The organism is Advenella faeciporci, from assembly GCF_014652395.1.
GTDB classification, from domain to species: Bacteria; Pseudomonadota; Gammaproteobacteria; order Burkholderiales; family Burkholderiaceae_B; genus Advenella; species Advenella faeciporci.
Window position 1 is genome coordinate 1 of record NZ_BMYS01000008.1, and the last position, 108,584, is coordinate 108,584.

The 108,584-nt window shown below is 49.3% G+C and carries 109 protein-coding genes; 61 read left to right on the forward strand and 48 right to left on the reverse strand.

Annotated elements, in window-relative coordinates:
* Positions 1-250: 250 nt before the first annotated feature.
* Positions 251-1,690: a pyruvate kinase gene (gene pyk / locus IE074_RS07005; protein WP_189384763.1), complete on the reverse strand. Its 1,440-nt coding sequence runs from the start codon at positions 1,688-1,690 to the stop codon at positions 251-253.
* 495 nt (positions 1,691-2,185) lie between these two features.
* Here pyk and IE074_RS07010 point away from each other — a divergent pair, with 495 nt between their 5' ends.
* The 3 genes from IE074_RS07010 (at position 2,186) to IE074_RS07020 (ending at position 3,882) form a co-directional block, all read left to right on the forward strand.
* Complete coding sequence (locus tag IE074_RS07010; RefSeq protein WP_189384764.1) at positions 2,186-2,581, forward strand: hypothetical protein; 396 nt, start codon at positions 2,186-2,188, stop codon at positions 2,579-2,581.
* Positions 2,582-2,730: 149 nt separating this feature from the next.
* Positions 2,731-3,126: a hypothetical protein gene (locus tag IE074_RS07015; RefSeq protein ID WP_189384765.1), complete on the forward strand. Its 396-nt coding sequence runs from the start codon at positions 2,731-2,733 to the stop codon at positions 3,124-3,126.
* A gap of 81 nt (positions 3,127-3,207) precedes the next feature.
* Complete coding sequence (locus IE074_RS07020) at positions 3,208-3,882, forward strand: hypothetical protein (protein ID WP_189384766.1); 675 nt, start codon at positions 3,208-3,210, stop codon at positions 3,880-3,882.
* 191 nt (positions 3,883-4,073) lie between these two features.
* On the opposite strand, the gene IE074_RS07025 is transcribed toward IE074_RS07020, so the two are convergent.
* The 7 genes from IE074_RS07025 to glyQ form a co-directional block, all read right to left on the reverse strand.
* Positions 4,074-5,594 (reverse strand): YdgA family protein, encoded by a 1,521-nt coding sequence (locus tag IE074_RS07025; RefSeq protein ID WP_189384767.1) that lies wholly within the window; start codon positions 5,592-5,594, stop codon positions 4,074-4,076.
* Positions 5,595-5,631: 37 nt separating this feature from the next.
* Entirely contained in the window at positions 5,632-6,051 is a 420-nt protein-coding gene (gloA, locus tag IE074_RS07030; protein ID WP_189384768.1) for a lactoylglutathione lyase, read from the reverse strand.
* Between the two features lie 157 nt (positions 6,052-6,208).
* Positions 6,209-6,910, reverse strand: a complete 702-nt coding sequence (locus IE074_RS07035; protein ID WP_189384769.1) for a M48 family metallopeptidase — start codon at positions 6,908-6,910, stop codon at positions 6,209-6,211.
* 55 nt (positions 6,911-6,965) lie between these two features.
* The gene (locus IE074_RS07040; protein ID WP_189384770.1) at positions 6,966-7,697 is read right to left on the reverse strand and encodes a lysophospholipid acyltransferase family protein; all 732 of its coding nucleotides are present in this window, start codon (positions 7,695-7,697) and stop codon (positions 6,966-6,968) included.
* Positions 7,698-7,702: 5 nt separating this feature from the next.
* Positions 7,703-8,242, reverse strand: a complete 540-nt coding sequence (gene gmhB, locus IE074_RS07045) for a D-glycero-beta-D-manno-heptose 1,7-bisphosphate 7-phosphatase (protein WP_189384771.1) — start codon at positions 8,240-8,242, stop codon at positions 7,703-7,705.
* Complete coding sequence (glyS, locus tag IE074_RS07050; protein WP_189384772.1) at positions 8,239-10,365, reverse strand: glycine--tRNA ligase subunit beta; 2,127 nt, start codon at positions 10,363-10,365, stop codon at positions 8,239-8,241. Before glyS ends, gmhB begins: the two co-directional genes overlap by 4 nt.
* Positions 10,366-11,265, reverse strand: coding sequence for a glycine--tRNA ligase subunit alpha (gene glyQ, locus IE074_RS07055; RefSeq protein WP_189384773.1), 900 nt, complete (start codon positions 11,263-11,265; stop codon positions 10,366-10,368). It abuts the gene before it with no gap.
* 129 nt (positions 11,266-11,394) lie between these two features.
* Here glyQ and IE074_RS07060 point away from each other — a divergent pair, with 129 nt between their 5' ends.
* Positions 11,395-12,162: a crotonase/enoyl-CoA hydratase family protein gene (locus IE074_RS07060; RefSeq protein ID WP_189384774.1), complete on the forward strand. Its 768-nt coding sequence runs from the start codon at positions 11,395-11,397 to the stop codon at positions 12,160-12,162.
* Between the two features lie 48 nt (positions 12,163-12,210).
* The gene (locus tag IE074_RS07065) at positions 12,211-13,740 is read left to right on the forward strand and encodes a fumarate hydratase (RefSeq protein ID WP_189384775.1); all 1,530 of its coding nucleotides are present in this window, start codon (positions 12,211-12,213) and stop codon (positions 13,738-13,740) included.
* A gap of 112 nt (positions 13,741-13,852) precedes the next feature.
* Here the strand turns inward: IE074_RS07065 and folK are convergent, their stop codons facing one another.
* Genes folK through IE074_RS07090 form a run of 5 tightly spaced genes read right to left on the reverse strand, consistent with a single transcriptional unit; the run spans position 13,853 to position 18,154 of the window.
* Positions 13,853-14,323 carry a 2-amino-4-hydroxy-6-hydroxymethyldihydropteridine diphosphokinase gene (gene folK / locus IE074_RS07070; RefSeq protein ID WP_189384776.1) on the reverse strand — a complete coding sequence of 157 codons (471 nt, stop codon included), beginning with the start codon at positions 14,321-14,323 and terminating at the stop codon, positions 13,853-13,855.
* Complete coding sequence (gene pcnB / locus IE074_RS07075) at positions 14,320-15,711, reverse strand: polynucleotide adenylyltransferase PcnB (RefSeq protein WP_189384777.1); 1,392 nt, start codon at positions 15,709-15,711, stop codon at positions 14,320-14,322. The genes folK and pcnB overlap by 4 nt, the downstream gene beginning before the upstream one ends.
* 25 nt (positions 15,712-15,736) lie before the next feature.
* Positions 15,737-16,420 (reverse strand): HAD family hydrolase, encoded by a 684-nt coding sequence (locus tag IE074_RS07080; RefSeq protein ID WP_189384778.1) that lies wholly within the window; start codon positions 16,418-16,420, stop codon positions 15,737-15,739.
* On the reverse strand, positions 16,417-17,094 hold the full coding sequence (gene hda, locus IE074_RS07085) for a DnaA regulatory inactivator Hda (RefSeq protein WP_189384779.1): 678 nt from the start codon (positions 17,092-17,094) through the stop codon (positions 16,417-16,419). Before hda ends, IE074_RS07080 begins: the two co-directional genes overlap by 4 nt.
* The gene (locus tag IE074_RS07090) at positions 17,087-18,154 is read right to left on the reverse strand and encodes an AI-2E family transporter (RefSeq protein WP_189384780.1); all 1,068 of its coding nucleotides are present in this window, start codon (positions 18,152-18,154) and stop codon (positions 17,087-17,089) included. Before IE074_RS07090 ends, hda begins: the two co-directional genes overlap by 8 nt.
* 61 nt (positions 18,155-18,215) lie before the next feature.
* On the opposite strand from IE074_RS07090, the gene purM reads away from it, so the two are divergent.
* Entirely contained in the window at positions 18,216-19,265 is a 1,050-nt protein-coding gene (purM, locus tag IE074_RS07095) for a phosphoribosylformylglycinamidine cyclo-ligase (RefSeq protein ID WP_189384781.1), read from the forward strand.
* Positions 19,266-19,315: 50 nt separating this feature from the next.
* Here purM and miaA read toward each other — a convergent pair whose 3' ends face one another.
* The 5 genes from miaA to IE074_RS07120 all read right to left on the reverse strand — a co-directional run bounded on the left by miaA (position 19,316) and on the right by IE074_RS07120 (position 25,433).
* Positions 19,316-20,293 carry a tRNA (adenosine(37)-N6)-dimethylallyltransferase MiaA gene (miaA, locus tag IE074_RS07100; protein WP_189384782.1) on the reverse strand — a complete coding sequence of 326 codons (978 nt, stop codon included), beginning with the start codon at positions 20,291-20,293 and terminating at the stop codon, positions 19,316-19,318.
* A 140-nt stretch (positions 20,294-20,433) separates the two neighbouring features.
* Positions 20,434-22,359 (reverse strand): DNA mismatch repair endonuclease MutL, encoded by a 1,926-nt coding sequence (mutL, locus tag IE074_RS07105; protein ID WP_189384783.1) that lies wholly within the window; start codon positions 22,357-22,359, stop codon positions 20,434-20,436.
* Positions 22,360-22,486: 127 nt separating this feature from the next.
* Positions 22,487-23,776, reverse strand: a complete 1,290-nt coding sequence (locus IE074_RS07110; protein WP_229793930.1) for an N-acetylmuramoyl-L-alanine amidase — start codon at positions 23,774-23,776, stop codon at positions 22,487-22,489.
* The gene (gene tsaE, locus IE074_RS07115) at positions 23,773-24,315 is read right to left on the reverse strand and encodes a tRNA (adenosine(37)-N6)-threonylcarbamoyltransferase complex ATPase subunit type 1 TsaE (protein ID WP_189384785.1); all 543 of its coding nucleotides are present in this window, start codon (positions 24,313-24,315) and stop codon (positions 23,773-23,775) included. Before tsaE ends, IE074_RS07110 begins: the two co-directional genes overlap by 4 nt.
* A 212-nt stretch (positions 24,316-24,527) precedes the next feature.
* Positions 24,528-25,433, reverse strand: a complete 906-nt coding sequence (locus IE074_RS07120; protein ID WP_189384786.1) for an AEC family transporter — start codon at positions 25,431-25,433, stop codon at positions 24,528-24,530.
* Positions 25,434-25,574: 141 nt separating this feature from the next.
* Here IE074_RS07120 and xerD point away from each other — a divergent pair, with 141 nt between their 5' ends.
* The 3 genes from xerD to IE074_RS07135 all read left to right on the forward strand — a co-directional run bounded on the left by xerD (position 25,575) and on the right by IE074_RS07135 (position 27,437).
* Entirely contained in the window at positions 25,575-26,468 is an 894-nt protein-coding gene (gene xerD, locus IE074_RS07125) for a site-specific tyrosine recombinase XerD (RefSeq protein ID WP_189384787.1), read from the forward strand.
* Positions 26,469-26,472: 4 nt separating this feature from the next.
* Entirely contained in the window at positions 26,473-26,961 is a 489-nt protein-coding gene (locus IE074_RS07130; protein WP_189384788.1) for an aminoacyl-tRNA deacylase, read from the forward strand.
* 248 nt (positions 26,962-27,209) lie between these two features.
* Entirely contained in the window at positions 27,210-27,437 is a 228-nt protein-coding gene (locus tag IE074_RS07135; protein WP_189384789.1) for a hypothetical protein, read from the forward strand.
* Between the two features lie 48 nt (positions 27,438-27,485).
* Here IE074_RS07135 and IE074_RS07140 read toward each other — a convergent pair whose 3' ends face one another.
* The gene (locus IE074_RS07140) at positions 27,486-27,761 is read right to left on the reverse strand and encodes a response regulator transcription factor (RefSeq protein WP_189384790.1); all 276 of its coding nucleotides are present in this window, start codon (positions 27,759-27,761) and stop codon (positions 27,486-27,488) included.
* A gap of 177 nt (positions 27,762-27,938) precedes the next feature.
* Between IE074_RS07140 and IE074_RS07145 the strand changes: the two genes are divergently transcribed.
* The 3 genes from IE074_RS07145 (at position 27,939) to IE074_RS07155 (ending at position 29,934) form a co-directional block, all read left to right on the forward strand.
* A complete protein-coding gene (locus tag IE074_RS07145; RefSeq protein WP_169293866.1) occupies positions 27,939-28,217 on the forward strand; it encodes a hypothetical protein in 279 nt (92 codons plus the stop codon).
* Positions 28,218-28,288: 71 nt separating this feature from the next.
* On the forward strand, positions 28,289-28,792 hold the full coding sequence (locus tag IE074_RS07150; RefSeq protein WP_189384791.1) for a macro domain-containing protein: 504 nt from the start codon (positions 28,289-28,291) through the stop codon (positions 28,790-28,792).
* Between the two features lie 377 nt (positions 28,793-29,169).
* On the forward strand, positions 29,170-29,934 hold the full coding sequence (locus IE074_RS07155) for an IclR family transcriptional regulator domain-containing protein (protein ID WP_189384792.1): 765 nt from the start codon (positions 29,170-29,172) through the stop codon (positions 29,932-29,934).
* A 104-nt stretch (positions 29,935-30,038) separates the two neighbouring features.
* On the opposite strand, the gene IE074_RS07160 is transcribed toward IE074_RS07155, so the two are convergent.
* Positions 30,039-31,085 (reverse strand): cyclase family protein, encoded by a 1,047-nt coding sequence (locus tag IE074_RS07160; protein ID WP_189384793.1) that lies wholly within the window; start codon positions 31,083-31,085, stop codon positions 30,039-30,041.
* A gap of 186 nt (positions 31,086-31,271) precedes the next feature.
* Here IE074_RS07160 and IE074_RS07165 point away from each other — a divergent pair, with 186 nt between their 5' ends.
* The 12 genes from IE074_RS07165 to IE074_RS07220 all read left to right on the forward strand — a co-directional run bounded on the left by IE074_RS07165 (position 31,272) and on the right by IE074_RS07220 (position 41,053).
* Positions 31,272-31,550, forward strand: coding sequence for a muconolactone Delta-isomerase (locus IE074_RS07165; protein ID WP_189384794.1), 279 nt, complete (start codon positions 31,272-31,274; stop codon positions 31,548-31,550).
* Between the two features lie 36 nt (positions 31,551-31,586).
* A complete protein-coding gene (locus tag IE074_RS07170) occupies positions 31,587-32,471 on the forward strand; it encodes an MBL fold metallo-hydrolase (protein WP_189384795.1) in 885 nt (294 codons plus the stop codon).
* Between the two features lie 58 nt (positions 32,472-32,529).
* Complete coding sequence (locus IE074_RS07175) at positions 32,530-33,654, forward strand: ABC transporter substrate-binding protein (protein WP_189384796.1); 1,125 nt, start codon at positions 32,530-32,532, stop codon at positions 33,652-33,654.
* Between the two features lie 14 nt (positions 33,655-33,668).
* Positions 33,669-34,133, forward strand: coding sequence for a nuclear transport factor 2 family protein (locus IE074_RS07180; RefSeq protein ID WP_189384797.1), 465 nt, complete (start codon positions 33,669-33,671; stop codon positions 34,131-34,133).
* 153 nt (positions 34,134-34,286) lie between these two features.
* Positions 34,287-34,967 carry a 3-oxoacid CoA-transferase subunit A gene (locus IE074_RS07185; RefSeq protein ID WP_189384798.1) on the forward strand — a complete coding sequence of 227 codons (681 nt, stop codon included), beginning with the start codon at positions 34,287-34,289 and terminating at the stop codon, positions 34,965-34,967.
* A gap of 9 nt (positions 34,968-34,976) precedes the next feature.
* Positions 34,977-35,648, forward strand: a complete 672-nt coding sequence (locus IE074_RS07190) for a 3-oxoacid CoA-transferase subunit B (RefSeq protein ID WP_189384799.1) — start codon at positions 34,977-34,979, stop codon at positions 35,646-35,648.
* A gap of 37 nt (positions 35,649-35,685) precedes the next feature.
* On the forward strand, positions 35,686-36,810 hold the full coding sequence (locus tag IE074_RS07195; RefSeq protein WP_189384800.1) for an ABC transporter substrate-binding protein: 1,125 nt from the start codon (positions 35,686-35,688) through the stop codon (positions 36,808-36,810).
* A gap of 132 nt (positions 36,811-36,942) precedes the next feature.
* A complete protein-coding gene (locus IE074_RS07200; RefSeq protein WP_189384801.1) occupies positions 36,943-37,812 on the forward strand; it encodes a branched-chain amino acid ABC transporter permease in 870 nt (289 codons plus the stop codon).
* Positions 37,809-38,684: a branched-chain amino acid ABC transporter permease gene (locus tag IE074_RS07205; RefSeq protein ID WP_189384802.1), complete on the forward strand. Its 876-nt coding sequence runs from the start codon at positions 37,809-37,811 to the stop codon at positions 38,682-38,684. Before IE074_RS07200 ends, IE074_RS07205 begins: the two co-directional genes overlap by 4 nt.
* A 2-nt stretch (positions 38,685-38,686) precedes the next feature.
* Positions 38,687-39,442 (forward strand): ABC transporter ATP-binding protein, encoded by a 756-nt coding sequence (locus tag IE074_RS07210; RefSeq protein WP_189384803.1) that lies wholly within the window; start codon positions 38,687-38,689, stop codon positions 39,440-39,442.
* The gene (locus tag IE074_RS07215) at positions 39,432-40,184 is read left to right on the forward strand and encodes an ABC transporter ATP-binding protein (RefSeq protein WP_229793931.1); all 753 of its coding nucleotides are present in this window, start codon (positions 39,432-39,434) and stop codon (positions 40,182-40,184) included. The genes IE074_RS07210 and IE074_RS07215 overlap by 11 nt, the downstream gene beginning before the upstream one ends.
* Positions 40,185-40,192: 8 nt before the next feature.
* The gene (locus tag IE074_RS07220; RefSeq protein ID WP_189384804.1) at positions 40,193-41,053 is read left to right on the forward strand and encodes an alpha/beta fold hydrolase; all 861 of its coding nucleotides are present in this window, start codon (positions 40,193-40,195) and stop codon (positions 41,051-41,053) included.
* A gap of 26 nt (positions 41,054-41,079) precedes the next feature.
* Here the strand turns inward: IE074_RS07220 and IE074_RS07225 are convergent, their stop codons facing one another.
* From IE074_RS07225 to IE074_RS07265, 9 genes are all read right to left on the reverse strand, one after another.
* Positions 41,080-41,874 carry an alpha/beta fold hydrolase gene (locus IE074_RS07225; protein WP_189384805.1) on the reverse strand — a complete coding sequence of 265 codons (795 nt, stop codon included), beginning with the start codon at positions 41,872-41,874 and terminating at the stop codon, positions 41,080-41,082.
* Positions 41,875-41,968: 94 nt separating this feature from the next.
* Entirely contained in the window at positions 41,969-42,952 is a 984-nt protein-coding gene (locus IE074_RS07230; RefSeq protein WP_189384806.1) for a Bug family tripartite tricarboxylate transporter substrate binding protein, read from the reverse strand.
* 222 nt (positions 42,953-43,174) lie between these two features.
* On the reverse strand, positions 43,175-43,936 hold the full coding sequence (locus IE074_RS07235; protein WP_189384807.1) for an ABC transporter ATP-binding protein: 762 nt from the start codon (positions 43,934-43,936) through the stop codon (positions 43,175-43,177).
* Positions 43,933-44,772 carry an ABC transporter ATP-binding protein gene (locus IE074_RS07240; RefSeq protein ID WP_189384808.1) on the reverse strand — a complete coding sequence of 280 codons (840 nt, stop codon included), beginning with the start codon at positions 44,770-44,772 and terminating at the stop codon, positions 43,933-43,935. The genes IE074_RS07235 and IE074_RS07240 overlap by 4 nt, the downstream gene beginning before the upstream one ends.
* A gap of 3 nt (positions 44,773-44,775) precedes the next feature.
* On the reverse strand, positions 44,776-45,663 hold the full coding sequence (nikC, locus tag IE074_RS07245; RefSeq protein ID WP_189384809.1) for a nickel transporter permease: 888 nt from the start codon (positions 45,661-45,663) through the stop codon (positions 44,776-44,778).
* Positions 45,660-46,709, reverse strand: coding sequence for an ABC transporter permease (locus IE074_RS07250; protein ID WP_229793932.1), 1,050 nt, complete (start codon positions 46,707-46,709; stop codon positions 45,660-45,662). The genes nikC and IE074_RS07250 overlap by 4 nt, the downstream gene beginning before the upstream one ends.
* A gap of 31 nt (positions 46,710-46,740) precedes the next feature.
* The gene (locus IE074_RS07255; protein WP_189384810.1) at positions 46,741-48,342 is read right to left on the reverse strand and encodes an ABC transporter substrate-binding protein; all 1,602 of its coding nucleotides are present in this window, start codon (positions 48,340-48,342) and stop codon (positions 46,741-46,743) included.
* Between the two features lie 104 nt (positions 48,343-48,446).
* Positions 48,447-49,829: an aspartate aminotransferase family protein gene (locus tag IE074_RS07260; RefSeq protein WP_189384811.1), complete on the reverse strand. Its 1,383-nt coding sequence runs from the start codon at positions 49,827-49,829 to the stop codon at positions 48,447-48,449.
* Between the two features lie 202 nt (positions 49,830-50,031).
* Positions 50,032-50,814, reverse strand: coding sequence for an IclR family transcriptional regulator (locus IE074_RS07265; RefSeq protein WP_189384812.1), 783 nt, complete (start codon positions 50,812-50,814; stop codon positions 50,032-50,034).
* Between the two features lie 104 nt (positions 50,815-50,918).
* On the opposite strand from IE074_RS07265, the gene IE074_RS07270 reads away from it, so the two are divergent.
* Genes IE074_RS07270 through IE074_RS07290 form a run of 5 tightly spaced genes read left to right on the forward strand, consistent with a single transcriptional unit; the run spans position 50,919 to position 56,276 of the window.
* Complete coding sequence (locus IE074_RS07270) at positions 50,919-52,079, forward strand: CaiB/BaiF CoA transferase family protein (RefSeq protein ID WP_189384813.1); 1,161 nt, start codon at positions 50,919-50,921, stop codon at positions 52,077-52,079.
* A 1-nt stretch (position 52,080) separates the two neighbouring features.
* On the forward strand, positions 52,081-52,659 hold the full coding sequence (locus IE074_RS07275; protein ID WP_189384814.1) for a cysteine dioxygenase family protein: 579 nt from the start codon (positions 52,081-52,083) through the stop codon (positions 52,657-52,659).
* 16 nt (positions 52,660-52,675) lie between these two features.
* Positions 52,676-53,398: an enoyl-CoA hydratase/isomerase family protein gene (locus IE074_RS07280; protein WP_189384815.1), complete on the forward strand. Its 723-nt coding sequence runs from the start codon at positions 52,676-52,678 to the stop codon at positions 53,396-53,398.
* A gap of 14 nt (positions 53,399-53,412) precedes the next feature.
* A complete protein-coding gene (locus IE074_RS07285; RefSeq protein ID WP_189384816.1) occupies positions 53,413-55,518 on the forward strand; it encodes an acetate--CoA ligase family protein in 2,106 nt (701 codons plus the stop codon).
* A gap of 20 nt (positions 55,519-55,538) precedes the next feature.
* Entirely contained in the window at positions 55,539-56,276 is a 738-nt protein-coding gene (locus IE074_RS07290; protein ID WP_189384817.1) for an enoyl-CoA hydratase/isomerase family protein, read from the forward strand.
* A gap of 129 nt (positions 56,277-56,405) precedes the next feature.
* Here the strand turns inward: IE074_RS07290 and IE074_RS07295 are convergent, their stop codons facing one another.
* Together IE074_RS07295 and galE are read right to left on the reverse strand one after the other, a co-directional pair.
* Positions 56,406-57,188, reverse strand: a complete 783-nt coding sequence (locus tag IE074_RS07295) for an IclR family transcriptional regulator (protein ID WP_189384818.1) — start codon at positions 57,186-57,188, stop codon at positions 56,406-56,408.
* 118 nt (positions 57,189-57,306) lie between these two features.
* Positions 57,307-58,341, reverse strand: coding sequence for a UDP-glucose 4-epimerase GalE (gene galE / locus IE074_RS07300; protein WP_189384819.1), 1,035 nt, complete (start codon positions 58,339-58,341; stop codon positions 57,307-57,309).
* 340 nt (positions 58,342-58,681) lie between these two features.
* Between galE and IE074_RS07305 the strand changes: the two genes are divergently transcribed.
* Both IE074_RS07305 and IE074_RS07310 read left to right on the forward strand, forming a co-directional pair.
* The gene (locus IE074_RS07305) at positions 58,682-59,176 is read left to right on the forward strand and encodes a restriction endonuclease (RefSeq protein ID WP_189384820.1); all 495 of its coding nucleotides are present in this window, start codon (positions 58,682-58,684) and stop codon (positions 59,174-59,176) included.
* Positions 59,177-59,233: 57 nt separating this feature from the next.
* Positions 59,234-59,992 carry a YdcF family protein gene (locus IE074_RS07310; protein WP_189384821.1) on the forward strand — a complete coding sequence of 253 codons (759 nt, stop codon included), beginning with the start codon at positions 59,234-59,236 and terminating at the stop codon, positions 59,990-59,992.
* On the opposite strand, the gene IE074_RS07315 is transcribed toward IE074_RS07310, so the two are convergent.
* A complete protein-coding gene (locus IE074_RS07315; protein ID WP_189384822.1) occupies positions 59,969-60,898 on the reverse strand; it encodes a LysR family transcriptional regulator in 930 nt (309 codons plus the stop codon). The two genes, IE074_RS07310 and IE074_RS07315, sit on opposite strands and share 24 nt — an antisense overlap.
* A gap of 84 nt (positions 60,899-60,982) precedes the next feature.
* Between IE074_RS07315 and IE074_RS07320 the strand changes: the two genes are divergently transcribed.
* From IE074_RS07320 to IE074_RS07330, 4 genes are read left to right on the forward strand one after another with little or no spacing between them, the layout of a single operon-like run.
* Positions 60,983-62,179 (forward strand): CaiB/BaiF CoA transferase family protein, encoded by a 1,197-nt coding sequence (locus IE074_RS07320; RefSeq protein ID WP_229793933.1) that lies wholly within the window; start codon positions 60,983-60,985, stop codon positions 62,177-62,179.
* Positions 62,180-62,575 carry an alcohol dehydrogenase catalytic domain-containing protein gene (locus IE074_RS14830; protein ID WP_229793934.1) on the forward strand — a complete coding sequence of 132 codons (396 nt, stop codon included), beginning with the start codon at positions 62,180-62,182 and terminating at the stop codon, positions 62,573-62,575.
* Positions 62,494-63,006, forward strand: coding sequence for a zinc-binding dehydrogenase (locus IE074_RS14835; RefSeq protein ID WP_229793935.1), 513 nt, complete (start codon positions 62,494-62,496; stop codon positions 63,004-63,006). The genes IE074_RS14830 and IE074_RS14835 overlap by 82 nt, the downstream gene beginning before the upstream one ends.
* A 24-nt stretch (positions 63,007-63,030) precedes the next feature.
* Positions 63,031-63,660, forward strand: a complete 630-nt coding sequence (locus IE074_RS07330; RefSeq protein WP_189384824.1) for a Bug family tripartite tricarboxylate transporter substrate binding protein — start codon at positions 63,031-63,033, stop codon at positions 63,658-63,660.
* Positions 63,661-63,781: 121 nt separating this feature from the next.
* Here IE074_RS07330 and IE074_RS07335 read toward each other — a convergent pair whose 3' ends face one another.
* Both IE074_RS07335 and IE074_RS07340 read right to left on the reverse strand, forming a co-directional pair.
* Complete coding sequence (locus IE074_RS07335; protein WP_189384825.1) at positions 63,782-64,051, reverse strand: hypothetical protein; 270 nt, start codon at positions 64,049-64,051, stop codon at positions 63,782-63,784.
* 225 nt (positions 64,052-64,276) lie between these two features.
* Complete coding sequence (locus tag IE074_RS07340) at positions 64,277-64,720, reverse strand: H-NS histone family protein (RefSeq protein WP_189384826.1); 444 nt, start codon at positions 64,718-64,720, stop codon at positions 64,277-64,279.
* 488 nt (positions 64,721-65,208) lie between these two features.
* Between IE074_RS07340 and nagB the strand changes: the two genes are divergently transcribed.
* From nagB to IE074_RS07355, 3 genes are all read left to right on the forward strand, one after another.
* Positions 65,209-65,961, forward strand: coding sequence for a glucosamine-6-phosphate deaminase (gene nagB / locus IE074_RS07345; protein ID WP_189384827.1), 753 nt, complete (start codon positions 65,209-65,211; stop codon positions 65,959-65,961).
* 73 nt (positions 65,962-66,034) lie between these two features.
* Positions 66,035-67,075: a bile acid:sodium symporter family protein gene (locus IE074_RS07350; protein WP_189384828.1), complete on the forward strand. Its 1,041-nt coding sequence runs from the start codon at positions 66,035-66,037 to the stop codon at positions 67,073-67,075.
* A 220-nt stretch (positions 67,076-67,295) separates the two neighbouring features.
* Complete coding sequence (locus IE074_RS07355; RefSeq protein ID WP_189384829.1) at positions 67,296-67,913, forward strand: transposase; 618 nt, start codon at positions 67,296-67,298, stop codon at positions 67,911-67,913.
* Between the two features lie 6 nt (positions 67,914-67,919).
* Here the strand turns inward: IE074_RS07355 and IE074_RS07360 are convergent.
* Positions 67,920-68,683 (reverse strand): IS5 family transposase gene (locus IE074_RS07360; RefSeq protein ID WP_229793936.1). Its coding sequence is split into 2 segments (ribosomal slippage): positions 67,920-68,368 and positions 68,368-68,683, totalling 765 coding nucleotides; the frame shifts between segments, so codons are not numbered across the junction.
* Positions 68,684-68,740: 57 nt separating this feature from the next.
* Here IE074_RS07360 and IE074_RS07365 point away from each other — a divergent pair.
* Together IE074_RS07365 and IE074_RS07370 are read left to right on the forward strand one after the other, a co-directional pair.
* The gene (locus tag IE074_RS07365) at positions 68,741-69,076 is read left to right on the forward strand and encodes an SDR family oxidoreductase (protein WP_229793937.1); all 336 of its coding nucleotides are present in this window, start codon (positions 68,741-68,743) and stop codon (positions 69,074-69,076) included.
* Positions 69,077-69,604 (forward strand): hypothetical protein, encoded by a 528-nt coding sequence (locus tag IE074_RS07370; RefSeq protein WP_189384831.1) that lies wholly within the window; start codon positions 69,077-69,079, stop codon positions 69,602-69,604.
* Between the two features lie 100 nt (positions 69,605-69,704).
* Here IE074_RS07370 and IE074_RS07375 read toward each other — a convergent pair whose 3' ends face one another.
* A complete protein-coding gene (locus IE074_RS07375) occupies positions 69,705-70,625 on the reverse strand; it encodes a LysR family transcriptional regulator (protein ID WP_189384832.1) in 921 nt (306 codons plus the stop codon).
* 126 nt (positions 70,626-70,751) lie between these two features.
* On the opposite strand from IE074_RS07375, the gene IE074_RS07380 reads away from it, so the two are divergent.
* Genes IE074_RS07380 through IE074_RS07390 form a run of 3 tightly spaced genes read left to right on the forward strand, consistent with a single transcriptional unit; the run spans position 70,752 to position 74,173 of the window.
* Entirely contained in the window at positions 70,752-71,615 is an 864-nt protein-coding gene (locus IE074_RS07380) for an SDR family oxidoreductase (protein ID WP_189384866.1), read from the forward strand.
* Positions 71,616-71,625: 10 nt separating this feature from the next.
* On the forward strand, positions 71,626-73,146 hold the full coding sequence (locus IE074_RS07385) for an AMP-binding protein (protein WP_189384833.1): 1,521 nt from the start codon (positions 71,626-71,628) through the stop codon (positions 73,144-73,146).
* A gap of 49 nt (positions 73,147-73,195) precedes the next feature.
* Positions 73,196-74,173, forward strand: coding sequence for a Bug family tripartite tricarboxylate transporter substrate binding protein (locus IE074_RS07390; protein WP_189384834.1), 978 nt, complete (start codon positions 73,196-73,198; stop codon positions 74,171-74,173).
* 71 nt (positions 74,174-74,244) lie between these two features.
* Here the strand turns inward: IE074_RS07390 and IE074_RS07395 are convergent, their stop codons facing one another.
* The 3 genes from IE074_RS07395 to IE074_RS07405 are packed head-to-tail and all read right to left on the reverse strand — an operon-like array spanning position 74,245 to position 77,049.
* Positions 74,245-75,252, reverse strand: coding sequence for a Bug family tripartite tricarboxylate transporter substrate binding protein (locus IE074_RS07395; RefSeq protein WP_189384835.1), 1,008 nt, complete (start codon positions 75,250-75,252; stop codon positions 74,245-74,247).
* 52 nt (positions 75,253-75,304) lie between these two features.
* Positions 75,305-76,468 (reverse strand): alpha/beta hydrolase, encoded by a 1,164-nt coding sequence (locus IE074_RS07400; protein ID WP_189384836.1) that lies wholly within the window; start codon positions 76,466-76,468, stop codon positions 75,305-75,307.
* Positions 76,469-76,512: 44 nt separating this feature from the next.
* Positions 76,513-77,049, reverse strand: a complete 537-nt coding sequence (locus tag IE074_RS07405; protein WP_189384837.1) for a VOC family protein — start codon at positions 77,047-77,049, stop codon at positions 76,513-76,515.
* Positions 77,050-77,291: 242 nt separating this feature from the next.
* Between IE074_RS07405 and IE074_RS07410 the strand changes: the two genes are divergently transcribed.
* Positions 77,292-78,983 carry an FAD-dependent monooxygenase gene (locus tag IE074_RS07410; RefSeq protein ID WP_189384838.1) on the forward strand — a complete coding sequence of 564 codons (1,692 nt, stop codon included), beginning with the start codon at positions 77,292-77,294 and terminating at the stop codon, positions 78,981-78,983.
* Between the two features lie 12 nt (positions 78,984-78,995).
* Positions 78,996-79,190 (forward strand): DUF2783 domain-containing protein, encoded by a 195-nt coding sequence (locus IE074_RS07415; RefSeq protein WP_189384839.1) that lies wholly within the window; start codon positions 78,996-78,998, stop codon positions 79,188-79,190.
* Positions 79,191-79,289: 99 nt separating this feature from the next.
* Here IE074_RS07415 and IE074_RS07420 read toward each other — a convergent pair whose 3' ends face one another.
* The 6 genes from IE074_RS07420 to paaG form a co-directional block, all read right to left on the reverse strand.
* On the reverse strand, positions 79,290-80,036 hold the full coding sequence (locus IE074_RS07420; protein ID WP_189384840.1) for an IclR family transcriptional regulator: 747 nt from the start codon (positions 80,034-80,036) through the stop codon (positions 79,290-79,292).
* 87 nt (positions 80,037-80,123) lie between these two features.
* A complete protein-coding gene (locus tag IE074_RS15050; protein WP_189384841.1) occupies positions 80,124-80,384 on the reverse strand; it encodes a helix-turn-helix transcriptional regulator in 261 nt (86 codons plus the stop codon).
* A gap of 71 nt (positions 80,385-80,455) precedes the next feature.
* Positions 80,456-81,058, reverse strand: a complete 603-nt coding sequence (locus IE074_RS07430; protein ID WP_189384842.1) for a TetR/AcrR family transcriptional regulator — start codon at positions 81,056-81,058, stop codon at positions 80,456-80,458.
* A gap of 97 nt (positions 81,059-81,155) precedes the next feature.
* The gene (gene paaK, locus IE074_RS07435) at positions 81,156-82,469 is read right to left on the reverse strand and encodes a phenylacetate--CoA ligase PaaK (RefSeq protein WP_189384843.1); all 1,314 of its coding nucleotides are present in this window, start codon (positions 82,467-82,469) and stop codon (positions 81,156-81,158) included.
* Between the two features lie 58 nt (positions 82,470-82,527).
* Positions 82,528-82,968 carry a hydroxyphenylacetyl-CoA thioesterase PaaI gene (gene paaI, locus IE074_RS07440; protein ID WP_189384844.1) on the reverse strand — a complete coding sequence of 147 codons (441 nt, stop codon included), beginning with the start codon at positions 82,966-82,968 and terminating at the stop codon, positions 82,528-82,530.
* A gap of 2 nt (positions 82,969-82,970) precedes the next feature.
* Positions 82,971-83,771 carry a 2-(1,2-epoxy-1,2-dihydrophenyl)acetyl-CoA isomerase PaaG gene (gene paaG / locus IE074_RS07445; protein WP_189384845.1) on the reverse strand — a complete coding sequence of 267 codons (801 nt, stop codon included), beginning with the start codon at positions 83,769-83,771 and terminating at the stop codon, positions 82,971-82,973.
* 141 nt (positions 83,772-83,912) lie between these two features.
* On the opposite strand from paaG, the gene paaN reads away from it, so the two are divergent.
* The 15 genes from paaN (at position 83,913) to lpxP (ending at position 97,915) form a co-directional block, all read left to right on the forward strand.
* Positions 83,913-85,574, forward strand: a complete 1,662-nt coding sequence (gene paaN / locus IE074_RS07450; protein ID WP_189384846.1) for a phenylacetic acid degradation protein PaaN — start codon at positions 83,913-83,915, stop codon at positions 85,572-85,574.
* Between the two features lie 83 nt (positions 85,575-85,657).
* The gene (locus IE074_RS07455; RefSeq protein ID WP_189384847.1) at positions 85,658-86,815 is read left to right on the forward strand and encodes an ABC transporter substrate-binding protein; all 1,158 of its coding nucleotides are present in this window, start codon (positions 85,658-85,660) and stop codon (positions 86,813-86,815) included.
* 66 nt (positions 86,816-86,881) lie between these two features.
* The gene (locus IE074_RS07460; protein ID WP_189384848.1) at positions 86,882-87,754 is read left to right on the forward strand and encodes a branched-chain amino acid ABC transporter permease; all 873 of its coding nucleotides are present in this window, start codon (positions 86,882-86,884) and stop codon (positions 87,752-87,754) included.
* A gap of 3 nt (positions 87,755-87,757) precedes the next feature.
* Positions 87,758-88,714: a branched-chain amino acid ABC transporter permease gene (locus IE074_RS07465; protein WP_189384849.1), complete on the forward strand. Its 957-nt coding sequence runs from the start codon at positions 87,758-87,760 to the stop codon at positions 88,712-88,714.
* Positions 88,714-89,505 (forward strand): ABC transporter ATP-binding protein, encoded by a 792-nt coding sequence (locus IE074_RS07470; protein ID WP_189384850.1) that lies wholly within the window; start codon positions 88,714-88,716, stop codon positions 89,503-89,505. Before IE074_RS07465 ends, IE074_RS07470 begins: the two co-directional genes overlap by 1 nt.
* A complete protein-coding gene (locus tag IE074_RS07475; RefSeq protein WP_189384851.1) occupies positions 89,492-90,193 on the forward strand; it encodes an ABC transporter ATP-binding protein in 702 nt (233 codons plus the stop codon). The genes IE074_RS07470 and IE074_RS07475 overlap by 14 nt, the downstream gene beginning before the upstream one ends.
* 145 nt (positions 90,194-90,338) lie before the next feature.
* Positions 90,339-91,220, forward strand: a complete 882-nt coding sequence (locus IE074_RS07480) for a PaaX family transcriptional regulator C-terminal domain-containing protein (protein WP_189384852.1) — start codon at positions 90,339-90,341, stop codon at positions 91,218-91,220.
* Positions 91,221-91,362: 142 nt separating this feature from the next.
* Complete coding sequence (paaA, locus tag IE074_RS07485; RefSeq protein WP_189384853.1) at positions 91,363-92,352, forward strand: 1,2-phenylacetyl-CoA epoxidase subunit PaaA; 990 nt, start codon at positions 91,363-91,365, stop codon at positions 92,350-92,352.
* A gap of 82 nt (positions 92,353-92,434) precedes the next feature.
* On the forward strand, positions 92,435-92,719 hold the full coding sequence (gene paaB / locus IE074_RS07490) for a 1,2-phenylacetyl-CoA epoxidase subunit PaaB (RefSeq protein WP_189384854.1): 285 nt from the start codon (positions 92,435-92,437) through the stop codon (positions 92,717-92,719).
* Entirely contained in the window at positions 92,719-93,492 is a 774-nt protein-coding gene (paaC, locus tag IE074_RS07495) for a 1,2-phenylacetyl-CoA epoxidase subunit PaaC (protein ID WP_189384855.1), read from the forward strand. The genes paaB and paaC overlap by 1 nt, the downstream gene beginning before the upstream one ends.
* Before the next feature lie 5 nt (positions 93,493-93,497).
* The gene (paaD, locus tag IE074_RS07500; protein ID WP_189384856.1) at positions 93,498-94,013 is read left to right on the forward strand and encodes a 1,2-phenylacetyl-CoA epoxidase subunit PaaD; all 516 of its coding nucleotides are present in this window, start codon (positions 93,498-93,500) and stop codon (positions 94,011-94,013) included.
* An 18-nt stretch (positions 94,014-94,031) separates the two neighbouring features.
* Complete coding sequence (gene paaE, locus IE074_RS07505) at positions 94,032-95,108, forward strand: 1,2-phenylacetyl-CoA epoxidase subunit PaaE (RefSeq protein ID WP_189384857.1); 1,077 nt, start codon at positions 94,032-94,034, stop codon at positions 95,106-95,108.
* Positions 95,109-95,119: 11 nt separating this feature from the next.
* Complete coding sequence (locus IE074_RS07510; RefSeq protein ID WP_189384858.1) at positions 95,120-95,881, forward strand: Phenylacetic acid catabolic protein; 762 nt, start codon at positions 95,120-95,122, stop codon at positions 95,879-95,881.
* A gap of 53 nt (positions 95,882-95,934) precedes the next feature.
* Positions 95,935-96,561 (forward strand): acyltransferase, encoded by a 627-nt coding sequence (locus IE074_RS07515; RefSeq protein WP_189384859.1) that lies wholly within the window; start codon positions 95,935-95,937, stop codon positions 96,559-96,561.
* A gap of 433 nt (positions 96,562-96,994) precedes the next feature.
* Positions 96,995-97,915, forward strand: a complete 921-nt coding sequence (lpxP, locus tag IE074_RS07520; protein WP_189384860.1) for a kdo(2)-lipid IV(A) palmitoleoyltransferase — start codon at positions 96,995-96,997, stop codon at positions 97,913-97,915.
* Positions 97,916-98,040: 125 nt separating this feature from the next.
* Here lpxP and IE074_RS07525 read toward each other — a convergent pair whose 3' ends face one another.
* Both IE074_RS07525 and IE074_RS07530 read right to left on the reverse strand, forming a co-directional pair.
* Positions 98,041-99,951 (reverse strand): sensor histidine kinase, encoded by a 1,911-nt coding sequence (locus IE074_RS07525; RefSeq protein WP_189384861.1) that lies wholly within the window; start codon positions 99,949-99,951, stop codon positions 98,041-98,043.
* Positions 99,952-99,973: 22 nt separating this feature from the next.
* Entirely contained in the window at positions 99,974-100,654 is a 681-nt protein-coding gene (locus tag IE074_RS07530; protein ID WP_189384862.1) for a response regulator transcription factor, read from the reverse strand.
* 293 nt (positions 100,655-100,947) lie between these two features.
* Between IE074_RS07530 and IE074_RS07535 the strand changes: the two genes are divergently transcribed.
* A complete protein-coding gene (locus tag IE074_RS07535; protein WP_189384863.1) occupies positions 100,948-108,399 on the forward strand; it encodes an autotransporter outer membrane beta-barrel domain-containing protein in 7,452 nt (2,483 codons plus the stop codon).
* Positions 108,400-108,504: 105 nt separating this feature from the next.
* Here IE074_RS07535 and IE074_RS07540 read toward each other — a convergent pair.
* The coding region (locus IE074_RS07540) for an IS3 family transposase (RefSeq protein WP_189384867.1) at positions 108,505-108,584 on the reverse strand (80 nt) is incomplete at its 5' end.

Consider the following 108,584-nt stretch of genomic DNA (forward strand, 5'->3'; position numbering starts at 1 on the left):
CCGAACAGATACTCCTTTACTAATTTGACTTTGAATTGCACATCATATTTTTCCATTGAAAAACCCCTAAAAGTTGAATGGGTGTCCAACTTTTGGGGGTCAGTTCAGAGCGTGGGAACGAGTAACGGGCTTTCTCGTCCCCATGCTCTTCGTGAGAATGAGTCAAGTTTATTCGTTCCCATGCTCTGCGTGGGAACGGGTTATTTAAACGATTAAAGGTTAATTCTTTTACCATAAATTCAAATTTAAATTAATCAACACAAATCAGTTTCATGCCATTAGTGCCGCTTTGGGAGGCGTTGTTGTCTCCGTTGGTCACAATTATCCAGTCGCCGCTATTCAGGGTTTGGTGTTTTTTCAACTCATCAAGGGCTGCTTGCATAAGCATGGCAGGATCAAGATGGCTGCTGTCAAAATTTACCGGATAAACACCCCTGAAAAGGGCAACGCGGTTTTGGGTTTCCTTATGCCGGGTAAAACAATAAATAGGAATGCCAGAACGGATGCGCGACATGATAAGGGGGGTATGGCCGCTTTCGCTAAGGGAAACAATTGCCTTTACACCGGGGAAATGATTGGCGGCATACATGGCGGAAAGCGCGATGGTTTCATCACAGCGTGGAAAAACCTGCCCCAGACGATGGCCCGATTTATTTGAGGTTGGATGTTTTTCCGCGCCCATGCAAATACGCGACATGGCCATGACGGCTTCTACCGGGAAATTTCCTGATGCGCTTTCGGCCGACAGCATGACCGCATCGGTATAGTCAAGAACGGCATTGGCAACGTCAGACACCTCGGCGCGCGTGGGGATGGGGTTGGTAATCATGGATTCCATCATTTGAGTGGCGGTTATAACCACTTTATTCAGGGTGCGGGCGTGCAGGATGATTTTTTTCTGTATGCCTGCCAATTCCGCATCGCCTACTTCAACACCCAGGTCGCCACGGGCGACCATGACGGCATCACTGGCCGTAATCAACGCATCCAGTGCCTGGTCATCAATCACGGCTTCAGCGCGTTCTATTTTGGCCACAATCCAGGCATGGCTGCCAGCTTGCCGGGCAAGTTGCCTGGCGTGCTCAATATCGCTGCCATAGCGAGGAAAAGAAACGGCAATATAGTCAGCTTGAATGTCGGCGGCAAGTTTAATGTCTTCCTCGTCCTTGGCGGTAAGGCTGGGCGCGGAAAGGCCGCCACCTTTGCGGTTGATGCCTTTGTTGTTGGAAAGCGATCCGCCTGTCACGACAAGGGTGTGCACTTCCTGGCCTTCAATCCCGGTAATTTCCAGCACGACTCGGCCATCATCCAGCAGCAGTTCATCACCGGGTTGGCAATCCGTAACCAGGGCAGGGTAGTCTATGCCAACAATATGTGCGGTACCTGCATTGTGTGGATGGGTATTGGATAGAACAAAGGGTTGTCCGGCCTGCAACGTGACCTGTCCGTTGATGAACTGGGCAATCCGGATTTTGGGGCCTTGCAAATCAACCATGATGGCAATATGTTTTTGCAGCTTGCGAGCCATTGCCCTGATGGTTTGGGCTCTTTGGCGGTGCTCGTGGTGGTTGCCATGAGAAAAGTTTAACCTTGCAACATTCATGCCGGCCAGGATCATTTTTTCAATTTGCTCGTGCGTTTGGGTTGCAGGCCCCAATGTCGCCACAATTTTAGTGCGTCTTAGATTCATTTTATTGTTTTCTCATAATATGATAATTTTGTTTTTGTTACAAAAAAGTAAGAAAATATCAATTAAAGTGTTGAAAACTTTATTGATTCATGTAGAATTAATTTCAACAAAAGCAGGTATGCAGCAAATAAATCAGGTTCCGGCTAGTACTGGGCCATCATACATAAATTATTAACTACTATCAGCAATTCAAAATCCTTTGGCAGTATAAGTTTTAGAAAAAAAGATATATAAGTTTCAACTTTCACTGTTTCTGTACTTTTATCAGAACTGAAAAATCAATACCCCTTTGTTGTTAGGGGTGCTGTGATTAGCTTCAATATTGTAACTAACCAAGAATTCAGTAATTCGTATTAACGAATTGCTGATGTATGTTGGATAGATATTTCAAATGTTACAAATATGCTGTATTAACTTGATTTTCCTATCCATTTTGCAGTAATCGTGCCGGAAGAAATCCGGAATCATAAATGTCATCCGTAAAGGAGCAGCAAAATGAAAAAACTACTACTTATCTCGGCACTGGCACTTGCCTCAACAAGTGCATCAGCTGCAGGGGTTTTTGTTGGCGGTTATGGTGCAGGCGGTATGGCTGGAAGCTCGGCCTCTGGTGGCTCCGAAGCATCAGGTGGACAGGCTTCTGTGTTATTTGGTGCAGCAGGTAATACTTCTGGAGCTACCAATACAACAAGTTCTGGTTCCGCTGTGGCTGCAGGTCCTACAGGGGTTGCTACCGCAACTGGTGGTACTTCTACCTCTAGTCAGGGTAATCTGGGCGGGTCAGTTGGTACTGCCATACAAGGCTCTTCAGCAGGTGCTGGCGGTACTTGGGGTGCAAATGCCGGTGGAGGCTTTGGCACTATAGGCTTAGGATTCTGGAATACTCCTTAAGTATCCAGATTATGCTTGAAGTAATAATTTGAAAGCAGTCTATTGTTACTTTAGTTTGTTGTAAGACAAATCATAATGGCATTGATTGCTTTCAATCAACTGTTCTGGATCAGTTCCAGGGTATAGGGATTCTTATAGGGAGCAGCAAAATGAAAAAACTACTACTTATCTCGGCACTGGCACTTGCCTCAACAAGTGCATCAGCTGCAGGGTTTTTTGTTGGCGGTTATGGTGCAGGCGGTATGGCTGGAAGCTCGGCCTCTGGTGGCTCTGAAGCCTCTGGTGCACAAGGTTCAGTCTTCAGTGGTGTTGCAGGTAATACTTCTACTGCAACCAATACGACTAGTTCTGGTGCGGCAGTGGTTGCGGGTCCTACTGGTGTTGCCACATCAACCGGTGGAACATCTACTTCCTCCCAGAGCAATCAAGGCTTTTCTTTCGGTACAGCTATGCAGGGATCAGCAGCTTCTGCGGGTGGTAACTGGGGAGCAAATGCCGGTGGTGGTTTTGGGACCGGTGGTTTTGGGGCTTGGACAACACCCTGATTTGAGCTATTCATTTCTCTAAAACTATAATACGTTTATATTTTTGAAGGGGAGGATCCTCCCCTTCCTAAAGGAATCGCCATGAAAAAAATATTTACGCTCATCGCATTGCTGTTTGTATCTACTCAAGTATCGGCACAGATAAATGTGGGTTCAGATGCCTCCTCTTCTTCCGGGGCAATTTCTGGTGCGTCATCCAGTTCTGGAAATATGTCAGCCGATTCTGGTGCCAATGCAATTATTGGCCTGACTTTTGAGGGATCAGAGCAAAGGAAATCCCAGCGTATACACACGACCCCCAACGTTTATGCGCCAGCAAGCATGTTTGGTGGAGCCAATAATTGCGGTCAATCCAACACGATAGGTGTGGGTTTTACAGGGTTTGGGATAGGTGGTTCGATGGCAGGTGAATCTGATGCGTGTAATGCGCGAGAGGATACCAGTATTGCCTATAAACTGGGCTATAAAGAAGTTGCGGATATGCGGTTTTTCTGTTTCGGTGAAGATGTGAATCGCATGGCTTATGAGGCTACCGGACGTCGTTGCCCAACCACTGCTACGGCAAAGGGGTTGCCAGATAATGCAGTCGCCGATAATCGTGCGCCAGTTCGATCAGGAGTTGTGGTTAACAATCCTGGCACTAATGCAGTTGCTGTTAATACAAGTTTTGCAAATGTTCCAAGGCAAACCAGGGCAATTGCCTCATCCGATGAAATGGAAGCACAACGTTTGCAGACTTTTTATGGTAATAATTAACGGTATATCAGGTAAATATGTAAGATTCATACCTGAAAGAGACGTTATTAACAGGTGATTTTGGGATATCACCTGTTAATAAGCGAGATAACCGGATCGCATTGTTGCTGATCAATATAAATTTGTATCAGTCAGCATATAGGTTATGAAACTTTATTGCTTGTTGCCGTCTCATTTTCAAGCTCATGTATTTATTCCGCAGGTTCTGTTGCAGCATCGTTTTCAAGGGCTTGAAATAGCTCCTCTTCGTTTAGTAACGCAGGGGCAGCCGATGTACCTGCGAAGCCAAGCAGGGAGGATGCTTTCATGGCGAACTCGTTCAAGCCCATTTTTTTGCCATTGAAATCAATCTGGCTGTCTTCGGGCTGATCGGCGTCGTAAGTGATTGCAGAAGTGGTTTTGCCATCCTTGTAAACAGCCATGCCGGATTGTTCCGAGATAAGGCCAGCCATTCCTGAGATGACTTGCGCTTCGGCATCAGCAGTCGCCTTGTCTGCCCCTTCGGATATCTGAATAACGCCCGAGCCAAACTCCTGGATAAGGTTGTCGTCAACAGAAAAGGATATATTGGCTTTGCGCAACGCTTCTGCTGCAAATAACTCCATGGATTCCCTTGATTCGGAAGAGGCTTTTTCTCCGTTAAAAACAACCCCGAAATTCAGTACTGCTTCGCCGCTTGTCGCTTTGATACGTAAGGGCTCAATACGAAATTCAAGTTTGGCATCAGCCAGCTTGACAAACAGGGTTTCGAAATGCCGGGCCAGCTCTTCTTCCTCTGCCAATGAAGCGGAACCCAGGTTCAGGTTGGCTGTTGCACGGCTAAAATCATTGACCGCCTTCATGTCCAGGTTGTTCACCATCATTTTCATGCTTGTTGTACCAAAATCAATCTTGTTGACGTTGATTTTATTTGCGGAATAGGTGATATCAGCATTGAGCAGGCCGTTGGGTGATTCCGTAGTGCTGGCATTCATGTCGATAGAATCGATTAAAACGCTTTGCGCGGGATCGGCAATATTGAATTTTTCAAATTTGACGGAAGCATCGCCAATATAATTTTTATTGGCGGTACGGGTTGTTTTATTGCTAAGTTTAAAGCCGTCCATAGAGAAGCTGGCAGTACTTTCCCCCTTGGCTTTAATCGCGCCACTCGTGGCTTCTGTATTGAAAAAGGCGTAATCAAGATTGGTGTGGGTAATCGCATGCATCGGCTCCACGGTTATTTCGCCGTTCTTGTCAACGAATTTCAGCGCGGCGGTTTTAAGGGTGTTTTCTATTTCTTTGGCAAAAGAAAGTACGCTGTTGGAGACAAAAGGCTCTTGACCATTGGCGGCATCAAACAGTACTTTTGTATTGTCATTGTTAATGAGTGTGGTGGCGCTAATGGCCAAAGCTGGACTAAAACGACCCTCCTGGATTAATGGCAAGGGGCCATGATAAACCTTGTTCAGGAAAGTAATATTGGACAGCTCTTCTGGCAGATCGGGTAGATTTATGTTCAGCTTATAGATACCGGTAGAAGTAAGAAACCCCTTTTCATAACTGACTTCACTCAGGCTGATATTGGGAGCGGTTTGTGCCAGAAATTCATTGATATTACTGACGGATTTATCGATTTGACCTTTGGCCTGCTGGCCAATATACCAGGTAGAGCCTCCCCAGACGACACCGGCGGCAACCAGCGCGCCAATAACAATATTTGTTGTTTTCATGATGTACCTTTTTAACTTTATGGTTGTTTAACAGGATTTACTCTGAGCGCAAGCCAGAGCCTTCAGCTTGCATGTTTTTGCGTTCGATCAATTCGATTTTGTAGCCGTCAGGGTCTTCCACAAAAGCAATAACGGTGCTGCCACCCTTAACAGGGCCGGCCTCACGCGTTACGTTACCACCGGCCGCCTTGACGGCATCACAGGCCTTGTAGGCATCTGGCACACCAATGGCGATATGCCCATAGGCGGTACCCAGCTCATAGGCATCAACACCATGGTTATAGGTCAGTTCAAGTTCGGCCTGATGGGGGTTGGCCTCAAAACCGAGGAAAGCCAGACTATATTTGTATTCGGGGTTTTCGGAGCGACGCAACAGTTTCATGCCAATCACGTTTGTATAAAACTCGATGGAGCGCTCAAGGTTGCCGACTCGAAGCATAGTGTGTAGAAATTGCATGGTGACTCCTGTTGGAAATGGTGATAAGCGGGCTATTTTAGCAAAGCTCTCTTTGCAAAATGATGAGTGGTGCGCATTTAAATGACGGTTACTGCAAGAAAGAGACAACCGCATTATATAAGTGAATATTTAATGCTGCTTATATTTTCATTCTTTATTAAAGGATGGGAAGGGTGCGCAGGCTTTTTTGTTTAAGCCTGTTTTTGGCGGCTTCGTAATTGGGCAAAATCCGTTTAACCTCGGCCCAGAAACGGGGGCTGTGATTCATTTCTTTCAAATGGGCAAGTTCATGCGCAATGACATAGTCAATCAGCTCCGGGCAAAGGTGGATCAGGCGCCAGTTCAGGCGAATGTGGCCATTGGCACTACAGGATCCCCAACGGGTTGTGGCACTGGACAGGCGAAGACACAGGGGTTTTGCTCCGCTACTTTGCTGGAAATGCCGCAGGCGGATTTCAAACCAGGCCAGGGCACGGCCCTGAAACCACTGGGTGCAGGCTGTTTTAATTGCCAGGGCATTTGCCGTGGATGGCAGGTTGACATAGAGCCGATCGTTATCTTGCGCCAGATTGTAATTGCCCTCATAGCGGCATGAAGCCAGCTGCGGGTTCAGTTGCACAATAATCTGCCTGCCCAGATAGGGCAGCTGCATGCCGTTTTGCCAGCAGGTGGGTACAGGGGATTGTTGTTGCCACTGCAGCAGCTTGCTTTGGATCCAGGGTTTCTTTGCCTGGATGGCTTGGTCAATGATCGTTTGTGATACCCAATTTGGGGCGGTAATTTTAAGCCCTTCGGCGTTAATCGTAAAACCAATGCTTTTACGATTGGAACGCTGAAGGGTATAAGGAATTTTATCCATGGGTGATGTTGATAATTGATGAATGGTTCATGGATAAAACCGCTTTTGGAGAAAGTCAGGTCTTGTCGTTGTAACGATGCGGGCTAAGCACACGCATTTCCCCTTCAATCCATTCTTCAACCTTGCGGTTAAGCTGGTCGTGAGTAAGGCCTTCAGATGAAATGGGAGGACCAAACGAAAAGGTAACCCGGCCGGGTTTTTTGAGGAAGGAGTTGCGCGGCCAGACCTCTCCGGCATTGTGCGCCACCGGAATCACCGGGGCACCGGCATGGACGGCAAGACGCGCACCACCTGATTGATAGCGGCCTTTTTGTCCAACGGGAATCCGGGTTCCTTCGGGGAACAGAACCGGACTATGTCCGGCGCGGATGCGTTGGCTGCCAATACTTAATACCTGTTGCATGGCGCCTTTGCGATCAGAGCGGTTGATGGGAATATTGCGCAAACTGGCCAGCGCCCAACCGAAAAACGGGATGTAATTCAGTTCTTTTTTGTAGATAAAACAGGCCGGTTTGGGTGAGAACCAGGGAAAAAGCAGGGTTTCATAGGCAGACTGGTGTTTGCTTAGAAACACAACTGGTGTGTCGGGAATGTTTTCCCTTCCCTTGATTTCCCATTTGATGCCAAGAATATATTGGGCTCCCCACATGAGCAGATGAGGCCAGCCTACCGTGAAACGGTATCGCCACTTGAAGGGGAAAGGCAGCAGCAGGAAACACCCAAGCGCGAAGGGAATGACAGTAATGGCTTGAAAAACCAGAAACAGCAGGGCACGTAAAAAAGACATGATGATTAGTTTTCCCGCAACCATTCGTTGATAATATCAGCCAGGCTGGCACGTATTTGTGTACCGGGTGGCAGATTGGGATCGTTTTTTGTTTTAAGGCCGTTGCCGGTTTCCACCAGCCAGGGTTTCATGCCTGCGGCCTGGGCAGCTTGCAGGTCACGCAGTGAGTCACCAATCGCAGGTACCTGCGCCGGATCTATTTCGTAGCGGCGAATAATATCGTGAAGCATGCCCGGCAATGGTTTACGACAATTACAGCCGTCGTCAGGCTTGTGCGGGCAAATGAAAATGGCATCAACCTGTCCGCCCAGCAAAGTGAGTTCCTGATTCATTTTGGCGTGCATGGCGTTCAGATCGCTCATGCTGAACAGACCCCGGCCCAGGCCGGACTGGTTGCTGGCAATAACCACTTTCCAGCCTGCCCGATACAGGCGGGCAATGGCTTCAAGACTGCCGGGCAGGGGAACCCACTCGTCGGCCGATTTAACAAAATCGGTGCGGTCTTGATTGATGACGCCATCCCGATCGAGAATCACGAGTTTCATTTTGCCAGCCTGGAAATATCAGCCACCAGATTCATGGTGCCATGTAATTGTGAAAGCAAAGCCAGACGGTTATTGCGGATGTCAGGGTCTTCGGCCATGACCATCACATCGGTAAAGAAAGTATCAACTGCTGCACGTGTGCTGGCAATACTGCTTAAACTGGCCTCAAACTCACCTTTGTCAAAATGGTCCAAGGCAACAGGCTGGATGGTTTCAATCGTGTCAGCCAGGGCTTTTTCTGCCGGTTCAAGCAGGATTTCTGCATTGATGGCAGGCAGCGAACCGTCCACTTTCTTCAGCAGGTTGGCAATTCGCTTGTTGGCGGCAGCCAGGCTGTCGGCTTCGGGTAATTGCGTGAAGGCGGTAACGGCCCTGATCCGGTCGATAATCTCGTGCAGTGGTGGCGCCAAAGCAATAACAGCGTCAACCACCGAACGGTCATAATCGTTATTGAGTTGATTGCGGTAGCGCTCGTAAATGAATTCCTGCACTTCGGCTACGGTATTTGGGTTCAGGCTGATCTTTTCGAACGTGCCAGCGGCAAATTCAAGCAGTTCGTTCAGGGAAAGCCTGGTTTGCAGGTTCAGGAAATGACCGGCGGCCAATTGTTCAACCGCGCTGATCAGGCCCAGCGCGGCACGGCGCAAGGCGTAAGGGTCACGTTCACCGGTGGGCACCAGACCAATGCCCCAAATGCCGACCAGGCTTTCAGTGCGCTCGGCAATAAATAATATGGCCGAAGTTAAGGTTTCCTGGCTGACCGGTTTGTCGTAACGCACGCGATACTGCTCTGCCAGGGCTGTCACGATTTCTTCGGGTTCGCCATCGGCCTTGGCATAATAGGCGCCAATAATTCCTTGCAGTTCGGGGAATTCACCCACCATGTTGGAACTTAAGTCGGCTTTGGCCAAGAGGGCTGCGCGGTCGGCCAGTGAAACATTGGCGCCAAGTTGCTGGGCAATGTAAGCGGCGATTTTCCGGACCCGTTCGGAGCGCTCAAGCTGGGTTCCCAGTTTGTTGTGGTACACAATGGTTGCCAGTTGTTCAACCCGGGCGGCCAATGGCATTTTACGGTCGGTGTTGAAGAAGAATTCGGCATCGGCCAGGCGTGGACGCACAACCCGCTCGTTACCTTCGATAATTTGTTGTGGATTGTCAATGTCCATGTTGCTGACAATCAGGAAGCGGTGCGTCAGCTTGCCAGTGTCCGGGTCAAACAGGGGGAAGTATTTCTGGTTCAGGCGCATGGTCAGGATAAGGCATTCTGGCGGTACGGCCAGGAATTTTTCCTCAAACTGGCCTATATACACCGCAGGGTACTCCACCAGTGAAGTCACTTCGTCAAGCAGGGCGGCTACCTCGGGGTCGTTGCCAATGGTGGCACCCAGCGAGGCGGCCTTGTCAGCCAGCAGTGCGCTGATCATGTCACGGCGCTCTTCATAGGAAGCAATGACCTTGCCTTCTTCGCGCAGTTGCTGCTCGTAGGTATTGGCATGGTTTAACTGAACCGGAGCATTGCTCAGGAAACGGTGTCCACGGGTAACATGGCTGGAAGAAATGCCCAGCACGCTAACGGGGAGTACCTGGTCACCAAACAGGACAGCCAGGCCATGTACGGGACGTACGAAACGGACACTGGTTTGCCCGTCGGCCAGTTGATAACGCATGACTTTGGGAATCGGCAGGTCGGCAATCGCTTCATCAATGGCGGTTTGCAGGAAAGCGGCCAGTTGTGCGCCCGGGGCGGTGCCTTTGGCAATTAAGTATTCCTGTTTGCCATCGGATTCACGGCTCAGGTCGGCTACGCTTAAGTGCTCCAGGCCTTTGGAAGCCAGTTTCTTTTGCAGGGCGGGACTGGCATTGCCGTTTTCATCAAGGCCGATTTTGACGGGCATGAGTTTTTCTGCAAATGCCTGCTCGGGCGCCTGCGCCAATACCTGGCTTAGGCGGACGCCCAGGCGGCGTGGCGTGGCAAATGATTCAAGTTTGCACTGTTCACCCAGAAGATGTTGTTTGTTCAGGGACTGGTATACGCCCTGGGCAAATGCCTTGCCCAGTTTTTGCAATGCCTTGGGTGGCAGTTCTTCGGTGAGTAATTCGATCAGTAAAGGATTCGTTGACATTTATGCGTTCTCTTGTTTTTTCAGCATCGGGAAGCCAAGCTGTTCGCGGGAGTCGTAATAGCACTGGGCAACTGCACGGGACAGGTTGCGGATGCGGCCAATATAGCTGGCCCGTTCGGTAACGCTAATGGCGCCCCGGGCATCCAGCATATTGAAGGTGTGGGCGGCTTTCAGGACGACCTCGTAGGCAGGCAGGGCCAACGGAATTTCGACCAGTTTTTTGGCTTCGGCTTCGTAGTCATTGAAATGCGCAAACAGCATTTCTGTTGAGGCGTACTCAAAGTTGTAGGTGGATTGCTCAACTTCATTCTGGTGAAATACGTCGCGGTAATAAACGGCATCACCGTTGGGACGTTGGGTCCAGACAAGATCATAGACACTTTCCACGTTTTGCAGATACATGGCCAAGCGCTCAAGGCCATAGGTGATTTCACCGGTAGTGGCCGGGCAGTCAAGGCCGCCAACCTGCTGGAAGTAAGTGAATTGCGTGACTTCCATGCCATTGAGCCAGACTTCCCAGCCCAGGCCCCAGGCACCCAGCGTGGGATTTTCCCAGTCATCCTCAACGAAGCGGATATCGTGCTCTTGGGGGTTAATGCCCAGCGCCTGCAAAGAACCGATGTAAAGATCAAGAATTTCCGGGGGGGCCGGCTTGAGCACAACCTGATACTGGTAATAGTGTTGCAGGCGATTGGGGTTTTCGCCGTAGCGGCCATCTTTGGGCCTGCGTGACGGCTGTACATAAGCGGCATGCCAGGGCTCGGGCCCGATGGCGCGCAGGAAGGTGGCAGTGTGGGAGGTGCCCGCACCTACTTCCATATCGTAAGGCTGGAGCAGTGCACAACCTTGTGCGTCCCAGTATTCCTGAAGTTTTAAGATGATTTGCTGAAAAGTAAGCATGAATTCGACTCTAGCATCGGATGAATAACCAAACCTTGGATTTTAGGGTATTTGTCGTGGTCCTAGGGGTAATTTGCGGTTTGAAAGGGTAAAATGCCCGAATTACCCCCGAACCTACAGGAGACAACTGTGACAGAATTGGTAAAATCAGAAATCATTGGCAGGATATTGGTCATTACGATCAATCGGCCCGAAGCCCGCAACGCCCTTACTTACGATACGTCTTTTGCGCTGGCTGCCGCGCTTGACCAGCTTGACGTCAATAACGACCTGACGGTGGGTATTCTTACCGGGCAGGGCAATACGTTTTGTTCGGGCATGGATTTGAAAGAGTTTGCCAAAACCCAGCGTCGTGCCGTGGTGCCGGGCCGGGGCCTGGGGGGCTTGTGCGAAGCACCGCCCCAAAAACCTCTCATTGCCGCCATAGAGGGTTATGCCCTGGCGGGTGGTTGTGAACTGGCGCTGGCCTGCGATTTGATTGTGGCAGCTGACAACGCCCAGTTTGGTTTGCCCGAGGTAAAACGAGGCCTGGTGCCCGGTTCGGGGGGCATGTTGCGCTTGCCGCAAAGGCTGCCTTACCACGTTGCCATGGAAATTTTATTAACCGGTGACATGATTCCCGCACAGCGTGCGCATCAGCTTGGTTTGGTCAATCAACTGACGGAACCGGGCAAAGCGCTGGAAGCTGCGCTAAAATTGGCTGACAGGATTGCGGCCAACGGCCCGTTGGCCGTCCGTACTGTCAAGCAGGTTGTGGTGCAGTCGCAAGACTGGCGCCAGGAAGACATGTTTGCCCTGCAACAGCCACGCATGGCGCATATCTTTGCTTCTGAAGATGCGAAAGAAGGGGCAACTGCATTCGCCGAAAAACGGGCTCCGGTCTGGAAAGGCAAATAAAACAGTAAAGTTGTTAACCGTTAGTTTTTTGAAAAAGTTGATCAAACAATGACTACCATTATCAAAGAAGAGGATCTGATCCAATCCATCGCGGATGCGATCCAGTTCATCAGTTTTTACCACCCTGCCGACTATATTCAGCATCTGGCCCGTGCCTATGAGCGTGAGGAAAGCCCGGCAGCCAAAGACGCGATTGCCCAAATCCTGACCAATTCCCGCATGTGCGCGGAAGGGCACCGTCCCATTTGCCAGGATACCGGCATTGTGAACGTTTTCCTGAAAGTGGGTATGGATGTCAAGTTTGATCTGAAACAAACCCTGCAGGAAGCCTGTGATGAAGGGGTGCGCCGTGGTTACATGGATCCCGATAACAAGTTGCGTGCCTCTGTGCTGGCTGACCCTATTTTTGAACGCAAGAATACCAAAGACAACACGCCCTGTATATTGCATGTGGAACTGGTTCCGGGCAATAAGGTAGACGTGCAGGTGGCGGCCAAAGGTGGTGGCTCTGAAAACAAAACCAAGTTTGCCATGCTGAACCCCAGCGACTCCATTGTTGACTGGGTCCTGAAAACGGTGCCGCAAATGGGTGCCGGCTGGTGTCCTCCGGGCATGCTGGGCATTGGGGTGGGCGGTACTGCTGAAAAAGCCATGTTAATGGCCAAGCAGTCCCTGATGGAAGACATCGATATGTACGAACTGTTGGCCCGTGGCCCGCAAAACAAACTTGAAGAGTTGCGTATTGAACTGTATGAAAAAGTCAATGCATTGGGTATTGGCGCACAGGGCCTGGGTGGCTTGACAACCGTGCTTGATGTCAAAATCAATACTTACCCAACGCATGCGGCGTCCAAACCCATTGCCATGATTCCAAACTGTGCGGCAACCCGCCATGCCCATTTTGTCCTGGATGGCTCGGGTGTTGCCGTGTTAACACCACCTTCTTTGTCAGACTGGCCAGAAGTGCATTGGGCACCCGATTACAACAAGTCCAAACAGGTGAACCTGGATACGCTGACCAAAGAGGAAGTGGCCAGCTGGAAACCCGGCCAAACCTTGTTGCTGTCCGGCAAAATGCTTACCGGCCGTGATGCCGCTCACAAGCGCATCCAGGATATGCTGGCCAAAGGCGAGCCATTGCCGGTTGATTTCACCAACCGTGTTATTTATTATGTTGGGCCGGTTGATCCGGTACGTGACGAAGTGGTTGGCCCTGCAGGCCCCACCACGGCAACCCGCATGGACAAGTTCACCGATATGATGCTGGAAAAAACCGGCCTGATTTCCATGATCGGCAAGGCCGAGCGCGGACCGGTCGCGATTGAGTCCATTCGCAGGCACAAATCTGCTTATTTAATGGCAGTGGGTGGTTCTGCTTACCTGGTGTCCAAAGCGATTCGTGGCGCTAAAGTGGTGGGCTTCGAGGACCTGGGCATGGAAGCCATTTACGAGTTTGATGTGAAAGACATGCCGGTAACCGTTGCGGTTGATTCCGAAGGAACCTCTGTACATAAAACAGGCCCAAGAGAATGGCAATCCAAAATCGGTAAAATTCCAGTGGCGGTTGAAGAACTGTAATTTTTAGCCCTGGTATGGTTTGGTTAACCCAAAAAAAACGGGTTTGAACGGGCCCCAAAAAACGGATGTATTTCCTGTTTTTTTGGGGCCTTTTTATTGTTGGTTTTTTAAATCAAAGCAGTTCAATGCCCTGGTCTTTACATTGTTCCAATAAGGTGCCAAGGGTGCCTTGGGCCAGAACAATCCCTGGCGCCAATTCCTGCAGGGGCAATAGCACAAAGGCCCGTTCGTGCATGCGCGGGTGTGGCAGGGTCAGTTCAGCCGAGTGATTGATTTCCTCGTTGAATAGCAGGATGTCCAGGTCCAGCGTGCGGGGCGCATTCACATAGGGACGTTCCCGGCCGTAACGGTTTTCAATCCCTTGCAGCAGATGCAGCAGCTCCAATGAGGCCAATGGGGTTTCAAGCCGGGCGACCGCGTTGACATAGTCGGGCCCCGAAGCGTCGACCGGGCTGCTGCGGTAAAAGCGGGAGTATTCCAGTTTATGAATGGACGGATGGGCAGCCAGGTTGGCCAGTGCCTGTTGCAGTACATTCCTGCTCTCACCCAGATTGGAGCCAAGGCCAATATACGCAATATTCATGAAATGTCCTGCTGCGGCAAAGCGGCTTTCTTGCGGGCGGGTGAGCGACGCTTGCGACGTTTGCGTGCGGTGTTGGCAGAAGTAGCGGGCATTCCCTTTTGTTTTTGCGCCAGCTCTTCGATCATCTGGGTTTTACCTGCCGCATCGGTATCAGCCAGGTCCATCCACCATTGTGCCTGAACGCTATCAAATTCACCGCTGGCTGCTCGCAATTGCAGAAAATCACAGGCGGCACGAAAACGGGGCTGTTCAGTCATTTTCCAGATCTGACGTGGAACGGGACGTTCAAAACGGGGCTGCATGAACCAGATTTCACGCATATCGGTGGTGTGACGCCGCTGGATGGCCAGTTTGTGAACCTGGTCTTCAAGCACCTGGTCTGCCGCATGGATCAGTGCCTGCATGGGCGGCTCTTTTTGCGCAATATTGCGTTTCCAGTAAACATCCACCAGGCGCCATAAAAGGGCCGCATACAGGAAACTGGGGCTCACCGATTTGCCCAGACGAACCCGGTGATCGGTACGGTCAAGGGTCAGCTCTACAAATTTCTGTCCACCCGGTTGCTTCAGGACGACATCCAGCAAGGGAAGGGTTCCTTCGTGCAGGCCTTCTTCGCGCAGTTGTTTCAGGCAGGCCAGGGCATTGCCGCAGGTCATGAGTTTAAGGGTTTCGTCAAACAGACGGGAGTCGGGCACATTGGAAATGAGTTCGGCCAGCTGCTTGATAGGTTCCTTGGTGTGGGGTTCGATGGTGCCATTCAGTTTGGCGGCAAAGCGAACTGCCCGCAACATGCGGACAGGATCTTCACGGTAACGGGTTTCAGGGTCGCCAATGATGCGTACGAGATGTTTGCGAAGATCTGACAGGCCATTATGGTAGTCGATGACTTGCTCGGTAAGCGGATCGTAATACAGGGCGTTAAGGGTGAAATCGCGTCGGGCGGCATCCTCTTCCTGTGTGCCGAAGACGTTGTCGTTCAGGATACGGCCATGTTCGTCGGTTTTGTTCTGGCCATTGCTATTGGCCCTGAAAGTTGAGGTTTCAATGATTTCCGGACCAAAAACCACGTGTACCAGTTGAAAGCGACGGCCAATAATGCGGGCCCGGCGAAAGCAGGCACGCACCGCTTCGGGGGTGGCATTGGTGGCCACATCAAAATCCTTGGGCTCCAGGCCCAGGATAAGATCGCGCACGGCACCGCCCACGATAAAGGCCTGGAACCCTTTCTGGTTTAACACCTCGCAGACCTTGATGGCGTTGCGCGAGACAAGCCGGCGATCGATGCCGTGCTGTTCCTGGTGGTAAACCCGGGCTTTGGTTTTTTTTGTGTCACTGGCCGGGGAATTGAACAGGCGATTGACGAAGCTTTTAATGGTGCTTTTGATCATAGGAACGGAATAAATGAAGATGTTGTTATTTTAAAGCAAACAGATCAAGAACTGGCCAGCCGTTTTCGTGTGCTGTTTTACGCAGGACTTCATTGGGGTTGGTGGCTACCGGGTTGCTGACAATTTCAAGCAAGGGCAGATCATTTTGCGAGTCGCTGTAAAAATAGGTTTCGGCAAAATCATCTATTTTTTTGCCCATGGAACTGAGCCACATATTGACACGGGTTACCTTGCCTTCTTTGTAGCTTGGAATGCCTTCCACACGGCCGGTAAAGCGACCGTTGATATATTCGGGCAGGGTGCCAATCAGGTGTTCTATGCCAAAGGCACGGGCCACCGGAGATGTAACGAAAGAATTGGTGGCGGTCACAATGCAGCACAGGTCACCGTTTTGCTGATGCTGGCGAACCAGGTCGATGGCGCTGGCCTGAATGGCGGGGCGAACCACTTCACACATGAATTGTTCATGGAAACGGGCCAGGTCATAGGGGCTGTGCATTTTAAGAAAGCTCAGCATGAATTCGGCAGATTCTTCTATCCTGAGAATACCCGCCGTGTATTTTTCCATCAGCTCATGGTTTTTTTGCTGGATGGCCACAGGGTCTCCAGCCAGATTGTTACGAGCCAGGAAATCAACCCATTCGCGATCGGTATCAATGGGAAGCAAAGTATGGTCAAGATCGAAAAGCGCCAGATTGGTAGAGGTCATGATTTTGTTTTAATGAAAAAAGCTTTGAGTAAAGGGACGGTAATAGGGCGTCGTGTAGAGAGCGAATAGGTGTCCAGGGCGTCGAGCAGGTTGAAAAGGGCGGCAATATCACGCGAGTAATGGGTAAAAATCCAATGCGTGACTTCATGGCTTAATTGCAGGCCTTTTTCGTGGGCTCGATTTTGCAAGGCGGTAAGGCGTTGCTCGTCACTGAGTTGTTCGAGCCGGTAGACCAGTTCCCAGCCAAGCCGGGTCCGCAGGTCTTCCCGAATTGGCATCGCCAGCGGAGAAACGTCGCCCGAAACCAGTAATATGAAGGCGTCTGACGTGTTCTTGCGCAGTTTCCATTCATTATACAGACTGAACAGTTCGGCCTGTTGGTCTTCGGTTAAGGATTCAATGTCATCAATGGCCACCAGGGGGGGAGTATTCTGGAACGTAATGGATGCCAGAAAGGGGTGGCTTTCATGGTTGAAATAAGTGCCCTGGTGGCAGGCAGCCATTGCCTTGAGCAAATGGGTTTTACCACAGCCGTTGCTTCCCCAAAGGTAGACCGATTGTCCTGGCAGGAGGTGACGCAGCGTGTTAACGGCCTCGGCGTTTTGCCCCACTAGGAAATTGTCAAGCGTGGGCTCGGGAACCGGGGAGACTTCAAGCGTTAATTGTTCATTCATTTGTATAAAAAGTACTATTCAGGTATTGACCATAAACGCGACGGATCAATACCGACAGGGCTGCACTGATCGGCAGGGCAAGCAGAACACCAAAAAAACCAAAAATTTCACCAAAGACAAACAGGGCAAAAATGATGACCAGTGGATGCAAGCCAATTCGGTCACCCATAATCTTGGGGGTTAAGTATAAACTTTCGAAAACCTGGCCTATGCCGAACACAATGGCAACGGCAATAAGACCGTAGTAACCCTCGAATTGTAATAGAGCCGAGAGGATTGCGAGCAATAATCCCAGTCCGAAGCCCAAATAAGGGATAAAAACCAGTAATCCGGTAATGACGCCAATGGGAATCGCGCTGTCAAAACCGGCAATGGACAGGCCGATGCTGTAATAAACCGCCAGAATCAGCATGACCAGGATTTGCCCGCGCAGGAAACTGGACAGCAGTTTGTCTATTTCATTGCCAATGTCAAGGGTGGCATTCAGAAAGCGGCGTGGAATGATTTCACTGAAACGGTTGAGGAAAGTGTGCCAGTCAAATAAAAGGTAAACCAGGACAACAGGTGTGAGCAGGCCACTGGCAATGTAGAAAACCAGGGTGGAGCCGCTGGCTTTCAGGTAATTGACTGCAGTGGTGACAAGGCTGTCGGTGCCGGTAACGGCATCTTGCAAGAGCAGGCGAATACGGGAGATATCCAGCTTGCTGTCAACGCCAAGCCATTCATCAATGTTGGGTGCAAGTTGGGTATTGTATTGCTGAACCCATAGTGGCAATTGCTCCAGGACCAGATTAAGCTCCCTGCGCAGTAATGGAATGATGATCAGCATGAACCCCGAAATGACGGCAAACAGCAAAAACACCATGAGAAATACGGCCAGCCAGCGTGGCAGGTGCAAACGCACCAATAAATCTACACCAGGAGCCAGAATATAGGCCAGCGCCAGTGCCAGCATGAATGGAGTCAGCACTGGAGACAGGATATAAAGTAGAATTAGCAGGCAAATTCCAACTCCTGACCACAAAAGTGTCTGATTTCTGCGTAAATTTTTCTCATTCATCGTAAAATTGCGTTTACTCCATTTGATTTATGACATTTTTACATATTTAGGCTCGTTTCTCATGACAAATTCAACAAAATCCTCTTTGACCTATCGTGATGCAGGTGTGGATATTGATGCTGGCGACGCACTGGTTGACCGCATCAAGCCATTGGCCGCCAAAACCATGCGTGAAGGCGTGATGGCCGGGATTGGCGGTTTTGGAGCTTTGTTTGAAGTACCCAAAAAATACAAGGAACCCGTTCTTGTTTCCGGCACCGATGGTGTGGGCACCAAATTGCGTCTCGCTTTTGAATGGAATCGTCATGATACGGTCGGTATCGACCTGGTAGCCATGAGTGTAAACGATATCCTGGTACAGGGGGCTGAGCCACTGTTTTTCCTTGATTACTTTGCCTGCGGGAAACTGTCTGTAGATACCGCTGCCAGCGTGGTAGGCGGTATTGCCAAAGGCTGCGAGCTTTCCGGCTGTGCCCTGATTGGCGGTGAAACCGCAGAAATGCCCGGCATGTACCCGGATAGTGAATATGACCTGGCCGGTTTTGCCGTGGGTGCGGTGGAAAAAACCAAAATCATCAATGGCAAATCCATTCAGGCTGGCGATAAAATCCTTGGCCTGGCATCCAGCGGTGCGCACTCTAACGGGTTTTCACTCATACGTAAAATTATTGAACGTGCCGGTGCCCGGCCCAATGATGATTTCCATGGCCAGTCTCTGGTAGACGTGGTAATGGCGCCTACCCGCATTTATGTTAAACAGGTGTTGGCAGCGCTGGCCAAGCATGGTACAGATATTAAAGGTCTGGCCCACATTACCGGTGGTGGCCTGTTGGACAACGTGCCACGTATTTTGCAACCTGGCCTGTCCGCCCGTTTAAGCAAAGATGCCTGGGAATTGCCCGAACTGTTCAAGTGGCTGCAAAAAGAGGGCAATGTTGAAGACACCGAAATGCATCGTGTATTCAACTGCGGTATCGGCATGGTACTGGTGGTTTCTGCCAGCCAGGCCGCAGATATTACCGCAACCTTGCAAGAGCAGGGTGAAACCGTTTACCAGCTGGGTGAAATCGTTCCCCAGCAAGAGGGTATGGAACAGACTGTCGTTGTTTAAATCGTAAAACAACGCAAAAAAGCAATCTGGGGGCTTGCCGTGGCAAGCCCTTATTGTTGTTGGCCCATTGCCTGCATGGCGGCATCCATGTCATGGGCAATGGCGTCAATAACCTGTTGTGCCACATTATGGGCCATGCAGTCAATCCGGACCCGGTCGGGTTGCGCGCGTAACCAGGTAATCTGGCGTTTTGCCAGCTGGCGCGTGGCGGCAATGGATTTTTCACGGGCCTCTGGCAAATCATAGTCACCATTCAAATGTGCCCATATTTGCCGGTATCCCACGCAACGAATGGACGGCAAGTCAGCATGCAGATCGGGGCGCAGTTTAAGCTGCCTGACTTCCTCAACAAACCCTTTTTCCAGCATCTGGTCAAACCGCGCGGCAATGCGTTCATGCAAGTCCAGGCGGTTGGCCGGCTCAAGGCTGATGGTTTGGTACAGAAAATCGCCCGCTTTTTCAGCTGGCTGTGCAAGAAATACAGACATGGGTTTACCAGAAATACGATAAATTTCCATGGCGCGCTGAATCCGTTGGCTGTCATTGGGGGCCAGGCGGGCAGCGGTAACGGGATCAACCTTGGCCAATTCCGCATGCAGGGCAGGCCAGCCATGCTGACGGGCAAAATCTTCCAGTTCCTGGCGAATGTCCTCACGGGCAGCGGGCAATTCATTAAGCCCCTCGCGCAGGGCCTTGTAATACATCATGGTGCCACCGGCCAGGAGTGGAATCCGGCCCCGGGCCTGAATGGCGGAAATAAGCCTGGCGGCATCCTGGGTGAATTCGGCGGCACTGTAAGTTTGCGCCGGATCCCGTATGTCCAGCAGGTGTTGGGGTGTTTGCGCCTGCTCTTCCCTGGATGGCTTGGCAGTGCCTATATCCATGCCTTTGTATATGGTGGCGGAGTCCACATTAATGATTTCAATGGGCCATTGTTGGGCAATGGCCAGTACGCTGGCGCTTTTGCCCGATGCGGTGGGGCCTGCAATACAAATAATGGCTTGATGCCTGGTGTCCGGAGTTGGCATGGTATTGGGTTGGCGGCAATGGCCTGTCAAGAAGGAAAGATGCAGAAAAAAGAAAAGGCAGTGTAAGTGCTGCCTGTTGCTGGCCTAGTTTAGCATTACCTGAAGTCAGAGTAGTGAGAAAAGGACGCAAAATGAACGGTTTATTGTCCGCGCATGAATAATTTATCCAGGTCGTTCATGGTCCATTGAAACCAGGTGGGGCGGCCATGATTGCACTGGTTGGCCCTTTCGGTCTGCTCCATTTGACGCAGCAGTGCATTCATTTCCTCCAGACTCAGGCGACGGTTAGCCCTGACAGAGCCGTGGCAGGCCATGGTGGACAGCAACTCATTGCGCTGTTCGGTCAGGTGTCTGGAAACGCCGGCCTGGCTTAAGTCTTTTAAAACATGAAGCACCAGTGATTCGATGTCACCATGGGCCAGCAAAGCGGGCACTGAACGCACGGTAATGGCGCGGGGACCGGCAGCAGTCAGGTTGAGCCCCAGTGTGTGCAAGGCTTCGTGGTGTTCTTCCAGCAATGCCACTTCTTTTTCAGAACAATGAAAAACAACCGGCACCAGCAGGTCTTGTCTGGGCATGCTATGCGTGTCAAGGGCGGTTTTCAGTTTTTCATAAACCACCCGTTCGTGGGCAGCGTGCATGTCTACCAGTACCAGCCCCCTGGAGTTTTGGGCCAGGATATAGATGCCATGCAGCTGACCCAAGGCCATGCCCAGTGGAAACGTGTCTGCTTCGGGCAGGGAGGCGTAAGGTGTTTTGCCTGTCGCGTTAGCCGGGTAAGCAGGGATATTCAAAGTGGCATCCGCTGCACCAGCCATATTCTCACCCGGTGCGTTTTCATTAAAGTGGCTGGCAGGCGGTATGCCCGGGGAAACCAGCGGGCGGTAAGCCTGTACCCAGGCCTGTTGATGGTCCAGCCCCAAAGGGGTCTGTCGTTGATAGGGGTTGAAGCGGGAGGCTGGCTGGTTGGCAGGGGAAGCGCCACCACTGTCACTGGCAGTCACCGCTGTGTCTGGTAAGGCGGCAGGCGCAAGCCCGGCGGGCATTTGAGTGGGCAGCCGGTTCATGGCGTCTTGTTGACCGCCTGCACTGGCCAGTGCAGCGGCAACGGTTTGTGAAACAAAACGGTAAACCGCACCACCATCTCTAAACCGTACTTCATGTTTGGCGGGATGAACGTTTACATCGACCGTATTGGGATCTATATTCAGGAACAGGACATAGGCAGGCTGGCGGTCACCGTGCAAGACATCGGCATAAGCCGTTCGAATGGCATGGGACACGGTGCGGTCGCGAACATAACGGCCGTTCACATACAGGTATTGTTTGTCGGCCCGGCTGCGTGCGGCATTGGGTTGGGTAATCAGACCATGCAGACTGGCCAGACCAACTTCGGCATTTAAGGGAATACCGGCATCAATGAACTCGGCGCCCAGTACATCACGGATGCGTTGAAAAGAGTCGGTACTTACCCATTGCCGGTAGGCCTTGTCGTTATGAAAAAGGCGAAAAGCCACTTCTGGAAAAGCCATGGCAATTCTTTCCATGGCATCCAGGCAGTGTCCCAGTTCGGTGGTTTCCGATTTCAGGAATTTGCGGCGGGCCGGGATCTGGTCAAACAGCTGACGCATGTCTATGGTGGTGCCATAACTGCCAGACGCCGGTGTCACCTCATTGTTAGCCGCATCTATTTGCCAGGCGTGATCATCTGCCTGTGTACGTGATGTGATGACAAGCCGTGAAACCGAGGCAATCGAGGCCAGTGCCTCGCCACGGAAACCCATGGAGTTGACCGATTCCAGTTCTTCGAGTGAGGTGATTTTGCTGGTGGCATGGCGCATGAGGGCCAGAGGTAATTCTTCTTTGGGTATGCCGGTGCCGTCATCGGTAATGCAAATCCGCTTGATTCCTCCGCCTTCAAGGCGGATTTCAATGGCGCGAGCCTGAGCATCGATAGCGTTTTCAAGCAGTTCTTTAAGGACTGAAGCCGGGCGCTCGATGACTTCACCAGCTGCGATCTGGCTGATGAGTTGATCGGGAAGGGGGGAAATATGGCGTCTTGGCATTTTGCCTAAAAGAAAATTTCAGCTAAATAAAAAAGGGAGCCGTAAACGGCTCCGTAAAGGTACTGCAGCAAAATGCATGCGCTACTATCGCATGCATTTTCATTTTGCCTTAAAAGCAACAATGTGTCTACCCTATACGGGCAAGTGGGGGGTTTGTTGCAAAATAACCCTTGACCCCAGATAAAATCGCGCTGGCAATTTGTTGCTGGTTGTTAGTGTTTCTTAGGAAGCGTTCTTCTTGCGGATTGGAAATGAAGGCGGTTTCAACCAGGATGGAAGGGATGTCTGGCGCCCTTAAGACCGCAAAACCGGCCTGTTCAACGCGCCGGCTCTGGATGCCGTTAACCTGGGCCAAAGAGTTAAGCACGCGGTGACCGATATCCAGGGAGTCTTTGATTTGTGCCGTGGTTGACATATCCAGTAACACGCTGGCGGTGTTTCTGTCATGGTCACCAATGTCGATTCCGCCTATCAGGTCGGCTGCGTTCTCTTTTTTGGCCAGCCAGCGGGCAGCGGCACTGGATGCGCCACCGCGGGAAAGCGCAAAAACTGATGTGCCTCGGGCTGATTTGTTGGTGAAGGCATCGGCGTGAATGGAAATGAAAAGGTCGGCCTTGACCCGGCGGGCTTTCTGGACACGAACATGCAATGGGACAAAAAAATCGGCATCGCGGGTCATGTAGGCACGCATATTGGGCTGTGCATTAATAAGATTGCGCAGGCGACGGCCAATAGCCAGGACAATATCTTTTTCTTTGGTGCCCATGCCGCCAATCGCACCCGGATCTTCTCCGCCATGCCCCGGGTCTATGGCGATAAGAATTGGGCGGCTGGCACCGTTACGGTTTCCGCCAGCGGCTGGCGGGCGTGGCTGTACCTGACCGTTAACGGATGGTACGGGGATATTGCTGCGGTTTTGGGTAAGTTTGTCTAATACGCTGGCCAAGGGGTCGTCACCGGCCATGTTGGAGCCAAGCGCCAGTAAGGGGTCTTTGGCCACCTTGGGATATAAATCCAGAACCAGACGGTATTGGTAATCGCCAATTGGTTTGAGGGTAAAGACCTGGGGAGCAATGGCTTGTTTTAAATCCAGGACGAGACGGACAACGTCGGCCCGGTTTTGGGCGACCCGCACGGCAGAAATATAAGGGTCATTGGGTTTGATTTTGGAAATGAGCGAGTTCAGGGCAGTACTCATGCTCAGGCCCTGCAAATCAACCACCAGACGATTGGGGTTGGACAGGGTAAAGTGCTCGGCCTTGAGGGGGGCGTTCAATTCCAGGGTAACACGCGTGTATTCATCGGCCGGCCAGGTACGCACGGCCAGAATTTGGCTGCTGGCCGCCTGGGCTACTTTCGAAATGACGGGAAGTGACAACAGAGTAGCAGCTGTGGCCAGAATACGACGACGCGTCATTGGACGAGTGTTTGTATATCCATTTGTTGTAGCTGTTTTATCCATGATTGACCCTTTTCCGAAAACGCTTGTAATTTTGCATCGCGACCTGAGGAAGCGTAGTTGAGTGACAGTTCAAGATCGGGCGAGGGCAGGCTTGAACCTGCTTTTTCAGCCCATTCGATCAGGACGATGGCATCTTCAAGCAAATTCTCACGGAAACCTGCGTCTTGCCATTCGTTTGTGTCACTAAATCTATAAAAATCAAAGTGATACAAGTATAAGCTAGAAACTTTATAGCTTTCAAGCAGGGTATACGTAGGGCTTTTGATGCGCCCTGTTACCCCCATTGCCCTTAAAAAAGCTCTTGCAAAACTTGTTTTTCCTGCACCCAGATCTCCTTTCAGGTGGATGCGTCCCCCTTTTTTTGGGGGCTGTTCATGATCGTAACCAATTGATGTTTCAGCACTTATTAAGGCCGCAAGCTGTTGCGCCAGACGGTTTGTAGCGCTTTCGTCTGGTAAATAAACAGTTATAAAATTGTCATGTTGGCTGGACATAAGACCTGAAAATGTGGTTTTTTTAATACTTTTATTATAAATTCAGTTAAAGTAAATTCTAGAAAAAAACAAAAAATTGTCTAAAAACAACAGTTCATGGATGTTTCTTCATGCATTTTCATGATCAGTGTTGCCAACTGGGGGTGTTTTTCAGGATTGACAGGTAGCCACCCCTTTTGCTGGCCAAAAGGGGCAACTGCAAGTGCAGGTCATTAATTGAACAGTTGCTGGGTAATATAGACCCAGAACGGAATGGTCAGAACGCTAAGAATGGTGCCTGCTGAAATGGTAAAGGCCACCAGACGGCCGTCACCGCCCATGCGGGTAGCCAGAATAAAGGCGGCCGATGCAGTAGGCAGTGCGGCAAACAGCACAAACATTTGGGTGTCGATGACCGAAAATCCCAGTGCAATCGAAATAAGCATGGCAAACACGGGCATGAGGCCAAGGCGGATGGCCAGAATCCAGCCAACCAGCTTGCCATCACGGCTGCCGCCTTGCAATGAAAGGCTGGCGCCTACGCAAAGCAAGCCCAAGGGGATGGAGCTGTTACCCAGCTTGAGAAGAGTGGTGTCCAGAACGGAAGGCAGGGAAAGACCGCTGAAATTCAATAAAAGACCGGCAAAAGTCGCCAATACCAGTGGGTTTTTAAGGATTTCCCTGAACAGATTGCTGCCCTGGTGGCTGGCCAGGGATTTGACAGCCAGGATGTTTACAAGGGGAATGGCAAACCCCACAATCACGGCCATACTGGCCAGACCGGCCTGACCAGCCAGTGATGGAGCCAAAGACAAGCCTATATATGTATTAAAACGGTAGGCACATTGACCCACCGACGCCAGGGCAATGGGGCGGGGTTTTAGAACCGGCTTGGCCAGCCATACGCATAAACTGCCCACTATGGCCAGGGCAGTGGTTGCCAGCAGGAAATTACCGGTGGTGGCCAGTGACATGGGGGTACTGGCAATAGAGCGAACCAGCAAAGCAGGGAATAAAATGAAATAAACCAGTTTTTCAAGCCCTGAAAAAAACTCTTTGGAAAAATGTAGCTTGTTGTACAGTATCCAGCCTAGAATGACGATTAAACAATCGGGTAAAACAAGAAAGGCAATCTGCATACACTACACTTCAATGAAAAATAGGTTAAGGGTTCTCTCCCCGCGAGCGCAAGCCCCTATCATAGAACAGAATGGGGCATTCAAGCCTTTTGCATTGCAAACAGGTATGTTCAATAATCCTAAAGGCTGTCTGAATAAACCATGAAACAGGCTGATATAGATGCATTTATCGATTCAATATGGCTGGAGGACGGGCTGTCGGCCAATACCCTGGCCGCCTACCGGAGGGACCTGAACGGGTTCGAGCGCTATCTGGGCCGGCAGGAACCCTCCAAATTATTAATTGAAGCCGATGGCAATGATATTCAGGATTGGTTTGCCAGCAAATATGACAGTAGCAAGGCCAGTACGGTAAACCGCCGTTTGGCCTCGCTCAAGCGATATTTTGCCTGGGCACTTAGGGCGGGTTTTATACATAAAGACCCTTGTCTTGACCTGCAGTCTGCCAAACAGCCCCCGCGGACGCCTAAAACCCTGACCGAAAACCAGGTCATGGAGTTGCTGGAAGCCCCCGATATTGATACCCCGGGAGGTCTGCGTGACCGTGCCATGCTGGAAACCCTTTATGCAACCGGACTGCGCGTATCAGAGTTGGTCACGCTTAAAGTGCTGCATTTAAGCCTGAACGAGGGCATCGTGCGGGTGGAAATGGGTAAGGGTGGCAAGGATCGTCTGGTACCGTTAGGTGCGGAAGCCGTGCATTGGCTTGAGGTTTACCTGAAAAACAGTCGCAGCCTGCTGTTGGGTAACCGGCAATCCGATGACCTGTTTGTGACCCGAAGAGGCTGTGCCATGAGTCGGCAGGCCTTTTGGCAATTGATCAAAAAATATGCCCTGCTGGCAGATATCAATGCCCCCCTGTCACCCCATGTGCTGCGACATGCCTTTGCCACGCACCTGTTAAATCATGGCGCCGACTTGCGGGTGGTGCAGCTGTTGCTGGGGCATTCCGATATCTCCACCACCCAAATTTATACGCATGTGGCCCGTGAGCGCCTTAAAGCCCTGCATGCACAACATCATCCAAGAGCTTGATCATATGGCTAAAGCAAAACACGTATCTGAAACCCCCGCAACCCAATTCCTGAAAAAAAACAGGATTCCCCATGTCGGTCATGCTTATGAATATGTGGATCATGGTGGTACGGCAGAGTCGGCCAGGCAGCTGAAGGTGCCAGAGCATGCCGTTATTAAAACCCTTATCATGGAAGATGAACAGGCAAAACCACATGTCGTGCTGATGCACGGAGACCTTGAAGTTTCGTTAAAAAACCTGGCACGACAAATCGGTACCAAAAAAATGCAACCCTGTCGGCCTGAGGTCGCTTCCCGGCATTCGGGATATCAGGTGGGTGGCACGTCACCTTTTGGTACGCGCAAGCAAATGCCGATATGGGTGGAAGCCAGTATTCTTGAGTTGCCCCTGATTTATATCAATGGGGGAAGAAGAGGGTATTTGGTGGAGATTGAACCGCGGGTACTGGTTGATATTTTGGGGGCGGTTGCGGTGAACGTGGGCAATGAATGAAGTGTTTCAAAATGATTGATTATGCACCTTATGGCTTGAAATACAGCCTGATTAGCCTTTAAAAAACCTGAAGTTGCCAATAAATAATACGGATGATGCGTTAAAACCAATCAGGAAAATAATAAATTCGTGGTTTTATAAGCAAAAAATATATTGATAATTCAATTGTTTATAAGGGTTTGCTTGTAATTTTCTAGGGTTTACCCTATAATGCATACATGTTCCATAATATGAAAAAGGAGTTTGTAATGCGAAATTACAGTAATCAAATCGTCTTGTCAGATGAAGTAAAACGTGAATTGATGAAACAGGAAGCCCGTGAGGTGAAATTGGAAAGTATTGTTGCCCCTTTTGTCGCGGTGGCTGTTTCTGTTTACTCAGCCGTTCGTTTTTTTGTTGAGATGTTTGAAGACACTAAAGAAAATATAGCCGAAGTTGAAGAAAACAACCAGCATGTTGGTGGTTATTGGCTGTAAGGTGAAGCGGTTGCGGTATTAGGGTAACGTGTCATGGATAATGATCGCTCACCTGTTTATTGAACGGTAGATTGAGATTGCCTCAATCCTGTTTTTGGCATTCAGTAATTTGAAAATGGCTGATGCCTGGTTCTTGATGGTTTGAACCGCCAGATTTTTTTGTATTGCTATTTCCTGATTGGAATAGCCTTGGGCAATCATCGCCAGCAACTCAAGCTGAGGCGGCGAAAGCTCGCGTAATAAACCGGTTACCACCGGCGTTTTTCTCTCGCCCAGTCCAGACAGCACTGCCAACACATGACGTGCGTTTGACAAATCACTCAAATAATTCAAACAGATAGAAAAAAAATACTAAATGCCGGCTTGTCACTCGACACTTAAAGTGATGATGCCAGTACCGGACAATTGCGGCAAATTCGGGGCAATGATGTTTCCAGGCTGGAAGAATCTGCCATGCGGCCGTACCGGAAAAATATCCAGATGGTTTTTCAGGACCCGTATGTGAGCCTCAATCCGCGCCTGTCTGTGGTTGAACAGATCAGCCATCGCGTTGCCGTGCTGAATGCCGTGCCGGTTGCCGATCCTGAAAAACGGAGCAGGAAAAAACTGTTCATCAATAAAGGTGAAAAAAAATCACCCATCAAGCCCGTGGGTTACCAGCCTGAAACGCAGGAACACAGGGATTTTGGCAATGGACATATATGGTTTCGGGGGCGACTTAAGGTTTTGGTCAGCCTATCAACAAAAACATTGAATTTGATCATGGATAAATACGCTTGAATGGATATACTGATAGTGAAGGGTTGATCAAGGCATCATCCCCATAACCTGAAATATAAAAGGAACTATCTATGATCCGTGAAGTTGAAGGTGACATCCTGTTAAGCAAGGCACAGCTAATCGCCCATGGTATTGCACCACAAGAGCATTTTGATACCGGTTTGGCTCGCAACCTGCGTGAGCGCTGGCCATCCTTGGTGCGAGACTATCGTCAGTCAACGCATGTGCACCCGCTGAAACCCGGAGAAATCTGGGTGTGGGGTGGTGTTAACGAAGACGGCAGCGTGCGTCGCATCGTTAACCTGCTGACACAGGACATGTTGGGTGAAGGTCCGGCAGCACGTCCTGGTAAGGCAAATACGGAAAACGTAAGCCGTGCACTGAAAGAACTGGCGCGCTTTGTCGAATCCGAGGGAATTGAAAGTCTGGCAATTCCTCGTCTGGCAACCGGGGTGGGAGGTCTTGAATGGTCTGACGTTAAGCCATTGGTTGAAAAACATCTGGCTGATCTGAAGATTCCGGTCATTGTGTATGAAACCTATCGTCAGGGCCTACAGGCGGAAGAAAGCCTGTAAGTTTCAGGATAAGTGAAGGGGGTGGGTTACCACCCCTTTTTTTGTTGGCTAGGGTTTGTCAGTCAAGATTGGCGCAGATGTTTTTCAATAATGCAGCTTGTATATTTGTATTGACATTGTAGTGATATTTTTTATAATACGAACAAATGTTTGTTATTCGGACAAATGGCGGGTAAGCGGTATTTTCGGCTTAATGCTGAAAAAGTCCTACCCTTGGCGCTTATATCGTAAAGGAATGTCCCGGTTTGGATATAAATCGTTGCAAATTTCCTATAATTCACTCTTGTGTTATTTTTCTGTAGTTTGCTTCAAAAAATTGTCTCTTCGCAAATAATCGGGACAGCACTTTATATAATTTTTCAGGATTGGTATTTCAAATGAGTGAGCCGGACTTTGTTAATTCACTGGCACGAGGATTAAACGTACTGGGCTGTTTCGAAAAGGGTCACCAGAAAATGACCCTGACCCAGGTTGCAGCCAGGACAGACCTTACCCGGGGTACGGCACGAAGGTTTTTACTTACGCTGTGTACGTTGGGTTTTGTAGCCACGGATGGCAAGCTTTTCTGGCTCACACCAAAGGTACTAAAATTCAGCAGTGACTACCTGTCAACCTTTGGTCTGGGGGAAGCCGCTAACGCTATTATCCAGAAAGTCACCGATACGCTCAATGAGTCCTCTTCCATGGCCGTACTGGATGGCGATGAGATTGTCTATGTTGCCCGGGTGGAAAAACAAAGTGTTTATTCCAACAGCATTGAAGTGGGGACTCGTTTGCCGGTTCATACCACCTCAATGGGATTGGTGTTATTGGCGGGGTTAAGTGAAGATGAGTTTGAGCGCTGGCTTGAAAAATGCCACTTGACCAAATTCACCAAAAACTCCATCACCGATAAACGCAAGCTAAAGCGCCTGATAACCCAGATTCGTAAAGACGGCTATGCCATTAATGATGGCGGGCTGGAAATTGGTGTGCGCTCCATTTCTGTACCTATCCTGGACAGGGAGCAGAAAGTGATTGCTGCCATTAATGTGGCCACCCTGGCTGCCAGAACGTCACTGGAGCAAATGGAAAACCAGTTTCTTCCGGTGTTAAGAGATGCCGCCAGGAAAATCAGCATGGTGCTGGGGGTTGGTAATTAAAGTATGGCGTAGTGTACGCAGACCCGTCCAGGTGAATAGTCTGACAATGGGCAGCTCACTTGGACGGAAGTCAATCAATAAAAAAATATCATTACCTGCGCCGGTTAAACCGTGGCAATGGGTGTAACGGGTGAGCCTACTGCACCGGGCAATCGTAAAGGGGGCGCGGTTAGCATAAAACGCGAACGCTTGTTTTCCCGCAGCCATTTGGCCAGGTCGCTTAGATACCATAGCTCTGCCAAAGGCATGCCCAGCTTGAAAATGCAGTGATGATGCAATGGCAGCAGGGCGCAGCACCGGTCGGTTAAAGAGCCCCCCGGGTATTCAACGCCATAATTGTCTGCCGCAATGGCGGCAATGCCGGAATCGGTAATCCATTGAAGCAGCTTTTCATCCTGCCCGTTCAGGGTGGTGCAGATATTATGTACTGTATGCGGATCAGGGTTTTTACCGGCTTCCAGCAGGTATTGGGCAAATTCCGTGTGCAGTACAAGAATATCACCTTGCTCTACTGTCACCTTGTCTTTTTCCATGACACGCATTAAATCATCGTAGCCAATAATTTTGGGTGCGCGGCCATAATGGGCTGCCAAATCAACCATAACGCCCCGGCCCTGAATGCCTTTGACGGCAAAGTTGGCAATGTCCAGCGCTTTGGCTGAAGAGTGTTTCAGGCCGGTATCACTTTGGGCAAAGTTGTTTCTTTCATCGTAATCGGCAGGCCCCTGCATATCCTGGTTGGGTTTGAAGCCGTTGTAATAAACCCGTTCGGCGTGACCGTCACCGTCGGCATCAAAAAGGGCGCCAACATGGCTCAGACTGTCCCACTGTGAAGAATACTGCAGGCAAAGGGTCACTTTGTCATCGCTAAGCACGTCGTGGGCACCCGGTATCAGCATACCCATGGGGAAGTTGAAGTAGGGATGGCCTTCGCGCTCGGTGGGTTGAAGTTGTGGTGGCGTGCGGCGGGGGTTAAGTACATTGCCACCCGGGTAATCCAGAGGCAGGGAAAGGCAAAAGGTTTTGCCGGTTTTTATTTCGTCTGCCGCTTTCAGGACTCCTTCTTCAGTGAGTAAATTTAATCTGCCCAGTTGGTCATCGGGCCCGTAATCGCCCCAATTGGATCCTTCCGGTCTGTTTTTCCAGCGCATTGTTGTCTCCTTTTATGACAGATTTCTTTTTTATGGGTGGTTGTTAAACAGCATTTTAGGTTGTCTGCCCTTTTTCAGGTATTAGGGGAAAAAGATAATTGACAAAATAAGTTGCTTATCTATAATACAAACAAATGTTTGCATGGCGAACAAAATTAAATATTAAATTGATAGGAGATATAAATAATGTTGTATTGCGTAATGATGGATGTAAACGTACCGGCTGATATGGATCCGGCTGAATTGGCCAAACTGCGTGAGGCAGAAAAAAACCGTGCCATTGAAATGCAGAAATCCGGCAAGTTCATACATTTGTGGCGGGTAGCAGGGCGTCCTGCCAATATTTCCATTTTTGACTGTGAAAGCAATGATGAATTGCATGACTTGCTGTCATCCTTGCCCATGTTCCCTTATTTTTCCATCAAGGTTGTGCCTTTGGCCAAACACCCCAGCTCAATCAAATAAAAATAATTAAAACCCATCCACAGTCAAGGAAAAACAATGCAAGTTAAACAAATTGGCGATATTCGGGTAACCCGAATCCAGGAATATTCCGCCCCTTCACATGATCCAAAGTTTTTGTTGCCGGAAATGGATCAGCAGGCCCTGGAAGAAAATGAAAGCTGGATGGCTCCCAATCACTGGATTCCGCATATGAACAAGCTGATTGTAACTATCCAGTTATGGGTGGTGCACGCGGGTTCAAATATTATCGTGGTGGATACGGGCGTGGGTAACTTCAAGAATCGCCAGGATATTCCCCGCATGCACATGCTCAATAACCTGATACTGGAGTGGCTGGAAGCGGCCGGTGCTCCCCCTGAAAAAGTAACGCATGTCGTGCTGACCCATTTGCACTCTGATCATGTGGGCTGGAACACACGCTGGGTGGATAACCGCTGGACGCCAACTTTTCCGAATGCAAAATATTACATTCCTGAACAGGATTTCAGGTTCTGTGAACAAGGCAAGAACAAGGAAGAGAAAATAGACGTGTTCGGTGAGTCGTTTAACGATAGCGTCATGCCAATCGTGAATGAAGGCCTGTCTGTGATGATTCGTCCGGGGATGGAAATTGCGGATTGCCTGCAGGTGGAAGATGCAGCCGGACACAGTCCCGGTCAAGTGGCCTTCCGGATTCGCTCACAGGGTGAAGAGGCGGTTTTCAGTGGCGATATTTTCCATAGCCCCATGCAAATTGTCATGCCGGAAATCAATTCAGGTTATTGCATTTATCCGGATGTGGCCCGTAATACCCGTTATGAGTTTCTGAATAGAGCCGCTGACAGCAACTCGCTGATATTGCCCGTGCATTTTGGTGATCCCTATTGCGGTTATATCAGAAGAAATGGCAATGGTTTCAGCTTTGAGCCATCACCATTTTAAATTTATAAAAAAATTAAATTAAATCCACTTTATAGTGAAAAGTGACAGGAGACAAAAAATGGCAATAACCAGACGTGATCTTTTAAAAGCCGGGGCCGGATTGGCCGTCGTACCTTCCTTTAATGTTTTTGCGCAGAGTAAAGAGGCATACCGGCTGGGAACGCTCTTTCCCATGTCGGGTTCGGTGGCAGAGCTGGGCGCTGTGTTTATGAATGGTGTGATGTTGGCTTTGGAGCATATCAAGCAGGATAACAAACTGTCACGCCCCATCGAACTGAAAGCCCAGGACAGTCTGGCAACCCCTCAGGGGGGGGCCGTGGGTATGTCGCGTCTGGTTAATGTGGATCATGCCCAATATGTGCTGCTGGGCGTGACCGGCGTCTCCAAAGCGGCAGCCCCTATTGGTGTTCGCCAGAAAGTGATCATGATGAATGGCGGAGGTGTCAGTCCCGAGCTGGGTGAGTTGTCTCCTTATTTCTGGAATATTATTCCTTTGGCCGACCAGGAAATTCCACCGGCCATTCAATGGCTGAAAACCCAGGGTAAAAAGAAAGTGGCCCTGGTTTATATTGATGATCCATTGGGCGCGGCGGTATTAAAGCAATTGAAAGCCGAACTGCCCAAAATTGATGGAGAGCTGGTGGGGGCCTATAGCGTGCCACCTGGCATGGAGCAGTTTGCCGCGATTGCGGCAAAAATCCGCAATACCGATGCCGAGGCGATTTATTTTGCCAGTTACGGTTCGCAGCAACTGCAAATCGTCAAACAGCTCAGGGATGCCGGTCTGAAACAGTTGTTAATGACTTATTCAATTGGCAGCCTGCCTTCAGTGGCAAAACTGCCTGAAGCGGAAGGTCTGATCTTTACGACACAGCGTAATGACCTGACTTTAAGCGATAGCCTGACATCCCGGTTTATTAATGGCTGGCGTGAAAAGCATAAATCCGACCCTACCAGTTATGCCCAGAACTACTACAACGGGACCCTGCTTTTTGCCTATCTGTTAGAGCATCTTGAGAAGAAAGGTGAGCCGGTGAATGGCGATACCCTGCTGGCAGCTTTGCGTGAAATACGCAGTTTCAATTTTGCCGGTGGTGATATTGAGTTCAGTGATAACGCAACATCAATCATGCCGATCCAGATTAATCAGGTGGTATCGGGTGTGGCCAAAGTAATTGGTTAAGCAGAGAGGAAAAAATGACATCATCGTTGGAACAACGTTTGCAGAAAGTGGAAGATGAGCTGGAAATCATCAGGTTAAGGGCGAGGTATTGCCATTTGCTGGATGATATGCAGTGGGATGATTTTGTGGATCTGTTTACAGAAGACGGGGTTTTTGAAGGGCTGTCGAAAGTTTCCGGGCATCAGGAAATCATGCGGTTTTTTTCACAGGATGTACCTAAAGTAGCCGAACGGTTCTGGCATTTTTGTACCAATGGCACGGTCCAGATTGATGGGGATACGGCCACGGGTCGTATCTCTATGGAATACATTTCCATTTCCAATGGGGTTTCTTACACGTCGGCGGGTCATTACGACGATGTGATGGTCAGGGAAAACGGGGTCTGGAAATTCAAGTCCAGGAAAATCACCTTCTATTTTTATAGTCCGGTTAATGAGGGTTTTACCGGGTCGGCGCCACGCTCTTCCAGATTTGAGTAACGATGTCTTAATGGTTTGTACTGCTTATTAGTACAAACCATATTACAAGCATTTTATTTTTTTCTTTATAATTTGGACAAATGTCTGGCATGCAAACATTTTTAATTATTGCCAGTGCAACCTGTCCTTGAAAATCAAATGATCAGGTAATTTATGATTTCAAAGTTTGTTAATTCAGTGGCGCAAGCGCTGGAAGGTGTGCAGGATGGTTCAACCATTTTGCTGGGCGGGTTTGGTGCGGTGGGACAATCGGTTCACCTGATTGAAGGCTTGATTGAACAAGGAGCCAAAGACCTGACGATTGTGGCGAATAATGCAGGTTATGGCCGGGTGGGTTTGGCCCGTTTGCTGGAAGCAGGTCGGGTTCGCCGCTTGATTTGCAGCTTTCCAAGAATTGCCGGTTCTACCATTTTTGAAAATCTGTACAAAGCAGGAAAAATTGAACTGGAGCTGGTGCCGCAAGGGACGCTGGCAGAGCGCATGCGGGCTGCCGGTGCAGGCATTCCCGCTTTTTATACGCCAACGGGTGTGAATACGCTGTTAAGCAAGAATAAAGAAGTCCGTGAATATCATGGTCGCAAGTATGTGCTGGAAGAGGCCTTGCAGGGTGATGTCGCGCTGATTGAAGCCTGGCAGGCGGATCGTTGGGGTAATCTTACCTATAAACAGTCGGGTAGAAACTTCAATCCGGTGTGCGCCATGGCCGCCAGGTTAACCATTGCCCAAACCCAGCATACTGCAGAGCTGGGAGAGCTGGATCCCGAAGCCATTGTTACCCCAGGTGTCTTTGTGGATCGCGTACTACATCTTCCATACGGATCACCCCAGCTCTAGGAGAAAAAAATGACAACATTAACAGACAACGCATTAAATGAAAGCGTGAAGCCATGGACCCGACATGAAATGGCAGCGCGCCTGGCACGGGATATCAGTGACGGATGGTTTGTGAATCTGGGTATTGGCATTCCGACACTGGTGGCCAATTATGTAGGCGATGACAAAGAAGTGATTTTTCATTCGGAAAACGGGGTGATCGGTATAGGCCCGGCACCGGGTGAAGATGACATTGAGCCCTGGCTGATTAATGCCGGCAAGCAATATATCACCCTGAAACAAGGTGGTTCTTATGTACATCATGCCGACAGTTTTGCCATGATTCGTGGCGGTCACCTGGACTTATGCGTGCTGGGCGCTTATGACGTGAGCAAAACCGGTGATATTGCCAATTGGGCCTTGTCAGAAACAGATACCGCACCTGCCGTGGGCGGGGCAATGGATCTGGCGGTGGGTGCCAAAAGACTTTGGGTTTTAATGGAGCATACCACCAAAGACGGTAAACCCCGCTTGATGAATCAATGTGCGTACCCATTGACGGCTAGCGGGGCGGTATCACGGGTATATACCAATCTGGCGGTCCTGGATATTTCTGAAACAGGTTTCCGGGTGATGGATATGGCACCGGGTGTAAGCAGGGAGTATTTACAGGAAAGGACAGAAGCAGAACTTTCTTTTTAAAAAAGCGTAAAAAGTAATTCATATAACGGAGACATCAATGTACAAACACAGGAAAATTACTTCATTCATATCAGGCCTGGCCTTATTGGGTGCGGTTTCAATGAGCGCCAGTGCCCAGTCAGGGCCTTATGTGGTGGGAACCCTGTTCCCCATGTCCGGCCCCAATGCCGAGGCGGGCAGCATTTATACCAATGCCGTGCAACTGGCTTTTGATCATATCAAGGAAGATAAATTGCTAAAGGGCAATGTTGAAATTAAAAGTGCGGACAGTTTGGGTACGCCACAAGGAGGGGCGATTGGCATGAGCCGCCTGACCAGTGTAGACAAGGCTGTTTATACCCTTGTCGGCTTTACGGGTGTCTCCAAGGCGGCGGCACCGATTGGTCAGCGGGCTAAAGCCATGATGATCAACGGTGGGGCGGTGGGACCCGATCTGGCTTCATTGTCTCCGTATTTCTGGAATATTATTCCTTTGGCCAACCAGGAAGTGAAATTCCTGATTCCGTGGCTAAGTGAAAACAATATCAAGAAAATATCAGTGATTTATGTTGATGACGCCCTGGGACAGGGTATTTTGCAAGAGCTGAAAAAAGGATTGCCTGAAACGGGGGGTACCGTCACTTCTGCATACAGCGTTCCACCTGATCTGCAGCAGTTCTCTTCCATTATTGCCAAACTGCGAAGTGACCAGCCGGATGCCATCTATATTGCCAGCCCCAATATTTCCCAGATTGGTCACATCATCAAACAGGTACGTGATGGAGGCATCAAGCACCAGCTGTTAACGTATGGTGCCGCCAATTTTCCTTCCATTTCAAAACTGCCCGAAAGTGAAGGCCTGATTTTTACCAGCCAGGGTGCGGACTGGAAATCGGATCAACCCATCATGAAACGATTTGTAGAGAGCTGGCGTGAGAAGTTCAAAACCGAACCAACCACCTATGGTCTTAATTATTACAACGGTGGACTGTTGTTTGGTTATCTGGCCAAAGGTCTGGAAGAGGCCGGTAAACCGGTCACGGGCGATACGCTGGTAGAGGAGCTGAAGCGGGTTGGGAAATTTGATCTGGCGGGTGGTGAGGCAACGTTCCATGACGGTACCGTAACCGCTGCCATGCAGATTAATAAAATCACTAACGGTGTGACAGAAAAAATCAAGTAATTGGCTTTGCCTGAGTGCAACAGGATAAGGGCTGGTCTGGTGCTGTTCTTGCGTACCAGCCCCTACCTGATTTTGTGGGTGTCTGGTTTTTGTATCACTGTTTTTAATGGTTCCTTTCAAAAGGGATAAATAATGCTTTTTCTTCAACTTCTGGCTTCAGGTATTCAGACGGGCATTTTATATGCGCTGACTGCTGCCGGTTTTGCATTGATTTTTGGTGCAACCAAAATATTTCATGTGGCGCATGGCGCGACTTTTGTGATAGCCGGGTATGCTTTTTATGAGTGTATTCAGCTGGGCATGTGGTGGCCTTGGGCAACCCTGGTTTCCTTTGTCATGGCGATACTGGCTGGCATCTTGATGGCCGTTTTTATTTATCGTCCCATCCAGCGCAGTGAGGGATCGTTTTTTACTGTGTTCGTAGCCGCCTTTGGGGTGAGTATTGCCGTACAAAGTCTGATCCAGTATTTTTTTGGTCGTGGTTCGGTCACGGTCAGTTCGTCACTGACCATGGCCAGTGAGGTGATTGAAGGCCTGTATCTGGCCCCCATTCTGGCAGTGGCGATTGGCGTTTCAATTGTGCTGTTCGGCCTGGTAGTGCTTTTTCTGGAAAAGAAAAATGCCGGACTGGGTCTGCGTGCCTTGTCAGAAAACCCGGGCCTGCTGGAAGCTTTTGGTTTAAATGCAAAGAATCTTACCGTGTTGGCTTTCGTGATTGGATCGGCCCTGGTGGTGCCTGCCGCCATCTTAACCAGTATTTCGATTGGCATTCAGCCCTCATCCGGCTCCAAGGTAATGCTGATCAGTCTTGCCGCCACGATTGTAGGGGGTATTGGCAGCCTGAAAGGTGCTGCGCTGGCGGGTTTGTTCCTGGGGATTATTGAAAACCTCGTCATTACCGTCGTGGATACGCAATGGAGTGAGGCAGTCAGCTTCTTTATCCTGTTCGCATTTATTATGTTCCGTCCGAGTGGCCTGTTTGGAGCGTCAGTCAAACGATGATTAACTATATTCTTAACCTGTTAACACTGGCCACCATTTACAGTATTGCGGCGGCCAGCCTGAATGTGCTGGTTGGTTATGCCGGTATTTTCAGTATTGCCCATGCCATTTTCTTTGGCCTGGGGGCGTATGCCGGTGCCCAGTTTGCCTTGCTGATCGTGCCAGATGTTTTATTAGCCAGTCTGATTGGTGCCGTGGTGTCCGGTGCCCTGTCGCTTTTGCTTGCCTTGCCGGCGTTGCGGGTGCGGGGTGAATATTTTGTGGCCGCCGGTCTTGGTTTGCAAATGGTGGGCATTACCATTTTCAGTGAAGCCCATTCCCTGACAGGCGGTCATGGTGGCCTGGTGGGTATTCCACCGGCAACCCTGTTTGGCTTTGATGTGTCTTCGCCGGGTGCTTTCCTGGCAGTGTGTCTGGTTGCCTTGCTGCTCTCACTGGCTGTGATCCAGATCCTCATGCGAAGCAGCTTTGGTCGTGCCCTGATGTCGATTCGTGACAATGAAAGCGCGGCAGAAAGTTTTGGCAAGAACGTTCCCTTGCTGAAGACCCTGGCGATGGTTGTCGGGTGTGCCATTGTGGGGGTCGCAGGTACCCTGTTTGCATTCAATCTGGCTTTTATCAACGTGGAAAGCTTCACGCTTGAACAGTCTATCCTGATGCTGGCGATGGTGGTTATCGGGGGGGTTGGCACGCTTTCCGGACCCTTGATTGGTGCCGTCTTTTTGCTGATATTGCCTGCCATTCTGACCTTCATTCCCTTTATTCCTCCTACGGAAATCGGTACGGTTCAGCAGTTTATTTATGGCTCACTCATGGCTGTGCTGATGATTTTCAAACCATCAGGCATTGCCGGTAAAACAGGAGGGAAATAAAAATGTCGAATGTATTGCTTTCTGTTCGAGGACTGAGCAAGAATTTTGGTGGTTTGGCTGCCGTGCAATCGGTGGACATGGACCTTCAGGAAGGGGTGGTAACGGCGTTGGCTGGTCCCAACGGTGCCGGTAAAACCACTATTTTCAACTTGATGACGGGTAACCTGGTGGCCAGTGCCGGTGACGTGCTGCTGCACGGCAAATCAATTATTGGCAAGAAACCGCATCGTATTGCACAGATGGGCATCGCCCGAAGTTTTCAGGATTTGCGCCTGTTTACCCATATGAGCGTGCGCGATAATGTGCTGGTGGCGGTTGAGCCGGAATCATGGTTTTGGCAGCCGGGTGGCAAAGCGGCCTGGCATCAACGTCTTGAGACGGTTGAGAAGGCGCTTGAAAGGACCGGTTTGTCTGCCATGGCTGACAAACGGGCGGTGGATTTGTCTTATGCCGAAACCAAGTTTCTTTCTTTGGCGCGCATTCTGGCAACCGGTTCAAAAATCTGGTTGCTGGACGAACCCGCATCGGGTCTGGATCTGAACTCACGTAACCGGTTTATTAATATTCTGCGTGAAGCCACCGCAGATGGCGTCACGATTTGCCTGATTGAACATAATCTGGATGTGATGACCCAGCTTGCCGATCGCATTGCCTTTCTGGATCAGGGAAAAAAACTGGCGGAAGATGTTCCTGAGAAGGTATTGCGTGATCCAGAGTTAATTGCCATTTATTTTGGGAAGAGTCAGAGTGGAAACTAAAAACAATAGGGCAGCCACTGCTGCCGATCAAGCAGTATCTGCGCTTGAAGCCAAAAATCTGTCGGCTGGCTATGATGACCATAATGTGTTTGAAAACATGAATCTTGATCTGAGAAAGAATGAGATTTTATGTTTGATTGGCCATAACGGTGCCGGTAAGTCGACCTTGCTGAAAGTCCTGTTCGGTCTGCAGCCTTATTCGGCGGGTGAGGTATTGCTTAATGGTCAACATATTGTGCCTTCACCCAGTGATATGGCGGGGCATGGCATTTCTTATGTGCCGGAAGGCAGGGGAGTGTTTCCCGGTTTAACCGTCAAGGAAAATTTTGCACTGGCGCTCTGGTCAGCCAAAATGACCGGTTCGGTGGCCGATGAACGGGTGGATGAAGTGTTGGGCGTTTTACCCAAACTGAAGGATTTTTGGACTCGCAAGGCAGGCCAGTTATCGGGTGGCCAGCAGCAGATGGTGTCCATCGGTCGGGCCATGTTATGCAAACCTTCCATCCTTTTGCTGGATGAACCCTCGATTGGCCTGGCGCCCAAACTGTTCCAGGATCTGCTGGAGCCGATCAGGGCCGTGCAGAAACAAAGAGGTATGTCTATTTTGCTGGTGGAGCAGCAGGTGGGCGAAGCGCTGAATGTATCGGATCGTGTGGTGGTCATGAAATCGGGAGAAATCATCTACCGGGGTGTACCTGCCGATTTTGAGGGCGATCATGCAAAATTGATGGAAATGTTCTAAGGATTAATATGGCTTGGGTGGAAGTGAATGATTGCGCCATCAGGTATGAATTCAGGCAAGGAAAAGGGCCTGTTTATGTGTTGATGCATGAAATGGGGGGGACACTGGAAAGCTGGACGGAGACAGTTTCCTATTTTCCTGAATCAGCACAAATTCTGCGATATGATCAACGCGGTTTTGGCCTGTCTGAAAAGATAGTTGGCGATGTCAGCATTGATCAGCATATAGAGGATCTTGCTGCCTTGCTGGATAAGTTGGAGATTCATGAACCGATTGTATTGGCCGGTGTTGCAGTAGGAGCGGGCATTGCCATCGGGTTTGCAGCACGTTATCCCAAGCGGGTCAGTCACTTGGTGGCATTTGCGCCCGCTTGTGGCATTGCGGCAGAAAAACGCGATAATGCCATGCTAAAAGCCAGCGAGATAGCACTGAAAGGTATCCGTGCCGAAGGCCAGGCAATCTTTGATCTGGCTTTTCCTGAAAGCCTGCAGACAGATAAGCAGAAATATCATGATTATCGCTGCGCCTGGCTGGCTTCTGATGCCAGAAGTTTAGGCGCCATTTATAAAATGCTGGCGGGCCTGGATTTATCTGAAGCGCTGGCTAAATTATCCGGCAAAGTGGTGTTTATCGGGGGCGAGTTCGATGTGTTGCGCCCACCTGCCGAAATCACAAGACTGTCCGGCCTTTGTCCTGCTGCGGAAACATTGATTATTCCTTCGGGGCATTTCATGCAGGTGAACAGTCCAAAGTATGTGGCCAATATGTTGTTTGGCTTGGTGCATGATAAGAAAAGCGCCCACCAGATCTCTGAGGAGTTTTTAAGTCATGAAGAAAACCGGTTTGGAGCGGTGCGGCATGCCACTTGAAAGCGCGCTCCCTCCAGTGTGTTTGTCTACAAGGACAAGGCCCAGTTTGTCAGGGCTTCACAGACGGCCTCGGGCTGCTCTGGTATCAAAGCGTGCCCGGCATTGGGAATGACAGTGACTGTTACGCGTTCACCCAGTTCACTTTTCAGGTAATGAGTGTATTGCCTGGGGACGACGGTATCCAGTTCGGCCTGCAAATCCAGCACTGGTGCATTTCCTGCCTTGAAAAATGAATCAATCGGGGTGGCATGCCAGGCTTCCCATTGCATTTTTTTGGTTTCAGGGTACCAGCCCTGAAGCCAGGAGTGGCAGTCATTGCCAGGGGCAAAGAACGCTTTATTCAGATGGGTGATTCTTTCTGCATCACTAAGAGCCAGATTGCCACTTTGACTGACAGATACCAGGACGTCGGGTGGAATGGAGGGATCACCTGAGGGTGTTTTGCCCGGAGAGCCGGCCAATAGCGCAATACCCTGAATCAATTCGGGATACAGGGTTGCTGTCATGCGCGCAATGAAATTGCCTAATGCATGCCCGGCAATAATGCATTGTGAATGTCCTTCGGCCTTAATGACAGCAGCCACATCGGCTGCAAGGTCTTTCAGGGTGATACCCGTAATGGGGCCCTGGCTGGCACCAATGCCCCGTGGATGCGGCCGTATTACCTTGAACCCTTTCTGTACCATGAGTAAGGTCAATTCGTCAAAATCGGCCTGTCCTCTTCCCAGTGACGGTAAAAATAAAATGGGTGTGCCCGAACCCTGTACCAGATATTCAACCGAAACCTGATCGTAGCTGGTTTTTTTACTTATGGTAGACATTGATATTTCCAGTTTCTGCTAATGAAATATCCCGCATAACCGGAGACTGTTGATGCGGGACCAAACTTTTTGTTTATGATTAAGTTAAAAAATTTTATTGTGGCTCGATACCGGCTTCTTTGATCATGTCGCCCCAGACATCCAGTTGGGCGGCTACAAATTGTCCGAACTCATCCGGTTTGGAACCAAACGCATCAAACCCCATATCCGAGAGTTTTTTGTAGACCTCGGGGTTGGCAATGATTTTGTTGATTTCTGCATTAAGACGCTCAACGATGGCTGGGTCCATATTGGCGGGTCCGAAGAAACCCATCCAGGCACTCAGGTCAAAGTTATTGATGCCCGCTGTTTCCATGGATTCCAGTTCTGGGGCAATGGCGCTGGGTTTGGCACTGGCTACCGCCATTGCCTTGATTTTGCCAGATTGGATATAGGGCAGGCTGGAGGCCAGATCATTGAACATGACATCTACCCGGCCACCCATCAGGTCGGTCAGGGCATTGGGTGAACCTTTGTAGGGAACGTGCAGCATATCAATGCCCGCTCTTTTAGCAAAGGTGGCACCAGCCAGAATACCCGTGGCATTGCCACTGGCATAGGTTACTTTACCCGGATCTTTTTTGGCCATGTTGACCAGATCCTGTACTTTGCTAACTGGGACATTGTTATTGGCAACCAGGACAAAGGGTAGATTGCCGATTCTTCCGATTGGCGTGAAGTCTTTGATGGGGTCATAGCCTACATTCTTCAGTAACCAGGGAGCTGCCGAAATGGGAGTGTTGGTGGTAAGGAAAAGGGTGTGGCCGTCTGGTTTGGCATTGACCACATACTTGGCACCGATTGTAGCGTTTCCGCCCGGTTTGTTTTCAACCACAACGGTTTGACCCAGGGCGTTGCCAAGCTCCGAAGCAAAAATCCGTCCAATCGAATCAGATGTAGTGCCCGCAGGAAAGGCAATGACCAGACTGATGGGTTTTTGCGGGTATTGTGATGTATTGGCCTGAATTGTGCCTGGTGAAGCAAGAGTGATACAGCTGGCAAGACCTAGCAGGACAAGCATTTTTTTGGAAATAAACATGTAAAGTCTCCATATTATATAATAATAAAGTTCGTATAATGAACATATGTTCTTTTAATGAACTTATGGTTATTATAAAGAAATATGAGGACGTGTCAATCGCACAATGTAAAACGCCTTGTCTGCCAGAGAGTGTTTGGCAGACAAGGCGTAGGTGTTTGTAGTGTTTGGCTTATTGTGTAAATAGGTGTGTAGAAAACGGAAAATCAATATCCTTGGGGGTCAGGCTGCATTTTCAAACAAATCATAGCCATGACTGGCCTGGATAAGTTCCCTTGAATAGGGGGCTTTTGCCGTTTGGGTATATAGTGTGTCGGGTGTCATTTCTTCTACAATTGCCCCATGGTTCATGACCGCCAGCTTGTCACACATATGGGCAATGACAGCCAGATTATGACTGACCAGAATATAAGTAAGATTGCGCTCCTGGCGCAAATCGTCAAGCAGGTTCAATATTTCCGACTGTACTGACACATCAAGGGCTGAAGTCGGTTCGTCCATGACCAGAATTTGTGGTTCGGTAATTAAGGCCCGGGCGATAGCAACACGCTGGCGTTGCCCTCCTGACAATTGATGAGGAAAACGGTAGCGAAAGCTCTGGTTCAGGCCTACATCCTCAAGGCTTTTACAAACTCTGGTTTCAATATCCGTGAATTTTTGAATATTCAGCGGTTCAGATAAAATCCGGTCTATGGAGTGTTTAGGGTGGATAGATCCATAAGGATCCTGGAACACCATTTGGACTTTGCGATAAAAAGTTTTGTCACGTTTATGACTGACTAATGGCTTGTTTTCAATTTCAATCTTTCCTGTATGTTTGTTCAGTCCCATAATGGCTTTTAGAATGGTGGATTTTCCAGAGCCGGATTCTCCGACCAGACCGTAACATTCACCAGCCGCAACATTGAAGCTGACATTATGTAATACCTGATTGGCACCAAAAGATACGTTCAGGCCTGAAACACTAATAAGTGCCTGATTCATTCAAAACTCCTCAATTTTTCGCGATTTAGCACTTCAAGTCGTTTTTTCTTATGATCAAGACTGGGTACGCAGTTAAGAAGACCCTGTGTATAAGGGTGTTTTGATGCGTGCAATTCAGAAGCGGGGCATTCGTCTACAATGCGTCCACGATACATGATAAGCACCCGGTCACAAAATCGGGAAACCAGGTTCAGGTCGTGACTGATGAAAATCAATCCCATATTTCGTCGGGTTACCATTTCATTGATGAGTGACAGAATCTGATTCTGTACCGATACATCAAGGGCAGAGGTAGGCTCATCGGCAATCAATAACTCCGGCTGAGGTATCAGCATCATGGCAATCATGATTCTTTGTCCCATGCCACCACTGATTTCATGCGGATAAGCATCAAAGACACGTTCCGGGTTATTGATTCTTACCAATTCCAGCATTTCCAGCGTCTTGGCTTTGGCTTCGGTCTTGCTGACTTTATGATGTGTCAGGTAAGATTCCATAATCTGTTTGCCCACGCTCATGATCGGGTTAAGCGAGTAATGTGGATCTTGCATAATCATGGATATTTTTCGGCCTCGAATTTTGCGCCATTGTGTGTTGTCCAGGTTTCGTAAATCCATGTCATGGAATGATATCTCGTCTGCTTCAATAAGCGTGGGTTTTCTTAGTAAACCAAGTACCGATTTGCTGGTAATGGATTTTCCTGATCCTGACTCTCCCACGACACCGATTTTTTCCACTCCCATGCTGAAATTGATATCCTTTACAGCATGGAAGGGGCCTTTGGGGGTGGAAAAGGTCACATTAAGGTTTTTGATGGTTAAAATTTTTTTTTGCATGTTCTACCTCGTTTTGGGATCAAGAACATCCCGTAAACCGTCGCCCAAAATATTAAAACCCAGACTGACAATACATATTGCGATACCCGGGATAGTTGCTATCCACCAGTAATCAAGTAGATAGTCCCTGCCGCTGGCAATCATGCTCCCCCATTCGGCCAATGGAGGTTGGGCTCCCAACCCAAGAAAACCCAGACCGGCGGCAATAAGAATAATACCGGCCATATCCAGGGTAAGGCGGACAATAATGGAAGGTAAACAAAGCGGCGCAATATGACCGTACAGAATGCGGGTGGTAGAGGCCCCCTGCAGCCTGATGGCCTGGATGAAGTCTGCGTTCTTGTACATCATGGTTTCGGCGCGTGCAAGCCTGGCATAAGCTGGCCAAGAGGTAATTGCAATGGCAATAATGGCACTGTACAGACCGGGTTCCAGCACTGCGGTAAAAGCAAGGGCAAGGATAAGACGGGGAAATGCCAGAAAAACATCCGTGATGCGCATCAGGACACGGTCTATCAGACCCCCCGAAAAACCGGCAAGAATACCAACCATTAAACCCACAGGGCCAACAATTATGGCAACGGTAAAAATAACCGTTAATGTTGAGCGTGAGCCATATACAATTCTGCTCCAGATATCCCTTCCCAAATGGTCCGTACCCAGCCAGTGCTCGCTACTGGGAGAAAGCAGACGGTTGTTAAGGGACTGAGCATAAGGATCATGGGTGGCAATGTAGGGGGCTGCGAGTGCACATAAAACCAGGGTCAAGACAATCAGCAATCCGATGACAGCGAGTGGATTGCGGATGAATGACAGGCAAATTACATAGAATTGTCCACATGAAGCCTGAAAGCGGGAAGCGGGCGTTTCTGATAAGAGCCATGAATTCATGTTGAGCTCCTGCTAAAGCGTGGATCAAAAAACCGCCCAAGCGCATCAGACGATATATTGATGACAACAAAACAGATGCCGATAATGGTCGTGCCTCCCAGGACCGCGTTCATGTCAGCAGAAAATAAAGAGTTTGTAATGTAAAGACCAATACCTGGCCATGCAAAAACGGTCTCTGTCAAGACAGCCCCTTCGAGCAGGTGTGCAAATGTAAGGGACACGACGGTAATCAATTGAGCCAATGTGTTTTTGAATGCATGAAGAATGACGCGAAACTCACTTAAGCCTTTAACGCGTGCAGTGGTAATGTATTCCTGGCTTAATTGTTCCAGCATGAAAGAGCGTGTCATGCGTGCAATATAGGCCATGGAGAGATAGCCCAGCAGACTGGCGGGTAGGATCAGGTGTGACAGGAAGTTGGAAAGAATGTCCCACTGTCCATGTATGATGGCATCTAACATGATGAAGCCGGTTTCCCGTTCAATAATGTATTCATAGGCAACGTCCAGGCGTCCAACGCCGGCAACCCAACCCAGTTTGACATAAAAAATAAGCAGGCCAACCAGGCCTAGCCAGAAAATGGGGATTGAATAGCCGACCAGGGATATGACGCGGATGACCTGATCCAGCCAGCTGTTTTTATAAACGGCTGAAACAATACCCATCGGGATACCGAAAATGACACCAATAAAGGTGCCTGCTACTGCCAGCTCAATGGTGGCAGGAAAATAAATGGCAATGTCGTGCAGGACCGTTTGTGACGTCAGTACCGAGGTGCCAAAGTCGCCGTGCAGGACATTGCCTAGGTAATTGAGGAATTGCTGCCAAAGTGGCAGATCTAACCCCAATTCATCCCTGACTTTTGCATAAACTTCAGGACTGACCCGGTCTCCTGTGATGGCTAAAACCGGGTCAATCGGGATCACTCGTCCGATAAGGAAGGTGATGAGTAGCAGGCCAAGCACCGTAATCAGTAAAGTGAGTGTCTGGTCGCCTGCTATCCTGAAGTATGTACCAATGCGTTTTAAATTGAGTGTGTTAGACAAAATGCAATTCCTGTCAATTTAATTGGTTGGTTTATTGGGTTTTTTCGATTTTCCAGTAGAGGGCCGTATCAAAGCCGGGTCCTGAAATGAAATCATTCACATTTTTTTGTAAAACTGAACTTTCAATCAGTTGAAACAGCATGATCATGGGAGAGTTTTGCTGGACAACTCTTTGCTGTTCAAGATAAATGTTGCGGCGTTTTTCAGCATCCTGCTCCATCATCGCTTTTTCAGTCAGGACGGATAAATCGGGGATTTCCCAGCCATTACGCCATGCTGCAGTCTTGTTTTTGGAGTTGTCCGAGTTGTCGGTGTTTCTTACAAAAAACTCTGCCGTCGAGTGCGCATCAAGATAGTCGGGAGACCATGCAGCCAGCATGATGTCGTGTCCGCGTGAACGATACTTGGTCAAACCCTGTGCTTTATCACTTTGTGTCAGGTTAAGTTTGATGCCTGCTTGGGCAAAAGTGGATTGAATCGATTGGGCGATATCTGTTTGTGGGGCGGTATTGTACAAATCCATGGTGATGCTGAAACCATCTGGATAACCGGCTTCAGCCAATAAGGCCTTGCCTTTTTCCACATCCAGTTTGTAGGGGGTTTCCTGCAAACCGTCCTGACCGGTCAGGAAAGATTGGTGTACTTTGTAGTAACCATCCAGAAAGGTGTTGGCCATGGTTTGGTAGTCAATCAGCCAGCGCAAAGCTTCCCATACTTTTGGTTTTGCCAGAATTTCGTTTTTGGCCGAATTCAGCCCCAGATAATAGGTGCTCAGTTTCTCGGTAGTGGCAACCTTGACTTTATCATCAGAGCGGGCCTGCTTGATTTGGTCCGCGCTTAAATCCCTGGCAATATCAATATCACCCGCCGTGAGCAACAGTTTTTGTGCAGAAGACTCTGCAACATGGCGAATAATGAATCGTTTCGATTTGGGTGCGCCCAGATAAAAGTCGGGGTTGGCTTCCAAAACGACGGCATCCTTGGGTTTCCATACAACCAGTTTATAGGGACCGGAACCGGCTGAATTGGTTTTGAGCCAGTTGTAGCCGTAGTCATTGTCTTTAATGTGTTTGGATACTTCCACACTATCAACAATAGAGGCGACGCCGGCTGAAAGGATATTGATAACCAGCGAGTTGGCATAGGGTTGGGCAATTTTCAGGACCAAAGTTGAATCATCAACGGCCTTGACCATATCGTCAACGGTATCCGGTTTCCAGCCAAGCTGGTTGAAAATAAAGACCGGTGTCTTGCTGAGGTGGACAACACGTCTGAGTGAAAATTCGGCATCTTTTGCGGTAACCGGATTGCCGGAATGAAATTTCAGGCCTGGACGGATTTTAAATTCATAGGTCAGGCCATCATCCGAAACTTTCCAGCTTTCAGCAACGCCGCCGACTAATTTGGTAAAGTCATTGGGATCGAGCGTGACCAGACGGGTATAGAGATTGTTGATGATTTCTCCGCTACCCCATTCAAATACTTCGGCGGGATCCAAGACTTTAATGTCATCAATTTTTCTCGCCATGATAATGGTATCTTTGGGTGTTGCACTTAATGCTGGCAAGGCAAATCCCAGTGAAAAGCTGATGACCAGGGATTTGAAAATTCCCTTGAATTTAGGTTTATTCATTTCATTTCCTTTAAAAATATAATATTTAATTCAATAAATTACTATATGATTAAAATTTATATTTTTCTTTTGGTTGATTTTGGATCATGTTGGGATCATGCTTCTTAAGCAGATGCTTTGGACGCTTCAACGGTTTCCAGCGCTGCATTAAGGCCTGCTTCAACACCGTTAAACAGTTCGTCAATTTGTTCTTTTGTAATGATGAGTGGAGGGCAAAGGGCAATGGCATTACGGATGCCACGTACCAGAACCCCGTGTTTGGCCGCGTTTTCCTGAACCAGTTTTTCAATTTTCACTGAGGGGTCAAAAGGTTTTTTGCTGGCCTTGTCCTGTGTTAATTCAATGGCACCAATTAAGCCAATACCACGTGTTTCACCTACTAACGGATGCGCGCTCAGACTGTGCAGCTTACTCAGGAAATAAGGCGCTACCTCCTGCACATGGGAAACGATATTTTTATCCTGATAGATTTTGAGTGTTTCCAATGCGACGGCGGCACAAATCGGATGGCCGGCGTACGTGACGCCATGAGCAAAAACACCGACCTCATCACTTTGTTCCGCTATCTTTTCATAGATGGGCTGGCTAATCAGCGTGGCAGAAATGGGTAGATAGGAAGAAGACAGGGCTTTTGCCACTGACATGATATCCGGCTGCAGATTGAAGGTATCACTGCCGAACATGTTGCCTGTCCGGCCAAAGCCGCAAATAACCTCATCAACAATGAACAGGATGTCATATTTTTTCAGGATTTTTTGTACCCCCTCGAAGTATCCCTTGGGTGGCACAATAACCCCACCGGCTCCCATGACGGGCTCGGCAATAAATGCCCCAACGGTATCAGGGCCTTCTTTGAGAATAAGCTGCTCGAGATTGTTGATCAGGCGTTGTGTGAATGCCTCTTCTGACTCACCTGGATTGGCACCATGATAGTAACTGGGGCAGTCAGTGTGAAGAATGCGATCGATGGGGAGGTCAAAGAATTGATGATTGGCAGGCAATCCAGTCAGGCTGCCAGAGGCAACTGTGACACCATGATAGCCCCGCAAGCGGGAAATGATTTTCTTTTTCGCGGGTTTGCCAAGGGCGTTATGGTAAAACCAGACCAGTTTTACTGCTGCATCATTGGCTTCCGAGCCCGAATTGGCATACAGGACTTTAGCCAGACTTTTAGGGGCTATTTCCAGCAGTTTTTCAGAAAGCTCGATAGCCGGTGTATTGGAACGGGAGTTGAATAAATGGTAATAAGGCAGTTTTTTGAATTGCTCAATCGCTGCATTGACCAGGCGCTCTTCAGAAAAACCCAGTGAGGTGCACCATAGGCCGGACATGCCTTCAAGATAACGTTTGCCATGATTGTCATAAATATAAACGCCTTCCCCGCGCTCTATAATCATGGGACCTTTGTTAAAGTGGTCGCCCAAATTGGTGTAAGGGTGTACAAGATTTTTGACATCAGTGGCGGAACTTAAGGTTTCACTGCTCATTTAATCCTCCCGGGTGGATGGTATCCATCAATAAGTAGATGTTTGTTTGAATGAGGCAAAACACGTGAATGTGTTTTGTCTGTTTCAGCACATTATGAATTTATTTTTTTTAAACAACAAAGTTTCCACATAATAGAACTTGTCTCTTGCTCATGGCCTGCACATTTGTTTTCCCTTGATACGAAAAAATCAGGGTTTTTACTTACCACAGGTGTGTGATTCTTTGTAAATTCAAATGGCCGTTTCCCCCGCCCAAGGCAAACGTGATGGCCGAAGAGGCTTGCGTGAGCAATTGGGCAAATTCCTTTATTTTCTGGGGTTTGAATCGGTTGGCCGGTCCGGACAGGCCAATGGCGGCAATGACATTGCCAGAACCATCGGAGATGGGGGTGGCGACACCATAAACGTCTTCACGCCATTCCCCTTTATTGACGGCATACCCCTGTTTGCGAATTTTTTCCACTTCCAACAGGAGTTTTTTGGGGTTCGTAATGGTGTTGGGTGTGTGTTGTTCCAGATTTTTGGAAACCCGCTCGATGAATACATCTGATTGATAGGCCAGCATGATTTTTCCGGTGGCTACACAATACAAGGGCACTCTGCCACCGATTTGCGTATAGGCCCGGATAGGGCTTGAACTGTCTATTTTGTGGACATAGACGACCTGCATATTATCTATCACGGAAAGGTGTGAGCTTTCTGAAGTGAGCTGGGTCAGGCTGTCCATCCATTTTTCTGAATATTTACGTAAATCCAGTTTGGAAAGTACGGCTGAGCCAAGCTCCCACAGCTTGATGGAGGCAGAGTATTCTCCGGTTCTTTCATCTTTAATAATGTAATTTTGTTCAACGAGGGAATGAAGTAAACGGTGCACGTTGCTTTTCATCAGTCCCAATTCATTGGCGATATCAGTCAAGCGTAACGGTCGGTCGCTGTGGCATAGCATCTCTAGGATTTGTATGCCTTTGGTCAGTGTGTTGTTCATCCTTGGAGTTCCACAAAATAGAAAAGTAGGATCTTTAAATGGAAACAGCTAGACTTTGCTCATGTCTTTCATGTGTCAGCTTATTATTATCGTCAGGAAAATATATGCCTATTTACCCTAATCTTCCTCTTTCCGGTGTCAAGGTGATTGAGTTTTGCAGCGTTGCAGCGGGGCCTTTTTGTGGCATGCTGTTGGCTGATATGGGCGCCGAGGTTATTAAAGTAGAACCACCTGCCGGAGATACACTACGGCAATGGCCGCCTATTAATGAAGGGTTTAGCGAAAATTTTGCCTCACTGAACCGCAATAAACACTCTTTTGTGCTGGACTTGAAAAATGAGGCTGATCAGCAACTGGCGAGAAAGCTGGTATTGTCTGCGGATGTTCTGGTAGAGAATAACCGTCCCGGTGTGATGGATAGATTGAATCTGGGGGCGGAGTCTTTCAAGAAAGAGCATCCGGATCTGGTTTATTGCTCCATCTCTGCATTTGGCCAAGATGGTCCTCGGGCAAATGAGGGGGGATTTGATGTCACGATACAGGCGGCTTCGGGTGTGATGAGTGTCACCGGAGAAGCCGATGGAGGTCCGGTAAAGTGCGGTGTTCCTATTTCTGATTTTGCTTCAGGCTTATATGCGGCTTTTTCCATCAGTTCAGCGCTGATGAAGGTGAAAAACGGCCAGGGTGGCAGTCGGATCGATATTTCCATGCTTGGTTGCACATTGGGTATTGCCGCTTTGCAAACCAGCGAATTTTTCGGTACAGGTATTAATCCCATTAAGTTGGGTGCGGCTCATCCACGAAATGCACCTTATGAGGCTTTCAAGTCGCGGGATGGTTATTTTGTAATCGCTGCCGGCAATCAGAAGTTATGGAAGTCTGTGTGTGATGTAACCGAACTGCCGGAACTATTCAATGATCCGCGTTTTGCCACCACCCTGGACAGGGCAAAAAATCAGAAGATACTCAAGGCCTTGCTGGAAGCAAAATTTGTTACACAAGATACGGACTATTGGATCCAGGTCTTCAAGGAGGCCGCTGTACCGCATAGTCGGATTAATGATTACGAGACTGCCTTGAGTGATCCCCAGGTACAGCACATGGGATGGGTGCAGGAAATAACGTTGCCGAATGGGGCTCAAACCAAAACATTTATTTCACCTATTCGTATTGATAATAATAATTTACCTGTACGCTTGCCTCCGCCTGAAAAAGGGGCTGATAATCACCGTTTTGTGAGTGGCTTATTGAAAGAGGAGGCTTAGTATGAGTCAGGCACGATTATTGGAAGCAGTACAGCGATTGATAAGGCTGGTGGAAAAAAAAGAATTGAAAGAGCCTGAAATTTTGCTACAGGCAAAAGAAATCATGCGCGATCTTGTCAGTAAGGATGATTGGCTTGATGCAACCTTTGCAAGACCGCATCCCGAATATTACCAGCAGTACTTGCTCTATGGAGATCCATTGGATCGTTTTTCACTGGTCAGTTTTGTCTGGGCAGGCGGACAGAAGACACCGGTTCATGATCATACGGTCTGGGGAGTAATTGGTATGCTCAGGGGGGCAGAAACCGAACAACACTTTGTCTTCAATGAGGAGAATATTCTTGAGGAAACTGGCAAGGTTACCACCCTGTCTCAAGGAGATGTTGCTTGTGTGTCGCCTTCAATTGGGGATATTCATCAGGTCAGTAATGCGTTTGAGGATCAGACATCCATCAGTATTCATTTATATGGCGGCAATATAGGAAAAATCCAGCGGCATGTTTTTTATCCGGGAACCCCGGAAAGGAAATCGTTCATTTCTGGATATTCATCCAACGTGACAGCCAATCTATGGGTTTAATGAGGCAATGCAAAGAATGAGCCAGGAATTTGAATTAATTCAGCATGAAAATATCTGCACTATCATCTTAAAGCGTGCGCATAAAGGGAATTGTCTTTCCCGGGAATTGGTCAGGCAATTAAACGGGGTGTTGAACCAATGCCTGGAAAACAAAACAAAAGGATTGCTCATACGTGCTGAAGGCAAGCACTTTTGCACCGGGTTTGATTTGGCCGGTCTTGAATCGGAATCTGATGACAGTTTGTTGGCCAGATTTATTGAAATTGAAATGCTGTTGCAGAAAATTTACTGGGCACCTTTTGTCACTTTAGTCCTTGGGCAGGGCAAAGTGATTGGCGCCGGCGCGGATATTTTTGCTTCCTGCACCTACCGCATTGCACTGGATACCTCTTCATTTACTTTCCCGGGGGCCAAATTTGGCCTGGTGCTAGGTAGCCGTAGACTGGCTGCGCGCGTGGGAACTTCAACTGCGAGGGACTGGATCAACGGAGGAAGAAAAATAAGTGCGGCTGATGCCTTGTCCTGTGGACTGGTCACTCATGTATGCCGTTCTGAGGAGCAGGAAAGTTTGGTCACTGAATTGCTGCAGGCACAACGTTTGTCCCAGTATACCCAGCAACAGATTTATCGGGCAACGGTACTGGATGAGGGTAACCAGGCGGCCGATTTGCAGTCATTAATATTGTCCATCATGCCGGGCAGTATCAAGCAACGGATAAGCGAATATATAAATCAATAAATGGAATTTGAGACATGACTTCTATCACTAACGCTGCCAGCCTGGCTGCACTTATGAATCCGCGTTCTGTGGCTGTTATTGGCGCATCCGAAGACCAGACAAAGTTTGGCGGGCGTCTTTATAAAACGCTTATCCGTCATGGTTACAAGGGAATTATTTATCCTATCAATCCGGGGCGAGAGTCTTTGTTTGGCATAAAAACTTTTCCTGATATTACGGCAACGCCAGAGGCCCCTGACATGGTTGTCATGGCATTGCCTACTGCAAAAGTCAAAGAGGAAATTAGAAAATGTGCCGAGAAGGGGGTCAAATGCGCCATTATCATTACTTCCAAGTTTTCCGATGCGGGCCCAGAGGGGGCTGCCTTAGAGCATGAAATCGTTGAAATAGCCAGGCAATACAAGATGCGCCTGATTGGTCCCAATTGTCTGGGTCTGATTAGCCCTGCCAATGAACTGGTTTTGTGCTCTTCACCTGCCCTAAATGTTGATGCCCTCATTAAAAGTCCGATTGGCTTTATCAGTCAGAGTGGAGCCCTGATGGGAACACTTTTCGACAAGGCTCACTCACAGGGCATTGGTTTCAGTCACTGTTTTTCAATTGGTAATCAGGCAGATCTTGAACTGTGTGACTTTCTTGAAATGCTGATTGATGATGATGAAACCTCTGTTATTTGTGCCTATATTGAGGGCCTGAAATCACCCCAGCGTTTCATTGAATTGGCAAAACTGGCTCGTTTGAAAAACAAGCCGATTCTGGCCGTCAAGGCAGGGAAAACGGAAGCGGGCAGCAAGGCTGCGTTTTCCCATACAGCCAGTCTGGCAGGTGATTATGAGTCCTTAAAAGCCATTTGCAGAAGTCAGAATATTATTCTGATGGACGATCCGATGGCCATGTTTCTGTTGGCGTTGAGCATGGCCAAATTTCCTGGTCAGAAAGTTGGCAATGCGACCATTATCACCACCTCTGGCGGTGGTGGCGCACTGACTGCAGATGCGATGTCAGAGCAGGGCATCCCTTTTTCAGAGTTTGGTGAGCAAACGAAGGCATCTCTTGCCGAATTGTTTACGCCCGGGCAGGCTTTCAATCCGATTGATCTGGGTGGACGCAGACATGATGTGCTGGATACCGACAGGATTTCAGCGTTGACAGCAGAAATTGTCATGAAAGATGCGTGTGTTGATGCCGGTTTGTTTGTGTTGACGACGGCACCCTCTGTATTGAATACGACGACCAGCTTGGTCACAGGGGCGGAAAAAACGTCGAAACCGTTTATTGTGGTGATGTTGCCGGGTCAGGCGGCCAATGCGGCCAGAGAGTATTTGGTTGCCAAAAATATTCCTTTTACCAATACACTCAGTGAAGCGGTTGCCGCATTGAAAAGCTGGAAAGCATGGTCTGATTTTACCGCTTCACCAGAGGCTGTTTTGCCGGATGATTTGCCGCAGATCAGTCATGTAAAAGGCGTTCTTAATGAGTCCGAAACCAAAAAGCTAATGGCTTCGTTCGGAATCCCAGTGAATAAAGAGATTGTGGTTGACGATATCCCTGCGGCCATGAAGGTGGCGGGTGATATTGGTTTCCCGATGGTTGCCAAGGTGGTTTCCAGCCAGATCGTTCATAAATCCGACGTGGGTGGGGTGCTGCTTAATATTCAATCCCCCAAAGAGCTGGAGCAGCGATTGACGGCTATGGTCAGTCATATCAACCAGGTTTTACCGTCTGCCCGGATTGAAGGATTCTCCTTGCAGAGTATGGAGTCTGGGGAACTGGAGTTGATTGTGGGGGCCAGAAATGATGCCCAGTTTGGTCCGCAGGTGATTATAGGCAGTGGCGGCATTCTGGTTGAGCTCTTGAAAGACACGCTGGTACTGCCGGCACCCGTCCATGTGGAAACAGCCAAACAGGCGCTTGTACAACTGAAAATAGCCCCTTTGTTAAAAAGCTATCGTGGCAGGCCGGCACTGGATGTGGAAGCGGTGGCACAGACCATTCATCGTTTGAGTCTGCTTGCCTGCAGTCTTAAAGACAGTCCTTTTGAAATAGAGATTAATCCACTTAAAGTGAAACAACAGGGTAACGGGTGTGTGGCAGTGGATGCCAGGGCACAAATCAATTAAAGATAATTCAGGAGATCAAAATGAGTGTTGTAAAAATCGAGCAGTTTGAGAAAGTGACGCTATTTACAATTAATCGTCCCGAAAAACATAATGCCATTTGTAAGGAGACGGCCCTGTCGCTTCAACAGGGCTTTGAGGAGTTTGATTTATCGGACCAGCGTGTTGCCGTTATCACCGGTGCAGGGGAAAAAGCCTTTTCTGCTGGTGCTGACGTGACGAACCTGCCTGAGTTGTGGCGTTGCATTCCAACAGTAGGCATACAAACTGAAAAACCCATTATTGCAGCTACGGCAGGCTGGGTGGTAGGCGGTTCTATGGTCCTGCATATGATGTGCGATTTGGCGATTGCCGCTGACAATACGCGTTTCTCCTATCCGGAAGCCAAATTGGGCTTTACCGGTGGCATGATTGCCGGGCTGGCGGCCCGTATTCCGCATAAGATTGCGATGGATGTGATTTTGTGCGGTGAGATACTGGATGCCCAAAGGGCTTATGCAGCGGGTTTGGTGAACCAGGTTGTACCGCTGGGGCAGCAGGTGGACGTTGCACTGGAAAAAGCCCGGAAACTGTCAAAGGCTTCGCCTCTGGTCTTAAAGACCCTGAAGCGTTTTGTGACGCGTGATGTATTGCCGCAGGGTCCTTCAGAACTCATGGCCCGCACGATCAGGGAATTGAATATTGTTCGGGAAAGTGATGACCAGAAAGAAGGTATACGGGCATTCAAGGAAAAACGCGAGCCTGTTTACAGTGGTAAGTGAATAATATATAGATGTAATGGCAGGGTAAATCAATGACTGTTTCTGTAAAAAAATAGTAGGTACTTTAAGTGTATTGGGTGTTTTACCTTGGTTTTATAATCGACAACCTGTTTTTCTGTGATACCGGTTTTACCAGGAAAGAATAAGTCGTTGCAGGTTTACCGATGGATCATGCCCGTTATGCAGGCCTGTAATGCGCTGGGCAGCTTGCATGAGCAGGTCAGCGTATTTGTTAATCGTTTTAGTCGTAAAGCGCTCACTATGTCCGGACAGTCCGATCGCTGCAATAATATTTCCCGTTTTGTCGATAATGGGAGCCGCAACGCCGTAAACCTCTTCTTTTAGTTCACCTTTGTTGATGCTATACCCTCTTTCCTTGATTTCCTGAAGTTCCATTTCAAGTTGTTGGGCGTTGATAATGGTGTTGTCGGTTTTGGGGTTCAGGTTTTGCTTTATTTTTTCAATAAAAAAATCGTTTTTATATGCAAGCAGGGCTTTGCCAGTGGCCACACAGTATAGTGGGGCACGACCACCGATATGGGTGTAAAACGGGATAGGTGCAGGCCCATCCACTTTGTGCAGATACACCACATCATGTTGATCCTGGATGGATAAATGAACGCTTTCTTCTGTGTCGCGCATTAACTGTTGCATGATGCCTTCCGCCTGCTGTTTTAAGGCCAGGTGAGGAAGGACGGCAGAGCCAAGTTCAATGAGTTTGCAGGTTGTGCTGTATTTGCCGGATTCTTTGTCCTGAACGACATATTTTGAGTCAACCAGTGCCTGAAGCAAGCGGTGGGTACCGCTTTTAACCAGGTTGAGGTTGTTGGCAATATCAGTCAGCCTCATGGGCTGACTACTGTAAGCAAGCATTTCCAGTATTTGGAGACCCTTAAAAAGCGTATTGTTCATGGCGAATCATTTTCTGTATTAAGTACAAATCCGAAAAATGATTTAACCATATGAGACTTAAGGTTAATAGAAATATTTTGTTATATATATATGGTTGAAAGTCTCGATTGATGGTTGATCAATATCCTTCAGGATTCTTGCTTTGCCAGTTCCAGCCATCCCGGCACATGTCATCGATGCTGCGGGTGGTTTTCCAGCCCAGCAGTGATTCTGCCAGTTGGGGGTTGGCCCAGGCAGAGGCAATGTCTCCCTCCCTTCTGGCCTGAATAATATAGGGCACTTTAATATTGTTGACCCGTTCAAAAGCGTTCACCATTTGCAGGACACTGGTGCCGGTGCCGGTACCCAGGTTAATGGCTGTAAAGCCGCTATGGGCGCTTTCATTAACGTAATTCACGGCTTTTACATGCCCCAGTGCCAGGTCACTAACGTGCAGGTAGTCACGTACACCGGTACCATCAACCGTATCGTAATCGTTGCCGAAAACATTCAGTTTTTCTAAACGGCCAACGGCTACCTGGGTAATGAAGGGGAAAAGGTTGTTGGGAATATCTCGTGGGTTTTCACCGATCAGGCCACTTTCATGGGCGCCAATCGGGTTGAAATAGCGTAATGCAATGGCCGAAAATTCCTGATGGGCCACGCAGGTGTCTTTTAATATTTGTTCTACCTGAACCTTGGTCCAGCCGTAAGGGTTGGTGGCGCCAATTCGATGGGATTCGGTATAGGGCAGGAATTCGGGTTCGCCGTAAACAGTGGCGGATGAGCTGAAGACGATGCGGTTTACACCAGCGGCCAGCATGGCCTGTAGCAGGGTAACGGTACCGGCGACATTGTTTTCGTAATACTCAAGCGGGCGTTTGACTGAATCGCCCACGGCTTTCAGGGCCGCAAAATGAATGACCCCCTGGATGGGTGTATTCAGGGCGTCGTGTTCTGCAAAAATATCATCCAGCAGTTTACGGTCGCGGATGTCTCCATGGATGACTTTAATGCCTGTCCCGGTAATGGTTTTTAAACGATCAAAAACCTTGTTGCTGCTATTGGAAAAGTTATCCAGTACAACAGGGGTATAACCTGCCTGCAGCATTTCTATAAGCGTGTGGGAGCCGATATAGCCGGCTCCACCGGTGACGAGGTAATGAAGACTCATGCTGTTGAAAACCTTGTGGGATTGACTTGCCGTGATTGTACTATTGTGTTTTATAAAGGTAGTACATATTGGTTTAATTATTATTAAAAACAAGAAATTGAAAAAAAATGTAAATGAGATGTTCGCCTATTCAGACAGGCTTGTTGTTTACTTATGTGCTTATGTTTTTTACATATTGTTTATTTTTGGTAATTTTAAGATACTTTAGGTATTATAATGCTGGGAAGAATAGAAATTTTTACTGTAAATTTTAAAAAAGTATTGAAAAATGAGGGGAATCAAATGGTTTGCGCCGCGCAGTCCTCAACATTATAAATATATCTGCTAACTGAGGCTTGAGATGAGTACTTACATTTTTCTATTACTGGTAGCGGTGGTTGTGTACCTTGTCTGGAAGAGGCAGAAGCCTTCCGTTTCATATATTAACCTTAACAATCAGCGCGTATCCTTGTCAGAAGTAAAAAGTTTTTCAGAAGAAAAGATCGCGGCATTGGTTACCGATATTTTTCAATCCAAGGGGTATCAGGTACAAAAGGTAAGTGGTGAGTTGCAGGATATTGCCGATTTCATGATTGAAAAAGAAGGAAACCGTGGTTTTGTTTCCACACGTCACTGGAGAGCGGACAAGGTGGGGGTTAGCGATATTTCCCAGGAAGTGATTGGCATGAATCAGCATAACAGTCATTACAACTACATTTTTACAATGGGAAAGTTTGATAAAGAAGCGACTGAAATGGCAAAATATAACCGTAATCTGTTCATGGTTGACGGCCATCAGTTGAATGCCATGGTCGTTAATGTGCAACAGAATGCCATGATCGCCAATGCGCAATAAAATGCTTAATATACGGTTTGTGCCACTTTTTTTTGTGCTTAAACCAAGCAACCCGTCATGAGCTTTTTTGCCAGCAAAATTATTTCTTCCACCCTGTTAATTCCCTTTAACTTTATTATTCTGTTTTTGATGGGCTGGGCCTTGCTGGAAAGCCGGTTCAAGAAGTGGGGGCGAGCCGTGTTGTTGTTTGGGATTGTGGCCCTGACAGTAGCCAGTATGCCAGTAGTTGCCACGGCACTGGTTAAATCCTTATACGATGAGCCTGTTTTGTCCTTGGATCAGGCCAGGCAGGCGCAGGCGATTGTGGTATTGGGTGGTGGCGTGAATCACGACCAGCCTGAGTTCGGGGGCAGTTCTGCCGCCTCTTCCACACTGGAGCGGATTCGCTATGCCGCTTACTTGCATCGGGAAACCGGCCTGCCTATTCAGGTTAGCGGGGGCGGGTGGCCGGGGGAAGAACCGGTTGCCCAGGTAATGCAAAGAGAGCTGGAAACCCTATTTCATACACCGGTTAGATGGGTGTTGCCTGAACCGGCCACGACGGCTGAAGAAGCCCGTTATTCAAGAGACGCTTTGGGTAGTGAAGGCATCAACACCATTTTGCTGGTGACCAATACCGTGCATATGAAACGCGCCAAAATAACGTTTGAACGGGCCGGTTTCAATGTGATTGCAGCCCCTACCGTCAGGCCCGATTATCCGCCCAATTTTCTTAAATATATTCCCCGGGCTGATGCCTTGCGTATTTCCGGTAGCGTACTCCATGAATGGATCGGGATGGCTTGGTATTGGCTACAAAGTCGTGTGGTTCCATGAATCCACCAAGGCTATAATGCGCTCCTGTAAGAAGTTCATTAACTGGTGTGTTGCGGTTGTTGTGAATTTATTGGGAATGGTCAGGAAATACATGGCATTGCCTACTCCTTCGGGCATGTAGTCCTCAAGCACTTCCACCAGTTTTCCTTGTTTCAGTTCCTGGTGAACCGCGTAACGGGGCAAGAGCGTAATTCCCACTCCTTTGAGGGCCGCATCCAGTAAAAAAGTATAGCTGCCCGATTGAAGACTGCAAGACACGCGCTGTCGAATCAGGCTTCGTTCATGGACCAGTTTCAGAAAAAAATTCTTGCCCATGGCAGCCGGCATGACCAATTTATGGTGCAGTAAGTCTGAAGGTAGCAGAACAGGATTTCCTTTTAAGTAGTCAGGGGATGCCGACAAACACCACTGAACATCACATATTTTTCTGGCGACATATTCATTATTGGGGTTTGAGGTAATCTTGATAGCGAAGTCCACCTCGGACTCAATCAGGTCATCCAGCCGGTCATTGATGAGAATTTTCAAGTCTATTTCAGGATACTCTCGAATAAAGTCAATAAAGATGTCTGATAAATATAAATGACCAAACCCGGTTGGAATACGAACGCGGATATAGCCTTTCATGCTTTTTGAAAGATGATGGATGTCCGAACTGACCGACGCTATTTCTTCCAGGATTTTCTGGCTTTTTTCATAAAGCAACTCACCTTGCTGGGTCAGTTCAATACTTCGGGTGTTTCTTCTGAAAAGCTGGGTTTCAAGCGTTTTTTCCAGTTTTTTCAGCCGCATGGAAACATTGGATCGTGTCATGCCCGTTCGGCGGGCGGCCTCTGCCAAAGATTTTGCTTCCACAATTTCAACAAACAGCTTCAGAAGGTTTAGATCCAGATTATTGTCAATCATAATTGAACACTGATGAGTAGTTTTAGCGTATTGTCGCACAATTCGCTTTGTCTTAGGATGGAGCTGTTGTGAATGGAAGACGAAATGATGAACGAAAATAACAGCTTTTCCGGTCTTAAAGTACTTGATATCAGCCAGGGGGTGGCCGGACCTTACTGCGCCAATATGCTCTGGCAATATGGTGCCGAGGTGATCAAGATTGAACCGCCAGCCGGAGATTGGGGGCGTCATGTGGGCACAACCGTTTCCGGACAAAGTGCGTTGTCTATCAGCTATAACGTGGGCAAACAGAGTGTATGCATTGATGCCAAGCAGGAGGCAGGACGCCAGGCAATTCGAAAAATGGCCGCTGAATGTGATGTGTTCGTGCAAAACTTCAGGCCTGGAATCGTTGAAAAGCTGGGCCTGGGTTATGAGGATCTGAAAATAACAAATCCGGGAATTATTTATATTTCCATCAGTGGTTACGGGCCTTCGGGGCCTTACGCTTTTGCACCTGCCACAGACTCTGTCATGCAGGCGGAAACCGGTATTATGTCGGCCAATTATGACCAGGAAGGTAACCCACAAAAAATCGGGATTCTGATGGTGGACGTTTTGTCAGGCATGTTTGCCACCCAGCAGGCCCTGGCGGCGATTTACCGTCGTCAATGCTCTGCTGTAAAGCAAGGCGAACATATTCAACTGAATCTGTTTGATGCCTGTGCCGCTTTCCAGCAATCGAACCTGATCGAGCACACCTTGAATCCAGTGAAAATCAAAACGGCAGTCAGTGCTCCCAATGGTGTTTTCGATACACAAAACGGCAAGTTGAATGTCCTGGCTTTGAATAACGATCAATTTGAACGTTTGTGCAAGGCGTTGAGCAGGCAGGACTGGCTGGAAGATACCCGTTTTGTTAATAATACGGAGCGCATGAAACATCGGGCCGTGCTGCACGGTGAGCTGGCCGGGATTCTGGCGGCAAGAACGAATGAAGAATGGCAGGATGTTTTTCGTCAATATGAAGTCTTGCACGCCCCCGTGCGCAATTATGATCAGGTCATGCAACACCCGCAGGCCGTATTCAACCAGACGGTGGATTATTTTGAACAGTCTCCCGGGCTGTCGCTTCCCTATGTGTTCATACCCGGTTTGTCACAAAAACCCATATTGAACAAGGCACCGGATATTGGAGAACACACGATTGATGTACTGCAAAAATTCAATTTCAGCCAGGAACAGATTGATGCCTTGATAGCGTCACAGGTTATTCGACAAATCAAGAAGGAAGAAATATAAATGAAAGCATTACATTGCAAAACGTTTGGGGCACCACGAGAGGTGCTTTCTGTTGAGGATGCACCCATGCCGGAAATAACCCGGCCCGATGAAGTTATTGTCAGGGTGCATTACGCCAGTGTCAGTCATGCTACCGGGTTGATGATTGAAGGAAAATATCAGCGCAAACCCCCATTTCCTTTTTCTCCGGGAACCGAAGCAGTCGGGATTGTTGAGCAAAAAGGCAGTGCAGTCATCCATTTATCTGTTGGTCAAAGAGTGGCCTGCATTTGTGATTGGGGCGCCTATGCGGAATATCTGAAATTGCCTCAAACATGGGGTGTCGGGTCATTGCCTGCGCCAGTACGAAGGAAAAGTGTGAGGTGGCGAAAAAGGCGGGAGCCAGTGAAACCTTGACAGGTACTGATCAATTGGCTGCACAGGTTAAGCAGCTTACAGCGGGTAAGGGGGTTGATATTATTTTTGACCCGGTTGGCGGATCACTTTTTGCTTCAGCGCTCAGGGCAGCCGCACAGAATGCCCAGTTAATCAGTATCGGCTTTGCCAGCGGTAAATTGCCCGAGGTGGCCATGAACATTGTGCTGGTTAAAAACCTGACCATTCATGGTTTCTTTTTTGGTCAATATACCGGTTGGACACCGGCTGATGAACGCATTATGCATGCTGCCATGATGTCCAATGTTATGGAGGTTTTGTTTAGATGGGTGAAGGAAAAAAAACTGAATCCGGATGTCCAGAAAGTATTTTCTTTGGATCAGGTGCCTGAAGCGATTGAAACGCTTCATGGAAGAAGTGTGACAGGGAAACTGGCAGTAAAAATAGATTAAAAACTCAACTAGGAGATGAATATTATGAAACGAACGAATATTAGTAAATTTATTGGCATCGGTTTAGTGACCGCTTGCGGTATTTTCAATATGCAAGCCTTGGCCGCTTCAGACAAATTCCCCGACCATTCCCTGCAGATGGTGGTGGGCTATCCGCCCGGAGGGCCTACGGATATTGTGGCCCGGATTGCCGCTGCTGAAATGTCCAAAGTATTAAAGCAATCCATTGTTGTTGATAACCGTTCTGGCGCAAGCGGCATGATTGCTGCGGAGTTTGTCAGTAAAGCCAAACCTGATGGGTATACTTATTTGGCCAATGCGTCTTTGCATGTGATTAATCCCAGTGTGTACCCAAGCATGAAATATGATGCCTTGCCTGGTGTTCCTACTGTGGCGGACGCGGCCAACCTGCCCGATTTTGATGTGAGTACATGGTATGGTTTGTGGGCGCCCAAGAATACACCTGATGAGGTAGTGCAGACATTGTGGAAAGCAGCCAGCGAAGCGTTGAAAGAACCCAAGGTGATTGAGCAGTATGCGCAATTGGGTGCAGAGCCCGTTGCGTCTGATCCGGCCACTTTCAAAAAATTCAATGAAACCGAATTTGAAAAATGGGGCAAGATCGTTAAGCTTTCAGGGGCGAAGGCAGACTAGAGAAATTAATAAAAATTTCTTTCTTGTGGTAAGTGATAACTTTAGCTGTTTTTGAAAAGTAATGCCCTTGGTGAAATGGGCATTACTTTTATATCCGAGAGTGTAAAAGGCCCACCCGGTTTCAGTTTTTCAGGGCCTTTTCCAGTAAGGCATTAACCACATCATTAGTATTGGTATTTTGCGCAATTGCCTGGGCACGAATTTCTTCTATCAATGTTTGTTTGATTTTTACCGGGAATGGTACCAAACCTTGTGCCTGGTCCAGTTTGCGTTGCTCGCGTCGGTCAAGTTGTGCGCCTGAATCGGTTGAAAAACGGTTGGGGATACCTTCCTGTTTCATTTTTCCTACTGTTTTAAGGGCTTTTTGTTTTTCCAAATCAGTTTTTTTCATGCAGGTTCTTTGTTGAAGAGTTGTAATAGTAGATGAGTTTTAGCGCATGAATGACGATTTTAAATGAGGCCAGTATGCAAAAAAAGCTGAGCAGATAATATCACCATTTGAAAGTCACAAGGCACTTTTGTTTGAATGGCATATATTAATGGTTTTTATAAAAGACGCCACATGATTACAGTGGCGTCTTTGTTGATGCTGTTAAATAACAGGCATTAACTGGCGTTAATCGTTAATTAACAAATCTTCCAGTTGGTTGTTGGGGTTGGCGGCCAGATAGTTGGCAATAAATGCCGGTCTTTTGCCACGGCCAGACCAGGTTTCTTCCGGATTCTCTTTGCTGCGATATTTGGCTTTAACCGGTTTTGCGATTTTTGCCTGTTTGCCGGTTAAGCCTTCAGCAATAATGGCAGGGTCTATACCCAGCGCCTGTGCCATTTTCTTGCCTTCCTGAATATAACGGTTCAGTTCTTCCGTACGGATTTCATTAATACGTTTTTCCAGCAGGTTTTGTACCGCTACGATGTCTGAGGCGGAAGGGAGGTTGGAAACGAGGGCTTCCAGAAACTGGCTGGTTGAAACATTGTGTTTATTGATTAATTCATTAAAAGAACCAATAAGTGCTTTGTGTTCTTCTTTAACGGATTCCAATGCTATAGAGCGAGACATGTTTTTATAGCCTTTAAAATTAATTTTGATAAATAATTGGTTTCTTTTGAATGATTAATAGTAAAACGATTAATCAAGCTAGAAAACTGGACTTAATTATAGATAAGGTGGCATTTATATGCTACTGTTAATTATAAAAAATTATTTAAATAGCTGCCTGGGATCTGGGATCTGGGATGGGTTTTTTAAGTTTTTGTTTATTATTAATAAAAAATTTTATTAATAAATATGGTTGGTAGAACAATCATTAATTGTGAAAACAGCTATTGATTTGAGAGTAAGAGGCAGTCATGCAAAATTGGCAATGCAGTGATTAATGCTAAATAAGCCATTCAGGCAAGCAAAGCAAAAAGATAATTTTGCAACACTTGGGAAGTAAATTTTTAAAAAGCCGAACAAAAACAAAACATGAATCAAAAAATAGGAGGATAATTCCGGTTGTTTATCAGCAGTAAGTACCGTTTTTATTGATCACTACCGGAACGACTATGTTTTATGTTTTTTCCAACCCCCAGGCAATTGCAGAACATGTAAGTGAATTGCTTATTGCACAAATCCAGAAGAAAAATGATTCGGTATTGGGGCTGGCCACAGGCAGTACCATGGAGCCTGTCTATGAAAAATTGTGTGAGCAGGTTGCACGGTTAAATGTGGATGTGTCGGGCTTAACCACCTTCAACCTGGATGAATATATCGGGTTGGGCAGCGATCATCCGCAAAGCTATCGTTACTATATGCGGCAGCATTTGTTCAATCGCCTGGCTTTTGCGCAGCATCGCACCTTCCTGCCAGACGGTTTGTGTGCGGATCCGGTAAAACAATGCGAACAATACTCAGGTCAAATCCAGCAGGCGGGTCACATCGACGTGCAATTGCTCGGTATTGGCAATAACGGTCATATCGGCTTTAACGAGCCGGGCACCTCATTTGGCAGCCGCACGCATGTAGTGCCACTTACTGAACAAACCCGAATTGATAACAGTCGTTTTTTTGATTCTTTGGATGAAGTTCCCACCAAGGCGATTACGCTGGGTTTACAGGATATTATGGAATCAAAACAAATTATTCTTATTGCCACTGGCACCAACAAGGCGCAAATCATGGCAGAGCTTTATGAAAGCCCTGTTACCGAGCAGTTGCCGGCTTCAGTGGTCAAGTCTCATCCAAATGCGATGATTTTGCTTGATGAACAGGCGGCGCAATTTTTGCCGGCTGAATGGCGTGATACGCTGGAGAGCTAAGAAACCAAGGCTTGGATGGGGTAATATGGCTGGCAGCTGCCAATGTATTCACCCCTAAACATAAGTTTGCCCCATGTTTCAGTCTCTGCTTCGTTTTCTTAAAATTGACCGTTTCACTTTTTTGTTGGTGGTAGCTGTTCTTGTTGCCACGGTCTTTCCGGCCTCTGGTCGTGGGATGCCGGTGGCGCAAATGGTGACCAGCCTGGCCATTGCGCTGCTGTTTTTCCTGCATGGGGCTCGTTTGTCACGAGATGCCATCATTGCGGGTGCTACCCATTGGCGCCTGCATTTGCTGATTTTTTCTTTTACATTCATTCTCTTTCCTGTGCTTGGCGTAATGTCCAGGCCCATTCTTGAACCCCTGTTTACGCCTGATTTGTATAAAGGGGTCCTGTATTTGTGCGTGCTGCCTGCAACCGTGCAATCGGCTATTGCCTTTACTTCTGTTGCGCGTGGAAATATTCCCGCTGCCATTTGCAGTGCTTCTTCATCCAGCATTTTGGGTATTTTCATTACGCCCATGCTGGTCAGCTTGCTGATAACCGATGGTGTAGCCACCAGTGATTCGCAGTTGGCCCTTGAGGCCATCTGGGAAATTACCCAACAACTGCTGATTCCGTTTGCACTGGGGCATTTCAGCCGTCCTTTCACCGCCGGTTTTATCAGCCGTCATGGTTTTCTCATGAGGTTTGTGGATCAGGGTTCGATTCTGCTGGTGGTGTATGTGGCGTTTTCCGCAGCGGTAAATGAGGGCTTATGGAGCCAGACGCCCCTGGTGGCCTTGTTATTACTTGTTCTGGTTAGTGTTGTGTTACTGGTTATTGTGCTGTTGTTGACGGCTTTGATTGGCAAACTGATGGGTTTTTCTCTTGAGGACCGGATTACCCTGGTGTTTTGCGGGTCGAAAAAAAGCCTGGCCAGTGGCTTACCTATGGCGCAGGTCCTGTTTGCTGGGCAGGCAGTGGGGGCGATTGTGCTGCCTCTGATGATTTTTCACCAGATTCAGCTAATGGTATGCGCTTTTATTGCTGCCAGACTGTCCGGGCGCAAGGAAGAGGTTGAATTGCTTGAGGAGATTGGGGAAGGCGCTGTTATTTCACCGGTGGTGAAATAACGGGCTGTTTTTCTCTGCTTCTCTGGTTCCTAAGCTGGAGCGTAGGAACGAATAATTCCCCTCCTGCGGAGGGGTGGCGCATAGCGCCGGGGTGGTTCTTTCTGGTTCCCTTCGCTCCTGCGTTTTGGTTTCTAGTTCCCATGCTCCTGAGGCTGTCGCAAAAGGCCCTTAACCTGTACACTTTTTACTATGACTAAGTTTAGCGCCACGAGAATCACTAATGAGTACGACGCGTAAAGTTCCTCAGCTGGATAATCAGCAGTTTGATTTATTTACCGGAGCCCCCAGTGCCTCTGAACCGATCCTGTCGCGCCCAGCGCTGCCAGGGGCACGCCGTTTTGTGTCTGGCAATCCCAGCCAGATGTTTGTGGGCACGGTTCGGCTTGAGCAATATCTGCGTGACAGTGGTGAGTTAACGCCGTTGACGGTGGCCAAGTTGCTGGATGAACAGGACTGGGAACTGTTTGAACAACGCTATGCGCTTACCGGTCGCGCGCCCTATGCACCACGCTGCATGATGGGCTTGATTCTTTATGGCATTATGCAAGGCGTGCATTCATTACGGGCGTTAGAGCGACTCGCGCGGCTGGACGTCGGCTGCATGTGGGTCTGTGGCGGTATTGCGCCAGACCATGCGAATATTGGTCGCTTCATTACGCTGCATGAAGCATCACTGACCCATGATTTTTTTGAGTCACTGACCCGCTCCGTTTTACAGGCCTGTCGTTCCAGCAGCCAGCGTGTGGCGGGCGATGGTACGGTGATCGAGGCAGCCTGTTCGCACTATAAATTGCTTAAAGAGGAAGCGGTTAAGTCCCAGCCCCCTGTGTCAGACTAGGGCGTGTTAACACAAACGCAGTCCGTCCATCACGAGTACGAAATTGACGAATCCAATGAACATGAGATCGAGCTTCTCAAAGCGGGAGAAGATTCTTCGGTAGCCTTTGAGGCGACGAAACAATCGCTCCACCTCGTTTCGCCGTCGATACATCGCGCGGTCATACTCCCATGGATCCAACCGCCTGGAGGACGGGGGTACGACGGGGATATAGCCAAGATCGAGCGCAAGCTGCCGGGTTTTATTGCCCTCATAAGCGCGATCCATCAGCAAATGGACGGGCCGAGTGAGCGCGCCGAGCCGTTCGAGCAAGACACGTCCAGCAGGCGCATCATGGGCCTGTCCGGGAGAAAGTGAAAACGCTACGGCAGTTCGATCATCCGCGGCAACCATATGAATCTTGGTGTTCCAGCCCCCTCTCGACTTTCCAATGGATTGGGGGCCGTTTTTTTTAAAGCACCCGTGCCATCAGGATGCACCTTTATGCTGGTGCTGTCCAATGAGACCGCTTCGATCTTTATACGCACGATCTGATGCTTCTGAAGCTCAGCAAACATCCGATCAAGAACACCAGCCTTTGCCCAGCGGTTCATGCGCGTGTAAACGGTGTGCCAGTTCCCGAATCGCTCGGGCAGACTGCGCCACTTGCAGCCATGCTCGGCCACATAAAGGATGGCATTGACTACCTGCAAATTCGTTAGCTTGACATTGCCTCGTTGCCGGGGAAGGCAGCTTTCGATATGCGTAAATTGTTCAGGTGTGATTTCCATTCCTGTAGGATAGGCAATATTGCGGCCGATTGTCTATTAGTGTTAACACGCCCTAGCTTGACAGATACCGCATGTTCTGCCGCAAAAGGTGGCGTGCATGCCGCTACCGTCAGTATGGCAATGGAGTTGGGCGAAACCGGGGTACGTGTCAACTGCGTTTCACCGGGGGCCATTGATAACGGGCAGCGCGCCATTCCACGTAATGCCAATCCGCTTTCTGCCCAAGAGCAAGAGTGGATGAAGGGTATTTACACGCAAAGTTTGCGCGACACCCCCATGAACAGGTTGGGTCAAATGGAAGAAATCGCTGCTGCCATTTGCTTTTTTGCAGCACCTGAAGCTTCTTATGTTACCGGTCAGGTCTTGTATGTAGCGGGTGGTGGCATAGGTTAATTGGCTTGTTGGCTTGGCTTATTGGAGAAAACCGGTTTTTTTTGCCTGGGTTATGAGCACAGTCTGTCCAAGCGTATGCTGATGTATGCGGTGGCTTCAATTGCTACCGGTCGTCTGAAGTTTGATGACAGTGTGGCCCATCCAAAAGCCAAGTTGAGAACTTCTCTGATTGGTGTGGGTTTGCCCATTGAAGCGAAATTTCTTGATCAGGGAACGGATACCGGTATTGGCGTGATTTCCGTTGGTCAGATTTACCGGCATCATACGCGGGAATTGACCGCCTTGATTAAAGGGGAGGTTGATGCCATTTTTGTTTACAGTGCCTGGGGAGTGCTGATTAAAGAGCAATTTAGTGCGAAAGAATTGATCAACCTGACAACATTGCCAGATCGTACATTGCAAATTAATAATGGTCAGCCTAAAGTGTTAACGGTTAGCGGGCAGTTGTTATGGGACTTTAATGAGCGGAGTGTCTTAAGTTCCTGCATAAGCTCAAATAAAGCAAGCGGGGCAGGTTTTTCAGAATAGGCCAATGCTCGGGAAATTATATAGGTATGTGCTTGCAGTCTAATATTCAATTCGCTTTTTGTGGTTTCAGGCAAATTTGGTCTAAGTGAATTTATAGAATTCAATGCCTGAACAGAAAACTTAACTGCTCTTGTAAAAACAGGGTCAGGGTTTTGATGGCGGCAGAGGACAGGTGGGGTTTGGGTGTAGTTAAAATATACAGAGTGGTATCAATTGACTGGATGCTTAATTCTGGAAAAAGAACTTTCAGGTTTCCTTTGACAATGTCCTGTTCAACGACATAATTTGGCAGCAACACAACGCCCAGGTCGTTTTTTGCGGCCTCCAGCAGAAAACGGAAGTTTTCCGATTGCAGTTTGGGGCTCATTTTTATTTTGAGATTTTCCTTGCCGGAAGACAGGTTAAGTGTTTCATACAGTTTATTGGACGGGCATAAATAATCCATGTTTGCCAGTTTCTCAATATTTTCCGTATCGGCTTTGTTTTTTCTGATGTAATACGGCGAAGCGCACAATCGCCAGGCAATATCACTGATTTTTTTGGCTACATAGTCTTTGGGCGGTTCGGAAAGGACACGTACGGCTACATCAATTTGTGATTCAATCAAGTCGTTAACCCGGTTGGAAAACATGATTTGCAAGTTTACCTGAGGGTATTTCTTCTTGAATTCTATCAGCATGGGTTGCAGGATCAGCTCTCCCAGGCCGGTTGGCACACTTAACCTGACGCTACCCATGGGCTCCGCCCCCAAACGCTGGATTTCCTGGCGTGCCGCTTCTATTTCCTTAAGCATGCCCACACCATGCTGGTAAAGCACCTCACCCTGCTGGGTGAGCTCCAGCCGTCTTGTTGAACGCCGGATCAGCTGGGTTTGCAGCAGGGATTCCAGTTTTTTCAGGTTTTTACTGACCTGGGATTTGGTCGTGCCATGGTGTTTTGCTGCGGCACTTAAGGTTCCGGTGTCAATAATGCTGACAAAAATCCGAACCAGGTTTATGTCGAAATCAGATGTATTGATCATGTTTTCTCTCTTGTATAAGTCTATTGTTTCTTTTAAGGAAACATATATTGTCAATTATAGGGCATTGTTTCCACGTTTTTGTGTTGATAAACTGAATCAAAAGGAGACTGACAAATGCAAAATGAAATATTTTCATCTGGCCTGTTCAAGGGGCAGAGCGTATTGATTACCGGTGGAGGAACCGGACTGGGATATGGTATGGCAGACAGATTGGCCAGCCTGGGAGCGACGCTGCATCTGTGTGGCCGCAGGCAGGAAGTGGTTGATGAAGCGGCCCGCCTGCTGCAGGAAAAATATCCAGGTGCGGAAGTGTTTGCCCATTCTGTTGACATTCGGGATGCTTCAAAGGTAGATGCTTTGATCCAGGAAATATGGGACAAGCATGGCGGGGTTGATGCGCTGGTCAATAATGCGGCCGGAAATTTCATCTGTCCAACCGAAGAATTAACAGTGAATGGATTCAAGGCCATTACGGAAACCGTATTGAACGGTACTTTTTATACCACGCAGTCTGTTGGCAAGCGCTGGATTGAAAGCAAGCGCCGTGGGTCCGTGCTTTCAATTGTGGTTACCTGGGTATGGACGGGCTCTCCCTTTGTTGTGCCTTCCGCAATGTCAAAGTCCGCGGTTGATACGATGACCAAGTCCCTGGCGATTGAGTGGGGAAGGCATGGCATCCGGTTTAATGCCATTGCGCCGGGTGTCATTCCTACAGAAGGCGCTTCCACCCGTTTGCGTCCGACTGATGACAGTTCAGACTACCTGGTCAAACAGAATCCCATGCAAAGATTGGGGAAAATGAGTGATATTGCCCAACTGGCCGCATTCTTGCTTTGTCCGCAGAATGACTGGATTAATGGACAGACTATCGCTTTGGATGGCGGAGACTGGTTGGCTAATGGGGCCTATTTCAAGCAGTATTTCGAGTGGAGTAAAGAAGATTGGAAACGCGCTCGCGAAGTCATCAGGGAAAAAACGGCAAAGGCATAATGAGGTAAAAATGGCCAGGAAAATCGTTATTGGCAACAAAGAAGTTGATGCCGGAATGCTGGAAGCAAATGCCAGGAAATTGGCGACAGGGCTGGATAGCCTTGGCGTAAAAGAAGGTGACGTGGTTGCCGTTATGCTCAGGAATTGTGAGGCATATCTTGAAGTAATCAACGCAAGCAGGCAGCTTGGGTCGTACTATTGTCCAATCAACTGGCATTTCAAGGCGGAAGAAGCCAGTTATATTCTGCGGGATAGCGGCTCCAGTATCCTGATTGTGCATGCAGAGTTCTGGGACAACCTGAAGCCGGTTGTGTCCGAAGACATGATCGTTATTCTTGTGGATGCGGACGCAGAAACAGACGCAGCTGTCAGGCAGGGGGATGAACCCAGGCATTACGCCAGCTGGCGCGATTCTTTTGAAGAACGCAGCGTTTATTCCCGTTTTCCCCGCGGACATATGGCCTATACGTCGGGCACGACCGGCCAGCCCAAAGGAGTACTCAGGGTACCTTTCAAACCCGAAGAAGTGCCTGAGCGGCAACAGGAAATGCGGGCTATTGTGCAGGAAACGTTTGGTTTGACACCGGGGTGCCGTGTGTTGTTGCCTGCTCCCTTGTATCACAGTGCGCCCAGTCTTTTTGCGCAGTTTGCCTTGCTGGCAAGCGATGTATTCGTGTTGGGTGAAAAATTTGATCCGGTCGAGTTGTTGGCCCGGATTGAAAAACACAAAATTGAAGTGGTGTATCTGGTTCCCATTATGTATGTCAGGTTGCTGAGGCTTGATGAAAACATACGTAAAAAATACGATATTTCATCTTTGCGTTTTATTGCCTCAACCGGGGCACCTTGTGCTCCCGATATAAAAAAAGCCATGATTGACTGGGTCGGGCCCATTGTTCATGAAACGTATGCTTCCAGTGAAACCGGTCTGATCACGCTGGTCAATTCAGAACAGGCCTTGAAAAAGCCGGGAACGGCGGGGTTGCCTGTAGGGCGGGCAGTCATCAAAATTTATGACGATAACGGCCAGGAATGCGAGCAGGGGCAGGTCGGTTATATCTATGTCCGTCAATATTCCTACCCGGATTTTGAATATCGAAATAACCCGGAAGCCCGTCAGAAAGTGGATATCAATGGTTTGGTCAATCTGGGGGATATGGGCTACCTTGATGAGGACGGCTATTTGTTTGTGTGTGACCGCAAATCGGATATGGTGATTTCAGGTGGGGTAAATATTTATCCGGCCGAAGTGGAAGCCCAGATTCTGCAATATCAGGGCGTTGCTGATTGCGCCGTGTTTGGCGTACCCGATGATGAGTTTGGAGAAAGCCTGCTGGCTTGCATCCAGCCTCATGAAAATGTCGATATAAAAATGGAGCAGGTAAAGGAATGGCTTTCCGCCAGGGTGGCCAGATACAAAGTACCGAAGCAATTTCTGATTCAACGGGATTTGCCCAGGGATGATAACGGAAAAATTTATAAACGGTTTTTACGTGAAAAGTATTGGGAAGGACGAAGCCGCAGGGTTTAACGGCTGGTTTTTATTCATGAACAATTAAACAATAAATCAGGAGATATGTATGAAAATGACATTCATCAGGAAAATCATGGTGACACTCGGGTTGTGTGTGGGTGGTGCCGCAGCAGTACAGGCCGCTTACCCTGAAATGCCGGTAAAGCTGGTGGTACCTTACACACCGGCCGGTTCTGCCGACCAGCTTGCAAGAGCCCTGGCGGAAAATGTAGGGAAACATTTGAATCAAACTATTGTGGTGGAAAACAAACCGGGTGCCAGTACACGGATAGGCGCCTCTTTTGTGGCCCGTTCCAAAGCGGATGGTTATACACTGTTTCTCGCGAGCAATTCCAGCATGGTTTTGAATCCGATGCTGTACAAGGATTTCCCCTATGACCCGGAACGTGATTTCGAGGTAGTGGCCATTGTGGCGGAGATGCCGCTGGTGGTGGTTACCAATGATAAAACGGGTCTGGATACACTGGGCAAGTTCGTGGAAGAAGCAAGAAAAAATGAAGGAAAATTAAATTATGCCTCTATTGGAACGGGCAATCCGTTACAGCTGGCGACCGAACTGCTTCTGAGTGAATATGATATTAACGTAACCCATATTCCCTATAACGGCAGCTCTCCGGCCCTGACTTCCCTGATGAGCAATGACACTCAATTGATGGTGGATGGCATCAGCACATCTTTACCGTTAATAAAAGACGGGCGGGTCAAGCCTTTGGCCGTAACCACCCAAAAACGCTTGAGTGTGCTGCCTGATGTGCCTACCGTTGCCGAACTGGGCAGTTCGGACTATCAGGCCGCGACATGGTTTGGTGTTGCCGCACCCAAAGGTACCCCTGCCGAGACGATTGACACGCTGCGGACGGCCATTGCCAAAACACTGAATGATGAAGAGTTTCAGAAAAAATTTGAATCTGTCGGGTTATATGTACAGGCACCGAAATCAGGTGAGGAATTGGCACGCTTCATCAGTGAAGACAGGGCCCGCTGGAAAACCGTGATTGAAAACAACAAGATTGTTCTTGAGTAAGTGATTATTAAAATCAAGCGGTAAAAAAAACCCCGGCTTTAAACCGGGGGATTTCATTTGGAAGCGTTTGTTCAATTAATGGTAATGCCGCTTTTCTTAATAATTTCCCCTGCCTGCTTGGCCCGGTCATTCACATAAGATTTGAATTCATCCGGGCTGGAAATCACCGGATACATGCCCAGGGTTTCAAGGCGTTCGCGTATGGCTGGAATTTCCAGCGCTTTGGCTACTTCCTTGTTCCAGCGGTTGATAATGTCTTGCGGAACGCCGGCTGGCATGATAATGCCCTGTTCCGCACTGCCCTGAAAGTCTTTCAGGCCAAGCTCTGCAAAAGTGGGAACATCGGGCATGCTGCTTAAACGTGATGACCCGGTAACGGCCAGAAAACGCACACGGGGATCATCTTGGTATGGCCGGGCATTGGCAACACCTACCAGGGCGGTCTGGATTTGTCCACCAACAATATCCACAATGGCGGCCGCATCACCACGGTAGGGCACGTGAACCATATGGATGTTTTCCCGGTCGCTTAATGTTTCCATGGCAATATGGTGCGGCGATCCGATGCCGGGAGAGGCATAACTGATTTTTTCAGAGCTTTGCTTTATCCACCCCAGCCATTCCTGATAGTTTTTGACCGAGGTGTTGGCATTGACAACCAACAGCAGGGGAAGTTGCGCCGTGGTGGCTACATAATCAAAGTCCTGTTGCTTGTAACTTAAATTGCTGAACAGATGCCAGTTATTGAACAAGGTGCTGTTATCGGCCGTTGCCAGGGTATAACCATCGGCCGGGGCCTTGGCCAGGGCTGCCGTACCAATCGTGCCACCGGCACCGGGGCGGTTCTCAATGATAATCTGTTGCTTGAGCTCGGCGCCAATATGCTCGCCGAGTATGCGTGCCAGAATATCTGAAGCGCCGCCTGGGCCATATGGCACTATCCATTTGATGGTTTTTTGCGGGTATTCCTGGGCAACCGCAAATTGGGCAGGCTGGGCCAGCAGCAGTGCGGTGCTTGCACAGATACCACGGAACAGGGCGCGCAAACGGGATCTGGAAAAATGAATTGAATTTGACATGGTGATAATTGTCTCCGGTTTATTTTAAAAGATAGCGCAGTGTCCTTCCGGCTTACCAGCCGTGTCGTTGGATCCAGCCTGTGATTAATGTGATGGCCGTTGCCAGTTCATCAGGTTGCCCTTTGAAGTAATGATTGGCTCCCTGGATGCAGTGCATTTCCTTGTCAGCGCTGTTGCAGGCCTGGTACATCAACCCTATGTCCGGTTGGGGGACCGCATCATCGGCACTGTGCTCTATGGCCAGCAAGGGAACGGTAACCTGTCTGGCACAAGACTCTCCATCTGCCCGCGAGTGATCGATTGACCATTGCGACATCCAGGAACGCAGGGTGGAAAAACGGGCCAGGCCAACAGGGCCGGTATTGACGGTTTCCGGTATGCCCATATAGCAATGCCCGATTTTCCTGTCATTGGGGTCTATGCTGCCATCCAGAAAGCGGGGCTCAGCCATGGTTCGGTGCGTGACGAAACAGCGTTCAATTTCTGCCGTGTTGCGTTTTTTTAGCATATCCAGCGTGTCCTGCACCCAGTCTGTAATGCGCCGTACGCGTGCCAGTTGCGCCTGCCGATATGCGTGCAGCCATTCTTGCGGGTAAGGCAGCTGTATATTCCGTGATGGTGAGTACAGGTCAAACTCGGGGTTGCGTTTGTCCGGGTTGAGTTCATCCGTCACAGACGGATCTATCCATTCGCTCAGGCAACGGGCACGGGCACGGTGTGCGGCTTCCAGTACGATACCATCGGCTGGTATCAGGCCAGCGGCCTTGGCATCCACTACGTCACCGGTTGGTGTATGGGTAATGGTCGGATTCTGGGCTTGTGATTGATAGAACAGTGATAAAGAGCCACCACCAGACCAGCCCAGCAGAATCACTTTTTCAAAACCCAATTGTTCTTTGGCATAACGCACGCAGGCGCCCAGATCCAGCAGGATTTTTTCATAGATCAGTGCCGAGTCATTTTTCACATATCGGCTGCCCATGCATAACACCGGATAGCCGGCACCAGCCATCGCATTGGGAAGTGGCAACAGCTGCAGTGTAGAGGTTGGATGCATCATGAGAAAGACGGTTTTACCGCGCTGGTCTTTTGGTTTGATTAATACGCCCTCAAGGTTGACGGTTCCCTGACTGCCAACAAAACCGTAAGTTTCCGTGAATTTGCTGGTTTCTTTATAGCTGACGTGTATCCATTGTTGTTCAATTTCATGCTTCATAAAAATTTTAATACCTTTAAATGACAGTTAAGTTCTGATTGGTTTTAATTGCCTAATGTTGCGGTATGTGTCCGGGCTTTTTCCCGGCTCCAGCTTGCCAGACGTTCATGGGCCTGCAGGATGCTTTGTTCGGAAAAGCCATCGGGATACATGTCAACAGTCAGCTCAAGCCGGATGCCATTGGGGTCGAAAAAATAGATTGAATGAACAAAACCATGATCCGTGACACCCAGGACCTCAACGCCGGCCGCTTCCAGTTTTGCCTTGGCACGTTCAAGTGACTTCTGGGAGCCGACTTTAAGGGCCAGATGGTTTACCCAGGCAGGCGTATTGGGTGAGGGCAAGGCGGTCTGGTTATCGCCCAGATCAAAAAAAGCAATGGAAGAGCCATCTTCCAGCGCGAAAAAAAGATGCACGTAAGGGCAATGTTCGCCAGTGCTGGGAACGTTATCGGCACGAATCAGGTGTACCAGGGGCAGGCCCAGAATGTCTTCGTAAAAAACACGTGTTTCTTCTGCATCTTTGCAGCGCCAGGCAAAATGATGCAGACGTTGTATAGGTTCAAAACGGGATATTTGCATGTCATTCTCTAGTTTTTTGTAAAGTGTCAATAACTGATACTTTATCTTATTTTTAAATTAATTGAATAGAGAAAACCCTGATAAAACCAGAAAATTTGTAAATTTAATAAGAAACTGACTGGATGTATAGCGATTTTTATCTTGTTTAATGCCATATAAAGCCTTTTTGTATAATAATTTTTAAATATTATTAATAAAGTATCAATATTTGATATTATTATAAGAAATTATGAGGAGATGTCATGCATACACCGTCAACCGAACCCCGTTTTTCGCTTTATTACGACTATAAAATCTATCAACCCTGGCTTGCTTCGCAGCATCCTGAACAGGAGCGCAAACAGGCAGTCATTGTTGGTGCCGGGCCTTCCGGTATGGTGACGGCACTTGAGCTGGCCCGTTATGGCGTGTCTTGTGTTGTCCTGACCGCAGAGCAGCAGGTATCGCATGGCAGCCGTGCGCTGGCCTTTACCCGTCGTTCAATGGAGATTTTGCAACAGGCCGGTGTGGCAGGGCGCATGACCCAGGCCGGTTTGCCCTGGCGCTTTGGCAATTCCTATTACCGTGGCCAGCGCGTTTTTCGTATGGAAGCGCCTTACGATGCCAATGACCGCTTTTATCCTTTGATCAATGTGCAGCAGCAATATATGGAAGAGTTCCTGCATGATGCCTGCCAGGCCAATCCATTGATTGAGTTCCGCTGGGGCAATAAAGTGGTTCAGGTAGAGCAGAAAGACGGTTACGTTGAAATGGAGGTTGATACGCCCGAAGGCACGTATTTGCTTGAAACCCAATGGCTGGTTGCGGCAGACGGCGGGCGTTCCACCATACGTTCGGCATTGGGACTGAAAATGGAAGGTACTTCTTACGAGGGGCGGTTCGTGATTGCGGACATTAAAATTGATCTGCCGCTGCCAACCGAAAGACTGGCCTTTTTTGCGCCGGAGTGGAATCCCGGCAACACGATTCTGATGCACCGTGAACCGCATGGCATCTGGCGCATAGATTATCAGCTGCCCGAAGGAGAAGATCCGGAAGAAGCGCTGCGGCCGGAATCCATCAAGGCACGTATTGATGCCCAGCTGGCCATGATCGGACACGCCGGTAAAACCTGGGAAATGGACTGGAGTTCGGTGTATTCCGCCCGTACTTTGACATTGCCGGACTATGTCTGTGGCAATGTGCTGTTTGCCGGCGATGCTGCCCATTTACTGCCCATTTTTGGCGTGCGTGGTGCCAATACCGGTTTTCAGGACGGACAGTCTTTGGGGTGGCATCTTGCCTTTGTGATCAAGGGATTGGCCAGCCGCAGATTGCTGGATAATTACAGCACCGAACGCGTGACGGCAGCCCGGGAAATCATTGATGAAGCCGGCAAGAGTACTCGTTTCATGACACCGCCCAGCCGCGGTTTCCGTTTGCTGCGTGATGCGGTGCTTTCCCTGTCACTGACACAGGAATTCGTGCGTCCGCTCTATCACTGGCGCACCTCCCGCCCGCATGAGTATACCCATTCGACACTTAATAGCCAGGGGGATGACAATGCATTGTTTCAGACAGGTCCCGCTCATGGCGCGCCACCGCAAAATGTGCTTCTGGGCGATGACAATTATTTGCTGGATCACCTGGGCGGCGGGTTTGAGCTGCTGTATTTCACGCAAAACGAAACCGTGCCGGAAGATTTGATGGCAGTTGTCCAGGAGGTGCGTGCCAGGGGTGTTCCATTGAATGTGGTGGGAATCGGTACCGGACAGGTCATCGCGGGCGCTGACCATACATTGGACGATACGGCAGGTGCCATCCGTACCTGCTACGGTGTCAATGCCAGTGGCGCGGCCTATTTACTGCGCCCCGATCAGCATATCTGCGCCCGCTGGATCAATCTGGATGCCATGCGTCTTCAGGCTGCGTTGAATGCGGCCCTGCCTCAATAAGGAAAATTTCATATGTCAGAATCAAGCAAAATCTTGCCAGTGGATACGCTGGAAACCATTTACGATATATTGGCCAGCGCCATCGATGACGTTGACAGGGAGAAAACGGAACTGTTTCTGGTCAAGCTTGTGCTGCTGAATGCCAGAACCATGGGTGATGCAGAAACGCTGCGCGAACATATCCGTATTGCCAAAAAAGATTTATAGAGTCGTTCCGGTCAAAGGTCAACGGTACATCATTGCTGTTCTGGCGGGTGACGTGCCGTTGGCTTGTCGTTGCAATCCCTGTTTTTCCAGGCGAATATTTCAGTTGTCGAGTTCTGCCAGCCGGGTACCGATGTCGGCGGCCCTTTGCTTCAATACGGCAATAATGCCTTCGGGGTTGATCATGTGCAGGCGGTCGGCAGACATGACCAGCGAAATCGCCCCAATGATGCCGATGCCGCTGGCATACACCGGAACGGCAATCCCTATTACCCCCGCATCGATTTCATTGTCTGAAATATAAAATCCTGCCTTGCGTATAGCGGCAAAGTAGCGCTTGAAGTCTGGCCATTCTGTGGCAATTTCCTGCACTTCGGGCAGATGACTGTTTTTGTCATAGAGCTTTTGCAGCTTTCCTGCTGGCAGCAAGGACAGCATGACTTTGCCGGCAGAACCCTTGAATAAAGGCAAAGGCCTGCCACGTCCGAATGATACCCCAACCGGATTGTTGCTGGCTTCATGATGGACATTGATGATTTCATCGTTATACATGCGGCAGAAAATGGAATCACAGCCGGTTTCATCAGAAATCTGGCGCAAGACGGTTTCCGCTATTTTCAGGACGGGATCAGACTGCCGGATTCGGTAGTCCAGTGTAATGATGCGGGCCCCCAGCGAGTAGCGTCCCGAATAGTTGGCCAGGAAGCCGGCTGCGTTAAGCTCTTTGGCATAACGAAATGCGGTCGGTCTTGAAACCTGCAGTTTTTCGGCAATTTCTTCTGCCGTCAAAAGGGTGTCTGTTTCAGAAAACAGATCAAGAACATCTACAATACGTGAGAATTTTGTCATAAAGGGGTAAGCAGCATCATCTTAATGTCTGATAAGAACGGATCAGGCACGAAGATAAACTATACAGTGATCGACAGGATTTTCAAACTAATCAAGGCAGATACGGAATAACTCATTCTGGGAGTTGAGGTTAAGTTTTGCATAGGCCCTTTTGCGATAAGTAAAAATGGTATTGAGCGATAAATCCAGTTTAAGGCTGATAGATTCAGAGCTGTGGCCAAGCATAATAAGTGTGCATACTTCGACCTCTCTGGCAGATAAATCGTTTGCCGTGGTAATCCCCCCCCAAAAAAAATAAACGTATTTGCAGGAGGCATTTTCTCTTAATAGAATCAGGAAATTTTGCATGAAGACCTCACGTTTTACCGATAGCCAAATTATTGGGAGACTATCATTTAGCCTGGCATTTCCAACAACGGCTACTGTATGTTTTTAAGGCCTTCCAGTACTAACGTGGTAGCCACGTCTGCATATTCTTCGCGTGTGATGGGGCCGTTGGGCTTGAACCACATGTAAAACCAGTTAAGCATGCCAAACAAAGACATGGTTACTGGTTTAAGTAAAGGACGTTTATTATTGATCTCAGGGTTAATTTCGTGAAGGGTATCGGCAATCCGCATCACGATGCGCCTTTCAAGTTCATTTATTTCGTTGGTTTCTTCTTCTGCCAGCAAGCCGCGACAATTTAATTGAACAATATGCTTGTCATCGGCATCACGGTAGCATTCCAGTATTTGACGCACCAGTTTACGCAGGCGCAGTTCAGGCAAGTCGTTTTGCGACTCATCGGCAACGGCTTGCAATGCCAGATCCAGCTCTTCCAGATGTGAGCGGATAATATCAAAGATCAAAGCACTTTTACTGGGGTAATAGTGGTAAAGAAGTGCTTTGGAAACCTTACTGCGGGCAGCAATTTGTGACATGGAAGCTTTTTCCATGCCCAATTCTGCAAAAACTGCGGCAGCATTAACCAGGATGTGAAGTTGTTTTTCCTCGAAATCTGCTGCGCGGACGCGTGCCATACTGATTTACTGTCCTATAAAAATAAAAACCAAAAACGGTATTCTAGCTTACTTCTGATTGGGGATTATACCTAGACCTTACTCAGAACAACAGTATTTAGCGTTTTGGACGATTATCAATGACCCGTTTGGCTTTTCCTTCGGAGCGTAATAGCGTGCCGGGTAACGTAACATTTACGATTGTGCTGATCCCGACAATGCTTTTTATATGATGTGCCAGTTCTTTGGCCGAAAAGTTTCGGGTATTTTCATCTGCGGCGTTGGGCTGGCATTCTACATTTACAGTCATGCTATCCATACGTGAGCTGCTTCTGTTCAGTTCAATCTGGAAATGGGGGGTTAATCCATGGCATTTAAGAATTTGTTCTTCAATCTGGGTAGGAAAGACATTAACCCCGCGCAGAATAATCATGTCATCACTGCGGCCGGTAATTTTTTCCATACGGCGCATTGTGCGTGAAGTACCAGGTAGCAGGCGGGTCAGGTCGCGGGTGCGGTAGCGGATAATCGGCAATCCTTCTTTAGTCAGGGTGGTAAAAACAAGTTCTCCTTCTTCCCCATCGGGTAAAACCTCACCGGTTTCAGGATTGATGATTTCCGGATAAAAATGATCTTCCCAGATATGCAGGCCATCTTTGGTTTCTACACATTCATTGGCAACGCCAGGACCCATGATTTCAGACAGGCCGTAAATATCAACAGCATGCATGTCAAAGGCCTGTTCAATTTCCTGCCGCATGGCATTGGTCCAGGGTTCTGCGCCGAAAATGCCAATGGCCAGTGATGATTCGCGTGGATCCAGCCCTTGACGGTGGAATTCATCAAGAATGGAAAGCATGTATGACGGTGTGACCATAATGATGCGGGGTTTGAAGTCTTGAATGAGTGACACCTGGCGTTCGGTCATGCCACCGGAAATAGGAACTACCGTGCAGCCCAGTTTCTCGGCACCATAATGCGCCCCCAAGCCCCCAGTAAACAGGCCATAGCCGTAGGCGTTATGCAGGACATCACCGGGCCGGCCACCGGCAGCGCGAATGGAGCGGGCCACCAGGGTTGCCCAAACCTCAATATCATTATGCGTATAACCCACAACCACCGGTTTGCCAGTGGTGCCGGAAGAGGCGTGAATGCGTGCCAGTTTTTCGCGTGGCACGGAAAACATGCCGAAAGGATAGGTATCACGAAGATCTGTTTTTTGGGTAAAAGGGAATTTGGCCAGATCTGACAGGGTTTTCAGATCGGATGGATGAACCCCGGCTTTATCAAAATGTGCCTTGTAAAAAGGCGAATTTTCATAAGCATGATTGAGTGTCCATTGCATGCGCTGCAATTGCAGGGCGGAGAGCTCATCGCGGGATGCTATTTCGATGGGGTCCAAGTCTTCTTTTCTGGGGGTCAGGTTTTCCATTTTTGTATCCTCTAACTTTATGTTTCTTTATGATATTTTTGACTATGGATAGTCAAGATTATGTATTGGGCAATAAAGTGCCCTTGATCGTGCGGGCATGACCGCGAAATTCTGCTATATGTTTACCGTTCTGGTTACGAATGACGACATCGTAAAGCCCGCTGCGTCCTTGCTTGCTGATTTCGCGGGCGTATGCCGTTAATTCGTCGTTTTCAAATGCCGGTTCCAGATAGGTAATTGAGCAGTGTTGTGCAACGGTGCGCTGATTATAAGTATTACAGGCAAAGGCAAAACAAGTATCGGCAAGGGTAAAAATATATCCGCCATGGCATGTTCCGTGGCCATTAAGCATTTGGGACTTGATGCGCATGCTCATTCTGGCCTTGCCGGTTTCAACTTCAAGCAGCTGCATGCCCAAATGCCGGGCGGCAAGATCGTCTTGCCACATGGCGTCAGCGCAGTCCTGGGCCAAGGTGGAGGATAGGGTGTGATCGGACATGTTTATTTTCCTTTGAAAACGGCAGGACGTTTTTCCAGAAAGGCGGTTACACCCTCGGCATAATCCTCGCTGCATCCGGCCTGGCGTTGCAGGTCGCGTTCCAGATCAAGTTGTTGATCCATTGTATTGACCGCGGCAGTCTGGATGGCCTGTTTGATCAGACCTTGCCCGAAAGTGGGACCTTGCGCCAGTTGCCGGGCAAGTTCAGTTGCCTTGGTTTGCAATTGGTCATCGTCAACGGCCTGCCAAATTAATCCCCAGTCGGCTGCCGTACCTGCATCAAGCGGGGCTGCCGTCAATGCCAGCGCTTTGGCACGAGCCTCACCCAAGAGATGGGGAAGTGTCCAGGTGCCGCCAGAATCGGGCACTAGGCCGATTTTGGAAAAGGCCTGGATGAAGCGGGCGGAACGGGCAGCCAGCACAATATCGCAAGCCAGTGCCAGGTTAGCGCCTGCGCCTGCCGCCACGCCGTTGACAGCACAAATAACCGGCTTGGGCAAGGCACGTATTTGCCGGATCAGGGGGTTGTAATACAGCTCAATGGTTTCACCCAGATCCGGGGTGGTATTGCTGGCGGCGGGATCTTGTTCAGCCAGATCCTGGCCGGCGCAGAACCCCCGGCCAGCGCCCGTAAGCAATATGGCCCGAACGGCAGGATCTTGTGCCGCCTGTGTTAAGCCCGCGCGTAACGCCAGATGCATATCGGCATTGAAAACATTCAATTTGTCAGGGCGGTTCAGTGTCAGATGCAATACGTTTTCTTCAAGCTTTATTGCAACACTTTCATTCGATTGAAGTGCCATGTTGTCTCCTTCAATAAGGTTTATTTGTTTGGATTTTTTTGTTTTGCCAGATTTTTTTGCAATTAATGTTCGATACTATTGCATAAACCGGCCGGTTGGTCAATAATGTATTGAAAATAATTTCATACAGGAAAATCAGGAATGTCTAGTTTATTTGAAAAGCATCGTTCTACGCTGGAAACAGCGCTTGAGGTTATCAGGCACCGCGGATTTTGGTCTGCTTATCCGGAAATGCCCAGTGCCCGTTTTTATGGGGAACAGGCTAAAGAAGAGGGGCAACAGGCATTTGACGCCCTGTTGAACAGGGACTTCATTTTGTCCGGACATCCAGAGCAGGGCCGGGCCGGGAATGAACAATCACCTTATGGTGTGGCCTTGGACATACGCTATCCGGTTGCCAGTGTAGAAACGCTGGTAAAGCAGTCACAGGACGCAGGAAAAGTTTGGGCAAATACGTCCCTGAACGTGCGCATGGGTATTTGTTTGGAAATTCTTGAGCGCCTGAATAACATGAGCTTTGAAATAGCCAATGCCGTTATGCATACTTCCGGCCAGGCTTTCCCCATGGCATTTCAGGCCGGTGGTCCGAATGCACAGGACCGGGCGCTGGAAGCATTGGCTTACGCCTGGGCGGAAATGAGTCAGATTCCCAGCCAGACCGATTGGGTCAAGCCACAGGGCAAGGCAGGTGATCTGGTCCTGGAAAAACACTGGCGCATTATTCCACGCGGCGTTTCGTTGCTGATCGGATGCCAGACATTTCCAACCTGGAACAGCTACTCGGCATTTTTTGCCAATCTGGTGACCGGCAACACGGTTATTGCCAAGCCGCACCCATCGGCCATTCTGCCTATGGCCTTAACAGTACGGGTGGCCCGCGAAGTGCTGTCAGAACAGGGCCTGCCTGCAGATGTCGTGTTATTGGCGGCTGAAGAGGATGGCATGGGCATGGCAAAACAACTGGCTTTGCATCCTGACGTGGCGCTGATTGATTACACGGGGTCAAGCGCTTTTGGACAGTGGCTGCGTACACAGGCGGCGACCCCGCTGGTGTATACCGAAGAGGCCGGTGTGAACAGTATTGTGCTGGGCTCTACCGATAACTTTGATGCCATGTGCCAGAACATTGCTTTTTCCCTGACCCTGTACAGCGGACAAATGTGTACAACACCGCAAAACCTGTTTGTGCCGCGTGACGGGATCTTGGTCAATGGCGAGCGCAAAACGTTTGATGAAGTGACCGCCGGTATCGCCAGTGCCGTGGATGCCCTGCTGGTTGATCCTGCGCGGGCGGTTATGGTTACGGGAGCCATTGCCAATCAGGCTACGCTGGAACGCGTTGCCACCATGCGGGGAGCCGGGCGCCTGATCCGTGATTCGGCTGCCTTGCCTGGCATGGAACAGGTACGTACGGCAACACCATTGATTCAGGCTTTGGATGCCAGTGATGAAAACGTTTACGGTACCGAGTGCTTTGGCCCGGTTTCTTTTGTGATTGCCGTGGATGATGTGGAAGACGGTATACGTCGTGCCGCGCAGCTGGCACGTACTAAAGGAGCTATTACCGCGGCCATTTACGAAAAAGATGAAGCGCGGCTGGCTAAAGCCATTGATGCGTTTGCCCAAGCGGGGGTGAACCTGTCCGTTAATCTGGCAGGAGGAATTTTTGTAAATCAAAGTGCCGCTTTCAGTGATTTTCATGGTACAGGCGCCAATCCGGCAGGCAATTGCTGCTTTGCCGATTCGGCGTTTGTGGCCAACCGGTTCAGGGTGGCAATGTGGCGTCGCCCTAAAAGCAGTTAGGTCGTGTTTGTTTCCGGCAAGTGCCGCCAGGGCATAAGCCGGAAAAAATATTTAAATGTCTAAAATAAACAGGAGACAAACAAATGAGTGATAACAAAACAGGAAAAACAGTACGTAAATGGGCAGGATTGGTTGCCGCTTTATGTTTTGCAACGGGGGTACAGGCAGAAATCCGCATTGGTTCTACGGTTTCTGCCACGGGGTTTGCCTCTTATCTGGGAGAACCCGAAGCGCAAACCCTGAAAATGCTGGTCGATGACATTAATGCCAAAGGTGGTGTGCTTGGCAAACAGCTTAAGCTGTTTGCCTATGATGATGCCGGTGATGCAAATAAAGCCCGTACATTTGCCACCCGTCTGGTGGAAGATGACGAAGTGGTTGCAATCATAGGGGGCACCACCACCGGTGCAACAATGGCTATTATGCCCACCGTGCAGGAAGAGGGAATTCCTTTTGTTTCTCTGGCCGGTGCGATTGAAGTTATTCAGCCGGTACGTTCCCATACCTTCAAGACTCCGCATACAGACCGCATGGCTTGCGCCAAGATTTTTGAAGATATGAAAAAACGGGATCTGTTAAAGGTGGGCTTGATATCGGGTTCCGACAGTTTTGGCGCCTCCATGCGCAAACAGTGTCTGGATATCGTTGGCGATTATGGTATTACCGTAGTGGGCGATGAGGTTTTTGGGCCTACTGATGCAGACATGACACCGCAATTGACTAACTTGCGTAATAAAAATGGTGTTCAGACGATTCTGAGCCTGGGTCTGGGGTCTGGGCCTGCCATTATTACCCGGAATTATGCTCAGCTGGGCATTGATTTACCGTTGTACCAGTCGCATGGGGTGGCATCGGATGCTTATATAAAACTGGCCGGTAAAAAAGAAGCGGAAGGCGTACGCTTGCCGGGAACACCTTTATTGGTTGCAGAGTTGCTGGCAGAAGATGATCCGCAAAGAGAAGTGGCGCTGCGCTATAAAAAGCAATATGAAAACATGGCTGGTAAGCCGGTTTCCACTTTTGGCGGATATGCGCATGATGCGTTATACCTGGTTGTGAATGCCATCGAGCGTGCCGGAAAGGCAGAGCCCGCTGCCATTCGTGATGCGTTGGAAAACACAAAGGATCTGGCGGGCACCACCGGTACTTACAACATGTCGGCAGAAGATCATTTGGGTTTGGATCTTAGTGCTTTCCGGATGCTGGAAATCCGGGATGGTAACTGGAAGCTTATCGAGTAACGGTTTTTTTGTGGAGGCGTATGCCTCCATCCATAATTACTACCAGATGAAATTCCGGAGACAGATATGTCTGAGTTAATGCAGTTTTTGCTGTCCGGGCTAACAGTTGGTGCAGTATATGCGCTGGTAGCCCTGGGTTTTACGATTATTTACAATGCGTCGGATGTTGCCAACTTTGCACAGGGTGAGTTTGTCATGCTGGGTGGCATGATTACGGCTTCCGCCTATACGGCCGGTGCGCCATTATTATTGGCCGCAACCCTGGCTATTGTGTTAACGGCAGTTGTTGGCATACTTTTGAACAAGCTGGCCATTGAACCTGCCCGCGGGGCACCCGTAGCCAGTCTGATTATTATTACAATCGGGGCATCCATTTTTATTCGCGGGTTAACGCAGCTATTGCTGGATAAGGAGCTTCATCGCTTTCCCGCCTTTTCTGGCAATGATCCCATTCATGTGCTGGGAGCGACCATTCTGCCACAGAGTTTATGGGTAATTGCCGGGGCATTACTGGTGTTTGTCGCACTATGGCTGTTTTTTACCCGGACCTTAACGGGACGGGCAGTGCTGGCAACCGCCAATAACCGTATCGCCGCTTTGCTGGTGGGTATTAATACCCGCTACATCATGGCCTTGTCTTTTGCCTTGTCTGCCGCGATTGGCGGATTGGCCGGGATCTTGATTACACCCATTACCCTGACAAGTTATGACATTGGCATGACGATGGCACTGAAAGGTTTTGCCGCGGCCATGCTGGGAGGCATGGGTAATCCTAAAGGAGCCTTGGCGGGAGGCCTGTTGCTGGGCTTGCTGGAAGCGTTGACAGCGGGTTATATCAGTTCACAGTACAAGGATGCCGCTGCATTTGTGGTGATTCTGGCGGTACTGTTTTTCATGCCCAAGGGTTTGTTTGCCAGTAAAGTGGCAGAGAGGGTTTAAATAATGAAAAGACTTTCTTCCAAACAGGTAACTTTACTGGTGTTGTTGGTGCTGATTGCGCTGGCCCCCTTGTTTTTCCCTTCTTCCTATTATTTACGCATAGGTTCCCTGGTGTTTGTCAATAGCCTGTCGGTGATCAGTATTGTGATCTTGACAGGTTATGTCGGGCAGATCAGCCTGGGGCATGCCGGTTTTATCGGGATCGGGGCATATGCCTGCGCCCTGGCTCCGGTTCATTTCAACGTTTCCGTATTAACTGCTTCCGTGCTGGGGGCAGTCGTTTCCGGTGTCGTAGCCTGGGTGGTGGGGCGGCCCATCCTGCGTTTGCGTGGTTACTACCTGTCTGTAGCCACATTGGGGTTTGGTATGCTGATCTTTATGGTGCTGAACAACGAGGCCTGGCTAACCGGGGGGCCCGATGGCATGGTGGTTGCCGATCCGGGGATCAGGGCTTTGCTGAAAAGCTGGGGAATCTCGTTAAGCAATGCCGAATTCTGGTATGCCTTTAATGGATTTTTTCTGCTGATAGGTGTCTGGATGGCATTGAATTTGAAGCATAGCGCTACCGGACGCGCATTACATGCCTTGCATGGTTCAGAGATCGCGGCACGTACCGTTGGTATTGATGTGGCCCGATTCAAATTGCGCGGGTTTGTTATTTCTGCCGTTTATGCTTCGGTAGCCGGTTCTTTGCTGGCGATGCAAAACCGCTTTGTGACACCGGATGTGGCAGGGTTCATGCATTCTGTTGAAATTGTGACCATGGCGGTATTGGGTGGGGCGGCTTCAGTAGTTGGGGCTGTTCTGGGTGCGACCTTATTGACTGCGTTGCCACAAATACTGACTTTTTTACAGGAATATGAACAAATTGTTCTGGGCTTGATCATGATGCTGGTAATGATTTTTCTGCGCGGTGGCGTGTTACCCAGTCTGGTACGCATGGTACGGGGGAGAGGTTGATGAGTCTGCTTGATGTGAAAGGAGTGAGCATTTCATTTGGTGGCGTGCGGGCTGTGCAGGATGTCAGCTTTTCTGTTGATGAGGGCAAGATTGTTTCGGTCATCGGGCCCAATGGCGCGGGTAAAACCTCTTTGTTCAATATGCTGTCCGGGGTTTATAGTCCACAACAGGGCGAGGTTCGCCTGGCGGGTGAGCTGGTGACGGGTATGCCCTCACATTTGCTGGCCCGTCGTGGCCTGTCAAGAACTTTTCAGAACCTGCAGGTTTTTTCCGCCATGACGGTGCTGGAAAATGTCGCGACAGGATTTCACTTGCAGGAAAATGGTTCGTTACTGGCTGATTTGCTGGGCTTTCCTTCTGCACGGCGTCGTGTGAAACGTTCAGAAGAACAGTCTTTGGCGTTGCTCAAAAGAGTGGGGCTTGAACGGGCGGCTGATTTTGAAGCTGGGTCCCTGTCATATGGCGCTTTAAAACGTCTGGAAATTGCCAGGGCACTGGCTTTGCAGCCACGGCTTTTATTGCTGGATGAACCGGCTGCCGGCTGCAATGCGGTAGAAACCGAAGAAATTGAAAAACTGGTAGCGGATGTGGCCAAGAGTGGGACTGCCATTTTATTGGTGGAACATGATATGAAAATGGTGATGCGTATTTCCAGTCATATTGTCGTGTTGGATCATGGTGAAAAAATTGCTGAGGGCACACCCTCTGAGGTCGTAAGCCATCCGCGGGTCATAGAGGCTTACCTGGGGGTAGCCGCTACAGAGGAGGCAACGCGTTATGCTGAGTGTTAATCAGTTACGCTCAAGTTATGGGCGGATAGAAGTGTTACATGGCGTGAGTCTGGAAATTAGCGCCGGTGAGATTGTAGTGGTGATTGGTGCAAATGGTGCCGGTAAAACAACGTTGTTGCACTGTTTGTCAGGTATTCAGTCTATACAGGACGGTAATATTATCTTTCGGGGAGAAAGTTTTAATACTGTGCCTGCTTACCAGCGTGTCAAACACGGCTTGGCACAGGTGCCCGAAGGCCGGCAGATTTTCACCAGCCTGAGTGTTGAGGAAAACCTGCGCCTGGGCGCTTACTTGTATATGGATGACAAGGTGGATCGTGATATGGAAGATGCATTTAATATGTTTCCCATATTACGTGAAAAACGCAATCTATCGGCAGGCGGCTTGTCGGGTGGGCAACAGCAGATGCTGGCCATTGCCAGAGCCTTGCTAAGCCGGCCGTCTTGCTTGTTGCTGGATGAACCCAGTATGGGGCTGGCGCCAATTCTGGTGGCACAGATTTTTGATGTGATAAAAAACCTGAAAAGTCTGGAGGTAACGGTATTGCTGGTTGAACAGAATGCCTTTGGTGCTTTGTCGATTGCCGATCGTGGTTATGTGATGGAAACCGGGAATATCACGCTGTCAGGAGAGGCGCAAGCGTTGATTGTTGATCCGCGCATTCGTTCGGCTTATTTAGGTCTGTAAATAAGTGGTGCCCCATGCCTGAATATATAAAAAAACCGGTGTGGGGCATATTTGAAAATCTGTCTGTAAATACATTGCTACCAGTCGTACGCGGCAAAAACTGGTACATTTTGAAAACCTGGTTTTTTATTAGTGTAAATGTCTAATGCCTAAGTCTGTTGCCCGTTCTACCAATGAAGTTGATACGCTGATTGCACAATTATTGCATAGTGCCCCACTGAAAGCCGCGGCTTTTATTGTCACACTGTACGGCGATGTAGTGGAACCGCGTGGGGGCGTATTGTGGATGGGAAATGTGATAGAAACCTGTGCCACGGCGGGAATCAGTGAAAATCTTGTGCGCACGGCGGTGTCGCGTTTGGTGGCGGCAGGTCAACTGGCTGGCGAACGCGTAGGTCGACGCAGTTTTTATCGGCTGACGTCTGTTGCACGGACCGAGTTTGCTTATGCCGCCAGGGTGCTGTATACCTCACAGGTTGCCCAGCAATGGTGCCTGGTTTATTTGGATGGAGAAAATGCGGATGCGCTCATGCGTAGTCTGAAAAGGCTGGGCTACGCTGCGTTAAACCCCAGGCTGGCACTTGGCCCTGATAGCGTGCCTTTGCCGCCTGGTGCACTTGTCTGGACAGCGGATGTAATGCAAGGTCATGAACAAATGCGCAACTTTGCGGCTGCCCATTGGGACCTGCCTGTTTATGCCCATGCCTTCCAGGCGTTTATTAAGAATTTTCAGCCGGTTGAAGGTTTGTTGGCACAATTAAGCCCTGAAGCCGCCTTAACTATCCGTTTACTGATGGTGCATCAATATCGTTATGTTGCATTGCGGGCACCTCATTTACCCCGTGAGGCCTTGCCAGAAAATTGGGATGGACATGTGGCCAGATCTTTGTTTGCCCGTTTGTATCTGGCATTGTCCAGTAGGGCCGATACCTACGTGGCCGGTAAGTTTGTTGATAGCGATGATGTCTTAATCGAACAGGGCCAGTCTTTGCAGCAACGGCTGGTGTATTTATCGCAGCTGGTTTGATTTTTTTATATTCAAACATTACATTTTAATGGTAAATACTTATTGAATTGTAATGTTTTAAATGGCTTAATATCATCTTATAAGTGACCGTCCGGTCGGTTGTTTAATTTGAGGTGTAGCGTTTAAAGCAGAGGTGAAATTTATGTATGCACAAGTAATTGATACGGGTAGTGATCGTGTACGCTCAATAGGAGAGATGCCTGAAGAAGAGAAAGCTTTTATGGCGCGTATTGAAAAAGGGGAAAAAATAGAACCTAAAGACTGGATGCCTGACGGTTATCGCAAAACGCTGATTCGCCAGATTGGCCAGCATGCCCATTCAGAGGTGGTAGGACAATTACCGGAAGGTAACTGGATTACCCGTGCTCCAACGCTGGAACGAAAGGCCATTTTGCTAGCCAAGGTCCAGGACGAGGCCGGCCATGGCCTGTATCTGTATAGCGCTGCCGAAACACTGGGTATCAGCCGTGATGAAATGACAGAACTGCTTCATGCCGGAAAGATGAAATATTCTTCCATTTTCAATTACCCGACCCTGAACTGGGCGGATATTGGCGCAGTGGGCTGGTTGGTGGATGGTGCCGCGATTATGAATCAGGTGGCTTTGCAACGTACGTCTTATGGCCCATATAGCCGCGCCATGGTTCGTATCTGCAAGGAAGAAAGTTTTCACCAGCGTCAGGGTTATGACCTTCTTATCAAAATGTGTCAGGGCAGCCCTGAGCAAAAAGCAATGGCTCAAGATGCGATGAACCGGTTCTGGTATCCGGCATTAATGATGTTTGGCCCGTCTGATAAAGACTCGGTGCATTCAGAGCAGTCTATGGCCTGGAAAATCAAAATTAATACAAACGATGAATTGCGCCAGAAGTTTGTGGATCAGACAGTGCCACAGGCGGAATATCTGGGCCTGACCATTCCGGATGAGAATCTGGTGTGGAACGAAGAACGCGGTTCTTATGATTTTACCCAGCCAGACTGGAGCGAGTTTTTTGACGTGATTGCCGGTAATGGGCCTTGTAATAAAGACCGTATGGCAGCCCGGATCAATGCCTGGGAACAGGGGGCATGGTTCCGCGAAGGGTTGGCTGCCTATGCGAAGAAGCTGCCCTTGCGTAAACAGGCCGTATAAAACGTTAATAGTAAGGTCCGCCCAGTCAAGTGGAATGAATTTGTAAATTTAGTCATAACAAATGAAATAAGGAGAAAATGTCATGTCTCAAGAATGGCCTTTATGGGAAATTTTTATTCGTGGCCAGCATGGTTTAAGTCACAGGCATGTAGGCAGCTTGCATGCACCCGATGCCGAAATGGCAATTAATAATGCGCGCGATGTGTATACCCGTCGTAATGAAGGGGTCAGCATTTGGGCTGTAAAGTCTGAAGAGGTGGTGGCAAGTGCGCCGTCCAAACGTGGTCCGTTGTTTGAACCTTCAAACTCCAAGGTTTACCGGCATCCCACTTTTTTTAAAATGCCCAAGGAAGCAGGGAGTATGTAATGAAAACAGTGCATTCAGATACTTCAACGGCCTTGCAGCAAATGTTATTGCGAATGGGCGATAACACCCTGGTCCTGGGGCACCGTATTTCAGAGTGGTGCGGTCATGCACCGGTATTGGAAGAAGATATTGCCATGGCCAATATTGCCCTTGACTTTATAGGTCAAACCCAGTTTTGGCTGGAGTTGGCCGCAGAGCTTGAGGCAGAGGGAAAAACCGCTGATCAACTTGCCTATTTACGGGACTGTGCGCAATTTCGTAATTTGCTCTTGGCAGAGCAGCCTAATGGTGATTATGCCCATACTGTCGTAAGACAGTTTTTATTTGATGCCTGGCATTTTCTGCAATTACAGGCCTTGACGCAGTCCACCGATGCCAGGGTTGCCGAAATTGCCGCCAAAGCCATCAAAGAGGTGAATTATCATCTGGAGCGCAGTAGTGATTTACTGGTTCGCCTAGGTGACGGCACGGCCGAAAGTCATACCCGCATGCAGTCAGCGGTTGATGATTTGTGGGCCTATACAGGGGAAATGTTTGTGGGTGACGAGCACGACATTGCACTGGCTAAAGCAGGTCTGGCACCACTGCCAGAAAGTTTGCGTAATGACTGGCTGGCTTGTGTGCAGGAAGTCATGCAACAGGCTACCCTTACATTGCCGGATAATTCTTTCATGCATAAAGGTGGTAAACAGGGGCGACATACCGAGTATCTGGGACATCTTCTGGCGCAGATGCAATTTTTACAGCGCGCCTATCCAGGCTGTACATGGTGAGGCCCATGACTACTTTATCCCGACCAGAACTGGATCAGGTCTGGCAATGGCTGGATGCCGTGCCAGATCCGGAAATCCCGGTTATTTCATTGGTGGACCTGGGTATTATCCGCAAGCTATATTACGAGGGTGAAACGCTGGTGGTGCTGGTTACGCCCACTTATTCAGGTTGTCCGGCCACGTCAATCATTAATGCGGATATTGAAGCGGCCTTACGGGCGCATGGCATAGAAAACCTGCGACTGGAACGTCAGCTGTCGCCACCCTGGAGTACCGACTGGATCAGTGAACAGGGGCGGCAAAAGTTGCGTGACTATGGTATTGCACCGCCTGTCACCGAGGAAAGCCCGGGTACAGGTACGCGTATCTGGTTACGGACAGAAAACAACCTGACGGTTGCTTGCCCACGTTGTGGCTCCAATCACACAACACGAGTGAGTCAGTTTGGTTCAACACCTTGTAAAGCCAATTATCGCTGTCAGGATTGTTTGGAACCATTTGATTATTTTAAATGTATTTAATCACCATCGGAGGAACTCATGACACGCTTTCACCCTTTGCAAGTTCTGGATGTACATCACGACACTCGTGATGCTGTTGTAGTGACATTAAAACCGCGTCAGGAAGATGACGCTTTGTTCAAGTTTATTCCCGGCCAGTATCTGACCTTCCGCCATGGTTTTGATGGCGATGAGTTGCGTCGTTCATATTCTATCTGCTCGTCGCCTGATGAGGGTGTTTTACGGGTAGGGATCAAACGGGTGGATGGCGGCGCTTTTTCTACCTGGGCTAATGAAGACTTAAATGCCGGTTCTGTATTGGAAGCGATGCCGCCCATGGGCAGTTTTCATATACCGCTTGCCTCTGAAAACAAGCGGCATTATTTGGGCTTTGCCGGTGGCAGTGGTATTACTCCATTATTGTCCATAATAAAAAGCACGTTGGCACAAGAGCCATTAAGCAGTTTTACATTGATATATGCCAATCGCCAGGTTGGCTCTATTATGTTCCGCGAAGAGCTGGAAGACCTGAAAAACCAATATATGGGGCGTTTTTCCATCATTCATTTTCTTGAAAGCGAAGGGCAGGAAAACGAGATTTTTTCAGGTCGTATCGATCGCGAGAAATGTAATGCACTCTTTGGCAGCTGGATAAATCTTGAGCATGTCCATACCGCTTTTATTTGTGGGCCCGAAGCCATGATGCTGACCATTGCCGATGCCCTGAAAGATCATGGGTTATCTAAAGAAAACATTAAGTTTGAACTTTTTGCATCGTCCCAGCCCGGTCGCTCCAGCCGTCCTGTCGTGAAATCGGCAAGTCGCGGCACCGCTAACCAATGCGTGGCAACCGTAACGCTGGATGGTGTGGTTCATAATTTTGATTTTCCCAAAGAGGGACAGAGTTTGCTGGATGCCGCACTGGAAAACAAAATGGACGCTCCTTATGCCTGTAAAGCGGGTGTGTGTTCCACTTGTAAAGCCAAGGTGCTGGAAGGCGAAGTTGAAATGGCCGTTAATCATGCGTTGGAAGATTACGAAGTGGATCAGGGTTACGTGTTGACGTGCCAGTGTTACCCCCAAAGTGACCGGATAACAGTCAGCTATGATGAATAAGGAGAAGCATTATGTTTGATAACATGAAAGTTGAAGAGTATCTGGCCCAGGGGGGAGTCTTCAGTTCGCCTGAAAATGCACCGGCACGTTACCGTGCCGAACTGATGCGCATGATGTTTGTGTTTGTGGATAGCGAATTGGCTGCCTCGGCAGGTTTTGCCTCATCCATTAATTTTGCACCGGACATTAAAGCCCGTATTGCTGCCAGCCGAATCACACTGGAAAAAGCCGATCATGCCCAGCGGGTATTAAAGATTCTAAGTGAATTTGGTACGGATGCCGGGCGTTATGAAAAACAGCATGACTGGGCATTTCGCCTACCCAGGGAAAATGATTTGCCTAAAGAGCGGCAGGCTGCGGATATGCGTTTGCCCGTATTATATTACCCGCTGCTTAACTGGGTGGATGCCGTTGTCATGAGTGTGTTACAGGGCCTGGCAGCAGAAGTCCAGCTTGAAGAGCTGGGTCGTGTTTCGTATGATCCATTGGCGATGGTTTTCCGGGAGATCGCGCCACGCGAGCATGAGCACACCAAGTTGTCACAGGAGGGTTTGGCATTATTGGTTAAAACCGGAGAGCATCAACAGTCATTGCAGCAAAGCGTGGATTATTGGTATCCACGAATTGCGGCTGGATTCGGTCAGCAGAATGCAGAGCGATATGACATGTTGCGCAAATTGGGGCTGCGTCATGAAAGTAATGAAAGCCAATTGCAACGTTGGGCGTCATTGGTAAAAAACCAGTTACAGGCACTGGGATTGCGTGCCCAGTAATATAAAAAATGATGTCTTGATTATGATTGCCAGTTATTGGGAGTATTGATTTAATGGCTCAGATTTTTTCTTTTGACGGCGTGATTCCCGTTGTTGATCCTTCTGCTTATGTCCATCCTGCCGCCACTTTGATTGGTGATGTGTTGATTGGTCCGGCCTGTTACGTGGGGCCGGGTGCTGTATTGCGTGGTGATTTTGGTCGTATCCAGTTGCTGGCGGGTGCAAATTTTCAGGATAACTGCGTGGCACACAGTTTTCCTGATGCTGAAGTGATTGTGGAAGAAGAAGGCCATATTGGTCATGGCACGATATTGCATGGATGTCGGGTAGGTAAAAATGCAATGGTGGGCATGAACTCCGTGATCATGGACAGGGTGGTTATTGGTGAAAATGCCATCATTGGCGCCATGTCGTTTCTGAAGGCCTCTATGGAAATTCCAGCCGGACACTTGGCGCTGGGGTCCCCAGCCAGTGTTGTGCGTCCATTAAAGCCAGAAGAAATAGCCTGGAAACGTGAAGGCACTTTGATTTATCAGCGGCTTGCCCTGGAATCCAGGCAAAGCACGAAACAAGTGGCAGAGCCGTTAACCCAGCCGGAAGCCAACCGGAAGCGGGTTCGGGCACCGGCGTATGACCCCTTGTTTATTGCACGTTTAAAGCAGGACGCAGGCCTGCCTTGATATGTGCTGATGCGTCAGTACAAGACGGTTAGTTTCGCTGGCTGGAAGAATGACGCCCCTTGGAGCACATTGTTTCAGCCATTTCAGGATCGCAGTCCGGGTCAGCCAGGTGAGAATAAATTGTTTAAATAAGTTTCTTGTGTTCATGTAAATACCATAATGTGGTAAAACTAATGGTATCAGAGCCATGCAATGGCGATATGGGATCGTGCGCAACTTCGCTCCCGATTGTCGCATCATCCAGACTCATGCGTACCCTACCGCTTGGGTTAACAAGCACGAATAGAGTGCGTTTTCCTCTTTATAGCGATATTGCATTTCAACAGATGACAGAAACGAAATGATATCTGCATGCAGGTTTAGACGCTTGCTATCGCTATTAATAACTCCCTTAAACTCAATCGTTTTCCAGCGCGAACGCATCAAGGAACCTATGAAGTATTCACGGCAATTTCAGGCCAGTTTTTTTCACCCCCGCTACTGGCTGACCTGGTTTGGGTTGGGCGTGCTTTTTCTGCTTGTTCAGCTGCCTTATCCAATATTGAATCGCCTGGGAATATGGATGGGGCGCATTTCCATGCGCTTTCTGAAACGCCGTGTCGCTATCACGCGACGTAATCTGGAGTTGTGTTTTCCTGAAATGGATGAAACCGTGCGAGAGCGTAAAGTGCAGGCCAATTTTGAATCGCTGGGTATGGGGCTGCTGGAAACCGGTATGGCCTGGTTCTGGTCTGACAGGCGGGTGAAACGCTGGTTTGATGTTTCAGGGTTGAATCATCTGAAGCTGGCGCAGCAGGATGGTCGCGGTGCGCTTATGATTGGCGTGCATTTGATGTCGCTTGAACTGGGTGGTCGTGCCATGGGGCTGTGTCAGCCGATGATGGCCACCTATCGGCCACACAATAACAAAGCGATGGAATGGGTGCAGACCAAAGGCCGCTTGCGGTCCAACAAGGAGATGCTTGACCGCAAGGATTTGCGCGGCATGGTGCATGCCCTCAAACAGGGAGAAGCGGTCTGGCTGGCGCCTGATCAGGATTACGGTCGCAGCGGTAGTGTTTTTGTGCCGCTGTTCTCAGTTTCTGATGTTGCAACAACCTGTGCCCCCTATATGCTGGCGCGGATGGCCAAACCGGCATTACTGCCCGTGGTGCTGGTGCGTCGAGATAATGGCAGTGGTTATGACTTGCTGATTCAACCCGAACTGAAAGATTTTCCCATTGAAGATAAAATTGCCGCTGCCACGTATATGAACAAGGTTGTGGAAAAGGAAATCATGCGTGCCTCTGATCAATACATGTGGCTGCATCGCCGCTTCAAAACGCGACCGGTAGGGGTGGCATCACTTTACTGATAGGTGGAATGGAGCGGTATGGCAGTTCATCCAGGTTGGCAACGACTTGCTTGCGGTGTCTGTCACCCGGTATGACTAAAGCAAATGTCTCACAGGAACCTTTGGCAAGCAGTCCATGGTATCGGTTATGGCTTTTCTTTCTTCAACTTATACGGTGCCCTTGCCATAATCATTGTCTGACCCGGCCTGGATTGAATCTCAAGCATTCCGGCCAGCCGCTCAATTCGGGCTCGCATGCTGCGCATGCCTACACTAATCCCGGAGCGGTCAATATCCACGGTGTTGAAACCAATGCCGTTATCAATAATCTGCAGTTCAAGATAATCCTCTCCAACCATACAGCGAAAGCTCACTTTCCTGGCGTGACTATGCTTGATAACATTGGTCAAGGCTTCTTCAGCAACCCGATACAGTGTTAAGCATTGCAGGGAGCTGGGGGGTTTAACCCAGACCGGGTCAACCTCCCATTGCAATTCAATATCCAGATCGTCAAAAATCTGTACAAAGCGATTACGCAGGGGGGCCAGCCAATAAATCGGGTTGTCGGGCAGTTTGGTTTGGCTTTCTGAAAAGTTGTCAATAATCTGACGCAAGTCATTCCGTAACAAACTCAAGATCGACAAGGTATGTTTATTGCTTAAGGTTTCTTTGGCATGGCCGACCTCAATCATGGCGCGTACCAAGGCACTGCCCAGGCCGTCATGCAGTTCGTGTGCCAGATTAAGGCGTTCTTTTAACTGATGGTTTTTGATGGTTAATTGATGGCGATAATTCAGGGTAAAGGCCAGCTTTTGCTCGGCTTCTATAATTTTCTGGTTCAGCTCCTCATTGAAGCGCTCAATCCTTCGCAGGCTTTTGCTTAAATGCATGGCCAGCGTAATGCTTAAAAAGATGGCAAATAACAGCGAGGTGTAGGGCAGAACGATGGTGATATTGTTAAGCAATTGAAAAATCGAGAGTAAAGAAATGGCACTTAAGGCCAGGCAGGTAATAAGCGTTATACCCAGTAGCCACAACTCCAGTTGTTTCGTTCGAAAACAAAGAAACGAGACAAACAAACTGTTCAGGTTAAATAACAGCACCGAAACCACAAAAATACCCAGCAGTACAGGTTGCAGATAAGTGCCAGGCACCAGCCAGATAATGGAGACCATGATGGCCGTAAGCGCGAAGCAGGCTTTTTCTGTACGGGGAAATTTCTTATTCAAAAAGCGCCATGAAAAAATACAGAAGCAAAGAATGTAAATTGTGAAAAAAGCAATATTGAATTGTGTAAAAGACGCGGTGTCCCTGAAGGGTGCTGTTTCTGTCACCAGCGTGTTGGCAATGAAACCAACCCAGAACACAGAGGCCAAGGCGTACCAGCCATAAGCGACTTCCTGGCGGCGAAACAGCCAAATACAGCTGCAAACCATGCCCAGGGTGAGCGATAAAATGATATTCAGGTAAAAAATGGTGCGTTGATGCCAGGTGGCTTCCTGGAACTGGCCAATAATGTACTGGGTCTCGCCCATACTGATGCTGCCAAGGCCAGGGGAAGAAAGTACATCTCCGGTAATGCGGAAATAAAGCTTGTTGGGGGTGGTTTCATTAATGGATTGGCCGGGCAGCGTTAAAAACCGGGGCGAATTCCAACTGCGTGAAAGCGGTTCAGCCAGATTGGCGTCAGACCATAAGAGCTGATTGTTCAGCCACACCTTGCCGGCCATATTCATTGAGTTTATCAACAAAGCCAGGGGGGCTTCTTGATGGCCGGCGGGGCAATTGGCCTGCCAGTCCAGGCGATACCAGACGACGCCGGTATAGTTGGGCCAGCGCGAGGTCCAATTGTCGGGCAAGGTAACGCGCTGCCAATGGGCTTGTGCCAGCAACTCGGGAGAATGAATATCTGACTGTACGGCATAAACGCCATCAATACCGGGTGAGCAGGTTTGGTGATGGAATTGGGCCTGGGTGTTTTTGGTTAAAAAGCCAAACAACAAGACCAGCACTAATGCAGCGATGAGCACCAGTAAGGTATTTAATGCGGCGCGCATAAGACCGACCTTTGTGTAATGTTTATAGCAAACCCATTTCACGTGCCCGGCTAATTGCCTTGGTACGATTGGTAACGGCCAGTTTACGGTAGACGCTGCGGATATGTGTTTCAACCGTATGACGTGACAGGAAAATATGGTTGGCAATTTCCTGGTTGCTTAAACCCGATGCCACCAGGTTAAGGATTTGATGCTCACGCTGGGTAAGATTGACGGCATGCAGTTCCTGCCCGGCCGTGCCTGTAACGGCTTCTGCGGGTGTGTCGGTTTGCAAGGGAATTTTGTTTAGAATATGTCGGGCAATAAAAGGGTCAATGGGGGCGCCACCTTTCAGGACGCTGCGAATGGACACCTTCAGTTCAATATCATCGCGCTCTTTCAGGATATAGCCGGTTGCGCCTGCCTGCAGTGCGTTAATAATCATGTTTTCGGTGCTCCAGGCGGAAATCACCAACACTGGGATTTCCGCACGAAGCTGGCTAAGTTTTTCAATCAGCACAATCCCGCTCCCATCGGGCAGGCCCAAATCAATCAAGGCCAGGGCAACCTGCTGGTAATCAACCAAACGCTCCACCTCTGCGATTGAACCCATAAAGTGCAAATCCTTATCCGCATAGCCAATATCCAAAAGAATCAAACGCAGGCGCTGTTGCATAAAGCTATCGTCTTCAACAATCAGTACGGGAGCGATTAAGTTAATCATGCAAGGCCTTTCTTGGACAAGTTTATTGTTGAATGGAATAGTGCGTGGCTAGATTGTATGGAATACAACAGCTTTGCAAAATCACTAATTCTAGTGATTTTCCGGGAAACCTAAAAATGTTTTAATTTTCAGGAAAATTGTATTCTTTTTTACTTTCTGAATTCATTTCAGGAATCAAGGCTCTGTAAACGGATCATGAATCCAAAACCGGCAACCGTGGTTGCGTAGCAGGCGCATTGAACAAAAGAGTACCACTTATGAATCGATTGTTTTCAATGCCAGCGGAGTCCAGTGTGAAAACTGAAAGTACTTTTATCTTCAAAATTAAACCCATTGCCGTGGTTATCCAGCTTGCTTTTGCGGGCGGTATGATGGCCAGTGAGGCGCAAGCCCAGTCATGCCTGGATTCGGCTTGTACCATAGCTGGCAACTACACCTCGGGTATTGACCTAAGCCAATTTGCCGGGAAAGACGGGCGCCAGGATAACGACCCCAATGTGCGCAAGGGCAAACCGGGCAGTCCGGTGTCCCTGGAGACTTCTGGCGCTACCGTTATTACCCAACGCAATGGCACACCGGCGCTGCTGATTAATACCCGGGGTGGCAACGGGGCCCCCCAATCCACCGAGGTAATCAGGCACGGCGGTGCCGGGGCTAATGCTGGTTCGGTAAATGTAAACCTGAATCATGATATTACATTAAGTTCGGCCGGAAAAGGTTTGGTGATTAATGCCAAAGGTGGCCATGCAGCGGGCGCTTCGTTGGATAACAATAGAACGCCGGGTGGCGCGGGTGCGAATGTCACGGTTAACCAGGCAACGACCAGCCGCTTTACGGCCAATAGCCGTCCGGATCTGGCTACTGCAGGAATGGCTAAGGAAGTGATTGACATTGATGCCAGTGGAGGTCATGGCGTTAACGGCATATCGGGTGCTTTCACGGTAGAAGATGGCAGTGATGGCGGCAAAGGTGGCAATGTTATGTTGAATATGCCTGGCCAGCTTGTCATGCAAAGTGATCATGCCAGTTTGATCCGGATTATCAGCAATGGGGGTAACGGTGGCAATGTCTCCAACGCCACTTCTTTAGCTTCTCACCGTGCCGGTTATGCCGGTGACGGGGGTGATCAGAAGGTCAATTTGGGTCAGGCCTATCAAGCAGGTGAGTTGATCAGCCATGCCAGTGGCGCTGCGGCTATTGCAATGAGCAGTCAGGGCGGCAATGGCGGGAATGCTCAAAAAGGCAGTTTTGGGGCCAGGCTTGCCAGTAATGGTGGTAAAGGTGGGCAGTTAACGCTGGATTTAAAAAATATAAATATCAAGACCAGTCAGGCGCAAAACAGTGCCATTGCCCTGGAAAGTATTGGCGGCGTGGGCGGCGGGCCCGGTGATGGCGCCAACAAGAATGTGAAATTAAGAGGGGATGGGGGGGCAGGGGGTGCTTTGGCGGTAACCACCGATGCGTCTACACGGATTCAAACAGCGGGCCAGAATAGCGACGGTATTTATGCGGCCTCTCTAGGCGGGGGAGGCAGTCGTGGCCATAATGGCGCCATCACTTCGACCAATGGGGCGCAAGGCGGAAAAGGGGGTGATATTGTCATTAATAATCAAGCCTTTATTTCTACGTTGGGCAAAGGTGCCCAGGCTATTTATGCAGAAAGCTCGGGGGGATCTTCGGGCGATGGTGGTGGTGCTGCCATTAACTTTATTGCCCGAGGCTCTTCGGGTGGGCGAGCGGGGTTGGGCGGCAATGTGACGGTTAACCAGCAGGGCGGTATCCTGGAAACCGCCGGTGATGACAGCCATGTGATCGTGGCGCAAAGTATTGGCGGCACACGCGGTGAAATGGTGGATGCCGACTTTACGGCCGACAATACCCAGAAAGTGTATGCACTGGGCGGCGTGAACGGTGCGCCTGATGATGGCAATGCAAGCACCGGCCGCGTCACCGTCAATAACCAGGGTAGCCTGCTGTCCAAAGGCAATCACGCCTCGGCGGTTATTGCCCAAAGTATTGGCGGCGGCGGTGGCATGGGCGGTTCCAGCTTTGGCTTTGTGGCCATTGGTGGTACAGCCGGGGCCAGTGGCAATGGTGGTACTGTTAACGTGACCAACCGTGGCCTGATGGCAACCGAAGGCGAGTTCTCGCCAACCATTATTGCCCAGAGCATTGGTGGCGGTGGTGGCCTGGGGGGCAAGGCCTCCAGTGCACTGGTTGGTTTGCCCAATATCGTAATTGGTGGCAAAGCTGGCAAAGGGGGCGCTGGTGGTGCTGTTAATATCCAAAACCATGGCGGCTTATTCAGCCTGGGAGACCATTCGGCGGCCATTGTTGCCAGCAGTATTGGCGGCGGCGGTGGCATGGGGGGCAGCGCCCAGGGCGTGGGTGCTTTTCAGGTGACTAACTTTGTACTGGGTGCCGAAGGCGGCAAAGGAGGTAATGGCGGGCAGGTTACGGTTAACAATACCCATACCGTGCTAACGGTGGGCAACAATGCCCAGGCCATTCTGGCCAAAAGTATTGGCGGCGGTGGCGGTATGGGAGGCAATGCTTCCTCGGTCGTGGGCGCCAGCCTTAACAATCTTACCATTGGTGGAAAAGGAGGCGTTGCAGGCAAGGGCGGTCACGTCATGCTGACCAATACCGGCAACCTGTTGACCACGGGCCAGGAAAGCACGGCGCTGATGGCGCAAAGTATTGGCGGTGGTGGGGGCATTGGCGGGTCTGCTTCTGCATTAAGCATTGGCGGCTTTCCTGCTGGTACATCGGGAGAGCAGGTTACCAGTGTTATTGCTATTGGTGGCAAGGGAGGCAACGGTAATGCAGGTGGCTTGGTACAGCTGGACAATCGTGGCATGATCCGTACCACCGGTAATGATGCAAGTGGCGTAAGCCTGCAAAGTATTGGCGGCGGTGGGGGTATGGGTGGTGGTGCCACCGCCAGCACGATTGAAATTCCCCGTGGTAACACGCTTACGCTTAAAGTTGCGATTGGTGGTTCAGGCGGTAATGGTAACGCCGGTGGTGAGGTCAATTTTAAAAACAGCGGCAGTATTCAAACCGCCGGTCAACTTTCTTCGGGCGTAAGCCTGCAAAGCATTGGCGGCGGTGGCGGGGATGGGGCGGTGGGTTCCATTAACGGCTTTGTTTACAGCGGCAATGGGGCAATTGATAAAGCCACCGCCGACAAAACCCGCTATGAGTTGGGTGCCAGCATTGGTGGCAAAGGCGGCAGTGGTGGACTGGGCGGGCGCATTGACTTTGTCAATAGCGGTCATATTCTGACTTATGGTGATGGCTCTGCGGCCGTGCTGGCACAAAGCATTGGTGGCGGTGGCGGCAATGGGGGGGCTTCCCATGCCGATTCAACACAACAGGGGCGAGGCGTTAAATTTGAGCTGGGTGGTGACGGTGGCAAGGGCAATCATGGCGGGCACGTTGAGCTGAGCAATACCGGTATCATTAAAACCGTTGGCCAGCTGTCAACGGGCATTCACGCCCAAAGTATTGGCGGCGGTGGCGGTACGGGTGGTTCAACCGGTGCCAGTGCCAGCGATGCTGAAAAAGCCATGTATGACCTGAACAAGGAAATTACCGATAAAACCAAGCAATACCAAAACGTGACCGACAAGTACAAGGAATACGTGAACAAGGCCATTGCAAAAATTGTTCCGCAACCGGCCAAAGAGAAAAAAGACGAGTCTAAAAAAGAAGCTGCCAACAAGAATTTTGATGTCAAAATCAGCATGGGTGGCAAAGGCGGTGATGGCGGTAACGGCGGTAAAGTCAATGTCACGAACCTGAACCTTATTGAAACTACGGGTGACTTAAGCACGGTTATTTTGGCCCAAAGCGTGGGAGGCGGTGGCGGTAGCGGCGGTTCCAGCCAGGCCATAGGCACCGATGCCAAGGCCACCCAGGTTAATTTAAGCATGGGCGGTACGGGATCCGGTGGCGGTAAAGGTGGCGAAGTAACCGTTAATAACCGCAACACCCTGAAAGCCAGTGGAATAGGCAGTCATGCCATTGTGGCGCAAAGCATTGGCGGTGGCGGAGGCCATGCCGGCAGCAGCACCATCAAGGCCGGTCACACCGAAGAAAACCAGATTAATTTTGCCCTGGGGGGAAGCGGGGGGCGTGGTGGTGCCGGTGGCACGGTTAAAGTCATTAACCAGCACAATATTGAAAGCACCGATGGCCAGGCGATTATTGCCCAAAGTATTGGCGGTGGCGGCGGTACGGGCGGTGCGGTAGAAACGACCCTTAAAGGCGATAAAGATAAAAACAGCAAAACCACCGTGGCCTTGAATATTGGCGGTTCGGGTGGAACCGGTGGCGATGGCGGGCTGGTTGACATTAACCACGCCAGCCAGACCTTGAGTTCGGGTGCGCTGACGGGGGCGGTGGTACTGGCCCAAAGTATTGGCGGTGGCGGCGGCAGTACGGGCGTTACCACCATCAACCAGGAGAGCAAGGCAGAAACCTCGGTCAATATTGCCGTTGGCGGCCAGGGTGGTGCAGGCGGTCGTGGTGGTGAAGTGAAAGTCACCAACAATGGCCTGATCAAATCGTATCAGGGCAGCACCATGGGCATTGTGGCCCAAAGTATTGGCGGCGGCGGTGGCAATGCCAATTACGTGCAAAGCAATGGCGGACAGGCCAGACAAAGCCTGCAGATGGCCCTGGGCGGGCAAGGTGGAACGGCGGGAACCGGTGGGAAGGTTAGCATTGTGCAGAACGCTAACCAGGCAATGCAAACCACCGGTTCCGGCATTCTGGCGCAAAGCATTGGTGGCGGTGGGGGTGTTGCTTCCATGACGGTTGCTGACGCAGCAGCCGGCTCCGGTTTTAGCCTTAACTTAACATTAGGCGGTGTGCGGGGTGCCAAGGACCAGGCCAACCATGGTCATGGGGGGCAAGTCAATGTACAGGTGCAAGGCGCAGGCATCCGCACGTCTGGCAACTCTGCCTCGGCCATTATTGCGCAAAGTATTGGCGGGGGCGGTGGCGTACTGGATTTGGGCAATCAGCAACTTAACCGGCGCAGCCATCTGGAAACCTTGCGGCTGGGTGGTACACGGGCCCGTGGCGATGGTGAAACCGTTAACGTTCAGCTGGGCGCCAACCTGAGCACCCAGGGCAGAAACAGCCACGGTATTGTGGCGCAGAGCATTGGAGGAGGGGGCGGTATCCTGCTGGCTGATGGCCTGTCATTGCCTGCCAATTTGCGTGTGGGTGGTGAAGCAACCATCCCTCATGCAAAAACCGTGACCGTCAAACTGGATAAAAACGCGTCTATCGTGACCAGCGGTGATGGCAGCTATGGCATTTTGGCACAAAGCATTGGCGGTGGCGGTGGCATTGCCGCCGATACCGCTACCTTGAACCTGAAATACCTGTCCAAAAGCATGCCGGCCAGCCGAACAGGCGAAGCCTCCAGTAAAGGCGGTACGGTGGTGGTTGACGTGGATGGACACATTTCCACATCAGGACGAAATGCTCAGGGGATTTTTGCGCAAAGCCTGTCACAAGGTGGTGGCTTAAGCGCTGGCGGCATGGGCTCGCAAGTATCAGGTTCTACCGGAAAAGCCGGTGAAATCAAGATTAAACTGGGTGAGCGCAGTCCTGCCTCTATTCGCGCCACGGGTGCCGGTAGTATCGGCATTGTGGCGCAAACCATGGATGCTTCCGACAAACGGGTGGAAATCAGCCTTAAAAACAACAGCTTGATTGAAGCTGAAACCGGTGTCTACATGATTGGGGGTGATAAATACAGTAATTTAAGCTTGGACAGATCCAGAATCCATGCCGATACCGCTTTGTTGATCAAGAGCAGCCAGGATGTGAACCTGACCTTGACAAACGGCGCCCGTATTTCTGGCAATGGCAAGAATAACTACATTCTTCAAGAAGAAGGCAACCCAGGCAATAATAAAAAAACGCGGATTTTGCTGGAAGGAGGCAGTGAAATGTCGGGTAGCATTCGGGTTAATGACAAGCGTAAAGTGACGGTAGACAACTATGGCGGCACGGTTAATTTAGGGCCAACTTGGATATTGGGAACAGGGGGCGATTTTTACAACAGAGCGACCGCACTCATTGGCGGATCAGAGATTGCCCGAACTTATTTCCAGGGTAAATTTGAAATGCAAAAAGGCGGTAACCTGATTGTTGATGCGGATTTTGTGGCGAAACGCAACGATGTGCTGACGGTGGCCGGAGAAGCCCGTTTCAATGGGGATTCTGCCATGAAAGTGAATGCCCGCAATCTGGTGCCGGGTGCTTCTGCAACCATTATTGACCGCTCAGACAAGCTTTATTTGGATAAAAACTTTACCGTCAATGCCATGCACGGTGATCTGGTGACCTACTTGCGGGATCATGTCAAAGTAGCGGGCACCAATCAGCTGGTGATTAGGCCACAAGGCAATTTTACGGGCAGTGCCATGTTTGAGGAGTTGAATGAAGATCAACGCAGCATGGCGAAATACTTGCAAAAAACCTGGGACCAGGAGGAAGCGGTTAATGTAGCCCAGCGGGCAGTGGTGACCGCCGGTGCTCAAGAAGAAGCCCCGGAAGCGGCACCGGTCAATGTCAATTCGCGTGCGATGGCGGTGGCAAGCGTTCAAGAGGAGGCCCCGGCCAATGACAATCAGCGTCAACTGGCTGAAACAGCCCAGCAAGCGCCAGCACCCGGGCTGGCGCGTCCAAACCCGGCTTCAGGCAATAATTTGTACGCGTTATTTGGAGAGTTGGATAATGTGGGCACGGCCAGCGTTTACCAGCGTGTACTGGATAACCTTGCCTCGGACGCTATCATTGCGCCCGCTTCAATGATGCCCATGCACAATCGTCAACTCATTAACAAGATGTACAGTTGTGACCTGGGCAATGGCCAAGCGGTGCAGAAGGACAAAACCTGCCTGTGGGTGGACGGGCGCTATAACGAATCAAGCCTGGATCGCAATGCCGATGATTTCGGTTACAGGATGAGATCCAGCATTATTCAACTGGGCGGTGAGTACCAGTTTAATGATAATTGGTCGGCAGGTGCTTCTATTGGTTTTGACCATTTGAATGTGAATGCCAAGGGTATTGATTTACATACCAAAGGAGACACGGTTGTTGGCGGTGTGTTTATCAAGCATACCGAGGGCCAGCGCGAATTGGCCGCTTCATTAAGCACCATGTATGGGTCTTATGATACACGGCGGGTTATTGACTTGCCCCAGTCCCGCTATACCGCAAACAGCAAGTGGAAGTCGTGGCTGCATTCATTGAACCTGCATGCCGGCTACACCTTCCCATGGCAACAGGGCTATATCAAGCCCAGCGTGGATGTCAGCCTGCAGTACCAACGCAACCCCGCGTATAAAGAAAACGGGGCCGGTGCGCTTAACCTTAATGTGGCCAGACAAAGCCAATGGACGGTCATGATCAGTCCCCAGGTTGAGGCTTCACAAACCTATGAAAGCGGTGATTATCTGGTTCGGCCATACGCCAGCCTTGGCGCCAGCTGGATGTCCAACAAAAACTGGACCTCACGCATGCAATTGCAAGGGGGCAGTTCCACAGACTGGATAACCATGAAAAGTGATTTGCCAAATCTGGTGGGCAATGCCAAAGTGGGCATTAACGTGATGCATGCCAAAGGGGTGGACGTTAATCTGGAATATGCCCATCAATGGGGCAAGCGCTATCGCTCTTCAACCGGTTGGCTGAAGGTGGGATATAAGTTTTAAGGGGTAACTGCGTGGTAACCGCTTCAGGTTTGTGTGACATGTTGGCAGGGGGTACGCATTCCCACGCGGGAGTGAAGTGACCCCCAAATGTTGGACGGTTAAAAACTAGGCAGCTAAAACCTGAGTCCGGTATTGTACCGGACTCAGGCCGTTTAACTTGAGCTTGATACGTTCGTGATTGTAGT

Bases quoted from the DNA above. Each gene is read 5' to 3' on its own strand.
- IE074_RS07510 (WP_189384858.1), top strand. From the start codon at position 95,120: ATGTTTGATAACATGAAAGTTGAAGAGTATCTGGCCCAGGGGGGAGTC.
- paaC (WP_189384855.1), top strand. From the start codon at position 92,719: ATGAAAACAGTGCATTCAGATACTTCAACGGCCTTGCAGCAAATGTTA.
- pcnB (WP_189384777.1), bottom strand. From the start codon at position 15,711: ATGATCAAAAGCACCATTAAAAGCTTCGTCAATCGCCTGTTCAATTCC.
- IE074_RS07310 (WP_189384821.1), top strand. From the start codon at position 59,234: ATGAGCTTTTTTGCCAGCAAAATTATTTCTTCCACCCTGTTAATTCCC.
- IE074_RS07260 (WP_189384811.1), bottom strand. From the start codon at position 49,829: ATGAGCAGTGAAACCTTAAGTTCCGCCACTGATGTCAAAAATCTTGTA.
- IE074_RS07415 (WP_189384839.1), top strand. From the start codon at position 78,996: ATGTCAGAATCAAGCAAAATCTTGCCAGTGGATACGCTGGAAACCATT.
- IE074_RS07295 (WP_189384818.1), bottom strand. From the start codon at position 57,188: ATGAACAATACGCTTTTTAAGGGTCTCCAAATACTGGAAATGCTTGCT.
- IE074_RS07015 (WP_189384765.1), top strand. From the start codon at position 2,731: ATGAAAAAACTACTACTTATCTCGGCACTGGCACTTGCCTCAACAAGT.
- miaA (WP_189384782.1), bottom strand. From the start codon at position 20,293: ATGCCAACTCCGGACACCAGGCATCAAGCCATTATTTGTATTGCAGGC.
- IE074_RS07195 (WP_189384800.1), top strand. From the start codon at position 35,686: ATGTACAAACACAGGAAAATTACTTCATTCATATCAGGCCTGGCCTTA.
- IE074_RS07180 (WP_189384797.1), top strand. From the start codon at position 33,669: ATGACATCATCGTTGGAACAACGTTTGCAGAAAGTGGAAGATGAGCTG.
- IE074_RS07255 (WP_189384810.1), bottom strand. From the start codon at position 48,342: ATGAATAAACCTAAATTCAAGGGAATTTTCAAATCCCTGGTCATCAGC.
- IE074_RS07530 (WP_189384862.1), bottom strand. From the start codon at position 100,654: ATGATTAACTTAATCGCTCCCGTACTGATTGTTGAAGACGATAGCTTT.
- paaI (WP_189384844.1), bottom strand. From the start codon at position 82,968: ATGTCCGATCACACCCTATCCTCCACCTTGGCCCAGGACTGCGCTGAC.
- IE074_RS07280 (WP_189384815.1), top strand. From the start codon at position 52,676: ATGAGCCAGGAATTTGAATTAATTCAGCATGAAAATATCTGCACTATC.
- IE074_RS07235 (WP_189384807.1), bottom strand. From the start codon at position 43,936: ATGAATCAGGCACTTATTAGTGTTTCAGGCCTGAACGTATCTTTTGGT.
- IE074_RS07120 (WP_189384786.1), bottom strand. From the start codon at position 25,433: ATGCAGATTGCCTTTCTTGTTTTACCCGATTGTTTAATCGTCATTCTA.
- IE074_RS07090 (WP_189384780.1), bottom strand. From the start codon at position 18,154: ATGAATGAGAAAAATTTACGCAGAAATCAGACACTTTTGTGGTCAGGA.
- purM (WP_189384781.1), top strand. From the start codon at position 18,216: ATGACAAATTCAACAAAATCCTCTTTGACCTATCGTGATGCAGGTGTG.
- IE074_RS07230 (WP_189384806.1), bottom strand. From the start codon at position 42,952: ATGTTTATTTCCAAAAAAATGCTTGTCCTGCTAGGTCTTGCCAGCTGT.
- IE074_RS07270 (WP_189384813.1), top strand. From the start codon at position 50,919: ATGCCTATTTACCCTAATCTTCCTCTTTCCGGTGTCAAGGTGATTGAG.
- paaA (WP_189384853.1), top strand. From the start codon at position 91,363: ATGTATGCACAAGTAATTGATACGGGTAGTGATCGTGTACGCTCAATA.
- IE074_RS07185 (WP_189384798.1), top strand. From the start codon at position 34,287: ATGATTTCAAAGTTTGTTAATTCAGTGGCGCAAGCGCTGGAAGGTGTG.
- paaE (WP_189384857.1), top strand. From the start codon at position 94,032: ATGACACGCTTTCACCCTTTGCAAGTTCTGGATGTACATCACGACACT.
- nagB (WP_189384827.1), top strand. From the start codon at position 65,209: ATGTTTTATGTTTTTTCCAACCCCCAGGCAATTGCAGAACATGTAAGT.
- IE074_RS07110 (WP_229793930.1), bottom strand. From the start codon at position 23,776: ATGACGCGTCGTCGTATTCTGGCCACAGCTGCTACTCTGTTGTCACTT.
- IE074_RS07515 (WP_189384859.1), top strand. From the start codon at position 95,935: ATGGCTCAGATTTTTTCTTTTGACGGCGTGATTCCCGTTGTTGATCCT.
- IE074_RS07135 (WP_189384789.1), top strand. From the start codon at position 27,210: ATGCGAAATTACAGTAATCAAATCGTCTTGTCAGATGAAGTAAAACGT.
- IE074_RS07315 (WP_189384822.1), bottom strand. From the start codon at position 60,898: ATGATTGACAATAATCTGGATCTAAACCTTCTGAAGCTGTTTGTTGAA.
- IE074_RS07330 (WP_189384824.1), top strand. From the start codon at position 63,031: ATGAAACGAACGAATATTAGTAAATTTATTGGCATCGGTTTAGTGACC.
- IE074_RS07220 (WP_189384804.1), top strand. From the start codon at position 40,193: ATGGCTTGGGTGGAAGTGAATGATTGCGCCATCAGGTATGAATTCAGG.
- IE074_RS07405 (WP_189384837.1), bottom strand. From the start codon at position 77,049: ATGCAAATATCCCGTTTTGAACCTATACAACGTCTGCATCATTTTGCC.
- IE074_RS07200 (WP_189384801.1), top strand. From the start codon at position 36,943: ATGCTTTTTCTTCAACTTCTGGCTTCAGGTATTCAGACGGGCATTTTA.
- folK (WP_189384776.1), bottom strand. From the start codon at position 14,323: ATGAATATTGCGTATATTGGCCTTGGCTCCAATCTGGGTGAGAGCAGG.
- galE (WP_189384819.1), bottom strand. From the start codon at position 58,341: ATGAGTCTTCATTACCTCGTCACCGGTGGAGCCGGCTATATCGGCTCC.
- IE074_RS07525 (WP_189384861.1), bottom strand. From the start codon at position 99,951: ATGCGCGCCGCATTAAATACCTTACTGGTGCTCATCGCTGCATTAGTG.
- IE074_RS07355 (WP_189384829.1), top strand. From the start codon at position 67,296: ATGAGTACGACGCGTAAAGTTCCTCAGCTGGATAATCAGCAGTTTGAT.
- gmhB (WP_189384771.1), bottom strand. From the start codon at position 8,242: ATGAAACTCGTGATTCTCGATCGGGATGGCGTCATCAATCAAGACCGC.
- IE074_RS07065 (WP_189384775.1), top strand. From the start codon at position 12,211: ATGACTACCATTATCAAAGAAGAGGATCTGATCCAATCCATCGCGGAT.
- IE074_RS07165 (WP_189384794.1), top strand. From the start codon at position 31,272: ATGTTGTATTGCGTAATGATGGATGTAAACGTACCGGCTGATATGGAT.
- IE074_RS07385 (WP_189384833.1), top strand. From the start codon at position 71,626: ATGGCCAGGAAAATCGTTATTGGCAACAAAGAAGTTGATGCCGGAATG.
- gloA (WP_189384768.1), bottom strand. From the start codon at position 6,051: ATGCAATTTCTACACACTATGCTTCGAGTCGGCAACCTTGAGCGCTCC.
- IE074_RS14835 (WP_229793935.1), top strand. From the start codon at position 62,494: ATGGGGTGTCGGGTCATTGCCTGCGCCAGTACGAAGGAAAAGTGTGAG.
- paaK (WP_189384843.1), bottom strand. From the start codon at position 82,469: ATGGAAAACCTGACCCCCAGAAAAGAAGACTTGGACCCCATCGAAATA.
- IE074_RS14830 (WP_229793934.1), top strand. From the start codon at position 62,180: ATGAAAGCATTACATTGCAAAACGTTTGGGGCACCACGAGAGGTGCTT.
- IE074_RS07080 (WP_189384778.1), bottom strand. From the start codon at position 16,420: ATGACCTCTACCAATCTGGCGCTTTTCGATCTTGACCATACTTTGCTT.
- IE074_RS07020 (WP_189384766.1), top strand. From the start codon at position 3,208: ATGAAAAAAATATTTACGCTCATCGCATTGCTGTTTGTATCTACTCAA.
- IE074_RS07275 (WP_189384814.1), top strand. From the start codon at position 52,081: ATGAGTCAGGCACGATTATTGGAAGCAGTACAGCGATTGATAAGGCTG.
- IE074_RS07340 (WP_189384826.1), bottom strand. From the start codon at position 64,720: ATGTCTCGCTCTATAGCATTGGAATCCGTTAAAGAAGAACACAAAGCA.
- IE074_RS07175 (WP_189384796.1), top strand. From the start codon at position 32,530: ATGGCAATAACCAGACGTGATCTTTTAAAAGCCGGGGCCGGATTGGCC.
- IE074_RS07225 (WP_189384805.1), bottom strand. From the start codon at position 41,874: ATGTCTACCATAAGTAAAAAAACCAGCTACGATCAGGTTTCGGTTGAA.
- IE074_RS07455 (WP_189384847.1), top strand. From the start codon at position 85,658: ATGAGTGATAACAAAACAGGAAAAACAGTACGTAAATGGGCAGGATTG.
- IE074_RS07305 (WP_189384820.1), top strand. From the start codon at position 58,682: ATGAGTACTTACATTTTTCTATTACTGGTAGCGGTGGTTGTGTACCTT.
- IE074_RS07465 (WP_189384849.1), top strand. From the start codon at position 87,758: ATGAAAAGACTTTCTTCCAAACAGGTAACTTTACTGGTGTTGTTGGTG.
- mutL (WP_189384783.1), bottom strand. From the start codon at position 22,359: ATGCCAAGACGCCATATTTCCCCCCTTCCCGATCAACTCATCAGCCAG.
- IE074_RS07400 (WP_189384836.1), bottom strand. From the start codon at position 76,468: ATGAAGCATGAAATTGAACAACAATGGATACACGTCAGCTATAAAGAA.
- IE074_RS07155 (WP_189384792.1), top strand. From the start codon at position 29,170: ATGAGTGAGCCGGACTTTGTTAATTCACTGGCACGAGGATTAAACGTA.
- glyQ (WP_189384773.1), bottom strand. From the start codon at position 11,265: ATGCTTACTTTTCAGCAAATCATCTTAAAACTTCAGGAATACTGGGAC.
- IE074_RS07410 (WP_189384838.1), top strand. From the start codon at position 77,292: ATGCATACACCGTCAACCGAACCCCGTTTTTCGCTTTATTACGACTAT.
- IE074_RS07290 (WP_189384817.1), top strand. From the start codon at position 55,539: ATGAGTGTTGTAAAAATCGAGCAGTTTGAGAAAGTGACGCTATTTACA.
- IE074_RS07190 (WP_189384799.1), top strand. From the start codon at position 34,977: ATGACAACATTAACAGACAACGCATTAAATGAAAGCGTGAAGCCATGG.
- IE074_RS07040 (WP_189384770.1), bottom strand. From the start codon at position 7,697: ATGTCTTTTTTACGTGCCCTGCTGTTTCTGGTTTTTCAAGCCATTACT.
- IE074_RS07480 (WP_189384852.1), top strand. From the start codon at position 90,339: ATGCCTAAGTCTGTTGCCCGTTCTACCAATGAAGTTGATACGCTGATT.
- IE074_RS07205 (WP_189384802.1), top strand. From the start codon at position 37,809: ATGATTAACTATATTCTTAACCTGTTAACACTGGCCACCATTTACAGT.
- IE074_RS07160 (WP_189384793.1), bottom strand. From the start codon at position 31,085: ATGCGCTGGAAAAACAGACCGGAAGGATCCAATTGGGGCGATTACGGG.
- IE074_RS07265 (WP_189384812.1), bottom strand. From the start codon at position 50,814: ATGAACAACACACTGACCAAAGGCATACAAATCCTAGAGATGCTATGC.
- paaN (WP_189384846.1), top strand. From the start codon at position 83,913: ATGTCTAGTTTATTTGAAAAGCATCGTTCTACGCTGGAAACAGCGCTT.
- IE074_RS07010 (WP_189384764.1), top strand. From the start codon at position 2,186: ATGAAAAAACTACTACTTATCTCGGCACTGGCACTTGCCTCAACAAGT.
- lpxP (WP_189384860.1), top strand. From the start codon at position 96,995: ATGAAGTATTCACGGCAATTTCAGGCCAGTTTTTTTCACCCCCGCTAC.
- glyS (WP_189384772.1), bottom strand. From the start codon at position 10,365: ATGTCAACGAATCCTTTACTGATCGAATTACTCACCGAAGAACTGCCA.
- IE074_RS07375 (WP_189384832.1), bottom strand. From the start codon at position 70,625: ATGATCAATACATCTGATTTCGACATAAACCTGGTTCGGATTTTTGTC.
- tsaE (WP_189384785.1), bottom strand. From the start codon at position 24,315: ATGTCCAGCCAACATGACAATTTTATAACTGTTTATTTACCAGACGAA.
- IE074_RS07420 (WP_189384840.1), bottom strand. From the start codon at position 80,036: ATGACAAAATTCTCACGTATTGTAGATGTTCTTGATCTGTTTTCTGAA.
- IE074_RS15050 (WP_189384841.1), bottom strand. From the start codon at position 80,384: ATGCAAAATTTCCTGATTCTATTAAGAGAAAATGCCTCCTGCAAATAC.
- IE074_RS07150 (WP_189384791.1), top strand. From the start codon at position 28,289: ATGATCCGTGAAGTTGAAGGTGACATCCTGTTAAGCAAGGCACAGCTA.
- IE074_RS07035 (WP_189384769.1), bottom strand. From the start codon at position 6,910: ATGGATAAAATTCCTTATACCCTTCAGCGTTCCAATCGTAAAAGCATT.
- IE074_RS07430 (WP_189384842.1), bottom strand. From the start codon at position 81,058: ATGGCACGCGTCCGCGCAGCAGATTTCGAGGAAAAACAACTTCACATC.
- IE074_RS07320 (WP_229793933.1), top strand. From the start codon at position 60,983: ATGATGAACGAAAATAACAGCTTTTCCGGTCTTAAAGTACTTGATATC.
- nikC (WP_189384809.1), bottom strand. From the start codon at position 45,663: ATGAATTCATGGCTCTTATCAGAAACGCCCGCTTCCCGCTTTCAGGCT.
- paaB (WP_189384854.1), top strand. From the start codon at position 92,435: ATGTCTCAAGAATGGCCTTTATGGGAAATTTTTATTCGTGGCCAGCAT.
- IE074_RS07240 (WP_189384808.1), bottom strand. From the start codon at position 44,772: ATGCAAAAAAAAATTTTAACCATCAAAAACCTTAATGTGACCTTTTCC.
- IE074_RS07470 (WP_189384850.1), top strand. From the start codon at position 88,714: ATGAGTCTGCTTGATGTGAAAGGAGTGAGCATTTCATTTGGTGGCGTG.
- IE074_RS07390 (WP_189384834.1), top strand. From the start codon at position 73,196: ATGAAAATGACATTCATCAGGAAAATCATGGTGACACTCGGGTTGTGT.
- IE074_RS07475 (WP_189384851.1), top strand. From the start codon at position 89,492: ATGCTGAGTGTTAATCAGTTACGCTCAAGTTATGGGCGGATAGAAGTG.
- pyk (WP_189384763.1), bottom strand. From the start codon at position 1,690: ATGAATCTAAGACGCACTAAAATTGTGGCGACATTGGGGCCTGCAACC.
- IE074_RS07350 (WP_189384828.1), top strand. From the start codon at position 66,035: ATGTTTCAGTCTCTGCTTCGTTTTCTTAAAATTGACCGTTTCACTTTT.
- IE074_RS07460 (WP_189384848.1), top strand. From the start codon at position 86,882: ATGTCTGAGTTAATGCAGTTTTTGCTGTCCGGGCTAACAGTTGGTGCA.
- IE074_RS07285 (WP_189384816.1), top strand. From the start codon at position 53,413: ATGACTTCTATCACTAACGCTGCCAGCCTGGCTGCACTTATGAATCCG.
- IE074_RS07130 (WP_189384788.1), top strand. From the start codon at position 26,473: ATGGCTAAAGCAAAACACGTATCTGAAACCCCCGCAACCCAATTCCTG.
- IE074_RS07025 (WP_189384767.1), bottom strand. From the start codon at position 5,594: ATGAAAACAACAAATATTGTTATTGGCGCGCTGGTTGCCGCCGGTGTC.
- xerD (WP_189384787.1), top strand. From the start codon at position 25,575: ATGAAACAGGCTGATATAGATGCATTTATCGATTCAATATGGCTGGAG.
- paaD (WP_189384856.1), top strand. From the start codon at position 93,498: ATGACTACTTTATCCCGACCAGAACTGGATCAGGTCTGGCAATGGCTG.
- IE074_RS07170 (WP_189384795.1), top strand. From the start codon at position 31,587: ATGCAAGTTAAACAAATTGGCGATATTCGGGTAACCCGAATCCAGGAA.
- IE074_RS07335 (WP_189384825.1), bottom strand. From the start codon at position 64,051: ATGAAAAAAACTGATTTGGAAAAACAAAAAGCCCTTAAAACAGTAGGA.
- hda (WP_189384779.1), bottom strand. From the start codon at position 17,094: ATGAATGAACAATTAACGCTTGAAGTCTCCCCGGTTCCCGAGCCCACG.
- paaG (WP_189384845.1), bottom strand. From the start codon at position 83,771: ATGGCACTTCAATCGAATGAAAGTGTTGCAATAAAGCTTGAAGAAAAC.
- IE074_RS07395 (WP_189384835.1), bottom strand. From the start codon at position 75,252: ATGTCAAATTCAATTCATTTTTCCAGATCCCGTTTGCGCGCCCTGTTC.
- IE074_RS07210 (WP_189384803.1), top strand. From the start codon at position 38,687: ATGTCGAATGTATTGCTTTCTGTTCGAGGACTGAGCAAGAATTTTGGT.